The organism is Chitinophaga sp. CF118 (assembly GCF_900112615.1).
Classification (GTDB): domain Bacteria; phylum Bacteroidota; class Bacteroidia; order Chitinophagales; family Chitinophagaceae; genus Chitinophaga.
Genome location: NZ_FOMK01000008.1, coordinates 2,011 through 117,353 on the forward strand (window position 1 = coordinate 2,011; position 115,343 = coordinate 117,353).

The following is a 115,343-nucleotide window of genomic DNA, read 5'->3' on the forward strand; positions in this document are numbered from 1 at the left end:
CGGCGCCAGACCAGGAACATTGTAATGTTGCACTGTTTACAATGGCAGCTACGCCTGCAAGTGTAGGAACAGGTGTATGGACAATCGTTTCAGGTACTGCTACTATCGCTACAACAAACAGTCCAACAACTACAGTTACGGTATTAGCTGGTAATACAGCTACCCTGCGCTGGACCATCACTAATGGTACCTGCGTATTAACAGATGATGTTGTACTTACAAATAATGTAAATATCCTGGCCGCTGCCGGTCCTGACCAGAACAATTGTGCTAATCCTGCTTTCACCCTGGCTGCTAACACTCCGGCTACCGGATCAGGTTTATGGACAGTGGTTTCAGGTACTGCTACTATAACAGATGACACCAATCCCACTTCAGCAGTAACAGTTCCAACAGGAAGCACTGCTACGCTGCGCTGGACCATCACCAACGGTACCTGCGTAACAACAGACGATGTAGTATTAACAAACTACGATGTACCAACACCTTCTGTTGCCGGTCCTGCTCAGGCACATTGTAATGATGCGCTGTTTACGATGGCTGCTAACACACCAACAGTAGGAACAGGTTTATGGACAGTGGTTTCCGGTACTGCTACTATCACACTAGCAACCAGTCCAACAACGACAGTCAATGTACCAGCAGGTAACACTGCTACGCTGGCATGGACTATTACAAACGGAACATGTCCGCCTTCACAGACGACTATCGTTCTCACAAATAGTCAAAATGTTATAGCCGCTGCCGGTCCTGACCAGAACAATTGTGCTAATCCTGCTTTCACCCTGGCTGGTAACAACCCTGGTGCAGGAACAGGTTTATGGACAGTGGTTTCCGGTACTGCTACTATCACAACGGCAAACAGTGAGACTTCAGCAGTAACAGTTCCAACAGGAAGCACTGCTACACTGAGATGGACGATCACAGACGGACTTTGCTCCACAACAGATGATGTAGTGTTAACAAACTATGCTACACCAACACCTTCTGTTGCTGGTCCTGCTCAATCACAATGTGCCAACGATCTGTTTACGATGGCTGCTAATGCACCAACAGTAGGAACAGGTTTATGGACAGTGGTTTCTGGTACTGCTACTATCGCAACACCAACCAGTCCAACAACGACAGTCACTGTATTAGCAGGTAACACTGCTACCCTGGCATGGACCATTTCTAACGGAACATGTCCGGCTTCATCAAGTACTGTTGTACTGACCAATTATGCAGCGCCAACGCCCATCACACCAGCGCCAGACCAGGAACATTGTAATGTTGCACTGTTTACAATGGCAGCTACGCCTGCAAGTGTAGGAACAGGTGTATGGACAATCGTTTCAGGTACTGCTACTATCGCTACAACAAACAGTCCAACAACTACAGTTACAGTATTAGCTGGTAATACAGCTACCCTGCGCTGGACCATCACTAACGGTACCTGCGTATTAACAGATGATGTTGTACTGACCAACAATCTGAATATTGTGGCTGCTGCCGGTCCTGACCAGAACAATTGTGCTAATCCTGCTTTCACCCTGGCTGGTAACTCACCAACCCCGGGAACAGGTTTATGGACAGTGGTTTCAGGTACGGCAACTATCACAACAACAAACAGCGCTACTTCAGCAGTAACAGTTCCAACAGGAAGTACTGCTACGCTGCGCTGGACCATCACAAACGGAACCTGTGTAACAACAGATGATGTGGTGTTAACGAACTACGCTACACCAACACCTTCTGTTGCCGGCCCTGCTCAAACACATTGTAATGACGCACTGTTCACTATGGCTGCTAACGCACCAACAGTAGGAACAGGTTTATGGACCGTGGTTTCTGGTACTGCTACTATCAATACAGCAACCAGTCCAACAACAACTGTTAATGTACCAGCAGGTAACACTGCTACGCTGGCATGGACCATTTCCAACGGAACATGTCCGCCTTCACAGACAACAGTTGTGCTGACCAACAATGCATTGCCAACAACAGCTGCTGCTGGGCCTGACCAGAACCATTGCACGACACCTAACTTTACACTGGCTGCCAACACTCCGGTTATCGGAACTGGTCAGTGGTCATTAGTAAAGGGAACGGGTACTATCACAGCACCATCCAGTCCAACCTCTGGAGCAACTGTGGCCGCTGGCGACTCTGCTTACCTGGTATGGACTATTACAAACGGTACCTGTATCTCTACAGATACTGTTATACTTAAGAACTATCCACAGGCAGTTGCTGCTAACGCAGGTCCTGCTCAGGAACAATGTGGGTCCGCTATCTTCACACTGGCAGGTAACACTCCAAATCTTCCAACAGCAGTTGGTACCTGGACAGTTATATCGCCAGCTTCTGTGACCATCGCGGCTACTGAAATTCATAAACCAAATGCTATTGTAAATGTACCAGTTGGTGTTACTGCAACACTTGCATGGACAATTACAAACGGTACATGTTCTACATCTTCCAGCGTTACACTCACTAACTTCGGTCCGATCCTGGGTAACACCATCACCGCCGACCAGTTGTTGTGTGCTACTCAAACACCAGCTCCATTATTAGGTGGTGCAGTAAGTGGTGGTAAGGGTACTTATACTTACCAGTGGATCTATAGTATAGACAGCCTTAGCTACACTAACGTAGTTGGTGCTACGGGTGCAACTTATGCACCTGGTGTAATTAGCCAGAATACATGGTTCAAACGTGTAGTAACCTCAGGAGGATGTATTCCTGATACAAGCAAAGCGATTAAACTGTCGCTCCTTACCAAACCACCGGTTGTAGTAACTGTACCAGCAGCAATCACTACTGATTGTATCTCAGGTAAAGATTACGGAACCATGTTTGGTACGCCAACCTTCAGTCATGCGCCGTACACCAATGAAACGTTAACAATAACTTTTGTTGATGATTCTACACAGGTAGACGCATGTACGAAGACGATCAGACGTACCTGGACTGCTACTGACCGTTGCGGATTAACAACTTCTGCGCAGCAGACTATTACAGTGGTAGATAAAACGGCTCCTGTATTTACAACCTCTGCTCCGGCTAACGTAACCGTTAATTGTGATGCGGTACCTGCTGCTGTAAACCTCACTGCCAAAGATGATTGCGCCGGTCTTATGACGGTAGCTCCTACTGAGGTTAGAGTAGACCAGCCTGGTGCATGTACCAGCAATTATCAGCTGATACGTACATGGGTAGTTTCAGATGCTTGCGGTAATCAAAGTTTAACACTTAAACAGACGATTACAGTTAGAGACTTAACACCTCCTGTGTTCACCGCAACACAACCAGCCAACATCTCTGTGGATTGCGATAAGATCCCTGCTAAAACAGACCTCACCGCTACAGACAATTGTACGCCTGGTACTATCACTGTAACACCGGTTGATTCCATTGCCACCATCGCTGGTGCATGTGCGCAGAACTATCGTATCATCCGTAAATGGACAGCTACTGATATGTGTGGTAACACAACCATCCTCAGACAAACAATTACTGTTCAGGATACTTCAAGACCAGTGTTCTCTATCCCACAACCTGCTAACGTAACAGTAGATTGTGATAAGGTACCTGCTCTTCCAACAGTGACCGCTACAGACAACTGTTCAGCTACTGTAACAGTAACCGTTGGTCAGAAAAAAGAATTCCTGTCCACAATATGTTCTAACAATTATAAATTAACACGTACCTGGACGGCGAAAGACGAATGTGGTAACACCAACATGATGTCTCAGGTGATTATTGTACAGGATACTACCAGACCAGTATTCACAGTAATACCTCCGGCAGATACAACCATCAGTTGTGATGCTATTCCAAGTCCTTCTACAACCCTGAAAGCAACAGATAATTGCAGCGCTACCAGCAATGTAAAAATCTCTTACTCTCAGACCCGTCAGGATATTGCGGGTGCATGTGCCAGCAATTATAAACTGATCCGTACCTGGACAGCGAAAGATGAATGTGGTAACAGCACCGTGATTCGCCAGACGATCACCGTAGTAGATACAACCAAACCGGTTATTGATCCGGCTCCTGCAGATATTACAGTGGAATGTGGCGGATCTATCCAGATAGCTGCTACCCTGTATGCCCGTGATAATTGTGATAATACCTTCCCGAAAAAGGCAACGATGAAGGAAGATCCTTACACAAAAGATGTTTGTGCCGGATATGTAATTATCAGAAGATGGACGATTGCAGATGCTTGCGGTAACCAGGCAATAGAACGTGTACAGCGCATCACGGTTAATCCATGTCCTAAACCGGAACTGGATCCTACCCTGCCTGTAAACTGTTCTAACAATACCAAATTTGCTATCCTGCTGAAAAACAAAGTAAGCAAACCTAAATTCACCCTGGTAAGTATTGTACCAGCTACTGCGGTAACAACTCCGCTTACACAAACCAGCAACGTATTCGACCTGAAAGGTGCTACTCAGGCTACCTTCACAGTAACAGACGGTGTTACAGGTTGTGTATCCGATCCGGTTACTTACAATCTGCAGTACACTGCCAAACCAGTAGTGAACCTGGGTAATGATACCGCTATCTGTAAAGGCAACACCCTTACCCTGGATGCAGGTACTGCTAATGCAGCTTATACCATCCGCTGGTCTACCGGTGAAACTTCACAAACGATCAGTGTAGCAGCTGCAGGTACTTATACTGCAACAGTTACAAATAGTGGTTGTTCTACAACAGATTCCATCAAGGTTAAAATCACCAATCCTCCGGTGGTGAACATTCCGGATGCTAATATCTGCGATGGCCAGTCAGTAAAACTGAATGCTTACGTACAGGGAGCTTCCTATGTATGGAACACAGGCGATACTGGTCCGTCAATCACTGTAAATACATCGAACATGTACTGGGTGGATGTAACCTTAGGTGGTTGCGTTGCTTCAGATACTGTAACGGTAACAGTAAACCCTGCGCCAAATGTTACATTAACACCTGATACTGATATCTGTCCTGATGAAACGCTGATGCTTACAGTAGATCCTGACGGTGGTACTGTACAGTGGTTAAGCGGAGAAACCACTAACTCAATTGTGGTATCTAAACCAGGCGATTACTGGGTGACTGTAACACGCAATGGTTGCGTAGTGAACGACACCGTGAAAGTAGGATTGAAATCTGCTATCACAGTTGACCTGGGTCCAGACAGAGACATTTGTACAGGTGGACGCGTAGTATTGGATGGAACAAATCCTGATGCGATCTCCTACCTCTGGAATGATGGTACTACCGATCCTGTGAAAGAAATCACAGAACCAGGTAAATACATCATCTCAGTAATGGATAAATTCTGTTCTCAGATAACGATGGATAGTGTAACAGTTAGTGTAACCGGTTTACCAACTACCCTGCTGGGTAATGATACTACCTGGTGCCGTGGTATGCCGCTGGTACTGACCCCAACAATGGGTGAAGCTACTGGTATCCGTTGGCAGGATGGTTCTATCTCCCCAACTTACACGGTAACAATACCAGGTACATACTCTGTAGTTGTGTACAACAGTTGCGGTACTGTAACAGATCAGATTACGATAGCATTTAAAGATTGTGATCCTAAACCACAATTCCCGAATGCCTTCACTCCGAATGGAGACGGTCATAACGATACCTTCAAACCTATAGTACAAGGTCCGATGTACGATTATGACTTACGTATCTACAACCGTTGGGGTGAAATGATCTTTATCAGTAAAGATTCCAAGACCGGATGGAATGGTAAATATCAGGGCAGACTCGTGGAGAACGGTACTTATGTATGGATGCTGAGCTACAAGAAACTGATGGGTGGATCTGTGAATGTAGTGAAAGGAGAAATTACAGTTATAAGATAAGAAGTGTAAAGTACAAATAGGAGAAAGGCGTCCCGGGGTAATCCCGGGGCGCCTTTCTCTTTCAGAAAGAACGGGCATCGTTAATTGTCATCAATAATTTGATTTTTATAAATAATGGATTGATTGCCACAAACAGCAGTCTGTTTTTGCCCGCTACCTTTGCATTATAAAAAACAATACACGATGGAACAGAAAAGTAAAATAGCTCTTGTTACCGGCGGTAGCAGAGGGCTGGGCAAAGACATGGCTTTGCGTCTTGCGGAAAGAGGAATTGATGTTATCATCACATACAATAGCCAGGCGCAGAATGCACAAGAAGTAGTAGCGCAGATACAGCAGGATGGGCAAAAAGCCGCAACACTTCAACTCAATACCGGCGATATAAAAAGTTTTGGTTCTTTTACCGCGCAGCTGCAAGATGTTTTGAAGAATAGATTTGATGCTACTCATTTCGATTATCTTGTTAATAACGCAGGCATTGGCGGGTATTCCCCTATTGCTGACGTAAGCGAAGACATGTTTGATGAATTGCTGAATATCCATTTTAAAGGTGTTTACTTCTTAACGCAAAAAATGCTGTCATTTATTAACGATGGTGGTGGCATCGTTAATGTATCTTCCGGTCTCACCCGTATCTCAGTGCCCGGTTCTTCCGCTTATGCCTGTATGAAGGGAGCAACGGAGATATTCACACATTACCTGGCCAAAGAATTGGGTGTACGGGGTATAAGGGCAAACACCATAGCCCCCGGCGCCATATTGACTGATTTTGGAGGAGGACATCTTAGAAACAGTGAACAGCTGCAACAGTTTGTGAGCAACATCACTGCGTTGGGTAGGCCAGGTGTAGCAGAAGATATTGGCAGTGTGGTTGCATTCTTATGTACAGAAGAAGCGCGTTGGGTCAATGGACAACGCATAGAGATATCCGGCGGTATGCAATTGTAACTTTAAAACTATATTATGGAATGGGGCCCAGGTATAAATCATTGCCTGTGCCTCGTTTTCGTTTGCCTACCTTTCGTCTTTAAATGCTTCAGCATTCTTGTCTGTAACAAACAGAACCAGTTCAGCAGGGCCTGGAAATGGTTATTTATCATTCGTATCCTATTGGTTAGGAGATCAGATAGTTTATATGTATTTTGAAGTGTGTCCGTTTTCTTCCGCATACTACAATCCTTTATAGCCTACCTGGTTCTTTGTATGGCCAAGTTTCTCATGTTACGAATGGTCATTGATTATTCCAGTTTTCGTACTGATACACATTCTCTTAAATACAAGCCTGTTACATAAGATTTTATTTTCGTCCAAACGGTGTTCGGAAGCGGACGGTTTTTGTATTGAAAACGAACAAGCCGGCTTTTATAATATAAATACTGCATTGTAAATCAATTATATGAGTATTCGGCATTGTCTTGGCATACAGTCCCAGCAAACCCTGTTCGTTACATTTAAACTAATTATTGATATGATTAGAAATTTCTTCAAAGTGGTTTTCCGGAATCTTCTTCGTAATAAAGGATTTTCTGCAATTAACATTATAGGTCTTGCAGTAGGCATGGCTGCCGCAATACTTATTTTGCTGTGGATACAAGACGAGAAAAGCTACGACGGGTTTCATGAGAATAAAGGCAGAATATACGAGGTATGGAATCGTGTACCATTTGATGGTAAGATCGCCTGCTGGAATACTGTATCCGCTTTAACGGCCCGGGCCGTGGAAAAGGATTTGCCTGAGATAGAGCGTGCCGTAAGGGTAAATTCGAATGATAATTTTCTTTTTTCAGTTGGGGATAAAAAAATAATGAAATCGGGAATTACGGTTGATACCGGTTTTCTCCAAATGTTCAGCTTCCCGATGCTGAAAGGAAATCCATCTACAGCATTGAATGATCTGCATTCGGTGGTGCTTACTGAAAAAACAGCTAAAAGTTTATTCGGCAATGAAGAGGCAATGGGGAAAATTATTAAAATTGAAAATAGAGATAATTTCACTGTTACTGGTATCCTGAAAGATTTGCCTGGCAATACAAGATTCGATTTTGAATACTTACTGCCCTGGTCATCTTTAAAATACAGGGTGGAAGGGGATTTGGGCTGGAACGATAACAGCACTCCTACTTATGTGATGCTGAAGTCAAATGTAAACTATGCTACTATCGCTCCTAAAATAAAAGAATTGAAACAGCATTACAATGATGAAGCGAAAACGATGAAATGGGAGCTGTTTATTTACCCTCTTAGTCGCTGGCGCCTATATTCAAGTTTCACTAATGGTGTGGAAGACAATGGGGGGCGTAGCACATTCGTGAAAATTTTTAGCATCATCGCAGGATTAATATTATTGATTGCATGTATCAATTTTATGAACCTGAGTACCGCACGAAGTGAAAAGCGGGCGAAGGAAGTAGGGATACGAAAAGTAGTGGGTGCAAAGAAAAGTTCTCTCATCAGCCAGTTCATCGGGGAATCTGTTTTTATTGCTTTTCTGGCAGGCATTGTAGCAATCATTATTGTTCTGATAAGTTTACCCAGCTACAACCAGCTTACGGATAAAAAATTATTTATAAATTTTGGAAGTATCTATACATGGATTGCATTTATCGGGTTTATCCTGTTCACCGGTTTACTGGCTGGCAGTTACCCCGCATTCTTTCTTTCATCTTTCCAGCCTGTTAAGGTATTAAAAGGGACATTTAATAAAGTAAATGCATTAGTAACACCAAGAAAAGCGCTGGTTGTATTGCAGTTCACATGTGCCACCATTCTTATCATCTGTACTATTATCGTAAAACAACAGATAGACTATGCCCGCGACCGGGAAACAGGATATAACAAAGATAATCTTGTTTACCATTTCATGACGGGCGATATACCTAAGAACTACACATTGATAAAGAATGAATTGATTGAATCTGGCATTGCGAAATCAGTTACAAAAACAAACTCTCCGCTTACTGAAAGGTGGAGTAATGGATGGGGCCAGAGTTGGGAAGGAAAGGATCCGAATGATCAAACATCTTTCGACCGGTATTTATCTGATGAAGGGTTGGGTGCTACTGCGGGGTTACAATTTATACAAGGCCGTGATTTCGATTTAAAGAAATTCCCTACCGATTCAACAGGACTGATTGTAAATGAATCATCGCTGAAAGTAATGAAGTTCAAAGACCCGCTTGGTAAAGTAGTAAATGACCTTGGCATTGACTGGCATATTGTAGGGGTTATTAAAGATTTTATTCTTACCAGCCCTTATGAACCAACAAGACCGATATTGATATGCGGTGCGAAGAGTAGCTTCATGACTTTCAAAGTGATGCAGATAAAACTAAACGGAAAAAACGCTACTACTAAAAACCTGAAAAATGTGGAAGCTATTTTCAGGAAATACAATCCGGATTATCCATTTGAATATAAGTTCATAGACGATGCCTATGCGAAGAAATTCGATAATGAACAACGCCAGGGGACTTTAGCCGCTTTATTTGCAGGACTTACTATTTTTATTTCATGCCTTGGTTTATTTGGTCTTGCTACATATATGGCAGAAAGCAGGATAAAGGAAATTGGTGTGCGGAAAGTGTTGGGAGCATCCGTAACCAGCATTACAACTTTACTATCCAAAGATTTTGTAAAGCTGGTCATTATTTCATTTTTAATAGCAGCGCCATTATCATATTGGAGTATGTATAAATGGTTGCAGGATTATCAGTATCGTGTTAGTATTCATTGGTGGGTATTCGCGGTTGCGTGTTTCTTATCAGTAGCAATTGCAATATTAACTGTAAGTTATCAGTCTATCAGAGCGGCATTAGTAAACCCGGTGAAAAGCCTGAGAAAAGAATAGAGGAATTTTCGTTACCCCAACAGATATGCAAAATGGTATAATTACAAAAATAAATAAAGCCTGTATCGTAATTATGATACAGGCTTTATTTATATAGCTGATATGAGCATTAATTATTCGTTTTCTGCTCTGCCAAAAAGCTTACTACATCCCTTATTTCTTTTTTGGACAGCAATTGTTTCATATCCGGCATGCTGGATGGAGCATACTCTTTGTGCACTATCTGGTCTGCTGCAATGGTACGTTCGGCATCTCCTTCTTTGATCGTTAACCCGGTTGCGGTTTCTCCCTTCAGAATGCCACTCAGTTTTTTGCCATTTTTCAGTTCCAGTATCACCATACCGAATCCTGGTGCCAGTCGGGCGCTAGGAGAGATAAGTGCCTGCAATATCTGTTCCCTTGTAATGCGGCCGGCAACACCGTTTAGCCGGGGGCCTGCGTTACCGCCACGGTCATCATAAGAGTGGCAGCGCATGCACTGGGAGTTCTGGTTGTTGAAAAATATCTGCCTGCCCCGCCCGGGATCACCACCCAGCAGGCAGCTGCTGTAGGAGGCCATCAGCTCGTCGGGCGACAGTTTACTGTTCACCGCTTTGTATCGGGCGGCCAGTTGGGTAGAGCGGCTGCTATCAATCGCCTCGCCCAGCTCAAGATATATGTCCGGATCCAGTTGACCGGCAGCCATCTTGTTCAGCAGGTCGGTCAGCGGCTTTTCTGTATACTTCAGCGGTAGTTTACCCAGCGTTAGAAGGGCCGCTTGTTTTTCCTCCATGGTTTTGTTGGCAATTACCCCTGTGAGCAGGTTCACCATTACACTTTCGGATATATGCATTTTCCCCAGGAGGTCCAGTCCGGCTACGCGCACTGTCTTTTCCCGGTCAGCCAATGCAGTGGTGATCCCTTGCTCCACACCGGTATCCTGCAGGTCTGCCAGTGCTTCCAATGAAGCTACCCGCATAGCTGCATCCCGGTCCGTTTTTACGGCGGCCAGCAGCTGTGGACCTGCCTGTTTGATCTGCAGTTTGGCAATGGCTTTGGCGGCGCTGATGCGTACAGGTAGCTCCTTATCTTTTAACAGGGCAGTGAGTGGTGCCGTGGAAAGATTCACTACCGGCGCAGGGTTCCTTTTTACTTCGCCGCGCAGTCTGCCGTCTACACGGTCCAGCACAGATGGTTTAGCCCATACACTTAAAGCGTCTATTGCTTCCGCCCGCATAGGTGAGGGGCTGCCTGCTTTTTGTGCATAGGCCACCAGGTTATGAAGGGCGTTGTCAGTACCTACCCGCAGGTTGGCATTGATGGCACGGCGGATCAGCGCTTCATTTTTGAATGTCGTAGTGCCCAGCAGGTTGGCCAAAGAGGGTAATGCCTCTTTAACAGACAAATCATCATTGATAGCGCGGGCTGTTTCTGTTACCACAAATTCATCTTTATCATTAAGGAATGTGGCGATGCCCGGATGGCTCATTCTTCTCAGGGCTACTACGGCGGCTATACGCAGCGCACGGGAAGGGCTGTTCGCCAAAGCGATCAGCGGTTCCGCCTGACCTATGCGGGACAGTGCCAGGGCACCTGCATGCCGCTGATAGGCATCTTCATCGTTATTCGCTTCCAGGAAGGCGATCAGCGGTTGTATTGCGGGGGTGTACTGTATCCTGCCAAGAGCTTCTGCCGCAAAGAAGCGTGTGCGGCTGGCAGTATCCTTTAACACTGGCACCAGCATTGGTCCTGCTTCCTTATAGCGGATATCGCCCAGCCATTTGGCTGCCTGAGCCCGTATCTCGGGATCACTGTCCTTTAACAGGGGCAGCAATATTTTGGCATACTGTTTATCTTGCCGTGCCAGCTGGCTCAGGCCCCATATTGCGTGTACCCTTGCCAGTTGGTTGTCTGTTTGTTTTAATGTCTGCTCAAACAGAGGAGCGCCTTTTTCTTTACGCTTCACCAGCTCAAACTGGGCTTTCATGCGTACACGCATATCCGGGTTCTTCAGCAGTCCGGCCAGCTCAACTTCCTTACGTTTGCTAAAATCCTCCGCCAGTAAGGCCCTGGTAGTTTTACGTTCCGGTGTACCGGCCTCCCTTTTATCATCCAGCTTCCAGATACGACCGTAGTTATGCGTATCCCAGCCGTCTATCCAGTCGGCTATATATAGTGCACCATCTGGTCCAAAGTCAATGCCCGTGGCCAGTATACCGTTCAGTACTTTCTTATGTTCACCCAGCTCAAAGGTGGCCCCTTTGGGATTCAATTTAAATGCATGTATGCCGGAGTTGGAAGGATTGCCTACAAACTCCGCCACAAAGAAAGTATTCTTATAAGCGGTGCCTAAAGCGGTGCCCGGATTGTATACAAAACCTGCAGGACCGTTTACGAAGTTGCTGATACATGGGGTGATGTAAGCGGCCTGTCCTTCAAAACGGGGCAGGTACATCTTTTCATCCATCCAAACCTTGTAGGTATTATTGTCCGGGTCGCGGTATTTACCGTATTGCCAGTTGCTGCGCCAGCCCTGGTCACCACCATTCACAAGGTATACGAGGCGTTCCTTTTCACCGGGATGGTCCCCGTCATTGTCTTCGCTGATGATGTTACCGTATGCATCAAACGCAAATTCATGCGTATTACGGATGCCGTAGGCATATATTTCAAAGTCGCTGCCATCTGGGTTGGAGCGGGCCAGTACACCGCAATTGGGAAAGGACCATTGCTGTCCGTCCGGCCCTTTACCATTAAAGCCGATATCACCTATTTGCCAGTAGATGCGCCCATCAGGGCCCATCTCCACGCCGGACATGCCATGACCGCTAAAGCCCACGTGGATGCCGTATCCGTGTGAGATAGACGTTTTTTCATCTGCAATGCCGTCGTGGTTCTTATCCTTTATGCGCCAGAGGTCCGGTGCTACGGCCACGTACAGGTCATCGCCTTCGGTCAGGACCCCGCCAGCAACATCGGTCACCTCATCATGAAAGTCATCCACGACCAATTGCGTCTGGTCTGCTACACCATCTCCTGATATATCATCCACACGATATACGTGTTCCTTTTCTATGGTCAGGTCCCGCCAGTCGTGAGAGCTGTCGCCGTTCAGGTCTTCCAGCCACTCATTCTTTTGGCTATTCTCAGGGGACAGCTCCTTATGCAGGAATGCACGTCGATCTTCCACCGTTTGCAGGCTGATGGATGGTATCTCCCAGTCCCGGTGCCCGCGTATATCAAATTCAGAATGTTTCTGCCGGTCTGTGGTAGTGTAATACACTCTTCCCTGGTCATCTACATCAATAGCGATGGGAGATATTACGAGTGAATCGATGCCCCAGAGGGTAAGGGAAAGGCTATCCGCCAGCTCGGGTTTCACTATCCCGCCAATGGAGTCTGCCAGATGGGCCGTAAGGGCGGTATTCATCCGTTTGATGCGCTTGTCCGCTGGTCCGGTATCTTGTTTACAGGCAGGAAGGCAGGTCGCGGAAAAGAGCAACGCTGTCAGAATAGGAACTTTTAAAGCATGCAGTTTTTTCATATGAGGAAGCAATGATTGTCAATTATACACACGTTTTTACAGGCACGTCTATGACTGATTAAGATAGGGCAAAGAAAATGTACAAGAGAATATTTTTTTTGAATGGAGAATATCCATATCGCATGCTACTATTTAGAAATGTAGATCATTTTTAGTAGCCAGACGGTTGCTATATCTATTTTTTGCAAGTATTTTTCATGCTACTTACTTGGTCCGCGAGTTAAGCCATATAATTTGTCCTTAGTCGTTTCGAAGATTTTGTAAACTAATCCTTAACCATTCATAGATATCCATCTTTCTGCGGTGGTAAGAGTTCCACTTATAAACACTTTAGCTTCCTCCATAAAAGAAGTACTACATTCAAAATATTCAATGCTGAGAAGATACAATACGTTCTTCAGATTATTCTCTGTCCCAATGAAAGCAAAAATAACTTACTGCAAGTGCCATTCGTAAAAAGATCAATATCTGAATATACTTAGTTAAATACAACGAAATGTTAACTCCTGATTAAGGTTATCTTAGTGTCAGATTGAAATTATAATATTCATTAACCCAACTCAAAATGACAAAATTTATCCAATACCTGACTGTAGCTATCAGTGTAACTTTTTATTCCTGTGATAAAAAAGAAATTTACGAACCACTGCTTAAAAACGAACTATCGGTTAAAAAACTTTCTTTAGCTAAAAAAGTGTATGTTCCAAAAAACATTTGGAACGTTCCGAATAATAATGACTACAATAATGATGCAAGCCTTTACAGTAATAAGCGAAGAGCTGAGTCTGACGATTTTGTAGCTTTTTGGGCAAAGGACTTTGGCGCTACTCCAGCTACTAATACGGATCCCAATAAACGATTTGATATTGCGCTAATCCTTCAGGAGTGTGAAAGATTTTTTCAATACTATACAGATACATTAAAATTTGTTGAAAAGGGAAGATCTGTTTCCGATAGCCTGAAAGCGCTTATATATGTAACTAACTCTACTGATGGTACCGCTTATGGTGGCGGTGCTGAGAATAAGGTAGGGATACTCTGGGTTACTCCTCCACGTATCAATACCCAGCCATTTGGTGCTGTGGCTCATGAACTGGGGCATGTGTTCCAGTATTATGTTCAGGCAGATGGTAGCTGGGGATATACCAGTTCTCCACAAGGAAGTAATGGTCAAACCATATTTGAAATGACTTCCCAATATATGCTCTGGCAGGTATACCCTACCTGGTTAACTTTTGAGAATTACCATTTGCAGGCATTTATGAAGTATACCAATTATGCCTTTCTTCATGAGATAAACCAATATCATTCCCCTTTTGTATTGGAGTATTGGTCCGGTAAACGAGGAAAGGATTTTGTTGCAAAGCTCTGGAAAGGTGCCCGGCGTGGAGAAGATGTGGTTGCAACCTATAAGAGGATTACTCAGACAGATCAAAAGATGTTCAATGATGAGTTGTTCGATGCCTATAGGAGATTCGTTACCTGGGATATGCCCAGAATAGAAGTTGTAGCAAAGCAATATGCTAACCAACATATATCTACGTTGAATTTGTCTGCTGATGGATGGTATAGGATCAGTCCTGATGTATGTCCCCAAAACTATGGCTACAATGCTATCAGGCTGAACGTGCCAGCTACCGGTACCAATATCAGATTGCAGTTCAAAGGCATTGCCGGTCAGTCGGGGTTCCGGAGTATCAAAGTTGATAAGGCAGGCTGGAGATATGGTTTTATAGCTGTGAAAGCAGACGGTTCCCGTGTGTATGGTGATACCTATAGCAGTTCCACAGGAGATGTAAACTTTACAGTGCCAGGAAATACCACGTTTCTGTGGTTGGTAGTTAGTGGTGCTCCCATTGAGCACTGGGAACATTTAAATGATAATAACGACAGCAATGATGAACAATGGCCGTACGAAATCAAACTGGAAGGAACAACGATTAATAAAGCCTTTATAAAATAATCTGATATTTGAAAGCTGGCTCGACATCTGTAAATCAGAGAGAGAGAGAAACAAAAAAGGCTTGCAGAAATGCAGGCCTTTTTTGTTTGGTGTCAAACCTATGAGAGCGTTGTAGGCTATAGCCATCTCAAAGTATATACAGTAGACCTTCTGTAGTAAGCATTTACTTAAGTTGTAGACGGTTTGTAGACGATAATTCTTCGTAATATTAACTTTCCGTAATTACTTTTGAAGGATATAAAAACAAATGCAAATGGCATTACCATTTATCGAAGTTATTGAAGAAATTACCCCTGATCCCAATCTGCTCATGTGGAAATTCGCAGACGCAGACAAGGAGATCAAGAACGGTGCAGTGTTAACTGTAAGAGAAAGCCAATCCGTATTATTCCTGAATGAAGGACAGCAGGCTGATGTATTTACTGCTGGAAAGCATGTGCTGGAAACTGAAAATATTCCGTTGCTGACCCGTTTGAAAGGCTGGAAATATGGATTTAAAAGCCCTTTTAAGGCAGATATTTATTTCTTTAATACTTTCCAGTTTGTTAACCTGAAATGGGGAACACCAGCACCGGTGCTGATGCGGGACAATAAGTTCGGACAAGTGAGAGTGAGGGCATTCGGAACATATAATGTGAGGATAACCGATGTTGGGAAGTTCTTTAAGGAATATGCTGGTACATACCCAAGACTGGGCATCGTGGAACTGGAATTGCAGCTGCGCGATTTTATTGCCCCTAAATTCGGTGAAGTACTTGCACAGGCAGATATTTCGGTATTGGATATCGCCGGGAACATTTCTGTTTTGAATGAAAAAATACAACCCTTAATACAACCCAATTTTACTGACCTGGGGCTGGAAGTGACCCGCTTTACGGTTACCAGTGCTACATTGCCCGAAGAAGTTCTCAAACATTATGATAATGTTACGGGCATGAATATGGTCACGGATATGGATAAATTTACACAATTTAACATAGCCAATGCCATGGACAAAGACAACAACAAAGTAGCAGATGCTGCCCAGCAGGCTGTTGCTTTAAGTGTAATGTTGAATCAGATAAAACCTGCTGCAGCTGCACAACCTGAACAAATACAGCAGGAAGACATTACCTCCCGGCTTAAAAAGCTAAAAGGCCTTTTTGAAGCAGAATTGATCACCGAAGCTGAATACATTACCAAAAAAGAAGAGTTGCTCCGGTTGCTCTGATAAACCTATAGGAACTATGAGCGATGATAATAAGAATAAGACGCTGAGTTATCTTGAAAAGCTTCGACAAAAAGCCATTGAGCAGAAAAACTATGGGGGAGAGGTTAACATGGAAGACGCAAAGGTAGCGGCACGTGACTGCCCTAATTGCGGAGCCGGCAGGGCTTACAGGGACGGTTTGACCAACTGTGGATACTGCGGTTTTACATTTATTCAGGTAAAACTTACAGATGGTGTCTATATAAAAAAAGAAAATAACTCTTAATGTATGTTCGACTTTTTTAAAAAGAAGTATGACAACCCGATGCTGGCCGAAGAAATGAGGGAAACCCAGGAACGTTGGTTTGTTTTTTTACAAAAGCTGGAAGAACGTATGGAAGAAGTATGTGAAGCAGCGATTCCTCAGTTGAAAGAAATATTTGAAGAAGATACCGACCCCTATAAACGCGCGCATGGACGGATGCTGGCTGGCTTGCTTGGCCAGGTAAGACAAATGCGCTCTAAAGCAAACGAAGTAAGGGAACAGAAAATTATCGATTTTACCCATGCTGCAGAAGCTTCATTCCCCTCTATTACTTCCCCCGGGGGCAGTAGTTACTATAATATGCTGTACAAATTCAAGGAGGCTTGTTACGAGAGGCATAGAGTGTTTGAAGAAAATGTAATGCGGTATGAAGACCTGCTGCAGAAAGCTGCAGGGGAACCGGATCTTGAAACTCCCTACAGGAAACTGCTTGAGGAATTTGAGAAGACAAAGGACCGTTTTGTATGTTCGCAATGCAGTGGCAATATCACCATTCCCAAATTGTTCGTGATTGCCACCTATGTTACCTGCCCGCATTGCCAAACGCAAAATACATTTCACCCATCCACAGAAGCACAGATGGTACTGCACAACGCACGCAGCCTGGCTGAGCAGCGTACAGCGGCGTTACTGAAAGAATATGAATCAGGTGATCCTAAAGACCCTGTTTTATACCGGCAATACCTTCGGGCCATGTTTAATGAGTGGAACAGCATTGTACCCGATATGGCAGAGGAGAACGAAAAGTTCCACGAACGCCTGTTAAAAGATCAGGAAAACTATCATCATTAATAATTATTCATTATGTCAGAGAATCCATTATTAGCTCCCATTCACGGTATTGCACTGGAAGACTATGGGGCCGCCTGTGCAAAGATTGCCAACGGCGTGAGTGAAGACGCTGTGGCGCAGGCGCTGGGCGTAGAATTGCCTGTATGGCAGGAAGCATCCCTGCTTTGGCCCGAACGTATGAAACAGGATGAAACCTATCATATTATGACATTGTTCGGCCAGCACTTCGGTTCAGCAGAGCAACATCCTAAACTCGGTAGTTTACATGCCGGTGCTTCCGCAGGGAATGCCGGAAACACCGAACGTATCAAAAATGATAAAGCCTTTTATGAGGAACTTGAAGTGGCCCGCCAGATAGCATATGAATATGGTATAGACGGCGCGCAATGGATAGTTGATGAATACGGTATTTCTCTCGGCGACTTCCAGATGGCTGCTGTAGCCTGGATGGACCAAATCCATAAAGACCTCCGGGAAGACTTTGATGCTCATAATGAGAGACAGGCTGCCTACCAGGAAAAGTATCGCAAACAATTTGCAGATGCTCAGGGTGGGAATGTAGCGGATGATATTTCATTCTAAATGTTAGAGAGGATTGGGATAAGTTGACTCGAATATGTCCAGCCCTCTTCTACTGAAAATAAAAAAGAGGGGAGCAATTTGCTCTCCTCTTTTATTTTATATCTCCCGGAAGAATAACAACATAACAGAGCAGACAAATTTATGTGGCCCGTGAAAGCGGGCCATTTCTTTTTAGCGCCATAGCTCAGTCCCCGCTACTATATACTCAGTTCTCATTTTTGTCAGTTCAGTCAGTTCAATAAGAATAAAGCGTTTACAGCGGCCATTTTTGCATCAAAATACCAGCAAATGGGCCAGCATAAAAACAGTAAATACTTTAAAGGAAATCTTCTTCCGGCGTTAGCCATACTATTATTTTTGGCGGCTTGCAGCAACGGGCAAAAGTCCTCCGGAGAAGATACAGATACTACCATCGCAGTACAAACAGAAATTCTAACGGGTACACCATTCACCAGCGAAATAACCGTTAGCGGTACTATAGAAGGCAGTACGACTGTAAAGCTTGGCTTTATGGTGCCGGGCAAAATAAATCTTATATCAGGTAAAACAGGACAGTTTGTGACCCGGGGCCAGCTAATCGCCAGCCTTGATCCTACCAATTATGCGCTTAACAAGCAGCTTGCGGATTTGCAGCTAAATGAAGCAAACGATGAATACAGCCGTTTGAAACTCCTGCATGGCAGGGGGAGCCTTAGCGAAAGCGATTTTACAAAAACAGGCTTTTCACTACAAAGCGCGCAACTGAAACAAAAGCTTGAATTAAAAAACCTGAACGATACCAGACTTTATGCACCGATTGGTGGTGTATTACTGAGCAAACAGGCCGAAGTAGGCGAAATTATTAGCGCAGGCACGCCACTGTTTGTGGTGGCAGATATCCGCAAAGTAAAGGTGTTGGCATTTATACCCGAAGGTGAACTGAATGGATTGCATATAGGGCAGGATGCCAATGTTAACATTACGGCATTGGATAAAACTATTACAGGTAAAATAACCGAAGTAGGGGCAGTGGCAGATGCTGCATCAAGGGCTTTTATGGTAAAAATAGAAGTAGATAATGCTGACCTGCAGGTACGTCCCGGTATGGTTGCCGAAATCAACATTGCCATTAGTAGTCAAAAAACAGGCATACAGTTGCCGGCAGAATGCATTATAAATGAATTGGGTAACCAACGTTATGTATACGTAGTTGATAAAGTAAGTCATAAAGCTTTCAAACGTAGAGTGAGCCTGGGTAAAATGATGGCTAACAAAATCGAAATCCTATCAGGTTTATCCCTTGGCGAAGAGGTTATTACATCTGGCCAAACCAAGCTTTCTGATGGTTCTTTAATCACAATCGTAAAGTACTAATCAATATGAATTTTATAGAAGCAGCACTTAAATATAAACAACTAACACTGGCCGTTCTGTTTATGCTTTTTACGGTGGGAGTCAACTCGCTTCTGAATATGCCCCGTCGTGAGGATCCTAAAATCACCATCAGGACAGGCCTGGTGATGGCTACATTCCCGGGTGCATCATCTACACAGGTAGAAGAACAGGTTACCAAAAAGCTGGAACAGTATCTTTTTCAATATGAAGAGGTCGATAAAACCAAAACTTATTCTACCTCTAAAGATGGTGTGGTAGTCATCAATGTGGAACTGGCTGAAAGTGTGAAACAGCCCGATATTTTCTGGAGCAAACTGAGGCACCAGCTACTGGTGTCCAAAGAAGTGGATCTGCCGCAGGGTGTACAGGGGCCAATAGTGGATTCTGACTTTGGCGATACCGAAGCCATGGTGATAGCCCTGGAAAGTAACGATGCCAGCTACGAAGAATTGAAAGGTTATAGTGAAAAGGTAGAAGAGCAGATCCGGACCATGAAAGAGGCTTCTAAAGTGAAACGTGTCGGTGAGCAGCAGGAAGAAGTGGTTGTATCGTCTACATCGGGAAAGCTATCCCAATATGGTATTAATGTAGGGCAGGTAACACAGGTACTGCAATCGCAGAATAGTATTAATGCTACCGGTGAAGTAAAGACCAGCAGTAGTAAAACGCCCCTGTACACCAATGGTTATTTTCAAACCGAAACCGAACTAGCCAACCAGATTGTAGGTACATCGCCTGCCGGCTCACCGGTAAAACTGGGTGATGTGGCTACACTGAAAAGAGATTATGCAGCACCGGAAAGCATCATTACTGTAAATGGCAATAAGGCTATGCTGTTGTCTATACAAATGCATGAAGGTAATAACATCGTAGATTTTGGCAAAGAGGTTGAAAAAAAGATAGCAGATGCAAAGAAACTGATACCATCAAATGTAAAAATTACCACGTTGGTATCGCAGCCCACACTGGTAAACGATAATATATCGCACTTTATTAAAGAATTTTTACTGGCGATACTATCAGTTATTGTAGTGGTTATCCTGCTATTGCCTTTCCGCATAGCATCAGTAGCGGCAATGGCGATACCTATGACGGTGGCCTTAACCTTTGCCATTTTAAACGTGCTGGGTATTGAGTTACACCAGGTATCGCTAGCAGGACTTATACTGGTGCTGGGTATGGTGGTAGATGATGCCATTGTAATTGCTGATAACTATGTGGAACTGCTTGATGAAGGGGTGGACCGCTGGACGGCGGCATGGCGCAGCGCACATGATCTGCTTATTCCTGTGCTGGCCGCTACTGTTACCATTATAGCCTCATTTATGCCCATGGTGCTTATTAAAGGCTCTACCGGCGAGTTTATATTGACATTGCCAATTACGGTGGCCGTTGCGCTTATTGCATCATACTTTGTGGCTTTGTTCCTCACGCCTTTGCTTTGTTATACTTTCATTAAAAAAGGATTACACCCTCAAACGGATGGACATACCTTATCCAAAGAAAAAAAATCGATCCTTACCTATATGCAGGATGGTTATAACGCTGCCCTGGGCTGGTGCATAAAGCACCCTGCACTTACCATACTTACCAGTGTTGCATTTGTGCTGCTCACAGGTCTGGTGTTTAAGCTGGGTGTACGTGAATTGTTCTTTCCCCCTGCAGAGCGTAACCAGTTTATAGTAGAATTATGGATGCCCACAGGTACCAGGCTGGAAAAGACCAATGCAGCTATTTTAAAAGCAGAGCAGTTGGTAAAGGGTGATAAAAGGGTCACTTCTTACGCTACGTTTACCGGTACATCGGCTCCAAGATTTTACTACAATTTTTCGCCCGAGGTACCTACCAGCAATTACGCACTGATTCTGATAAACACCACTACCGATGAAACCACCGAAGAAATGGCTGAAGAACTTACCGGCAAGGTAAAAGGGCTGGCACCTGATGGAACATTCTTTGTAAAGCTAATGCAGCAGGGGACAGACTTAAAAGCACCGGTAGAAGTACGTATCATTGGAGAGGATGTTGCCCAATTAAAAAGCATAGCCACTCAGGTAGGTGATATTTTAAAGAAGGCCAAAGGCAGCTGCCAGGTACGCAGTGATTTTGGTGAGGATTACTATGGGTTGCAGATAACTCCCAGAGAAGATGCCGGACGACTCGGCTTTACCAGCGCAGACATTGCCCAGTCGGTGTACACAGGTTTTAGCGGCAACACCATCTCCACTATATACGAAGGCAGCAGTCCTGTAAATATTGTATTTCGTTTAAACGAGAACGCCCGTAGAAGTACATCGGACCTGCAAAACGTATACCTCACATCGCCAGTGAACAATGCCGAAATACCGCTAAGGCAAATAGCAGAATTGATACCGCAATGGCAGAGTGGAAAAATAATTCACCGCAACGGTGTAAAAACATTAACCGTGCAAAGCGAAACCAGGCCCCATGTATTGCCGGCAGAACTGCTTGAAGAAGTAAGGCCGGCCATAAACAAGCTGAAACTGCCCAGCGGCTACCGTATAGAATATGGTGGTGAAGAGGGCGGAAAGGAAGATGTAGAAAATGATATGGTAACTGCTTTATCGATAAGCCTGGCACTGATATTCTTTATCCTGTTATTTCAGTTTAAAAACTTAAAAGAGGCATTGATTATAATGGCCACCATTCCATTGAGTTTGTTTGGTGCCATACTGGGCCTTGCGGTTACTGGCAACAACTTCAGCTTCACTGCATTCATCGGGCTTATCTCGCTGTCCGGTATCGTAGTGCGAAACGCTATTATCCTGATAGATTATACCAATATCCTGCTAAAGCAGGGCATGGATATAAAAACTGCAGCTATAGAAGCAGCAAAGCGCAGGCTGCGTCCCATTTTTCTTACTGCTATGGCGGCGGCAGTGGGTGTATTGCCCATGATTATTTCCAGATCGCCCATGTGGGCGCCATTGGCAAGCGTACTGGCCTTTGGGGTAGTGTGGAGCATGATCATGGCCCTGCTTACTGTACCTGTTATGTACATAGGTATAATCAACAATAAGGACAAAAAAGACATTTTAAAAAGCACAAAAAAAATTGTTCTGCATGAAGCTTAGTATAAAAAGCGGGTTACTGTTATTGGCCTTCATTCTTCCGGGATTTTCCCGCTTGTCGGCTCAGACAAGCTCCGGATATTCTTTGCAACAGTTGATAGATGCTGCGATGAATAATAGCCACCTGCTTTCCATCAGAGAATACCAGGTGCAGGAAAAAATGAGTAAGCTAAAAGAAGATGAAATTAAAAGATATCCTTCCGCCACTCTGGACGGGAGTTATCAATATAATTTCAGTCTGCCTGAAATAACCATACCTGCCGGAACAATAGAAACGGGTAATCCGTTGCTGCCTTCAGAAGATAGAAAATTTACTGTGGGCGAAAAGAGTACTTACAATGTAGGGTTCAATATTTATCAGCCCATCACACAGCAATTTAAAATGAATACGGGGCTGTCTATTGATAGAACTGATATAAAACTGGGGCAAAAAGAAAAAGAAAAAACGGCATTGCAGATGCAACTGGCCATTGAGCAATTGTATTACGGGGCACTCATTGCCCAAAAGCAGATCGAAGGTACAATGGCAAGACTGGAACTGGTACAGGCCAGACTGTACGATGCTGAAAGTGCACTGGCAGCGGGAAAAACTACAGGAGTAAACCTTTCCGGCTTGCGGGCAGGCATATCCGGCGAAGAGCAAAACCTGTTAAAACTCGACATTCAGGTAGAGGACTATTTAACGGAACTGGGAAGGCTTACCAACCTTCATGTTTTAAAACTACAAGCCGCAGAACCAGGCAATATGATGGTTAACCCTGTGGATGAGTATAAGCTTGCAGCCATTAGCAATCCTGATATGGAAATAGCACGTCTGTATAAAGAGAAAGCCCTTCTGGGAATAAAAGCAGCCAAGCAAAGTAACCTGCCGGATTTTGGTGTGATAGCGGGCTACTATGTGCAGAAAGGCAGCGCTGTATTGCCAGGTAACAGCCCCTATGTGGGCCTTAGCATGAAATGGAATATACAAGACCTTTTTTCCAATAAGCAGGTGCAGAATCAAAGACAATACCAGCTAAAACAGGCCGAAGAAACCATCGCCTATACACAACAACAGGTAGAAAGCGATATTGATAAAGCATGGCGCAAGGTGAAACAATCGGATGCCATGATAATCGCAGCTCAAAAACTGGCAGGCTACCGCAAGGAGGTGCTCAAAGAACAGCAGGACAGGCAGGCAACCGGGCTGGATATGAAAACCGTTCTGCTGGAAGCAAAGTCGCAACTGGCCGAGGCCGAAGCAGATCTATATGCGGCACAGTTGTCGAAGGTACTGGCCATTGCAGCACTTAGAAATCTGGCGGGTCAAACAAAGTAATTAACATAGGAACAGAGTGAATTTTAATATGGCAGTGATGGAAAGCAAGCATCATTGAATAACTATATGATAATGAAAAACAAATTTCTTATTACATTCCTTTGTATTGGTACTTCGCTTATAGCTAAAGCACAAACACAAAGTGACAGTTCAAATTGGGTTATAGACTTTGGGGGTTCAGTAGGGCTTTTTATCCCGTTCAACCAGGTAAACGGTGAAGAAATGTTAATTGGTACTAATTCGACAACTTCAATACAGTTCAATTATAAAAGACACTTTTTTGCCCGGTTACAGTTTGGGGAACTATCTGCCGACTTTAAATATAAAACTACTCTCGGATCCTTAAAATCAGAAATTAATTCCAATACAAACAGCCTTAACCTGGCACTGGATATCGGATACCAGTCCAGGTTACGTAAATGGCAACCACTTGTTTATGCAGGTGCAGGCCCATCCTATGTTACTATACCTGCTATGACATATGATGTGGATACCAATACCGCACGTTACACTACCAATTCGAGTATGCAACTATATATGAATGCAGGTGCGGGGGTGAATTACTATCTATCAAAATCGGTCATCCTTGTGTTCGAATTACAAACATCGACTATACTCAATCTTCCTCAAAAACCAAGTGCAAACCTTACCGGTATCAGTGCACTTGTAAATATTAAAATCACTTTATAGTTAAAATCAAATATCATGTTTAAACATTTTCTTATTACCACAGCAGTTTTAGTATTTTTCAGCATTAACACCTGGGCACAACAGCCTGCCTTAGTTGGCAAGTGGCTAACTCCCGATAAGGATAAAATAGAATTTTATATCGAAGGACAAACGATTACCGGCAAGCAGATCAGCACAGAAACGGAAAAGGACAAAAAGAACAATAATAAAATTATAGCCACAGCGCTTAAAGCTACCGGCCCGCTGGTTTTTGAAGGAACGATCATTGACCCCAAAGACAATAAAACATACAAAGGCCGCTTTATTATAAATGAGGCCGGAACAGAAGTTGAGCTAAAAGTAAAATGGGGATTTTTGAGTTTTAACGAAACATGGAAAAGGGTAAAGTAACTAAAGTTATTTATTTTAGCAGATGCATAAACATAGCTACAGGTTATTCCGGTTGTATGGTTATCCAGGATTTGGGGTAGTACTGTACCTGATCATGGTACTGATTAATCCATACGAGCGCGTTTATAATAGCTGGCGCTTTTATACCATGCCCGATTTTGTCCTGGAATTTTCATTTAGTGTTGCTTATTCAACATTATTATTTGAAACAGGTATCCAGCTAACAGCGCTACTCAATAAATGGTATCCCTGGGGGAATCGCATTAAAAGCAGGTTTGGTATTCAGTTTTTATTGCACATTACTATTATTTATATTATACTGAACTTGTTTTTTAAATTCCAGTTCCCGGCTCATTTTGATTACGATGAACTAATGTTAAGACAGACCGTTATTATTGGTATCATATTCGCCATACTGATAACGGCTGTTTTTGCTGCGGAATATTTCTTTCACAAATGGAACGATGCCAACCTGCAATCCCTGGAAATGGCACAGCATACCACGCAGGCACAGCTTGAAGCGCTCAAGTTACAGCTTGATCCGCATTTCCTGTTTAACAACCTTAGCATTGTTACCGCATTGATAGAAGACCAGCCAGCAACAGCAGTTTCCTACATTGCCAAACTATCATCCATCTACCGGTATATGCTCACAAACAGAATGCAGAATGTGATTCCTGTAACAGAAGAACTGGAATTTATTAAAGCGTATCTGTTTTTGTATGAGATCAGGTATGGAGAAGGTATTAAAGTTAATATTGAGGAAAATAAGGAGGCATTCCGTTTAGGTCTTCCACCTTTAACATTACAGTTGCTGATTGAAAATGCCATTAAGCATAATGTGTTTAGCACGGAGTCGCCCCTTAACATTCATATATATTTTCCGGACGAAAAATCAATGGTAGTAGAAAATAATAAAATGCCCAAAATGATGAAGGAACCGGGTACGAACATGGGACTTAAAAATATCAGGGAACGATACCATTTGATGAACCAAAAAGCACCAGTTATATTGGATGATGAACACTTTTTCAAGGTAGAGATTTCATTGATAACTGTCGAATAACTATTTAATAAAGCGCGTATGACAAGTGTTTTAATCATAGAAGATGAGCTTCCTAATATTATAAGGCTTGAAAAGATGCTTTCACTTTTAGACAGTGAAATTACTATTACGGCAAAACTTCAAACAGTGCAGGATAGTATCAAATGGTTGAAAGAGCATCAACAGCCAGATGTTATCTTTATGGATATCATGCTTACTGATGGGTTAAGCTTTGAAATTTTTAATCATGTTACAATCACAGTCCCTGTCATATTCGTGACTGCTTATGATGAATATGCGCTTAAGGCTTTTGAAGTAAATGGTGTTGATTATCTGCTGAAACCATTGGAAGCTGATAAGTTGGCAAAGAGCCTCCGCAAAGCAAAGTCCATTATTGGGGCCGGAAGTGATGCCAGTATATTGCAGCTTATTAAAAACATGCAGGCAAAACAACAAATATATCGCACACGTTTTTTAATTGCATATCGCGACAGGCATATTCTGATAATGGGGGAGGATATTGCTTATTTCACTTCAGAAAATAAAGCAACATTTCTTACAACATATACCTCTCAGCGATTTATGGTAGACCAGACTTTAGAAATACTAGAGAAAGAACTTGACCCCGAAGTTTTTTTCAGGGTAAGCCGCCAGGTTATTGTTTCTTTAAAATCTATCAGGAATATCCATCAAACTTTTAATGGTCAACTAAAAATTGAACTTTCTCCAGCTTTAGATGAAAGTGTAGTGTTGAGCAGGGAAAAATCGAACCAATTGAAAAAATGGTTGGGCCAGTCCGGGTTGTAATCTGCAATGGCTGTCAATGATAACATCCCGGAAGGGCATATAAAAAAGGAGCCGACCTTTTTGGTCAGCCCCTTTTAAATACAGTCCTGATGTATTAAATGCAGCATTTAGTTTGATGTAACACGGTATACACTGTTCCCGGTATTGGATACAACGTACACTTCTCCGCTTTCAGTTTCCCCGAAATCCACTATTCCTGTCGGAGAAAGTGTTTGAGTAGTAACACTCCATCCGGAGCCATTAGGAACAATCTTATAAAAAATACCTGAATAGAAATCGGCACTCAGGTAACAGCCCTGCAAAGCCGGGTATGTGGTGCCCCTGTAAACCACTCCTCCTGTAATACTCGCAGCAGGATTCTGTGTGGCATAAGCATGCACAGGGAAGATATAATTTGTTCCCGTACATCCCGAAGAGTTATATGTGGCGTTACCTTCATAACAGCGCCATCCGTAATTAGTTCCTGAAGTGGCAGCTGCCGAGCGGAAATTAATTTCTTCCCACGAATCCTGCCCTACATCACCAATCCACATATCCTGGGTGGCTTTATCAAAGCTCCAGCGGTAGGGGTTACGCAGCCCGTAAGCATATACTTCATTTGAAAAAGGATTACCCGCAGGAATAGTATAATATGGAGCAGAGGTAGATGTATTAACAGCCAAACGTAATATTTTACCCAGCAACACAGAAGTATTCTGCGCATTGTTGGGTACATCACCACTACCGCCACCATCACCGGTAGATAAATACAGGTATCCATCAATACCGAAGTGAAGCTCTCCTCCATTGTGGTTTGAATTGGTAGGATGCGGGATGGTTAGTACGATCACTTTTGATGCAGCGTCCAGCGTATTCGGACTACCACTGTTTACATGATACCTCGCAAGTTCAAGGTTGCCTGCCGTATTGGTATAATAAACATAAACAAACCCATTCGTTGAATAGTTAGGGTGAAAGGCCATACTGAGCAAACCTCTTTCACCACTGGTACTCACATTTGATACGGTGCCAAATACAGAAAGAAAATTAAACGTAGAATCATATACTCTTATAGTGCCTGCTTTCTGCACAATAAAAATACGCTTACGGCCATCACCTGCATGCACAAACTGCATAGGAGCACTTAAACCGGAAGTAATAACCGACGTCAGTGATATCTGAGGTGCCGCAGCCACAGCCAGTTCCTTTTTAATAATGTTATCTTCTTCTGTTTTACAGCTTAGCATTAAAACTGTCATAAGGGCTACAGACAATAGCTGTCCGGGAAATACGCTTAATAGATTTTTCATACTTTGAGGGTTGAAATTAAAATTTAGAAAAGGGTTTCATCAGGACTGATTCATGGATAGTTTCCGTATTTAAGTATTTTACTGTATTATCATAAATATACCCAATTTATGAGGAGCATTTCCCTCTCTCAGAATATAAAAATTAACTCATCATATCACCGGTACCTTACAAATAAATTTTATGATTTATGTGAATAAGAAATTCCAGATTGAACAACATTCCTATCAACAATGTCACCGGCCTTAATCAGTATTCAACCTTTTTAACAAAGTAAATACATGCCTCGCCACAATTTTATCTAATTGACAAATAAATATTTTTGACGATATTAAAAAATTACTAATATTACGTTGGATTTGCATCCGGGAAAGTTTGGGGCATATGAAAATAACCTGTTGTTCTCTGTAGTAATTGATCGTTGTTAGCTGAGCTATCCCCTACAACCTATACCTATATATCAACCTATGGTAAAACCTTACCTACGAACATTCTGTTGCCGTTACATTAGCCTGTTAGCGCTATTAATTGCTGGTCAAACTGTTGCCGTGCATGCGGCAGACAGTGATTATGTTAAGACCCGTTTACCGGCGGCCAATGTCATGGCCACCAGTATGATGGAAAGCCGCAACTTTCCAGATATAGATAAAAAGCTGGTAGCAGAAACGCTGATAGCGCCCGAAGCTGGTTTATTCTCCGATGCCGGCCTGCAAAGTATATATGACACTGACAGTAATGTCCATGTATACCGTGACATAGCCAGGGCAGAATTCGAGAAAATAGACAAGGATAACCGCTATACAGCCTCCCTCTCGCCAGACGATCTGAATGAGCTGCCCATAGGGCTTTTTAAGAACGTTGGCAATACTACTGTAACGATTGCCGTAAGCAATGCCATTTTTTACTCTACCTACGCAGAGCTTACCGTATATGCCAAAGTGCAGATACCACAGGAGCCACGTGAGATCTTTTTTGGTCTGAAAGGGCTTAAACTATCGTACAAGGGCGGCATATTGGGCGATGCCAAACTGGTATTGCTGGGTGATGTACCTATACGGCTGGGCGGCGGTACAGCAGCGCTGGTACTGAAGGGCGGCATGGATATGCAGACCGGCCAGGGGCTTGACCTTACTTATGTAACAATAGATTGTAACGGTTTTAAGGAATTGGGACTTAGTGCAGACCTGATGTTCCCGCGGAGCATGCTGGTGCCTTTGAAACCAGACGGAGAAAGAACTACAGACAGCTCGCAGGTAAAGGCTTCATTCAATACGGTAGTACGCGACTGGAATGATATACTCGTAAGCGTAGACTTGCCTGCATTTGAGATAACACCCCTTAAAGGCGTAGGGTTCCGTATAGGCAAAGCTGTATATGATGGCAGTGACCTGCGTAACTCTCCTGATGTGGTATACCCTGCAAAATACCAGGAGCGTTACCTGCCTCAGGATGACCCGAACTTATGGCGGGGAGTTTATGTGTCGGACCTGGAAGTAACCTTGCCTAAACAATTTGCACGGGCTGACCGACCTGACAAACGTGTTTCGTTTGGCGGCAAAAACCTGATCATCGATAATAACGGCATCACCGGCAACTTCTTTGGCAATAATGTATTATCGGCTGGCAGTGCAGCCGGTTGGCGTTTTTCAGTAGATCATTTCGACATAGATCTGGAGGCCAACCATCTCACAGGGGCAGCATTCAACGGTATGCTGGGCATTCCCATGTGCAATGCACCGCTGGGCTATTCTGCCGTTATTACCGCTGATAATGAATATATACTGAAGCTGAGCAATCTTGACACACTGGATTTTATGGTGTGGCGGGCAAAAGCCCAGATAAACCCGAACTCCTGGGTACAGTTAAAACTGGCTAATGGTCGCTTTGAGCCGGAAGCCATGCTAAATGGCTACCTGATCGTGGCATCGTCTCTGAAAGTAGACGACAACGGTAATCCTGTAGCCAAATTTAAAGGTATCATGTTCCAGGGATTGCACCTGCAGACCAAAGCACCTTATCTCACCGCCGAGTATTTTGGATACAGGGATGAGAATACAATTTCCAATTTCCCGGTGGCTATTAAGGAAATCGCCCTGGAAACCAAGGATAGTACTACCGCCAACCTCAATATTGACGTACGCTTTAACCTGATGCAAGGGAAATTTGGTGGTGATACGCGGCTCGCGCTGGTTGGAAAGTTTGATAACAGCAAAGGAATACAGACCTGGAAATTTCAGAAGATAAAGCTGGACTCGATTTCGCTCCATGCTGATCTGAGCGAAGCTATGTCGATATCCGGCCTGCTAAAAGTATATGATGATGACGCTGTATATGGAGATGCACTGAGTGGCGAGGTAAACGCGAGCTTCATGAAGGGAAAAATAAAGGTAAGAACCCGTGCTATGTTTGGCGCTAAGAATTTCCGCTACTGGTATGTGGATGGCAAGGCTGAATTTAAGCCGGGCATCGCAATAGCGCCGCCCCTGAAAATCTCAGGTTTCGGCGGCGGCGCCTATTACCGGATGAAAAAAGAAGGTATTGATACCATTGCTTCCCCAACCGGCGTAAAGTACGTGCCGGATTCCACCGCAGGACTGGGCATTAAAGCGGCTGTGTTGTTTGATATGGTGAAAGACGAGGTAGTGCATGGGGAGGTATCTTTTGAAGTGGCGTTTAACCGTAGCGGCGGTATCAACTTCATGGGCCTGTATGGCTATGCTAAAATATTGGCCACGGTGCCGATGGGCAATATCACAGGGAAATTAAGCAGACAATTTGCCAAAATACAGGAACAGGAACAGAAGGCGATCGCCAAACTGGGGTCCACAGGCCAGAAACTGGAGGAATTGAAAGTATCCGATCCTTCAAGTGCTGCCTCCCTTCTGGCGGGCGATCAGAATCTATCTGCCGAAGTGGGCATAACCGCCTATGTAGGTATACAATATGACTTCACGACTTCTACGTTGCACGGCAACTTTGATATGTACATGAACGTAGCCAACGGCATGCTGACGGGCAACTCCAGCGGCAACCGCGCGGGCTGGGCAGTGATCCATATTTCACCCAGCGAGTGGTACCTGCATATGGGAACGCCTACCAATCGTTTAGGTACCAAGTTCTCTATAGGTGGTCTCTCTATTAAATCAGGGGCCTACCTGATGGTGGGTGATAAGATACCCGGCTCTCCACCACCGCCCCAGGAGGTGGCAGATATCCTGGGCGTAGATATGGAGGAGCTGGATTATATGCGCGACGCCAATGCGCTGGGTGATGGCCGAGGATTTGCATTTGGTGCCAACCTTAGTGTGGAAACCGGCGATATCACTTTTCTGATACTATATGCCAACTTTAAGGCAGGCTTAGGTTTTGACATCATGCTGAAAGATTATGGAGATGCGCATTGCGTTGGTAGTACAGAGAAAATCGGTATAGATGGCTGGTACGCTAACGGCCAGGCATATGTATATCTGCAGGGTGAGTTAGGTGTGAAAGTAAACCTGAGAATCATAAAGGCCCGCATACCACTCATATCCGGCGCAGCCGCTATGCTGATGCAGGCTAAACTGCCCAATCCTACCTGGGTAAGGGGATATATGGCCGTTAAATTCAGCGTGTTAAACGGCCTTGTAAAAGGTAATATGCGCATGAAGGTTGTTATCGGTGATGAGTGTGAGATCGTAATGAATGGTAACAGCCCGGTAGATGTGAAGATCATATCAGACGTAAAACCAGCAGCGAATGCCGACGCAGTGGATGTATTCACTGCACCGCAAGCCGCCTTTAATATGCGTATGGGTCAGCAGTTCGATGTAGATGACGACCAGGGGACAAAGACCTACCGCGCGAGACTGGCATCCTTTACCGTTATGGATAATGGTCAGCCGATACCTGGTCGCCTGGAATGGAATGCCAACAATGATGGTGTTTCCTTCTACTCCAAGGAGGTACTGCCTTCTCAAAAACAGCTGACGGCTACGGTGAAGGTGGCATTTGAAGAGCGGGTGGGCGTAACCTGGCAGACAGCCTATGTAGATGGCAAACCGGGCGAAGAGATTGAAACGGTGACCTTCACTACCGGTACTGCGCCGGACTATATCCCGATGCAGAACATCGCATATGCGTACCCGGTAGTGAACCAGCAATACTATTACAAAGATGAATCTGATAAAGGCATCATTAACCTGAGTATGGGACAGGCTTACCTGTTCGACGCCAAATGGCAGTATGCGATCAATTTCAAAGATGCCGCTGGTCAGACAACTAAATTGGATATGACCTATGACGTCCCTTCACAGACGATTCATTTTACACCAACGGGTCTGAAGGCGAATACAGTCTATCAGTTCGACGTAATAGCCATTCCTCCAGGCGCACAAAGTACCGATGAAGTAGTGGCTTACCAGCAACAACAGGATGCGGGCGAAGACGGCAGCTATGCTGTTGCCAACAACCAGGCACAGACAGTTTCCAGAGGGGACGTAGCCAAATCATTACTGCATTACGGATTCCGTACCAGCAAATTCAACACGTTTGGAGAGAAGATGCAGTCGCTGCGTTTGAAAGACGGCATTGGTGAAACAGTTTCGACAGATGTAGTACGCCTGCTGGCCGACGTAGGCGACTATGAAGGCTTTGAAGTAGTGGAAATGACTGGTAACAATTACACCGGTTATAAACCGATGGTGAATGTGGAAGCGGTAATGGATGATGCGTATTTTACCAACGACATTAACCCGCTGTTGTATGCCAACTACCCTATCAATAACGAGATATTCATTAATAAACGTAATACGGATGAATTTGGCGTGACGCCAAGCAAGGCGTTTATCCTGATGCCTACTTACCTGGCAGAAGCATCTACCGGCAAGGTGACCAGCTGGATAAAGACAAGGCTGCCGTATCTGTACGATCTTCCACAGGTATACAGCCTGGACTTCAACGAGCTGCAATACAAAGTAGTGAACAGGTTCATGGGTACAGAGGAAGCGCCGAAATACGCCTACCTGATAAATGGGCATTTCCCTTTCATACGGTATGGCGCTTACAAAGTAAAATACCAGTATGTGCTGCCTGACGGGACTAAAACCAGCAGCGCGATATTCAATTATCATAATCCATTTAAAACCACCGGCTTCTAATGTATACAATGCGCAGGCTATCTTCTATACTGCTTATACTTTTATGCTTTACCGCTGCATTGCCGCTACATGCTCAGCATAAAGACAGCGCCAGGATAGCGGTTACCGCCAGGGCCCGCCAGCACAGCATATTGCTGCGATGGGGCATGACCACATCCCGTGCCTGGAAGTTCGGTAATCAATATGGTTTTCAACTTACCCGTTATACCGTTACCCGCGATGGGAAGTTGTTGTCGTCACCAGAGGTTAAAGTATTGAATACGCAACCGCTGCGACCTAAACCATTAGATGAATGGGAAAAAATAGTACAGCAGGACCAATATGCCGCCATCATTGCACAGGCATTGTATGGTAAGGACTTTGAAGTAGGTAGTGCCGGTAATAAGGGTATTGCAAGTATCATGGCACAATCTGCCGAACAGGAGCAGCGTTTTTCCCTCTCCCTGTATGCTGCAGACAATAGCTTTGAAGCCGCTGTGATGGCAGGGTGGGGCTGGGAAGACAAAGACGCCCGTCCCAATGAGAAATACCTGTACCGGGTTAATTCGCTGGCGCCAAAAGAGCGCCTGGTTGTCGATTCCGGAGGTGTATTCATTGGAATACAGGACTATGCACCATTGCCTGTACCGGGTGATGTAGGGGCTGTGTTTGGCGATAAACAGGTAGCACTTAGCTGGGATTACAGCGTTTTGAAACACTACTATACTTCGTGGATAGTAGAACGCTCTAAAGATGGCGGTAAGACCTTTGAGCCGGCCCGTTCGCTGCCGGTGACCAACCTGAATGAAAAAGAGAACAGGCCTTCTTCCCGCATGTATTTTCTTGACTCGCTGGAGGACAACAATACGGTATACCAGTTCAGGGTAAGAGGTATTTCCGCATTCGGTGAAAAGGGGCCACCTTCTGCACTAACTACCGGCAAAGGCAGGCACGTATTGATATATGTGCCCAACATCCGCAGCAACAAGATCTCGGCGCAGGGAAAAATGACGCTTACCTGGGATTTTGAAGCAGCAGGTAATCCACTGATTAAGGGGTTTGCATTGAACCAGGCAGCAAGTGAGGGAGGACCTTACAAAACCGCACTTGCCAATATTGCTCCTGATCAGCGCAGCCTGCAATACGACCAACTATTACCTTCCAACTATTTCACCATTACGGCTATTGCCAAAGAAGGCGAATCGACGACCTCATTTCCTGTGCTGGTGCAACCGGTAGATTCTACTCCACCTGCACCTCCTGTAGGACTGGCAGGCACTGTTGACAGTAATGGTGTGGTAATCCTCACCTGGAAAGCCAATATGGAAAAGGATATGTTGGGGTACAAAGTGTTCCGCGCCGGCAAACTGAATGAAGAATTGTCTCCCCTGGTAGACTCTATCTATATGAAGACTGTTTACAAAGACACTGTTCCTATAAAATTCCTGAACAGAAAAGTATACTATGCGGTAGCAGCATTGGATAAACGTTATAATCAATCCGATTATTCCGCTATCCTGGAGCTGAAGAAACCGGATGTGATACCACCTACTTCGCCGGTGTTCAGTGCTTATAAGGTAGTAGATGGCCAGGTACAATTATCCTGGGTGAACAGTGGAGATGAAGATGTTGCCGCGCACCTGCTATACCGGAAGAACCGCGCAGATTCCAGCCATAAGTGGTTATTGCTTCAGACATTCAGTGACCACACGCAGTATTATGCGGATCAGCTGATTGAAGGTGGACAAACCTATACTTATATCCTGATGGCGAAGGATAGCAGTGGCCTTGAGTCGCCGCCTACCCAGCCTATTACCGTAACAATACCTTCAGACCCGAATGCCATCAGCGTGAAAACATTGAATGCGTATGTGAACCAGGAGGGGCGCTACATTGAACTATCCTGGAAGGATAGCAACACTGGTGTAAACGAATACCAGTTGTATAAAGGAGCAGGCGGTCAACCGCTGAGTCTCTGGAAAGTAGTTCCGGCAAACGTGAAAAAGATTGTAGACGAATCGCTGAAGATCAATACTGTTTATGAGTACGGCGTACGCGCCGTGAACAAAAACGGTCTGAGCGGCCCGCTCAAAAAAGTTAAAACAAGTTATTAACACCTAAATACCTTTTATTTATGAAAACCATGACACAAAGAGTCCTATTGTTGTTATTCCTTCCCCTGCTGGCGTTTACAAGCAGGCTGTCCGCGCAGAACACAGCGGCGTACGAACTGACCGTAGATTACGCCATCATGGGCTTCGGCCGTATAGCAACCTGCGAGAGCAACTATGAAATAAATGCTATTATGCAGAATGGCAGTACGAACCTTATCGCCTCCGGATCTCTGGATGGTCTCAACGATGGCGAGGTGTGGTTTTTTCCTCCTCAGACTATCACCTTTACCTCAGACAACCCTGTAATACGGATTGCAGTATGGAGCAAACGGAAAACCAGCTGTAGCAAAACCGCGGCTGCTGGCGAAATAGATTACTTACTTCCGGTGGGCAATATTACCTGGTTTGATGTGAACGTTGGCGGTTTATTTACTGGCTATAACCTTGAGTCTAATATGCATATATCTATTAAACCTGCGTCCATATCGACTGCAACTCCTGCCAACGGGGATGTCATCAACATCAACAGGACAGGCAGCACCCTATACAGTTCTCCGAAAGCGGAACATTGAATTATACCGGGAAAGATAATAACGTCGGAATAAACTAGTACCGGTTATACTAAGCGGCTGGTGAACAGCCGCTTAGTTGCTGAAAGTAGTTCCGGCAAACGTGAAAACGACTGAAGAAGAATCGCTGAAGATTCAACACCGTTTTTGAGTATGACGTACGTGCTGTGAACAAAGACGGTCTGAGCAGGTCCGCTCAAAAAAGTTAAAACAAGTTAAATCCCTGCATACTTTTTACCTATGCGACCAATGATAAAAAGAGCCCTATTCTTGTTATTCCTTCCCCTGTTGGTGTTTACCATCAGGCTAGCCGCGCAGAACCCGACGGCGGTGTACGAACTGACCGTGAAATGCGACATCATGGGCTTCGGCACAGCAACTTGCGGCAGTCTCTATGAAGTATATGCCATTATGGACCACGGTGGTTCAAGGCTTATCTCCTCCGGATCCCTGGACGGTATCGGAGATGGCGAGCCATGGTATTTTCCAGCCAAGACGATCACCTTTACGTCAGACAATCCGGTAAAAGGGATTGCAGTATATGGCAAGCGGAAATCCAGCTGCAACAAAACCCAGGAGTCAAAGGAATTAGACTACATGTTCCCGCCCGGCGATCATACCTGTTTTAGTACCAGGGTGGGTGGCATGTTTGCTGGCTATCATTCTGAATCTACTCTGTTTATAGATATTAAGCCTGTGTCTAATGCATATGAATTGCAGATGCAGACAACCGAGGTATATCCCAGTAGTCTGCAGCTAGACTATAACGTGATTGCTCATTATACAGATGGCACGCAGAACGAGATATTTGCGTTTGTATCGACTGCGCTTCCTTCGGCATGGGATGTCATCAACCGGACAGGCAGCGTCATACATAGCTCCCCCAAACAAATAACATCCATAGAAGTTAACAGTACATGGGTTCGAAGCTTCCCATGGACCGATGTAAAACGGTCGGCGACCTTCCCTGTCAGTCATACGGGGCAGGACTTTACCGGAGATATTAATAATCCGTTTGTCTCGTCGATGGACCCGAGCAGTAAAATTCATGTGACCTATAGAAAAGTCATGAATGACCTGGTGTACGACGGAACAAGCCCCAATATATTACCTACAGACGCTGAGATCAGGATCATTGGTACCCCAGGGATACCAAACCAGCAATATCTCTGGCAATACTCGGCTGATAACGGCCCCTGGACGAAAGCCCCTGACAACAAGCCGGGATCTAATGTGCTTCAGGTCTCCGGTAAAAGCCTTCTGGGGAATGACTGGGAAAAGTATCTCACGAAACAGATACGGGTTAGAATGTTACCGGTTTGCGCGCAGGACCGGGAATCCGGTACTATTACATTGGACTACCGGTTGGAATCGCCGCACATTACAAACATCATTCCTAAGAAAATATCCTGTAACGGCGCCAGTGACGGCGGTTTTACAGTCATCTTTGACCGTCCGGCATATACCGGTGAGACGATAAATGTAGAAGTCAAGGACCTGAAAAACGTTATTGGCGGCACCCTACCTAATCAGATAGGTGTTACGATGGGACCAAATCAGACGTATACCTGGCCTTCAAATACACTTTTCGCCAGCAACTTCCAGGTAAAAGTAACCGGGAATATTAATAACACCAACAGTTACAGCGACGCAAGTACGTTCGAGTTCCAGTTAGATGAACCTACACCGGTCACCTTCTCTACACCCGCGCCTATTGCTGCAAAATGTTACGATGGCAGCGATGGCGGTATCAACCTTAACATTAGTGGAGGTGCAGGTGGTTATGTAGCGTCGTATAAAGGGGTTACGGATAATGATTATCTCACACAACCGTTCACCCAGAACACCATAACAGGCCTGGCCAAGAGAGACTACCTGATAAAGGTAAAAGACCAGAACGGTTGTTCCGGTCATACAGCTGCCGGCGATGAGGAAATAAGCTTCAGCGTTAAACAACCGGATGCACCGCTTGCAGTGGATGCTACTTCCATCATAGATCCTAAAGCATTTGGTTATTCCGATGGCAGCATTACCGTCCATCTGAAGGGCGGTACGCCCAAGCCGGACGGTTCCTACGATGTTGAATGGCGGAAGGCAGACGGCACCTTGTTAACACCCGTAAATACTGTAGATGGCAATGGCATCTATACCACTACCATCAGCAACCAGCCTGACGGTGATTATACCCTGATAGTCACAGATGGCAACTATTACGCCGCTGCCACCGACAGCAGAACAGGCTGTGCGCTTAACAATACATTTACACTAACACAACCACCACTACTAGTCGCCAATATACAGATTGCGGACAGCGTTAGCTGTACCGGCAAGGCCGATGGTACGCTTACTGCAATAATAAGCGGCGGTATACCATTTAAAACAGCGCCTCATTATACCTACGAATGGTACCAGGTAGTTAACGGTGCAACCGTGCCTATCGGACAAACAGATAGCACCGCAGTTGACCTGCCTGCCGGCCAATACCTGGTAAAAGCTACAGACGCCAATGGTATCACGATATTATCCGATACTACTGACCTGATAGATCCGGCCCCGTTACAAGTGCAATTCAACACCACGCCAGCCACCTGTTACGATGGCAGCAATGGTGCGCTGAAAGCCCTGGTAAGCGGTGGTACAACACCGTACAAGTATAACTGGAGCAACAGCAGCCAGGCGGCTTATAATACGGGTCTGCATGCCGGCACATATACGGTGAATATAATTGACTACCACAGTTGTCCGGTATCGGGCGACTCCGCAGTAGAACAACCGGCAGCTCCGATACAGGTGGCGCAGCGATTATTGACCCAGCCACTTGCCTATGGCTACTCAGATGGTAGCATTAAAATACTGTTGCAAGGTGGTACCGCTAAAGCTGACGGCAGCTACAATGTGAGCTGGAAAAGGGCGAACGGTACACTGATGGGCAATGGTACAGGTCAGGTAGTGGCTGGCGGTTATGAAAATGTGCTTTCTGGTATACCAGCCGGTAATTATACCGTTACCATTACAGACGCTCAATATACCGGTCCTGACCTTAATATGGAGGGTTGTACGTTAACGGTAGATTTCAAATTAGACGAACCAGCTCCGTTACAGGTAACCGTTGCAGAACAACGTTATGTATCCTGCAAAGGAGCCGCGGATGGTATGCTGACAGCTACCGCCAACGGTGGCGTGCACATATACGGTCCGCTGCCCTACCGCTTTGCCTGGTACAAACTGGTTAATGGTATGTATAACGCCATCGGACAAACGATGCCCACAGCCAGCGCGTTAACAACCGGTACTTATAAAGTGATCATTACAGACGCAAATAATATTAATAAAACATCCGACTCATTCCTGCTCGTTGAGCCGGACCTGCTGCAGGTACAACTGGCCACCACACCGGTAACCTGCGCCAGCGGACAGGATGGTGCGGTAACCACCACGGTTACCGGTGGCACTGCCCCTTTCCGTTATGAATGGACCAATGGCGAAACCACCAGTAATATCAGCAACTTAATAGAAGGTTCTTACCTGGTGTTTGTAAAAGACGTACGCGGCTGCGAAGCACAAAACAACGCAGATGTATTTATACCCAATGGCATGGTGGTAAATGCAGACATCATATCGCCTATCTGTGCGGGTAATTGCGACGGCGCTATTAACACGCTGATCAGCGGGGGCATTCCACCCTATCAGTATGAGTGGAGTAATGGTGCCATCAGCAATAGAATAGACCAGCTGTGTGCGGGCAAATATACCCTTACCATCCTGGACGCCAACAATTGTAAACGTGTGCAATCCTTTAACCTGCCAGACCCACCGCCGCTCCAGGTGAGGCTGGGGGCCGACAAAACCCTCTGTAACGATCAGAGTTATACGTTAAATGCTGCTATAACAGATCCCGCAGCTACTTATACCTGGGGTGGCGAGCCCGCCTTCCAGGCGGCTACGCCACAGGTTACGTTCAGTAATAGCGGGCAGTACTGGGTAAGCGTTATGGACGGTAAAGGCTGTATAGGCCGTGATACCATCAGTATACAACAGGTGAAAACGGATATAGCGGCCAAATTTGTGGTATCCACACAGGTATTCCGCAATGACGATGTATCGCTGATCAATATCAGCACTCCTCTGCCGGAGCGTACCGAATGGGAAATACCAACCAACCAGAACATTACCATGTTACAGAACACAGCGCTACTGGCAGAGCTGCGCTTTGCGGACACGGGTGTGTATCGCATCCGCCTGCATTCCTATACCGGCGAATGTGAACAGGTGTTTACCAAAGATATTGCCGTGCTGGAACCACAATCCCTGCCGGCTCCCGGAGGTGCACAGCAGCCGTTCATCACCACATTTGAAGTATCGCCCAACCCTAATACCGGGCAATTCAGCGTACGTGTGACATTGGATAAAGCGGCGGAGATAAGGCTGCGCATGTTCAACATCATTAGTAACCAGATGGTGAATGACCGTAAGGAAAACTCAGCCTCACAATTCAACATACCGTACCAGCTGAATATAACGGCAGGCACCTATGTGCTATTGCTGGAAACGCCTCTGGGCAGTGCGATAAGGAAGATCATCATCACCCAATAATCATTGAAGTTGACAGCGAAACGCAGTATACAAATAGTCGTGGGCATATTATTATGCATAATATGCCACCCGCTTGCCGCACAGCAATATCCTGTGAAAGTGCAGGTACAGACCCTGCAGCCGGTATCCGCACAGCTCAGCAACCTGTATAACGGCTCACAGGCCAGGATGATCGTTACCCTGCTGAATACCGATTTGCAACAGCCAACGATGAACGTGCGGTTGCGACTGAACATAAAGGGTACTACGGTGGCCTTGCGCAACCGCGACTATGGTTCCTATCCTTTGTTACAGCTGGACGCCGGGTTGCCGGTACAGCTGTCGCTGAACGATCTGGCGCCCTATTTTGACCTGAACAACATGGAAATATCCGGCATACCTGGTTCGCAGATACAACAGAGCGGCAAACTACCGGATGGTTTTTACACCTTTTGCGTGGATGTGGTGGAGGCCAGCAGCGGACGACTGGTAAGCAATGAAAAGCAGAGCTGCTCCCCTCCAGCATGGATCGCCACCAGCGATCCACCTTTGCTGAACCTGCCACGTAAAGGAGAAGCCGTGGCCTTCCGCGAACCGTTAAACATTGTGTTCAACTGGACACCCCGGCATTTGGGCAGCCCCAATGCCGCTTTCCTGACGGAATACGAGTTTACAATGGTGGAATTATGGGATACGACCATTTTACCGGAAGCCGGTTTTGGCACCATGCCGCCATTGTACCAGACCACCACGAACGCCACTACTTTATTATACGGCCCGGCCGAACCACCTCTGCTACCCGGTAAACGCTATAGCTGGCGGATACGCGCGATAGCCAAACAAGGTGTCGATGAATTTGAAATATTCACCAATCATGGTTTTAGCGAGATCTTCTACTTCTCCCTGCAGGAAGATTGTCAGCCCCCTCAACAGGTAGCTGCCACCATAGCCAATGGCGAAGCTACCATTACCTGGGCGCCCCAGCCAAAGATGTTTGAATACCTGGTAGAATACCGGGAGCAGGATAATGACAAGGCAACATGGTTTAACGTAAAAAGCAACGACCCCAGGGCAGTGATTCGCGATGCTATACCTGGTCATAAATATGAATACCGTGTAGGCGGCTCCTGTAGCCTTGGCAGTAAAACGCTCGGAGAATTACATGCTTTTGAGATGCCTGGAGATGCCGTGGATAGCGGTTCCTGTGGGCTCTTATCAGATATTAAGCTGGCCAACGACACCGCCTTAAAAACGCTGCAACCGGATGATCAGATCATGGCGGGCGATTTCCCGGTGCGGTTCATGACTTTAAAGAACAGTGGGGATTCGTACAGTGGTACGGGTTATATCACAATCCCCTTCCTGGGGTATAACCGTGTGAAGGTGAAGTTTGACAACATACAGGTGAATACAGACCGGCAGTTGATGAAGGGAATGCTGATGACGACGTTTGATTCAACAAAACTGCAGGGAACGAATATTGACACGGTGATACAGGTGTTTGCCGACCTCGCCAGTGTAATCAATGACCTGGCACACTTGACGCTGGATGCAGATTACCTGGCCGTAAAAGAGATGGCAGAGCAAATAAAGCAGTTGGCGGAAGAGGAGTTGCCGGAAGAGCTGAAAACACGTATTACTAAGGCTGCAGATAACCTGGTACAGGCAAAAGAGGAATATAATGAGGCGAAGAAGGAACTGGCTGATGCGAAGACGCCTGAAGAGAAAGCTGCGGCGGAGAAAAAGGTGAAAGATGCCGAGAAGAAATTTGACGATGCGAAGGAGGAAGTGAAAGCGGTTACCGCGGAGAAGGCGGAGTTATTGAAAGGTGTAACAGACGTGATGTTAGCCGCCATTAAAGCTGTGAAAGAAGACGCGCAGAAATCGGAAAACGGCGCCGCAGATGCATATTCACAACAACAGAAACTTATGAAGGCGGAAGTGTATGATAAACAAGGCCTCGACTCGGCGGTGACAGTTCAGGACATTGAAGATCTGGGTGGACTCCAGGAGATCCTGAAAGAAGATGAGCTGTCGCCTTCTGCCCGTGCATTTGCACAGTTGGCAAAGGACTATAATGAAAAACAGCAGGCATTGCTTGCGTTGCGTTTGATCTTCTCTCTGTCAGATTATTATAAAGATGCTAACACGCTGAGTACAGAACTGAAAAAGGACCTGGCGCTGGAAGGTAAAATACTGATCCGATCTATCATGGAAATGCATACCGCCAGAAGTAGCAAGGAGGACATGATCAAATATGCAGCCACATATTTAAAGGAAAAAATTGCCAACTTATTTAAATAATAGAAGAATGAGGAGCTTTCTTCACCGCATAATAATATCCCTGAGTGCACTGTTATTGTACATACCGGTTTTTGCCGCTTACCTGCCGGCAGACTCTGTAACGGAAAAGTACGTACGGGGCCTCGACAGCACTCTGCATCAGAGGATCAGTGATAATACCACCACTCATGAAAAGGATTTCCTGGTGACGTATGATAACAAAGATTTCTTTCTTTCAGACTTTCGGAATAATGGAGAATATTTCTGGTTTCAAAAAGATTCTGAACAGGAAAAGCTGGTCAGGAAGGCTGTGAACGATGCTCAGTTGCTTACTGGTGGAAGCCAATTATATGTTGTGCTGGCATCCATTTATAATTTTGACAACCCGGAGAAGATCAGCGATCCGGATTGGAGCAGTATAAAAGAGAAAGGGAAATACGATGTTAAGAAGTATCTCGAGGATAAATCACTGATTAAAAACATTATCCCTAATATCCAAACTCGCGTCAAACTGCCGGAGGGCGTTACCGCAATATATGTTATTAGCTTTTTTTCTGTTGAAAATGGGAAATATACCGTCACTCACCGCTGTATATATTCAGGTGCTGCTTCCCTGCTCAACAATGGATTCAAAGTAAACACTTCAGATCATGTATTTAATCATAATACTGGAACCGATGACGTTAATGAGAAACGGCTGAATTTTCTTCTGCAGACGGTAAATCAGGCGGCTACTGCTATAGGGCAATTTAATGAGGAATTAAAGCGAGTGAACGAGTTGTTTGCCCAATTGCCTAAGGATTGCCTGGGAAGGAAATTTTTTGCTGATTACGATCCTTATTGCAAGGACAAGCTGGTCGTAAAAAAGTTGGCCCTATTGATCAATGAAATGGGGTATGATTTATATAACACATATCTTGTCGGTAAGAAGAATGCAGGTGGATTTGAAGCCAGTGTATTCACAAGTTTCTATAAAAGCTTGAATGATTTTAATGAAAAATATAAAAAGACCAGTGAAGAAATAAGAAAAGCCAGTACTCCCGGTGAAATTTTAAAAACGCTGAATGCACTTACGCTAACTGAAATGAGTACTCTCAGCGATGAAGATCGCATTAAAGCTATCAACAAGCTGAATGAATATTCGGAGCTTATTGACGCCGCTACATGGCAGTTGGCAAGTGTTGTACTAAAAACTGTCAATCCCGGTCTTTCAATGCCTGAAACAATCAATGAAGAGGCTTTAATGACCATGCTGATAATTACCACCCCTGCCCCTCACCAACCAGCCTTGCTTGCGGCCCTGAAAGGCACAGACGGAAAATATCAGTTATTGAAAGACATCGTCTACAAAATAGATAATGGTCCTGTGGGAAGCTCGAACTATTCCATACTAACGGCATATCTGGCGGGTGCTGTTGTAGCCAATGCGAACGACAGGGATTTTCAATCGATATATGAGAATAACAGAATATATATCTGGGATGAACAGGGGCACTTGAAAAGTACTACATATAAGAATACAGGAATGTCCTCTACTAATAGTCAAGGCAACATCTCGAATTACTTTTCATCCTTTGTATACCAGCCAAACTATGACAAGAAAACGGGAATATCGCTGGCCCGGTTTCCTGTAGGCATTATTGAAACCAGGGACGCAACAGGGAGGGTAAAAATTACGGAAAATTACCCAGACGTTTATGACGACCCACAGGGTACGGAGCAGATCGATCCATTTGCGCTGATCATGGTTATACCCAGTGAGGCTATTGACTACCATACCGGCTTAAAGCTTGATGCAGGTAAGATCAATATTATACCAGCATTGGTCCTACCATGGTATTTAAAAGCGCGCCGGAATCAACAGATCAAAGATTTTGAGAACCTTGCGTTGTCGGGGTTTTTGACGTACACTGGCGTTGGCGCCATTATGAATGGTGCTACCTGGGGCGCCAAGCTACTTGCCGGAGTAGAATTGTTATTCAACCTTACTTACATAGCTGGAGAATACGACGGATTCAATAAATTTCTGCGTGATAATCTGGGAGATCGGGGTTGTGCGTTATTCAAAGCGGCTGAAATGGGGGTAGTCATCTTTTCTGCCGGCAGAGGAATGGTTGCACTAGGCAAGGGGAATTATGCCGCCTTGCAGGAGCTGAATAGATCTTTACTGGAAGCTGTCAAGACCCATCCCGATTTTCTTGCGAAACTGCGCCTGTCTCACCCGGAAATATTCAAGCGATTACAAGCCTTGCTGGGAAATTCGGAATTTGGCGCTGCCAATTTGCTTGAACTGGCTGCCAAAGAGAGTGAACTGGTAAAGCCATTGGAAGCGTTTTCAAACCGCGGGATTCCATTTAATGTTGCTGAAACCAGTCCTGCCACTGGCTCACTTTGGGCGGAGTGCCAGGTGAAATCGGGTTCCTGGGGCGCTGAGGGGATAGGTTATCGGCCACCTATTGGCAATTCAGGAGGTACAGCGGTGCTTGACGTAGTCAACACTAAACCCGCCACCTCCATGGTAAGAATGCTGGCAACACAAGCGTTACAAAACGTGGCTGCAGAAACTGGTGTCGCCAATGCGACTTATACAGTAATAAATCGGGCCGGCGCCACTGCCGGAATTGCACAGCAAGTTACAAAGTTGGCCAAAATCAGGTTCTATGAAAACGCAGCAAAAGGCTCGCTGCTGGTCCTGCTGGTTGATGATGTCCAGAGCAGTGAAAGTTATGTATTATATGCCAAGGGTGAAGCCCAACAGCTGGTAGAAGCGCTGGCAAAAAATCAAGCAGGAACACAAACAGGTACACAAACCAGTCCCCAGACAGGTACACAAACAGGTACTCAAACCGGTACCCAGACACAAAATCAGAACCCGTGCTCGCTATGTAATGTTGAACCATTGATATGTTCTCTCAGGGACATATCCAGATATGAGTTTAAGGTAAAAGCGCTTAGCGATCTGTGTGCGCAACTACCCGCTCCACAGTTAAACCCGGTATGCACAATGCTCCTGACGTTGACTCAGGATGAGTTAGACACTTTCCTTAGCGACCTGTTAGTCAATACTCCTCCTGGTTATAACTGCACCCCCATCACTAGTTACCTGACGCAAAATATACGGTCACTCACTCCCGGTATCATTAAGGCCTGGCGGATATTCCGGAATGCACCACGGCACTGCCTACGTGTAAGTCCTCCGCACTTGACAAAACTGCTAAAAGCCATGGAGAATTCCACGCTCAGCGCCGCACCATACTCTCTGACTGACGAAAACTTTAGTAAAATTGCTTTTGCCTGCGGCAAACAAGGAACACAGGCCGTAGAAGTAGACAACGAAGTATTCCTAAACCTGGATGGATTTGCCAACAAGCACTTTAGAATCGGCGACTTTACCGGGATAAAATCGAACCTCCAGAACCCCTCCCCGTTATACAGTGTGGTGGGGGCAAACTGGGTATTAAAATACATGCAAAACCACAGTGATGAATTTATAAATGCTACCGATATACGGTTTGAGTCGTCCACGGTTTTTGATGATGACGAGAAACGTATTTGCGACCTCTCCCTGCGCAATAACGGAGTTATTACGTATTACGAGTTCAAAAGTTATAAAACGTCCAGCCTGCGTAGCAGTAAATTTGCTGAACAGATTATAAAAGATATGTTAAGGGACGATGTGGATCATTACTCGCAGTTAAAATGGATATTTGATGGAAATAAAACAGACCGGGATGCAGTATATGGACGGATCAAAGAAGAGTTCTTGTTGGATAACAACCTCACACAACTCAATGTTCCAAAAATAAGAGCAATGTTCGAGGATATAGCAAAAGAAATAGGATATACCCAACCGATCACTAACAAAAGGCAAATACGTGCATTCATTTCGGGTAAAAACGATAAGTGGTTTGACGAAATATTTCAAGTAAAAAAATAATGTTTACGCTATATAACATATTAACAAACATAAAGTCTGTATTATACTACAGGAATAACCTTGTCATCGGTTCGGGAAAAGGAGGAATTGTAATGTACAACGAGGATTCACTGATTAAACTTAGCAGTATTTCTCCTGATTATGCTTGCATATTTAATAACCACCTCCTGTTTCAGAAAGAGAGCGGCAGCTCCGTTTATTACCAGCGGCTAGACGAGCTGCAATCGGCTGTCGGTACTATTAAGGGCAGGTTCTTCCTCTACAATTACCAGGAAGATAACATGCAGTGTTATCTTCCTGGTAGAAACCTACTGTTTGAATTTGACGAACATTTACAACCGACAGGCAGCTATAAAATAAAAAGCATTCCCAATGGGGTGTGGAATGGCAAACAGTATCACATGTATCCGCATATGAGTTGCTTTTCTCTGCAGGACCAAGTTCCAATATGGAAGGTGGAAAACGATGAGCAACTGATAAGGAAAATCACTCTACGCGACAAATATTTTTCAATAAAAAATGAGGTGGTAATACTCAGGTCTCCGTTTACAGATAACGCTAACTACCTGACAGGTCTCGACGCAGCCACCGGAACCATGCTTTGGCAACACCGGGACTATATGCCGGATATGACCTTTATTGATGGAAATATATATGTATACTACTACCTGACGAAGCCCCCTTTGGAAGGGCGGCTTCTTATCATAGACACAAAAACAGGGAACATTCTAAAGGACCTTGACCTTACAGAGGAACTCACCCGACGTTCCTTCAGGTTGTCAGATCACTATCATCTTGCCAAACAAGGCGCTTATCTGTATATAGCAGCCACTTACAACAAATCTGTACATATACTGAATATTGAAACAGGGCGTATTGAATGGTCGCATAAAGTGGATACAAAAGCAGATTGGCTGACTGGCATAACGGTGACTGACAATAATTTATTTGTTACAGATCAACTTGACGTGCTGCATATTTTTAAACGAAGCTGATTTATTACAATCTATGATCAAACCTATTCTCTATACCTTATGCTGTTTGTTACTGTTGCTGGCCGCTTGCTACAAAGAAGTCAACCGGCCGCTGACCATAGATTTCGCCTATGTGCTGGCAGACAGCTCGCATACCGTGCCTATATCTGTAAACATCACCAATCGCAGCACAGGCGCCTCCGGTTTTAAATGGACCTTCGAGGGCGGGGAACCCGCCACCTCAGACTACGAGAACCCGGGGACAATTTCCTTCGCGCAGGCCGGCCCGCACAAGATCACGCTGGAAGCCTGGAATGCGGATACCCGGAATAGTAAGACCATCATCCTGCAGCTGGACAGCGCAGTACAGGTAGCCTTTGATGCGGAGATACAGGTGAATGATTTTTCGCCCGTACAGGTAAAACTCACTGACCATACCGAAGGGGCCAGCAGTTATAACTGGACCTTCCAGGACGGCGACCCTGCCAGCGCCAACACCGCCATACCGCCGGTGGTTACTTTTACCACACCCGGGCCACATACTATTACCCTGAAGGTGAGTAATGGCGGGCAACAGTTCACTGCCAGCAAAACCATCACCGTAAAGCCTCCTTTACACACGGATTTTACCCTAAATCCCGGCTCTTTCGACGATGATTTTGAAGCCCCGCTAACAGCGGTACTGGGTGGTAAAAGCGTGAGCTATCTTACGCAGCAGTGGCAGTGCGCCGGCGGTGTGCTGGCCAGCGATACAGCGGCTGCCAATACCGTGTACTTTGCCAACCCTGGCACCTATACCATTACGCTCACGAATACCAATGGGAAGGGATCGCAAACGGTGGATAAAACCATCACAGTAAAAGCTAATTCGCGCCTGCGTACGATCACGGATGTAAAACTGGGTATCAGCACCGCCCATGCAGATATTGGTTGCTTTTATTCTACCCGGCTGCGCAAGGTGTATCGTAAAACTGATGACCTGACAATCGATGGGAAAGAGATAGACCTCGTATTTTTTGGACTGAGCCGCAGCTTTACCTATAACAAATTTGTATCGCCGGATTCTGCCACCAGCTATACCTTCCCCGCTATACCCGGTGCTACGGTGACGCGGTTTATCAACAAGCAGGAACAATGCAATTGTGGCGTATCATTCAGCGTAAGCGATTTTGACAATATGCTGAACGACGCCCCTTTACAAGCCCTGCAACTGCCTGCCGGGGCTAACGGCGCCCTGCAATTTGACCAGGCAGTATTACCCCGTATTATATTATTCCAGACGGCAGATGGCCGTAAAGGCGCCATTAAGATAAAGGAGTATGTGCTGGAAGGCAGCACAGCCTATATAATGGCGGATATTAAAGTACAGAAATATGAATAGATCCTGTATCCTATACCTGTGTACTGCTACCTTACTGCTGCCTTTACTATCATCTGCGCAGCAGATAGACCTGGAACATTTCAATATCCGGGACATGTTTGGCAAGGGCAAACCCCTTAAAGTGAACGGCGGGCTAAATGCCAGCACCGTATTCAACAGCGGCAGCGGTGGCGGCCGGCAACCTTTCAGCTGGTTCCTTAACGGCAGCGTGAATACCAATATACTGGGCCGGATCAGCCTGCCCTTTTCGTTTAACCTGACCAATGCCGGTGCAGGTTACTCGTACCCTACAATGCCTAACCGTCTGAGCCTGCATCCCAGTTATAAAGGGGTGACTGCCCATATAGGGGATGTAGCCATGTCGTTCTCTCCCTACACCTTAAACGGTCACCAGTTTACGGGCGTAGGGCTGGATATAGCACCCCAGCAGGGCTGGAGCGTTAGTGTGATGTACGGGCGGCTGTTTCGCGCAGTAAATTACGACAGCACCAACCGAAGCGTACTGCCTACGTACCGGCGTATGGGTTATGGTGCTAAACTTGCCTTAATAGAGCAAGACTATACGCTGTCCCTCAGCTTCGTGCGGGCCAAAGATTTCAAAGACCCTATGCAATACCTGCCGGATACTTTGCACATCTACCCTAAAGAGAATCTTGCCGTGAGCATTAGCAGTATGGTGCGCCCCGCCAAAGGGCTGGAGTTTACCTTTGAATACGCCAACAGCGCCATGAAACTGGATAAACGGGATTATTCCAGCGCCATCAAAACAGGTGGTGGTAATCTGCTGGAAAACGTATTTATGTATGAGGCCCGGAATACGCAATACCTTAAAGCCATTAAAGCGGGGATGAACTACGCATTCCATAAGAGTGTGATAGGTGTAGGCTATGAGCGTATAGACCCTGGCTATCAAACGCTGGGCACCTATTATATGAACAATGATCTGGAAAACATTACCTTGAACCTGTCGCAACCCCTGCTGAATAATAAGGCCACCATATCCGGTAACGTGGGTTACCAGCGCGACGACCTGAATCATATTAAAGCTGGCTCCACTTTCCGCATGGTTAGCGCAGTAAACGCGAATTATATGCCTAATGAAAAGTGGAATGCTAACTTGACGTATTCCAACTTCCAGACCTACACACATATAAAACCGCAGTTTGAGTATATTAACCAGACGAATCCCTATGAGAATATGGATACACTGAACTTTAAACAGATATCGCAGAATGCCGGGCTAACGCTTACCTATATGTTAAAGGCTAATAAGACCAAAACCCACAACATCAACCTGAACCTAAGCGTGCAGGATGCGGCAGACATCCAGAATAATGTACTTTGGAAAGGCAATGGGTCGCGGTTCTATAACACCAGCACCGCGTATACCTTGTTACTGATACCGCGGCAAATGAGCTTTACCAGCGCGTTTAACCTGAGCTATAATACCATTGGGAGGGACGACTTTCTTACGCTGGGTCCTACTTTTGGCGTGAATGCGCGGTTATTTAATAAAAAGGTGACAGCTGGCTTTACCAGCTCGTACAATACCAGCGCAAACAATGGGCAGCAACAGGGGCAGGTGCTGAATTTCCGTATGAATGGTGCATACATGTTAATGAAAAAACATAATCTGAGTATGAATGCTGTACACCAAACGCGATGGACCCCCAGGGGCACGACGAGTAATGTGACGGCAACGGTGGGGTATAATTATAGTTTTTAAGGAGGGGATTTGATATTGTTACTTGAGTGATTATTTATCCGGGGATGAAAATAAATAAGAGCCCCACAAAGGGGGCTCTGTTAAAATAGAGTTTATTGCCAGCCAGGCGTTTGCCTGAATATACTGTTGCTATAAGCGGCGGCTATATCCATTTCCGACTGAGGCACCGGCCACAAGGTATCGCGCAATGGAAAGGTTCTCGAAGCGCCGCTGGGATCTTTTATAGCAGGGATAATTATCCTGTCAGTTTCCCAGCGTTTCAGATCAAAATATCGTTGCCCTTCCATTGCCAGCTCGATCCTTCTTTCATGACGGATAGCAGTACGCATGGCATCACGGGAAAGCCCTGCCGGTAGAACGGGCATATTCACGCCGGGACGGGTGCGTATAGCATTCACCGCATCATATACGCCTGCATCTGGCCCCGCAATTTCATTCTGTGCTTCTGCGTACATGAGCAGTACATCAGCATAACGCAGATATACCCAATCCTGGTCGCTTTGCGTACCAATTACGGTTGCGCGGGTAGAATCAACGCCTTTCTTATTCAGAAAGCCAGATGAAGCCCCAATAGCAGCAGGATCAAAAACGATACCTCCCTTGTATAATACGCCAGGCACCAATATGGTAGCCAGTAATCGTGGGTCCCTGTTAGTATACGGTTTAGTGGGGTCGTATAACGGAGAAGTAGTAATAGGCTGCCCATCTGTGCATTCATAGTCATTTACCAGGTAACTCAGCGGCTGAAGGCTGGAGCTGTAAGTATACAGATAATCGGCAGGACTGTATGCATTTGGCACCTGGTAACGCCCGGAGAACAGGATCTCCGGATTGTTATCCTGTCCGGGTTTCAGGAATAATTTGCGATAACCGCCTGTATATATGCTGAACCGGCCTTCTGTCATGATCGTTTTGGCTGTAGTCGCCGCTTCCTGAAAGTTGCGGACAACGAGGAATACCTTAGTTATATATCCCAGGGCAGTACCTCTTACCACATGTCCCTTGTAGGCGGTATTGGGAAGATTTGCAGCTGCATAACGGAAGTCGCTCAATACAGAGTCTAATACCACTGCTTTAGGTGCTCTCCCAAGTTGATAAGAAGCAGGTTCTTTTCCTAATGGCTGAAAGGACAGCACAACATCTCCATAAAGCTGGGTCAGCAGAAAATAATAATATCCACGTATAAATCTGACTTCTGCTATGTCGGTGTTCCTTTCCGTATCGTCCATTGATACATTGGCAATATTGGCCAGGAATATATTACAGGCTTCTATAGCCTTGTATGATGTGTTGTATGCATCTGACTGGATAGTACCTGTAGTAGCTTCTATAGCTCCTGTAGCAACATTGGAAAAGGCACCGCTATAGGCATTGTCCGTCAGCGTTTCCCAATACGGTGTACCCGCGCCCCAACCCTGACCGGTATTGTTAGCGTTTGTATAATTATATCCCTGTATCAGGAAGCTGTAAATAGCGGTCAACGCCTGGTCTGCATCTGCTTTCGTTTTCCAGAAAGTGCCGGAAGATTGCTGGTCCAGCGGGTTCCGGTTCAGAAAATCCTTTCCACAGCTATACAGCATGATCATTACCGGCAGCAGGATGATTAAATGTTTTATGTTGTACTTCATTTTTTAAAGATTAAAATGTTTAAAAAGCCGCTTTAACACCAAAAGCAAACACCTGATTCTGCGGGTGCACCGCAAACCTTGTATTATTAGATACCCTTTCCGGATCAAGTCCTTTAAACCCTGTGAAGGTGAGCAGGTTATCTCCTGCAAAAAAGACACGTAAGCTGCTCAATGACACCCGTTTCACCAGGGATGCAGGAAGTGTGTATCCTATCTGCAGATTTTTGAGCCTTAAAAAAGAGGCCCCTTTCAAATAATAGGTGGATGCGGTGCTTATATTGCTGCTGGCATTACCCTGGCCGGTAATGTATATCAGTGGCATGGTAGTACTGGGATGTTCCGGAGTCCAGGCATTCACCCAGTCTGCAGTAGGAGGGGATCCCTGGTTGAATGGTTGAACGCCCCATCCATTTACAAAGAGTTTCTGTCCGTAGGAGCCATAGAAGAAAACAGAGATATCAAAATTCTTCCAGGAGGCGCTTGCATTAAAGGAATAATCGAACTTAGGAAAAACACCCGGTACAATAACCCGGTCATTGGCATTAACAGTATCGTTGCCCGATACGTCTTTGAACTTCAGATATCCCGGTTGAGGATTGTATTGCTGTACAGGAGATCTGGTAATTTCATCGGCAGACTGGAAGATACCTGCGTACTCATACAGATAAAAGCTTCCGTAGGGCAGCCCTTCCTTAATGATCGTATTATTGGTGGTGTTGATAGATGGAGCTCCAAACTTAATGACGGTGTTTTTATTGGTTTGAAAAGTACCGCCAGCAGAAAATCTTACGCTGCCTATGTTATCCGTATACTGAAAAGAAGCTTCCACTCCTGTATTCTTCATTTTACCCTGGTTGAGGGTGGGTGCATTTAAGCCCAGGTATGCCGGAATTAAAGGCGTATACAGGATATCATACGTCAGTTTATTATACCAGTCAACTGAAATATCCAGTTTACTGAACAGGGAAACATCTGCACCAACATCAAAAATGCGGGTGGTTTCCCATTTTATATTACCGTCTACCAGTCCGTTCTGCGCAACGCCTGAGTTCAGCGTATTACCAGAAAATGAATAGGCATAGCCGGTGTTGGTATTGTATGAGTTCTGGCTGGTGTACACATCCTGGTAAGGATAGTTGCCTATATTCTGATTGCCTAGTTTACCCCATGAACCACGTACCTTTAAATTGTTCAGCCAGGAAATACCGCTGAGGAACTGCTCGCGTGTAAGCATCCAGCCAGCCGAAACAGACGGGAAAAGCGCCCCCCGGTTATTTTGCGGAAAACGGGAAGAAGCATCATAACGGGCATTGACTTCAAGCAGGTATTTTTCATTGTAATCATAGTTAAATCTACCGTAATAAGAGCGTAAGGCCCATACTGACGAGGTGCCAGTGGCTATCTGAGAGCCTGCAGGACCGGCGTTCAACTCATGCAGGTTATTGCTGGGAAAAGGCGTATTACGGTTACCTACGAGTCGTTGTGTTTTGTTATACTCCACCTGGGTACCGGCCAACAGTTTTAGATTGTGCTGGTTAAATGATTTCGTATAGGTGAGCTGGGTATACCCAACCGGGTAAACCATATTAGTGTCTGTCACTACCAATCCTTGTCCGTTCACGTCCAGCGTACGCTCGGGCGCATCATTGGGTTTTGCGAACCAGTTATACTGGTTGATCACAGGTTTAAAGTCTTCAACCTTGTTGAAGTTGAAGTTAAGCCCTCCGCTTGTTCTCCATTCCAGCCCTTTCAAAAGGCGTATATTCAGGAAAAAGCTGCTTTGCAAATAGTAGTCGTTACTAGTAACAAGCGCATTCTCTGCAATAGCCACAGGGTTCTTATTAGGCGTTTGCACACTGGGATACACGGAGTTTACATAACGTCCGCTACCATCAGGCAATTTAGGCCCATACATAGGAGATTGAGAGAACGTGGACAGGAACATATCCTGGCTGCCCCTGGAGGCATATATTCTTTTACCGTAATTGAGTGTAACGCTGGAACCGAAAGTGGCCCAGTCATTAATTTTGGAATTCAGGTTAAACTGCAGGTTGTATTTTTTATAGGAAAAGCCGATCATAATATCCGGCTGGTCTACATAGCCAAGACCGATATTGTAAAGAGTTCCGTTATTGCCTCCTGTCATTCCGATATGATGCGTTTGTACCTGTACGGTTCTCATAACAGCATCCATCCAGTTGAAATTGGGATACCGGGCGTGATCGGTAGGGTTGGTATAGGCCGCGATCATTTCCGGGGTAAACCGGTTAGGATAGCCGGAGTTGACAGCTGCCTTATTAAACAACTGCATATACTGTGCAGAGTTATAGATCAGGTTATCAGGCAGGGCAGAAGGCTTTGTGATGCCCATGCTGTAATCGTACGACAGCTGGAACCGTCCGTTTTTCCCCTGTTTGGTAGTTACCAGTATTACGCCATTGGCGGCCCTTGTACCATAAATAGCGGCAGATGCGGCATCTTTCAGCAGCGTAACAGATTCAATATTTTGTGGGTCCAGCACGGTGAGGCTTCCCGGCAAACCGTCTACAATAACCAGAGGGCTGCTGCCTGCAGAGCTATAGGTGCCCAGCCCTCTTACCCGCAGTACGGAACCTTCGTTACCGGCTTCACCAGAGCCTTGTGTAAGGGATAATCCGGGTAGTTTTCCCTGTAACAGTTGTACGGGATCCGTGGCTATCCTTTTATTCAGTTCTGCCCCGTTTACTGTAGCAATCGCTCCGGTCAGGTCTGCCTTTTTCTGTGTACCATAACCTACTATCAGTACTTCGTTCAAACCTTTACTGTTTTCTGTGAGCGTGATGTCTATTTTCTGCCGGTCATTTATGGGAATTTCCTGTGTCTGAAAACCGAGAACGGTAATAATCAGTATTGCGTTAGCGGGTACATTGGCCAGGGTATAACGGCCTTTATCGTTTGTAGACGTCCCGATGTTGGATCCTTTTACTCTTACAGTGGCTCCGGGAACAGGCTGCCTGTCGCTGTCCCGGAACACAGTTCCGGCTATTGTCCTGACCTGTGCATTTGCGGTAGTCAGCCAGGCGAAAAAAAGTGTAACGCACAGAAGTAGCAGTCTGATGCGGGGTTTATAAGCATTAATCATAACGTATGGATTTAAGTGATGAAAAACATATTTATTCAGATAAGTAATTGCAGGAGGAAAGAAGTCAGAGGGTAATAGTTAACAGTAATGCAAACGTTTGCATACAAGTATGTGTTTTTAACGTGGAAAATAGGTTAATGTGCCGTAAAATCTGTGATTCGGGTTACTGACGAGCTGTGATCATGTTACCAGATACGAAAGTAGCGTAAATAGATCTCATGATTTTCTCCAATACCTATACTTTTTTCGCTTTTTTGAGGGTATGGGCGTCAAACACTGCGGCATAACATAAAAAAGCAGCCGGAGAATATATTCCCGGCTGCCGCTATTCATCATAATTTTTTAGAGAGTTATCAGCAATTTAGCGGGTTGTTGATTGCTGTTCTGTTTCATATAACGTGGTTGTTGGGGCAGCGGGCTGCTCCTGTTTTAACGATTCAAGGTAGGCGCGTTTTACTACAAGGGCCGTTTTGTGTATGCCGGTATGGCTCCAGCCGGGAGGCATAAAAATGTAGCGGATCTTGTTCATGATACCGGGGGCCTTCCATACATCCAGCGCCAGGTAATAAAACTCGCCAAAGTAGATGTCAAAAAAATTATGGTTGTTCACATCACGCGATATGCCGTATTCAATATGCACTTTGGCGTCTTCGTATTGAAAAGTTCCAAACACTTTATCCCAAATGTTGAGCAGGTTACAGAAATTGGTATCCATATACAATGGGTTCTTCGCATGATGCACACGATGATGGGAGGGGGTTAAGATCCATTTGTTTAAAAACCCCAGGCGCCCGTCCCTGATCACGTTTTCTCCCACATGAATAAAGCCACCCCAGAAGCCATCAATGAACATAATAAAAAACAACAGCGGTGGATTTACACCGGCCAGTATACATACTGTAGTACGGATCACATCGGCATAAGCACCTTCCAGGAAGAAGTGGGCATAACTAACGGAAAGATTCATGCTTTGGGGCATGTGGTGCGTAGCATGCAGGCACCAGAACAAACGCACCGTGTGTGCCCAGTAATGATAAAGAAAATGCCCCAGTTCCCAGATTATATAGCCATAGATTAGCCAGTACCACGTGAATGAAGTTGTGAATAGCGCATACTTTTCAAATACCCCGATACAAAACGCTACAGCTGCAATAGAAAAGAAGCGACCGATGGTCCGGTTTATTACAAAGATAATAAAGGGCATACGGTAGTCTTCTATCTTAAACCGCCTGTATGTAACGGCACGTATAATTTCAATCACCAGCAGAAAAGGAAGTACCGGGGAAACGGCTCCCAGTAAGCCGTTTAAAGTAAGCAGCACGTTGTAGTTACCTGTTTGGTACATCTCTAGCAGAGCGCGCAGTCCCATGAATCCTATCAGTTCGTCATACAGCGTGTGAAGTAATCCCATGCACAAATATTTAGTGTTAATCAAGCTACTGAATAATCAGAACTAACTTCGGTTGGGTGCTGGTATTAAATAGATCTTTACAAAAAAAGGAGAAAAAACAAACATAGTCTGCATACATAGTTGCCAGTATGTTTGTACAGCATGTATGGTTGGAGGTTGCTGCTGAATTTTCTTACTATGATTGCGTCAACGGCGCCTCGCTAAACCATTGCGTAACTTAATTGATAAATCTTTTTTGGAATGAAAAATTGGGATGATGCATCTCTATTTCGTTCCTGCTTGTTTCAAGCTGTGCTTCTTTCGCATAACCGAACATTTTTTGTTCATAATCGCTGATAGCTGCTTCTATAGTTTCAAATTTTCCGTTAGTCAGGTTACCGGATAAAATTGATGCGTCCATCAGTCCGGTATTCACTCCCTGGCCTGCAAAGGGTGGCATTACATGTGCAGCATCTCCAATAAGCGTTATAGGCAAAGGGCGATCATTTTTCCAGGGTTTATCCAGCGGGATTTTTCTAGTCGGTAATCCAACAAAAAAAGATGTTGAACGGAATAATTGTTTGTAACATTCGTGCCAATGAGCGAACATATTTGAAAGGAACGTAATTACGCTTTCTGTATTTTGAAAGTTTAATCCATTTTCAGGAATCCATTCTTCAGGCTTTCTAAAAGTTACATTGTAGGTCAATGCACCATTGTTATTGGGGCTTGCAACCAGGTTAATGCCTTTGCCTGCGATCATTAGTATGTTATTGTCGCAAAGGTGGTAGAACTCCGTACATTTTATTTCCGGTTGAAATACTTCGCCCTGTATAATAAAAGTTCCGGTGTATTCCACTTCTGTATCCGTAACATATTTTCTTACCTTAGATATCCCTCCGTTAGCTCCGATTACAAAATCTGTGATCACATCCGGTTTATTTTCAAAATGCAAAAGCCACTTTCCATTGTGTTCTTCAAGTTCTGTAAATTTTCTATCCCAAACAACTGTATTGCTTGTTAAACTGTCAAGCAATATTTTTCTTAAATCGTTTCTGTTTATCTCAGGACAGTCATATTGAGGTTTTACAGAGAACAACACTTTGCCTTGTTCGTCGGCCAGGGTTCTTCCCATAGGTTTCGCCATAGCATAATAACTTTCCAGTAATCCTGCTTTTTTCATTGCAGGTTGCCCCGAATGTTCATGCAGGTCAAGCGTGCCGCCCCAGATTCTTGCTTGTGGGTCTTTGTCTCTTTCGTAAACAGTTACATCTATGCCTTTTTGCTGTAATAATTTTGCCATTGTTAAACCAACTGGTCCCGCACCTATGATGGCTATCTTTTTATTCTTCAGTATCATAATTTTGCATTGTTTAATTACAATGCAAAGATGTTGAGTATGTTAGAGGTAAAATAACTACATTAGCCACAAAAATAGTCGTAAAAGACTTTTTTATGGGAAAAGACAAACAGCAAACAGAGCCGAATGTTCTAAAAAGGTTTGCTCATTTATTAGGGACGGATGTAAAAAACAGGAGATTAGAAATCCCTGAAAAGTTTGGCAAAGGTTATTGTACCGGATTCGTTTTTAATGAGCATATACGAATGCTAATCATGAATTACGAATTAAATAAGGATTTGGTTCTTGAAAATCCTGACATCAATTCTCCTATGAGAATGATACTTTTTAAGTTTCAAAACATTTTCCCTAAAACAGAAACATTATCAACCGGAAAGCAGTTAAAGGCAATACCTTCAGTTTTAATTACAACCAGTAGTGTGAATACCGACGCCGTTATTTCAATCCATACAAATACTGCGGCTATTAATATAGAAGTGGATGCAAACTATCTGAAAGGACTATTTGACTTGTCAGAAAAATCGCCGGTTTTACAAAGTCTGTTACAGAATACGCAGCCCCTGCTATTCGAACAAATAATTTATCCTTCTTTACAGAAAATTGTGGATGAAATAGTGTCTGAATCTGTTGATGAAACTTTTGCACTATTTTTTCGGAGGGTAAAGGCAGAAGAATTGATTTGCAGACTACTAATGGAATTGGAAAAGCGGGATGAAAAACATCTTTATGATTTAAACATTCGTGATATAGAAACCATTTACAAAGTAAAAGAGCAAATGCTTGAACATCTGGAAACTCCGCCAGTTATTAAAGAATTGGCTGTTTGTGCCAGTATGAGTCCATCCAAACTGAAACGTTTATTCAAGCAAATTTTCGGCAACAGCATTTTCAGTTATTATCAGGAATTCAGGATGAAAGAAGCCGCCCTTTTGTTGAAAGATGAAAAGTTATCTGTTTCAGATGTGGGTTATCAACTGGGCTTTACCAACTTAAGCCATTTTTCAAGAGTCTTTAAAGAACATACAGGGATGAAGCCGAAACAATATAGCCGGTCTTAAATTTAAAAAGGGGCTTTGTCCTGATTCTTTAACGGGCATGGCTAGCGTTTCTTGAACAATAATCATATCTTCACATATTCATAAACGCTTATACATGTCGATCTCAAAAACTCAATGGGAAATCGAATCTGACAGAGTCATTATTCGCCCTCACCGCATTGTATTCATCCTTGCCAGCGTATTGGCTGTTGTCTTTATTGCATTGTTCTTGTTAGTCCAAAAAGAAAGCCCTGGCCATATGGTCCCCCTGGTAGTAGTAATGGCGCTCGTTTGGCTACCCTTTGTACTGGGTGGTTTTACGTATGTGATCTTCGACCGCAACGCCAGCCGTATGAAAAAGATGCTGTTTGGCTTTCTTCCTATCAGGAACGTTCCTTTCGAGAAACTGTACCAGGTAAACATAGTTACCCAGGGCTCAGGCGGTTTTAACTTCCGCATCTATACCAAGGCAAATAAGTATGGAAGGGGCACCATGATAAGTTCCCACTACGGTAAAGATACCGATCCAAACGCGGTAGCATTCAGTAATGAAGTCATTCCCCTGATCCATCAATACCTGGATGCTGTAGCGCCATTAAAACCAGAAAACACAGAGATCACCAACTACGAATATTTCACCGAAGCTGATGGCATCTACACCCTCAAGGTAAAGAAAGCTGGTCTCCTCGTGTTTGGTAGCATCTTCCTGGCCCTCGGAATTCATGAATGTACCCCCGATGCCTGGATAACAGACCTCAATATAGCAGGTAAACTATTGATGACCGTCTTCCAGATCGCATTGGGAGTGGTGTTTATCGCTGCGGCTTATACCAGGCTAATTTTCAATACGCCTAGCCGTATCATAGAAAGGAAGAGCCCTATCGGCATAGGCAATCGCCAGTTTAGCTTCGACAGCTTTGTCAATTTCCAAACAGTGCGTAAAACCTATAACGGTGTTTACTCCGGCACAGATATCAATATGCTCTTTGAAGCCACTGGCAAGAAAAACAATGTTCTACGGGCATCTACTTTCAAAAATACGCAGCAGATCGAACGCTTTATGCTGGAGATCAGGAAGATTTTAGCATCCTGAAAATTTCAATTATTTTTTTTTTCGTGGCTGATTATTTTACCATCCGCCAGCTCAATCGTCCGGTCACTGCTCTGGGAAAAATCATTATCATGTGTAACCGCAATAATGGTTTGCCCGAACTCATGGGCTATTTGTTTAAAAGTGTCAAATACAATCTGGGCATTCTTACTGTCCAGGTTTCCGGTTGGTTCATCGCACATAATAATTGCAGGATCGTTGATTAGTGCCCTGGCTATAGCTACCCGTTGCTGCTGACCGCCACTTAGTTTTGAAGCCGGTTTTAATGCCTGTTCCTTAATGCCTAAAATATCAAGCTTGTTATATGCTCTTTCCTCCACTTCCTTATAGGAATATTTCCCCAGCTTTAATGCCGGGATCATCACGTTTTTCAGACAAGTAAACTCAGGTAACAGGTAATGAAACTGGAATATAAATCCAATACTCTTGTTCCTCAAAGCAGCTAATTCATTAATTTTCTTTCCTGTTATTATTTCATTATTAATAAATAATTCTCCTTCATAGGAGGTATCCATTGTACTGAGGCAGTAAAGTAATGTTGATTTTCCTGAGCCGCTTTTACCTACTAATGTTAAAAACTCACCTTTGTATGCTTCGAAACTGATGTTGTCTAACACCTTAAACTTAATCGGGTCGTAAAAATATTTTCCTAAAGACCTGGTGCTTAGAATAACTTCTCTATTTTTCATACTCAGATTATTTTCTAAAAATTTCAACCGGATCAACTTTTGCTGCTTTTCTTGCAGGAAAGTACCCGGCGCATAATGTAATAAACAAGCCCAGCACAGTGCTTTTTGCAAAAAGCGCAGGTTCAAAATGTATAGGAAAATAACCTACCGGTCCACCCATGTATATGGTAGACATGATCGCAATAAGGATACTTCCAACCATCAGGCCCATTAGTGTACCAATGAATCCCATTATAAGTGCTTCCATCAGGAATATCCTGATTACATCTTTTCCTGCAAACCCGGTTGCTTTTAGAATAGCAATGTCATTTATTTTTTGTGCTATTGTTGAACTAAGAATATTGTATATGCCAAATGCTGCTACTACTAATATGGATAGAGATATAGCTCCCATTAAGGTACCTCTTGTCTTTTCTGTAGCTAATACATCTGCATTCGTGGTTTTCCAGTCTTCTACTTTATAAGCTGTTAAGTGCTGGAGCATCGCTGCATACTTCTCACTATTGTCAGCATCAGGCACGTTTATGAAAATATCGCTTACATAAGAAGGCCCTTCTTTTATAAATTGCTGTGCTGCACTGATGTTCATGTAGGATTTTGCATTGTCGGTTAAGCTATTGCCACTAGAATAAATGCCTACTATCTTCATTACTTTTACTACATTGTATGATGAAGTTACCGTAATGTTGTCATTTACGCCGAGGTTTAATTTCTCTGCAATTCCGCTTCCGATGATGATGCCATTCAGATTACCTGAGAGTCTGTTCAAACTACCCGCCACTATGTATTTCCCTGTTTTAAACATAGCGTCATATTCAAGTATATTTATACCATACCCATTTCCCCGCAGCTGTGCTTTACCCCGGTTATAAAATGCGTCAAAGCTTACCTGTGCAATAGCATTCACAACATATGGCTGTTGTTTAATCCTTGATAGCAGTTCTTCCGGGTTAATTATTTTTTTTGAGTTTGTTGTAATTTGAGGATTTATGATAACGGCCTTATGTCCTGAATCGGATGATATCAAGGGCAGGCTCAATTCGTCGGCTTTATAGATCTTGATATGAGGACTGTTTTTAAACATTTCACCTTTTGAAAAGGTACCAAAACCTGATGAAAGGGAATTCATAAACAAATACACCCCAACACCAATCGTAACACCTAATGCTGCTACCAGTGTTTGCCTTTTCCTGGTAATGATATGTGTAAATGCAATGTCCGTATTTATGCTTTTTTTCATAAATTATCGTTGTAATTGTGCTCCCGCCTCAGATATATTTGTTTTATTGGCATCCAGGTTGTCTGTAATTAATACCGTATTATCATCTATACCACTTAATATTTCCACCCATTCATTACTTACAAACTTTGTAACAACTTTTAATTTTTCCTTTTTGCCTTCCACCTGTACATAGCCTCCAAAGTCAAGGTATCTTCTGGGAATTAGCAGCGCTTTCTTTGTAATAGCCACAACAATATTGCTTTGCAATTGGGTGTTGACAATAGTAAAATCTAAACTGTCAGAAAAGACTAATTTACAGATGAAGGATTGGCTGCTCTCATCAAAAGAAGGATAAATTTCCTTTACACTGCCTTTGTAGATCTTGTCCTTATTCGTGTTTAATTGTATGAATGCTTCCTGCCCAACCTTCACTTTGCTAATATTGCCCTCATCAATATTTACTTTGGCATATATATACTCGGGATTGCCAATTAATGCAATAGTTTCTCCTCGTTTTACGTAATCTCCCAGTTTTTTATATACCTTTAAAATTTTCCCGGCAACTAAAGCGTTTATTTTGTTTTTCCCAGTTACTACTTCGTTTATCTTTTTTGTTGCTTCAGTGCTGATAACCTGTTGATCGGCCTGTTGTTTTAAAATCCTGTGGTTCTCCAAAGCACTTTCATAATTCGACTTTGAGGTTTTATATTGAAGTTCCGCATTGTCCAGGTCTAATTTGGCAACACTGTTCTTTTCCCATAATTTTTGATATCGCTGCATATTAATTAAGTCCAGGTCCATTTTCTGTTTGTCGATGATAATGGTATTCTGGGCCTGCTGCAAAGCGGGGGCATTACTCATTGTGTTTTGATGCGCAATATTATACAGTTCATTCGCACTTTCTTCATTAAAGAAGGCTTCTTTATTATTTACAACTGCTAATTCCTGTTGCGGATCAACAAGATCTCCTTCTTTAAAATTTACCTGTGTAAGGTAACCATCTGCCTGGGCAGTAAGGTCATAGGTAGCGTCTGCTTCAAGAATGCCGGATGCAAATACTGTCTCGGTCACATCTTTCCTGATCGGTTTAGTTTTTTCTGTTTTTTTTCCGCAGGAATAAAAAAGAAAAGCAGGAAGTAAAAACAGCATTATCCTATTGAGTTGTGGCTTCATTTTATTCTGTTATTTATATCAATTTTTGTTTTGGCAGCCAGCACTGATACCTGCGATGAAACAAGGGTATAATTGCTGTTTACCATGGCATTATAACTATCGAGGGCTCGATCAAAACTTACCAGATCTTCCTTATACAGGTCCAGGTATTTCTCATAATTCTCTTTCTTTAATAAGAATATTTCTTTGTTGGCTGTAGCCTGGCTTAATGCTTTGTTATAATTTGTAATGAGCTGCTGTATTGTTAATTCTGACTTTATCTTTTCCTGCTCGGTATTTTTCTTGGCCAGTAAATAATCATATTTGGCTTTTGTAGTCTCGCTCATGGTAGAGGCCGAAGGCATTGGAACCTTTATTTTAAAGCCCAAATAACTGCTGGAATTCCATTTTACACTGTTGTCAAAGAGCTTACCACGTGTATTATTTTGCTGACTGGTATTACTCTGGAAAAAGGAAATTGTTGGATATTTTGTACACTTTTCCTGTTTCCAGGATGCTAAAGCTATTTGTTCTTTTAGCATGCTGTTGGCTAATGCAATGTTATTGGCTTCTATAGTTGGGTTGAGAATGAATTCAGTCAGCGAAGTTTTATTTACAATTTCTATATCTTCCTGCTCCGGAATATCACAGAGGATTTTGAGTGCTAAGTATTGCTGTTTTATAAGATACTCAATCTGGTTTTTATTCTCTTTGGTAGTCAGAAAATTTATGTTTGCATCATTTACGTCCTGCTGCTTTATAACACCTTCATTCAGTTTGTTTTGGGTAATTTTCAATAAGCTGTCGGAAGTGTTTAAATTTTCAAGGGTACTGGCAAGTTCTTCCTGTAGAGATACAATGTTACAGTAAGTGGTAGCAATATTTTCCCAAAGTTCTTTTATCGTAATCTTATTTTCTGAAGTGCTGCTTTCTATATTTAGCTTAGCCAACTTCAGATTTAACCAACCATTTACGTTAAGCAATTTTATTTCTATATCCTGGGTAAAATTTGTTACATAAGGAACACCTGACTTCACTTCTTTATAAGTACCGGCCTCACCTCCAAATATTTCCGCAGGGAAGAGGGAGACGGGCAATTTGGTATTATGCGTATAGCTTAGTGAGGTATTTCCGGTTGGATCCGGGATACTAAGGAGGGCAGCCAGCTTTGCTTTCTTTGCCTGATCTATCCGGATATAGCCAGATTGAATAGAAATGCTTTTTGATGTAGAATAACTCAAAAGTGAATCTACAGATGTAAAGATCTTTTGCGATTGAACCGTACCGGAGCAAAAGAGAGAAATAATTATTAGCCAAATAGTAATCTTCATTTGTTGTTTTTTATTCTTGTTAAGTACACCGTCCTGGTTATAAATAGCTTCCTCACGATCAGCTTTAACCGATCATTATCTATTATTGAAGCAGTTACATCTACTTCCATATTTGCATCAGGAGGCCGCATGGTGCCGGTAAAGGTTTGAGATGCTTTATCGTACTTAAGTTTCTTCAGGGTAAGTGTCCCGTTTTTTGAAGGATTATTTTTGTCATTTATTATTTTGCCGTAATACGCACTATCTGCGGCCACGTATATTTCCATTTCAAGGGGTTTATCCTTGATCTCACTTTTCCAGTTGCCGGTAATATTCCCAGGTGTTTGGCCTAAAGCTGACAATCCACAAAAAAGAAAGGCAATCATAATGCCCGAATGTTTAACTGATGATTTCATATGCATTTATTGTGACCCAAAGATTTGGATATATTCTGTATGCTGCAATTGATTGTAGCCTAAGATGGACAAAATAGAAACTGAAAGGAAAATGATACAAACAATGGCAATTGTTATTCACATGCACAACCGCACAAACAGAAATATATAACCAGATAGCAGGCAAAGATTATCTGCCTGTACCGGATAAAAGGAAGCCTTAAGAGAGTTAGTTTAGTGTTGGGAAAGCCATTCTATAAATGAGGAGATCTTTAATTTTCCTACCAGTATCTGATCTTTAAAAGGTACAGAAAGGTTCACTATTATCTTACGGTTAAAATATTGCGTGGCATCCTTTACCGCCTTTCGATTTATAAGGAATTGACGGTTGGCCCTGAAAAAGGAGGGGGAAAAAGCTTTTTCAAGGTCTTCAAGATTTTCGTTTACAATAAACTTTTCCTGCTTAAATGTATAAGCATAAGTATATCTGTTATCAATAAAAAATAGCACTATGGTATTGGCTTCCAGCGGGATAATTTTATTGGCTTGCCTGATGATCACTGCATTTTTTTGCGGGGTCACTTTTAGTTCAAGTGCGGTGAGCTGTTCTTTATATTTTTCATTATTTCTTGAAAATGTTTTCTCAAGTGTAATATATTTTGATAATGCTTTTTCTATAGTGTCCTTGTTAAAGGGTTTTAAGAGATAATCAATTCCGGTTGTTTCAAAAGCTTCAGAAAAATAACTATTGTAGGCAGTACAAAAAATGATCGGAACCTGGTTCTCCATTAGCTTGAATATCTCAAAACTCAGACCGTCGCCCAATTCGATGTCTGAGAAAATGAGATCTGTATCTTCGTGCTTTGCAAAGTATTCAATAGCCTCTTCTACTGAATGTAATAATGCGCCAATTTCTATATCAGGTTCTACTTCAAGAATAGTTCTTTTTAAATCCTTTGCAGTAACTTTCTCATCTTCAATAATTACTATTTTCATATATGCTGGTTGTTTAACAAGTAGACCTTAACACTAAATTCATCTTTGGTGTCAGTGATCTCTATCTCTTTATGTGTGATAATTCTATATCGCTGATTCAGATTTTTTAGCCCAGTGCCTGTAGTATCCACAGCCCTTGCAGGTAATTTATTGTTACAAACCAAAATGGTATCCTTCTCTATGTAATTTATTCCGATCATTAACGGCCTTCTTTCTGTAAATGAGTTATGTTTAATAGCATTCTCTACCAATGTTTGAAGAGCATACGCGGGCATCTGCATGTTGTATATCTCATGCGGAATATTTACATTAAAGATAACGGAGCTTTCAAAACGTGTTTTTTGTAAATCAATGTAATCTTTGGTGAATTTTAATTCCTGTTCTACCGATACCAGGTCGCAATTATGGACTTCCAGGGAATAGCGCAGAAAATTTGACAGCTTTATTGAATAATTCTCAGCTTCTTCCGGTTCCGCTTTTATCAAAGATTTTAGTACGCTAAGTGTATTAAACAGGAAATGAGGCTGGAGCTGTTGTAGCAGTACTTGTTTCTGTGCTTCAAGATTACTTACTTTAAGTTCCTGGATTTCAATTTCAGCATCCTTGTTTTTTTGAGTGGCTAATATGGAGTTGCAGATGATTAAAATGATGGTGTTTATAGCCAGCAACGAAATAAATGGATATACCATTAAAATATCCCTTCCAAATGCCAATTCTCCTTGTGCGATAAAGTCCGGTGGCTTCAACATTTTTCTGAAAGCGACAATTATAATATGGAAAGTACCTACAAAGGCATAACTATAAATATACCATTTCCAATTTTTTGCTGTTCTGGCATATCGGATGATAGAAATATTAATGGTCCAGAATATAAACACATTAATGGTAATGATAAGACCTGCAAATAGAATATATGAGGGTTGGACTTTATTGAAGATGTAAAAGGGAGTTACCCCGTATAAGGCAATTATCGGAGATGAAATGATAGCAGTCCTGATGAATCTTTTTAATAAATTTCTTTCCATGTTCCCCCAAAATTAAATAATAGTGAAATTAACAGGATGTAATGAAAACACTGTTTAATCAGGTAATTGTCCCACGTTTCATGATGATTGGCCTTTTAGGGCAGCATTTTGTCCATTACAGCGATGTTTACATATGTCGTTTTCTGTATAAGCTTTACTTTTGGAATATCATTTAGAAAGCACTTGTTGATGTAGGCCGAATGATATTGATTCAAAGCAATTTCTATTTTTATCAAAATTGCTAAAATAAACTTTTTAATTAAAAATGCAGCTTTATCTTTGCATCGGAAATTAAATAAGTTTAGATGCCAGTAAAGGATGCTCAAACAGAAAAGCTTATCAAAGATACAGCTATGCGGATTTTCTTTGTGGAGGGAAATATCCATGCCAAAACACAGGAAATAGCAGACGCGGCAGGAGTGAACAGGGGACTCATCTATTACTATTTTAAAAATAGAGACCACCTGTTTGACGTGGTATTTACGGAAGCTATGTCAGTGGTTCAGAATCGTATAAAAGAGTTGTTTTTTTCAAGTAAACTGGAGTTCAGGGAGAAAATGGGACAGTTCATTGAATTTTTTATAGATAATAATTTGAAATACCCTTACCTGGAGATCTTTCTGATTACAGAAGTGAATGTTGGCCATCATGTGCCTCATCAGGAAAAAGCACAGATAACCAAATTAACTGCAAGTATAGAAGGAGAACTTAAAGAGGAGATTAGAAAAGGATCAGTGCCTCAGATGTCTGCCAGGCAATTTATAATCAACATGATTTCTCTTTGTGTCTATCCTATATTATCAAAGCCACTATTAAAAGAATTAATGCAACTGGATGAAAAGGGATACCTGGCATTGGTGAAGGATAGAAAGCAGCTTATACTTAAGGTACTGTTTCGCGACTAGCACCGAATATATTTAGTTGAATTAAAGGTACCCGGCGGTACCATTTTTTTAACTTTTAATTAGCAATAATGCTAAAATAAAACAGGCTATGGGCACATGATGTGCCGTTTTTTAGATTATTAAATTAGCAAAAATGATAAATAAAAAATGGAAAGGTATTCGATTTTCACTGCTGGTAGCATCCGCATTTTTGTTGGTAAATAAATTATCAGGACAAAACATGTATACACTACAGCAATGTATCGATACCGCTTTAAGGAATAGTCTTCAGTTAAAGTCAGACAACTATGACCTGGACAAAACAAAAGCATCTATTGGCGAGGCCTATAGTAGCCTGCTTCCTTCAGTAAGTGCCAGTGGATCTTATCAATATCAGTTCAAAGTACCTGTGCAAGTGGTACCTGCAGATTTGTTCGGGGGTACTGCCGGAACTTACCAGGTGGCCCAGTTTAGTGTGCCTCAGACTAAATCTGCTTCTGTGGACCTCAGTCAGACAATTTTTAATGCTTCTTCACTGATCGCTCTTAAAGCAGCGAAGGTGGCTATTAACCTGAACCAGTTGCAGATACAGAGCTCTAAAGAAGATCTCGTTTACAATGTTTCAGCTACTTATTATAATATTCAAACCATATTGAAACAAATTGAACTGACCAGTAAAAACCTGCAGAATACAGAGGAACTTTTGCAGTCAACAAATGATCAGTATATAGCAGGGCTGGCTACTGAAACAGATGTAGACCGCTTAAGTGTATCAAGAGATAATAGTAAAGCAAACCTGGAATCATCCCGTAATAGTCTTGAAAAAGAATACAACCTGCTTAAGTTATTAATGAATGTTCCGCTGGAGAATAATGTAGCTGTACTTGATTATGAACTGTCAGGCGAAGTAATGCCGCTGGAATCACCTGCTTTTGATATCATGAAAAAAACAGATTATCTGCAGGTACTGGAAAATAGACGTATAGCAGACCTGGAAAGAAAAAATATTAAAGCCGGTTACCTCCCTTCTTTGACACTTAGCGCAAACTATGGTTTGTCCGGATACTATTCTAATGCAGACCCGTTTAAAAATTTAAATAATAAATGGTACTCTTCATCATATGTCAAACTTGCATTGAACGTCCCAATTTTTGATGGATTCAATAAGAAGTACAAGATTCAAAACAAGGTAATTGAGATTAAAAAATATGATGTTCAGGCGGAACAATTGAAGCAACAAAGTTTGAAAAATGTTGCCAATGCCAATGCGGATCTAAAAAGCAATTTCCTCACCCTGCAGAGTAAGCGCAGAAGCCTCGATCTTGCTCAGAAAGTACTTGATGATCTTAAGCTTCAATACCAAAATGGGATTGCGATGATGACGGATGTTATCAACTCACAGAGTGAGCTGCACACTGCGCAAAATAATTATATAAATGCTTTGATAAACATTAAACAGGCAGAATTAGATCTTAAAAAAGCACAGGGAACCTTATTGAAATAACAATAAAAATAAAATTTATGAAGATTAATATACGATATGTAATAACGGGGGTGATTATACTTGGCCTGTTAGGTCTTATAGTGGTCAAGTTAAGAGGGAATAAGGAAGAGGTTGAGGAAAAAGTATACAAGAAGGATCCTAACCGGAAAGTAACCATTCAGGCAGATACTGTTCATTCTGCACCAATGAATCAAAGCACTTCATTCCTGGGTGCTTTTGCACCTGTCCGGGAGGTGACCATTTCTTCTGAAACTACCGGGAAGGTGGTGTCAATAAAAATTAAAGAAGGGTCAACGGTAAGCGCCGGAGCTATAATCGCACAGCTGGATACTGATCTTTTAAGGGCTCAGTTGGCTTCTGCAAAGGCTAATTATGAAAATGCGGTTTCGACCCTGAAGCGATATGAAGGAGCTGCGAGTGGCGTCACAAAATTGCAGATGGATAATGCCAGCACCCAGGTTTTAATAAATAAGGCACAGGTAGAGCAATATGAAAAGCAGATAAGGATGTGTACTGTTAAAGCTCCGTTCAGTGGTATAATAACATCCAAAAGTTTTGAACTGGGGGCAGTAGTGGCAACCGGATCTCAGATGGCTCAGCTGACTAATATAGATCAGTTAAAATTGGAGGTGAATGTTCCGGAAGGTAATATTTCCGGCTTTAAGAATGGACAGTCTATACCAGTTGTAACTGATGTATATGCTGATAAAACCTTTAATGGTATTGTAGACATGGTAGGGACTAAAGCTGATGCATCGCATAATTATGTATTGAAGATCCTTGTAAATAATGGTGAAAAATTATTGAAGGCCGGAATGTATGGCCGTATTCAGCTTACTGAAGCTCTTCAAAGCAATGTTATTTCAGTTCCCCGGTCTGCATTGATTGGATCATCAAAAGAACCTAAAGTTTTTGTTATTGAAAATGGTGTAGCACATGTAAGAGCAATTGAAAGTGGAGAGGGCAACGAATATAAAGTTGAGGTTAAAGGTGGATTAAAACAGGGAGAGGTCATCGCCACGGGCGGACTTGTGAATCTCTTTGAAGGGGCTAACGTGTCTATTGCGAAATAATCATCAAAAAAAGAATTATGTCAATAACAAAAATAGCTATTAACAGACCGTCTCTGATCATTGTAATTTTTACAATCCTGATAGGTGGAGGATTGTTTTGTTACACCAAATTGAACTATGAGCTGATGCCGGATATTTCCCAACCTACGTTGATAATATCTACTTCTTATCCTGGTGCTACTCCTACCAATGTGGAGCAAACCGTGACCAAGAAAATAGAAGATGTGGTGAGTGGTGTGGATAGGTTAAAATCTATGACTTCCCAATCTATGGAGGGCAACTCGGTTATCCAGGCGGAATTTACCATGGGTACTGATATTGATGACAAACAACAGGAGCTGCAGCGTAAGATTAATAACATTTTGTCTGATTTGCCAGATGATGTTAAAACACCGGGTATTTCAAAAGTATCACCCAGTGATCAGCCTATTATGCAGTTAACGGCTACCTCATCGATGGACAATGCAAAATTTTATGATATTGTTAAGGACGAGATTAAGCCACAGTTTCAGCAGATTGCGGGTGTTGGTGAGATAACCCTGATAGGCGGCCAGGAACGTGAAATTCAAATTAATGTTAACAGGGAAAAGCTGGAATATTACGGGATATCTATTGCCCAGGTCATTGACGCGATCAACAGGGGAAATACAGAATTTCCAACGGGAAAAGTAAAGACCCGGCAGGAGCAGATGACGGTCCGTGTAACAGGAAAATTCACCTCCGTTCCGGAAATTTCAGAACTTGTGGTGGCACAGCCAGAGAGAGGAAGTGTGGTGAAATTGAAGGAAGTAGCCAGTATCAGTGACATTGTGAAAGATGTGAGTGCTGTAAGCCGTTATAACGATGTAAATGGCATAGGTATACTTATAAAAAAGCAAAGTGGTGCAAATGCGGTGGAGATAAGTAAAGAGGTGAAACGACGTTTAGTACAGTTGCAACAGAAATATTCCACACAAAATGTGAAATTCACGATTGCTGATGATACAGCAGATTTTACTATGGAATCGGCGGAGGCTGTGCAGCATGACCTGATCATTGCTATCGTACTTGTTGCTGCAATCATGTTGCTTTTCTTACATAGTTTGCGGGATTCATTGATTGTACTTGTGGCTATTCCGGCCTCTCTTTTATCTACTTTTTCTGTGATGTATCTGTTGGGGTATTCTCTTAACCTTATGACATTACTTGCATTATCACTTGTGATAGGGATATTGGTGGATGACTCGATAGTGGTACTGGAAAATATTCACAGGCATCTGCATATGGGTAAGCCGAAGCGCCAGGCAGCTTTGGAGGGAAGAATGGAGATCGGATTTTCAGCGTTGGCAATTACAATGGTAGATGTCGTTGTATTCGGTCCTATTGCATTGGTCAATACTACCATTGCTCCTATGCTCAGGCAATATTCACTCACTATTGTAACGGCAACGCTGTTTAGCCTGCTGGTGTGTTATACGCTTACGCCCTGGCTTGCATCAAGGTTTGGCAAAATTACTGTGCTGAACCAGAAGAACTGGGCTCATAAAATTTTGATTGGTTTTGAAACGCTTATAGAGAGGTTAACAGACTGGTACGCAAATGCATTAAAATGGGTACTTAAGCATAAATTGATCCTGACGGCTATTGTCATCAGTCTCTTCATTGGCATTGCCCTGGTAATGAATATGGGAATACTGGGTAGCGAATTAGTAGCTACCGGGGATCAGGGGAAAATTCAGCTGAAACTGGAATATGATAAGAATACAACTGTGATACAGAATAATCTCTATACAAAAAGGATAGAAGATTATTTACTTTCTCAACCGGAAGTAGTTTCTGTGTTTTCCAATGTAGCCGGACCATCTACTACAGGGCTTGAATCAACCGCGGCGGTGGGGAGCGAATATAAGTCAGAATTAACCGTTAAGTTAGTTGATAAACAGGAACGTTCCCTTTCGACGGAACAATATATGATCCGTAAGAGTCATGAACTGGAAGTGAAATTCCCAGGTGTAAAGATCCGTTCCAGTGTTGTAGGTATGGTAAGTATGGGGGATCCTATTCAAATTGTGTTAAGTTCTGAGAATTATGATCTGCTGATGAAAACAGCAAATGATCTGAAGCGCCGTATTGATTCATTACCTGGAACGAACGATATTTCTTTGAGTGTGGAGGATGGGAACCCGCAGGTGGAAGTAAATATTGACAGGGATAAAATGTCACAACTGGGACTTGACATCAATACTGTTGGTGCTGCCTTGAAAAATGCATATGCCGGAAATACGGATGCAAAATTCAGGGTAGGTAATAAGGAATATGATATTAATGTAAAGTTTGACGACTTTGACAGGCGAAATGTGTCTGATGTTGAGAATCTGACTTTTGTGAATTCATCAAACCAACAGGTGAAGCTGTCTCAGTTTGCGGCCATTGTACAAGGTAGCGGACCTAGTGTATTGGAAAGAAAGAACAGGAGAACGGCGGTAACTGTTAAGAGTAATGTACTTGGAGTTACATCTGGTATAGTGAGTGACATGATTAAAGAATCGTTGGTAAAAAAGCCTATTCCAGCTGCAGTAGATCTTAAATGGAGTGGAGATGCGGAGAAGCAGGATGAGTCTATGGGGGCATTGGCGCTTGCGATGCTTGCGGCACTTGTGCTGATGTACCTTGTAATGGTAGCACTTTATGACAGTTTTGTATATCCATTCGTGGTATTGTTTTCTATCCCGGTTTCTTTTATTGGAGCCTTCCTGGCATTAAATCTTGCCAAGTCTTCCATGAGTATGTTTACAATGTTGGGCATCATTATGTTGTTTGGCCTGGTAGCTAAGAATGCCATCCTGATCGTTGACTTTGCGAATCACCGGAAGGAAGAGGGTGAATCTACCTTTGATGCATTAATTGATGCTGGTAAAACAAGACTTAGGCCCATCCTGATGACAACCGTGGCGATGGTGGCGGGAATGTTTCCCATTGCTATAGCGAAAGGTGCAGGCTCTGAATGGAAAAATGGTCTGGGATGGGTGTTGATAGGCGGATTGAGTTCTAGTTTGGTATTGACCGTATTCGTAGTGCCTATGGTATATTATGTGGTGGATATGATAAAACTACGGTGGAAGAATAAGTTTGGACGTGCTCATGATGAGACTAACCTGCAGGTGGCTCATCATTAACAACCAGCTATATTTATTTAACTTATTGAATAACCAGTCTTTTATTGAAAATGAAGAATTTGTAATAGTATAGTTTCATTCGAGCGCCAGTCTTTAGCGGGACATGAGTGGCTTCAGTTGTAGGTTTAAGTATACACCCATGTATTCTTGCATGGGTGTTTTTTTATTTTGTAAAAGGCTATAAAATTAATAAACAATATAATAACCTATCCTGCTGCAATCCTTGTTTTTTGCCATGAAGTGCAGTACTTCTTCGCAACGTTCCAATATCATATCATTATAAACAATAAAAGTAAGTGTAATGCAGTTATTAGTTGTATCAATATAACTCACATTCTGTATCATTTTAAATGATAGTTGCGCCCGTAAATCTTTGTATATTTTCTTCATGTTCCCATTTTCAGATGTTGCTTCAATATAAACAACAGCAGATCCATAATTATACGCATTTAGCGTGATTATGCAGGCCAGTACAATACCTGTTATTACTTTAATCAAAAGCCTTTGTAACATATAATAGTGAGTTATGACAAGATGGATAATCTTAAAAAAGAATTCTATCACCAAGATTTATATATATCGTGTATGCCGCAATTGAATGTAGGCCAGAAGGGACAAATTGTGGGATGAAAGAGGGTAAAGAGTAGAAAAATTGCCGTGTGTTAGAACTGCATAATCAACACTGCTTAACCAGGTATTTCTCCCTTGTATTATGCTTGTTGTCCTTTAAGATTTCATTTTGTCCATTTCAGCGAAGCTTACATGGTTTGTTTTCTGTATATACCGCATATTTGGTACATCATTCAGAAAATACTTTTAAATGAAAATTAGAAAAGGCTTTGCCTTCCTTCACTATTTATACTGACAGGTCTATTTTACTGTAAGTAGTAAAACAATTGTTATTCAATAATTACTATTTAAGAAATCAAATTATAAACATCCTGAATTAATTGTGCGGATATTAAAATTTGGGGGCAAAAATAGGCAGGGTAGAAGTGAGGAGTGTGCCGGCAGCATGATATTATTGTCAGGCCGGCCCTCCCGCTTTGATTAGTGTGCTGAATATTTCATTTAGTATACAATTTTAAATTGGGAAAATAATCCACCGTGTTTCCTTTAAACAACATAAAATGTCATTTGGAATTAAACAGGCTGCTATTGGTATCTTTTATTGCATGACAACCTTCTGTGTAACCAGATTACATTCGCAAAACAAGGTTAATACAGATAAGGAATGGGAACTTTTTAAATTTGAACGATATGAAAAGAAGTTGAAATTCAGCATGGATTCCCTGAAGTTAATCTACAGGCATAGATGGTCTGTTGGTTTTTCATTCGGTGGACTATATATGCCGGGATATACTTCAGCAGAAAAGGATTATAAGACGGGTGTGAATATGCGGAGCAAGCATTCGTTCTATATGTTGTCATTAGAATATTACATTACTAATATAACAAGAGTTGGAATAGAAGCAGGATGGCAGAAGCTTCCTCAGAAAATTGAATTTGATCAGAATAGTACATATATAAAGGGAGGAGGAGGTATGAATATCCCTGTTTTAGCATATATGAAGAGAGATCTTTTTGGCGGCGTCATGAACAAAACAGCGGAAGAATTAAAGGGTGGACAGGCAAATAACCGGCCCTCTTTTTTTATAATGGCTGCGGCAGGGCTGACCTTTACTAACCTGGTAAGGGTCCGGGGTAACCAGAGTGAGATAGCTGTTTCCTTGTATAAGCAAACACCCTTTACTTCTAAATTGGGATTCGGAATATTTCAATGCATTGGAAGAGTAATAGGCGCCGAATTTATTTCGGGTTACCAAATTTCAAGTAATTATTCACCATATATTGGTAGTGTGAGTTCTCATAGCGGATTTAGCTTTGCTGCGAGATTTAGTTTTATGGGCAATGGGAAATTTAATAAAGTAAAGAGGTATATTGATAGTATATATTAGCTGTGAGTTTGTTTTCTGCTATTTTATTTATAGCTTGGCATCAGACGAATTCGTACAGTATAGGCTCAGGTATTTTCTTAATATTTCTTGTTAACAAGGGTTATGAAAATTTGGATATCAACATATTTAATCCATAAAGAACCTTCAAATATTCATAAAACCAGTTCGGAAATTGTCCTAATGGGAGTTACAGAGAAAGAAAACGCTTCAAGTTTAAAGACTTGAAGCGTTTTTGTTTATACACATTTGATGGCTTTTCTTATAGTTTCCCTTTATAAATTTGACATCAGGAACTATTTTAACTTAACATCCAGGTACACAGAATGACGCCCATATGTTTCATAAAATGGTTTAAAAACCACATCATCAATCGTGAATTGTAACTGCTGAGGATCACCTTTAATTGACTTGCTTATATCTTCAGCATCCAGCGTTATTTTACGCCATTCTTTTCTAGCTTCAGGTTCCTGGGCGGCCAGTAATATGGGTCCGTAAAACAGACTGGCTATATTCGGCTGGTCCATAACCGGATCCAGGTGAAATTGAAAGGGCATTTTCAATTCTATAATATCGCCATCTTTCCACGTGCGACTTATTTTCAGATAACTGCCTGGTTTAGCCTGAAGTGCTTGTTCTTTACCGTTGATCTTCACAAAGAAACCTTTGGTAGCCCAGCCTGGCACACGCACATTGATATCAAATTTTCCAGTACCCTTAATGGTCAGGCGGGTATTGTCTTCATTTGGAAAATTTGTTGTCTGCTCCACCGTTACCTGGCGCTCTGTCCATTGTAGTGTTGAGGGTATGTATAGATTGACATAAAGCGCCTGGTCATCCTTACTTTTAAAGTAAATTGAATTTTGTAGCTTGGTATTACTCTCTAATGCAGTACCATTACAACACGTAAAGCCTGTCATATCCGCATTGCCAAATTGTTTTACAGATCCTGGTCTGAGGGGTACGTGATAGGTATTAGCAGGGTTATCTTTAGCTACAGAAGCGAGAATATGGTTGTACAATGCACGTTCGTAATAGTCCATTAACTCTGCCCGTTGATCGAAGAGGAACAGGTCACTGGTCAATTTTAGCATATTGTATGTAGCACAGGTTTCATTCTGTCCGCCGGAGGAGAAGCCGTTTTCATACAATGTTGCCGGCTGACTGATAAAACATTCCGCATTGGCAGGATTACGTGCGCCTGCAACTCCTCCAATGGAGTACATATAATCATTGACAGCCTTATACCAGAAGTTATCGGCCACTTTGTAATATTCCGGATTATTGGATACACGGTACATTTCGATACTCCCTACAATCTGAGGTATATGTTGATTGGCATGCAATCCACGGAAAATATCTACATTCCTGGCCAACCCGTGGGTATGCGCTGTATCCCCAAAGAACACCCGGATATTATCAAATAATTGTGCTGTTTTCAGGTACTTCGGTTCACCGGTAATCCTGTACAAACGGGCCATTGCTTCATTCATACCTCCGTACTCTCCGGCAATGTATGTATTCCACATCTTTATGAGCGTATCCTTTGGCAACCGGCTCAGGCGGGCATATACCCAATCACTCATGCCACTGGCTACTTCAAGGGCTTTTTTATTGCCACTCACTTCATAAACATCCATTAAGCCAGCCAGAATTTTATGCAATGTATAATACGGTGCCCAAACCTGGTTTTTCTGTCCTCCATACCTGGCTCCATGTTCCAACATAATAAACTGATCCGGAGGATAAGCACTGATAAATCCTTTTCCCCAGTTCCAATAATCGGTACGGATACCCTCATCGCTAAGATCTGAATCATAATTTGATTTCCCGGGACCATGTGGTACGGCCGTAGGATCGGACACATATGTAACACCTGCTTCCTTCGGCCTTCCGGATAATTGTGATAACTCGTAGAGAGTATTTACCATATACTCCATTTTTTCGGAGAAATTAGCCTGAAGTGCCTTGTCATATCCGGTACTGGCATAGGCTTGTGCTATTGCCGTAAGATAGTGACCCGTAGCATGCCCCCTTAATTTGGTGTCCTTACTGTCCCATACGTCCAAAGGTTTTGCGCCGTCAGGTTGTTTCTGGCCAAAAGCATGGCGGAACATATAGAGAAAGGAGTTAGGATCGGTTGTGGCTAATGTTCTTATAAACTTATCGCGATTTTCGATAAATTGGGTTTCGTGGCCATGAGAATCGGTTTTTAGAGAAACCTGGCTTAAATCAAACGCCTCCAGCTTTAAAACCGGTGTAGCTGATCTGTTGGACTTTTTTACTGTGACGAATGCCTTTGGCTGAAAATCTGTTCCTGCAACCCGCCCCGTTACGGTATAGCGTCCGGGGTTAATGGCATCGCTGTTGTTGATTGCAGAAGGCCACAGTACACGTACTTTTGGACCTTTCATACCATTCTGATAAGTTCCCTGTACGTAACTTGGTAATCGTGGCAAATTTCCCGCTTCTGTTTCCACTTCCACATCGGATACATGAACTAAATAAGTATTATACAGCTGTGCTTCGGTTTGAGAAAAATGAGGAAGATCATCTTCAACCTTACCTGTTGTATTCACCGAACCTTCATTGATGCCTCTCCGTGAATTTTTATAAATTCCGGCAATCTGTGTGTTACTCAGGGCTACACGGTAAATACGAAAATCATGTATCATAGCGTTGAGATAAGGATCTCCTGATAGCGACTTCCCAATATAAAGCAGTTTTTTCTCTCCTGGTTGCTGACCGAATACCGCTGTTAACTCCGATGGAATATCTTTAGTTTCACCCACAGGTTTACTATCGACATATGTAATCATAGATTTGGAAGGAACATCTATCACTATGGCAAGATGGACCCATTTATTCACTTCTATTGCCGGAGCAATCGCTCCGTTTTTATTACCTTTTTCTGCTGTTACCAGCGCCTGATAGCCTTCCTGCATATTTGTTCCAACAGGGGCTACAAAAAAATGTCTGGTTACATCCTGTCCGAAATCAAAAAAACGCTGGCCAGGTTGCTTCGAACGCAAGTATATCCATCCGGATATACTGAGCGATTCTATATCTGATAATGCTTCTCCTGGGATCGTAACAAAAGCATTGCTGTTTCCGGGGAGAGACAACACCTTTCCAAACCGATCGTCATTGACAAATCTAACTTCATCGCTTTGGGATTTGGCGTGCAGATTATTTCGCGACCAGTCTTTGAGATCTCCATCAAAAACATAGCGCGCAATCATTCCCGTTTCACCGATACCATCCAATATCTGGTCTCCATTTTGTGCATGAGCGCTGTTGATTCCCTGGGTCAAAGCAGTAAAAAACAGGATTACATGCACGAATACTTTATACATTTTCATATTTGCATAATTTTCATCAATAACCTTATATCCCTTTGTAATGGTACAAACATCCGTAAACCAATATAATAAATGGATAAGCCATTATTTGATAATTCGCTGTGAAACTATGAAGAATACCTACGTTCCTATTAGCCTATTTTAGCCAATAATCAAACGATGTTACCAAGTATCCTATCCTGGCCCCTTCAAAATCTATATTGGTTATATAATTTTTCTGCCTTATACCATCCGATGAGGGTAAATCGTTATATTCGTATATATCTATATTCGAAATAACCAAACCCATATCCTTATGAGAAAAAACCATCTTACCTGTAGCACTGTACTGGTTGCTGCCACATTGATGGGGTCATGGCTGACCTCATGTAAAAGAGAACTACTACCCGAAGAAAAAGTAAAGTCTGCTATGCTTAGCACCGGCGCTTATACGGTGCTGACAACAGAACGGCCAACACTTCCTCCTGTGGCCGAAAGCTCAGTGGAGCTGGGTATGAAGTTCAAAGCATCCACACCTGGTACTATTACCAAATTCAGGTACTATAAGGTAGCCGGGGAAGCAGGCACGCATACCGGGCGTTTATGGTCTGCCGATGGCAGCCTCCTGAAAACGGCTCTTTTCCCTGCGGAAACAGATACCGGCTGGCAAACTGTTACGCTGGATACGCCTTATTCTATCAGCGCGAATACTGTATATGTCATTGCGGTAAATTCCCGGAGCCATTATGCTGCCACTCCGCAAGGACTGGGCACTGCAATCAACGTTGGTCCACTGAGTAGCATTGCCGGCAATAACGGTGTATATAACTACACAACCGGCGGTTTCCCGACAAGCACGTACAACAACAATAACTACTTCCGGGATATTGAATTTGTACCAACGCAGGACGATCCGGTGCCACCTGCTGCACCAGCCAGCCTCAATGCTTCTAATATCACTGCCAACGGCGCCACGCTGAGCTGGCCTGCTGCTACAGACAATATTGGTGTTACCGCTTATGAATTATACCGTAACGGTATGCTCATTAACACTTTGCAAGGAACCACTGTAACCGTCTCTAACCTAAATACAGGAGGGCTTTACAGCTTTTATGTAAAAGCAAGAGATGCATTTGGTAATCGCTCTGCTGCCAGTAAGCTGGCAGACTTTACAACACCGAATACCAGCGGCATCACACATGGCTCCCAGCTTACCACGGCTATGGTAGGGCCACAGGCTATTGGCATCAATACTTTCACCACCGTGCCAGGTGGCGTATTCAGGGGCGCAGCACTGAGCGGATGGGGCAACGCAGCGCGCACAGTAGGCACTGGCGGAGAAATCATTGATGGCTATTGGTTCCCGGCCGGCACAGTAGTACTGCAGGGAGCTGATATTAGTTCAGATATTACCGTTACCAGCGGATGGTTGGTACTGCGAGGCTGTAAAGGTGGTATACTTCTAGCTAATCCTGTCGGTGACGGCGGAGGTGGAGCGGCCCTATTCTCCCAGCTAATCTACTTTACTGCAGGCCACATTAAAGACGGGCGGCAACCAGCATCATCTGTCGTGTACCGTTGCTACTTCCCGCATAGTGGACTGGAGAATGTGTATGCGGATAACGTTACTATAGCAGAATCCTGGATCGCTCCCGATCCCGACACGGTTGGAACAGAACATATTGACGGGATACAAACCTGGGGCGGACAGCGTTACCTGAACTTCTCCCGCAACCATATGGAGTTCAATCCGCCGCATACAGCACCCTATGGCCTTTCCGCGCTGATAGGCATGTATTCGGACGGTACACAGAACGACGGCTACGATCATGTAATAGTATCGGACAATTACTTAATCCTGAGTGCATATGGTGTTGCCCTGCATGCACCGTTGGCGGTGCCGGTCACCAATATGAGCGTTACTGGTAACCTCTGGACATGGAGCACTGCGGCACAGGACGAGAACTATACGAATGCAGTATATCATAATCCCAGCCAGTCTATTCCGGACTATACAGCCGATGGCAACAGCTGGACTAATAACAAATGGGCAGATGGCCCTCATGCCGGGAAATTCCTGTTGCCGGACAATAGAACGTCTGACACAGATACTAACGGAAAGTAGTATATCTCATTCCTTAGATAAAATACCTGTAATGGCTCCGCCCCGGTGGGGCCATTACAGGTATTTTTCACATAGACCAGGTTTGAACATCAGGCATATAATTATCACTGAATCCCAATTTTCAAGTTTTTATCAGCATTATCCCCATCAAAAAAAATATACCAGGAAGCAGTTTTGCAGATAGTCTTCTTATATAGTGAAACTTTTCGCGCTTTCACTATATATAGTGAAGAAAAGTTACCCCGAATTTGCTTATGTGTTTGATAATCATTTGTTTGGCAAATTGGCATTTCGTTGGCCTCTATAAAGGCAAATCAACAATCCTAAAAAGTCAAATTATGAAAATCGTAGTTATTGGAGGCACTGGCCTCATCGGAAGCAAAGTAGTTGCCAATCTTCGTCAATTGGGTCACGACGTGATCGCCGCTTCTCCTGCCACAGGCATCAATACTATTACCGGGGAAGGCTTAGCTGAAGCCATGAACAATACAGATGTTGTTATTGACCTGGCTAACTCGCCCTCTTTTGAAGATAAGGCTGTCATGGAATTCTTTGAGACAGCGGGCCGCAATTTACTGGCAGCAGAGATCAAAGCCGGCGTAAAGCATCACCTGGCACTTTCTATTGTAGGTGTCGACCTTATGCAGAACCTGGGTTATATGCGTGCCAAAATGGTTCAGGAAGACCTGATCAAACGTTCTGGGGTTCCTTATACTATTGTTCGAAGCACGCAGTTCCTGGATTTCCTGCCTGGCATCGCGAATCAGGCTACTGATGGAAATGTGGTACATATTTCGGATGTTCAATTCCAACCTATAGCTGCTGACAATGTAGCGGCCTTTGTATCCGAAGCGGCGGTGACAGCACCTGACAATGGTATCATAGAGATAGCAGGTCCGGAGCGCTTAAGCATGCCGGAGTTCATCATCCGATACCTGCAAGACACGAACGACCCACGCAAGGTAGTTGTCAATAGCCATTCCCAATATTATGGCGGCGAAATTCCTAATAATGCGCTGGTGCCGTTAGGCGGACCTGTAAAGCTGGGGGTTATCAGCTATGAAAAATGGCTGCATAATCAACCCCAAAAAGCCTAAGAGTTTTTTGGTCTGCTGTCTGTTAAAACGAATATGACGGGTGACAGTCTTGTCAACCGGTAATAGATAAGCATGCACTTTATTTCGGGGCTGAATTGAACGACGAATCCCTGGTACCATATGAAAATCCTGCGAAACTGATCAGCTACACAGGAATGGTACCAGGGATTTGTCTTTTTACTCATTGACTAACATTAATACTGAAAATAATGAAAACATTCAGTGTTATATTAAAGCTTGGCATTTTTCCCTTATTCTTCTGGGTATCGGTATTTAGCCTTAAAGCGCAGACTGTAGATAGTACGACCATTAGACTTTCGTTAAATGAGGCCGTTCGTTATGCAAAAGAGTCAAACAAACTAATTGGAGTTCTGAAGACCGAGGAAAGCGCTACGCAATTAGATTTAGATGATGCAAAAATGGGAGCTTTACCCCGTATTCTAAGTAATGCATCTTATCAGCGTTACAGTAAGATAACCCTTTATGAGGGCGTTTTAGGTGATTCACGTCAGATTACGAAGCCACCAAATGCCAATGCCGGAGCTTTAGGTTTGGAAGCATCTTTCAATTTATACTCAGGCGGCAGACAGCAATCTGTAATCACAGATCTTAAGCGTAAAGGTGAGCTGGCTTCAATAAATACAAAGGAGCAGGAAGTAAATATTGGATTACAAGTTGCACTTCAGTACCTGGATATGATCAGGTTTTATTTTCAGGAACGTCTTATAAAAGATCAGGTAGTAAGGGCCCGGACACGTTCGGAGAATATCAACGCTTTTTATGCTAATGGTAAAGTAACTAAAAGCGATGTACTAAGAGCTGATGTTTTATTATCTAACATTCTGTTGAGTGAAACCGCAAATAAAAATGATTATCTGATAAGCAATCAAAAACTAAATACTCTTTTAAATCTGGATGAGTTTACAAAAATAATTCCTGTCGATACTACATCGTTGAACCTTGCAGACAGTTTGGAATTCGAAAGATTACTGGAGGATTATTCTGGGTCCTATGCAATTTTAAAAGCCCGGAAGAATATTGAGCTTCAGGAAAACCGGACAAAGCTGGCCAAATCCTTCAATCGTCCCTCTGTGACCTTATTTGGAGGTTATGGTTTCAACTATCCAAACACACTTATTTTTCCACCTGTGGCACAAACTTTTGCTGTAGGCATGGCAGGAGTGAGACTCACTTATGATATATCATCGTTGTATCAGAATAAAAACAAGATTAAATCAGCCCGTCTGAGAGAGACAGAACTAAAACAACAGAAGGATTGGATAGAGGATAATGTTCAACAAGAGGCCAAAGCTTTGGCAATTAAATATAATGAAGCTGTTAACCGGATACTTGTAATCAAAAAATCCATTGAGCAGGCAGAAATAAACTATAACATACAAAACACCAAATATTCTAACCAGCTAAGCTTGCTCACCGACCTCCTGGAAGCCGATAATCTTTACCAGGAGTCCAGATTTAATTACGTACAGGCCAATATTGCCGCCTTATCAATATACTACCGTTTACTTTTTATTACCGGAAAGCTTTAAAAAAAATATTATGGAAACAAAAAAAAATAAACGAGCAGGCTTTATGAATAGGCTTACTGTAGGTACCGCAATATTGGTTGTCGTGATCGCGCTTATTTATTTCGTTCGATATCTTATATATACAGGTGATTATGAAGATACCAATAATGCACAGGTAGAGTCCTTTATTAATCCTGTTTCTGCCAGGGCAGGCGGTTTTATAAAGGAAGTGTTATTCGACGAATATCAACCGATAAAGCAAGGGGATACACTGGTTATTCTTGACAACAGGGAGTATATCCAGAGGGTAAAGGAAGCCGAGGCCATGCTGGAAGATACCAGAGCGCAACAGGAAATATTAGACGCCGGTATAAAATCAGCTCAAACCTCTACGTTGCTTAACAGAGATCAAATTAACTCTGCCAAAGCAAGACTCTGGCAACAGGAACAGGACGTGAAAAGATTCAGGAACCTGTTGAATGAGGAAGCTGTGACATTATCTGATTTCGAGCAGGTTCAAACAAGATATGATGTATCTAAAAGTGACTATAGTGCTGCAATAAATGGTTTAAAAACCGGAGATAGTAAGGTACGGGAGTTGCAGGCCAGGTACAACTCGCTTTTTGCAGCACGCAAACGCGCCGAGGCATTACTTGATCTGGCAAGACTTAATCTGAGTTATACGGTTATAACTTCTCCTTACAGTGGATATACAGGAAGAAAAACCATTCTTGAAGGTCAGCAGGTACAGGCAGGACAGCCATTAGTGTCCGTTGTCAATACAGATGATAAATGGGTTATGGCAAATTTTAAAGAAACTCAGGTCTATGGAATGTATGTAGGGCAGCCTGTTCAGATTAAAGCGGATGCGATTCCGGGTAAAACATTTCAGGGGAAAATTGAAACAATATCTGCTTCCACCGGTTCAAAATTTTCATTGTTGCCAGCTGATAATTCAACCGGAAATTTTGTAAAGATCATTCAACGTATTCCAGTTAAAATAATATTAAATGAACATAACGTGGAAGAACTCAAAGCGGGGATGAACGTAAAGGTTATAGTAAAAAAAGCAACAAAATAAACGAACATGGTGCAGACAATTTATTTTAACAGCTGGATAAGCCAGTATCTGGGTTTCGTCAGGGCTTCGCTGGTTTTGATATTGTTTGCAGCAATTGCCCAGTTCGCCTCATTCGGTCTTATTCAGGCACATGTAGTTTCTTTTTATGGCGCTCAACCTGAAGACATTTCTTTTGCTTTACAAATTGCTTATGCTGGGATTGTCACAACCTTGCCGATACAATTCAGGATGATAAGATACTTTAATACCCGGAGTTATCTTTTAACAGCTTTTTTAATAGGGATTCTTCTGAATATTGGATGCTTGTTCATACATGACCTCGTTCTGTTCTCGATTCTACGGTTTTTAACCGGAGTAATCACCTGTATAGTTGCGGGCGGTATGCTCATAGTTATTTTTTCTACACTGCCTGAATTTAAAAGAATGCTTGTTGGGATTTCCCTGTTTTTTTCATTAATCCTTACTTGCGGACTTATAGTTGGCATAGGAGCATCCTGGGTAGTACTAAGAACGAACTGGACAGCCGTATATTACGGTTTGATAGGCTTGCAGATAATGGCAATTCTGCTCTGTATCTTAATTTTTAAGTCTAAGCCGGCTATAAAGCCTTACCCTTTATATCAAATTGACTGGTTTGGATGTATTTTATTTATGTTTGGAGCAGTAGCGACCACATTCGTAATGATATATGGGCCAAAACGCTACTGGATGGCCGATCCTACAATTAGATATACAACGATTTCAGCGGTCGTAATTTTAGTTATTTTCTTCTTTAGGCAAGCAACCCTTAAAAGGCCATTGATTGATCTGAGCGTCTTTAGGTTCGGTAAATTTATTTTGGGGCTTCTTCTCATGCTGCTGTTTTTTGGAATTAAGGATACCATAAATTTAATCTATGGTTATTCAGCTACAGTACTTGGCTGGAGTTCGGCAGATGTAGTGAATTCAGGGCTGTTTAACATTGCCGGAGTAATAATAGCAACGCTTATCGCGGTAAAGGTAATTCTGGCGAAAAAGCAAAACCTGCCACTACTTTTATTAGCAGGTTTTGCTGTAATGTTCTTTTATCATTTATGGGTATACGTGTATATTACCCCGGACTTATCGTTCAAGGAACTTTGTATCCCTATATTCTTTCAGGGTTTTGCCTGTGGGTTATTATTTGTTCCTATTACCATCTTTTGCATGGCAGCTATTCCCCAAAGTACAGGAATGACCGGAATTATTATCTGTACCTACGCCCGCTTTATAGCTTCGCTTAATTCAATTGCCGGATTTTATACCTTGCAATTAAATTATAACCAACGATTCAAGGAAAGTTTTCTGGGTAAGCTTGTCCCCGGGAGTGAAATCCTTTCGCAAAGGCAGGAATTATATAAAGGACTTCTGGTATCAAAAGGATATACTCCGGGCGAAGCTACAGGTATTTCAAATATGCTGATAGCGAAATCTTCAGGTATCCAAAGCCAGTTATTGACGATTAGGGCTATTTTTTTAGTTGCTGCTATATTAATGGCTATTATTTTCGTAATGCTTTTATTTTTTGCAGTTATAAATAAAATAAAGGCGGCCAGAGGCAATAGTATAACTAAATAGAAAGTTGGTAGCAATAAGTTGCACCGACAGTTTTTCCATCTTCAGGCACTTAGGGGTTTTGAAGTAAATTTCATCACTCCACTTACTAAGTGTATAAATACTAAAAACTGGTTTTTTGTGTGTTTCTTTTACGAATAGCTTCTTCTGTTCTTAGATTAAACATTTCTTGTACATTTAATTCGGCTGTGGCCTGCACATCTTCAATAAATGGCCGCAAATTTTTGTTATAATCCTGAAATGCTAATTCAAAATTCCCCTTGTGTTTTTCTAAAGCATCAGCTAATGCGGTAGCTCCATTTATTGCCAGCGATGCACCCATTCCTGCAGCTGGGGAAGCACAATAGGCTGCATCGCCCACCAGTGCCACTCTGCCTTTTGTCCAAGATGGCATTTTTATCTGACAGAATTTATCGAAGTAAAAACTTTTCGAACGCTGCACTTCTTCCAATATTTCTGCGGTTCTCCAGCCTTGTCCCTCAAACAGGTCCAAAATAATTTTTCTTTGTTGCTCCTCATCACGGTAATTGTAAGGAATTTCTTTTTCTGAAAAGAAACAAAAAATTATATCAGTTTTATTTTTGTAAGCATTAAGCACAATGCCCTTGTCTGGCACATTATACATTTGCATTGTTTTTTGTTTTACCAGCAACTTGTTTACGATGATGATAGAAAAATAGCCTTTCAGAAAATGAGAGTATTCAGATTCGTCACCAAACCAAAGCTTTCTAACTGCCGAATGTATGCCGTCGCAGCCAAGCACCAGGTCAAATGCCTGTTGCGAACCATTTTTGAACGTAACTTGTATATCGTCTTTTGTTTCGTTTAAGGCTGCGATGCTGTTGTTGAAAATAAATTCAACATCATTTTTGAGCTTGTCAATAAAAATACTCACAAATTTATCCCGTTCAATTTCGATGTCATCATCGGGAGGTTCCGCACCCTCGCTGGTCAGTGATATTGAGCCTTCCGTAATATCTTCGGCATTTTTGAATTCTATCATTTCCACATTCAACCTGTGTGATTTTAATTGCTCAAAAACCCCCATACGTTTAGCTGCGTCTGAGGCAGTTCCCTTTATATCAACAGCCGCACCTGCAGTTCGGGGTTCATTTGCAATTTCCACAACAGTTACTTTGTAACCTAACTTGTTCATCCAATAAGCAGTTGAAAGTCCGGCCATACTAGCACCCGAAATGAGTACTTTTTTTTCTTTTAATGATTCCATTTTTTTATACGAGTTTTTGTTGGTGCAAAGGAACATCGCATAAATGGGGCAAACAATGTTGAAACAGAGTAAGCGTTGGACTAATCGAGGTTTTTGTTGCGAAAGGTCAAAGGGGGCATCCCTGCAACTCTGGTAAACAGCCGTGAAAAATAATGGTAATCATCATAGCCCAATTCTATTGCAATTTCTTTTACCGATTTATTGGAATGATAAAGCAAGCGTTTTGCTTCTAAAATAATACGCTGCTGTATGTGATATGAAACTGAATTCCCTGTTGTGTTTTTTACACATTCGTTCAGGTAAGGAGTAGATATGTTGAGTTTTTTCGCATACTCTGCCGGGCGTTTGGCCATGGCGTAATTAAGTTCTAATATTTCGTTGAAAGCTTTTGTAACAGTTCCAAATCGTGAAATTTTGTCTGTGGATTTTGATTGCTCTATAAATTGTGAAATAGCTAATGCCACCAATGCGTTGCAACTGTCTTTTAGTAAGGAATGATATAACTTATCATGTTTCCTTTCAGAAATTTTTTTACAAAGTGATACTGCTTCGGAAATAATGGAAAACGATTCTTTCTTTAACACTAACGGTTTTGCAGGTGTGATGCTTTCCATCAATTTCAGATATTCAGGATTCAGATTTTCATTATTGATTGCACAAGTGCTGACAGTTACATTTTTAAATGCTATTGTACGATGTACCTGATTCGGATGCATGTAGATAACAGACGGAGCCTTAATGTTATACTTTTGAAAATCAATTTCAATGGAAACTGTTCCGGTTTCAAGAAAGAAGAATGAATGATAGTCATGCCGATGTGCTTGTTTTGCTTCCTTGAACGTGTGTAAGTCTTCAACTGATATATTTTCAATGGCAATACCTAAATTGTACTCGTTACTAAAATGATTTACAGGAATGGATGTTGTTTTTTTGCTCATTGGTAAACGGGTATGGCTATATTACAGATGAAGTTTAAGGAAGAATTCTGTAGGTGTTGATATATTCTGCTACTTCTACCATTGGGGCAATCCAAATTTCCCGTTCATGATCTTTCAGGAAATGGAGTAAAAGACTATGTTCTTTCAGCCCTACATTGAGGGCGTGCCCTCCGCCCACACCATGAAAAAGAAAGACGAGTAGGGTATGGGTACTCATGGCTTTCTGTACAAGGGCGATCATTTGCTCCGCCGTCTGGCCATTTATGCCAAAACAGTCAATATTATCGAGGTTTACTTTTTCAATAGAGTCCAGGGCAGAGCGAACACCTCTGGCGGCAACAAAATCATTGCGCAACCCTGCATAGAAAAAAGAGTCTTTGATGGTGAGATCGCCACAGGGATAAGCAAATGTTCGCTTTGTTTTGCCGTCGATTGCTTGTAGCAGGGTATTGTTTATCCTGATTTCCGCGACAGCTCTGTTAACGGTATACTTGCTAAGGTCATAATCGGCTTGTACAAAACTGCGTCCTGGCAAACTGCCATCGCAGGGGTGAAATAAAGAATGATTTCCCAGTTCATGGCCGTGAAGGGCTGCTTTCCGCCACAACTCCATCCGGTTTGCTACAACAGGAGAGGAGCCGATCAGGTAGAAAGTAGCTTTTAAACCCAATGAGTCCAATACAGGCAACGCATTATCCAGATCTGCATCAATTGCATCGTCATAGGTTAATACCACAGCGCATTGTTTGTGATTCCATACATTGGCTTTCTGTGCGTGGCATGGTAAAGCTGACAGGAATGCCATCAGGCTAAATATTAGTCTCATAATTATAAAATTAGAATAAAGAAACAAATTGAGAAATATAATTTAACATCAAAAAGCCTGCGACAATATCCTTGCTCTTTTTTGTTTCTTTTTTGCGATCCTCTTGAAATTCTTTTTTGCACTCCATAAGTTACTTTGTTACTTCTAGGTTACTGTTACTTTTTGATATAAAGTTACTGAGATATACTTTGCTGATCTAACTTTGCTGGCAGGAATTAAATAAACAGAGAAAATGAATAAATTAAAGAACAAAGTAGCAGTAATAACGGGAGGCAATAGTGGCATTGGATTCGGTATTGCAGAAGCTCTCAAAAATGAAGGTGCAACCGGTACTATCACAGGAAGAAATCAGGTAACACTTGACCAATCCGCTAAGGAACTTGGAACAGGTTTTATAGGCATCAAAGGCGATGTAACAAAGATGGAAGATCTGGAACGGATTTTCAAAGATACCTTTGATAGGTTCGGTAAGATTGATACGGTAGTGGTCAATGCTGGCGGTATAGTAGATGGCAGCCCAATGGCAGCCATTACTGATGTTACAGAAGATAACTATGACCAGTATATGAACTTAAATTTGAAGAGTTCTTACTTTACTGTTCAAAAAGCACTTCCATATCTGAACGATGGGGCATCCATCATTCTCATTGGTTCCAGCGCAGCACACCGTGCAGCACCGGGAATGACAATATATGGAGCAGCTAAAGCTGCGGTTATATCATTGGCTAAAGGTTTATCACTTGATTTGTTAGAAAGAAAAATTAGAGTAAACACATTGTCGCCCGGTTCTATTGATACACCAGTATTTGGAAAAATAGTACCGCAGGAACAGGTAGAACAGGTTAAACAAGTTTGGAAAGACTTAATTCCCGTAGGCAGAATGGGGCTGCCCTCTGAGATGGGGAAAGCCGCTGCTTTCCTTGCCTCTGACGATTCTTCCTTTATTGTAGGAACTGAAATCCTTTCAGACGGAGGTATGACAAATATCAGCCTCATGAAATAATTATTGATAAACGGTAGAGTGCAGGCATTCTTGTTCCCTGTACTCTACCGTTTGTTTTAAGATCAATTTCAGCAGGGAATCTCTATTTGCATTCCAGGAACGGAATACTCTGTAATTCTTATAAGAGACTGCATCGGGACAGGTGATGATATACAAATCAGAAAAGAGCAGATGCTATTAACTCTAAAGGAAAAAGGGGCTGTCATCAGGGACAGCAATTTTTTATTTATCTTAGACTTATGAGCCAGCTTATTCTCTCTCCCTCTCAAGCCCGAAAGATTATTCTCCATGCCGCAGGACTATCTAAACGTGGGCAATTTGGAAAAGGCCCTGAGTCTGTTTACAAACTTATCGATCATCTGGGCTTTGTACAGATAGATGCAAACTATGTTGTGGAGCGTGGGCATCACCTTATTATTGCCGCCCGTACGCCTGATTATAAACAGGAATGGCTGGAAGAACTGCAGGCAGATGGCAGAATCTTTGAATTCTTCATTTCCGACGCAAGTTATATGCCAATGCATGACTTTCGCTTTTCTTTACTGGTAAAGGAAAACTTCAGGTTAAAGAGACCACTTTTGACACAGGCCGAGAGCAATTTAATGAATAATGTGCTGGACAGAATAGAACGGGACGGACCACTGACCGTAAAAGATTTTGATAATGACCGACGGGAAGCAAGTACCGGATGGTGGGACTGGCGCCCATCCAAGATTGCCCTGGAACGATTATACATGGATGGCAGCCTGATGACCACACGAAAGAAGGACTTCAATAAAATATACGACCTGCCTTTAAATCTATTGCCGGATGATGTGGATATTACTATGCCTACACCAGAGGAGTTTGCCCGGCACGTGATAAGACGTTGTCTCAAATCGATGGGAATTGCCTATGTGAAAGAAATAAACTGGCGCGCCCGCAGGGTAAAGAAAAACTTAGTGAAACAGGAGATAATGAAGATGGTTGCTGAAGGGGAGGTTTGCCAGGTATCCATCGAAGGATTAAAAACAGCTCCCCTATACATGCTGCCAGTTTATAAGAACAAAAAAATTGAACTGAAGGATGATGTGTTTATTCTTTCGCCATTTGATCCCCTGAATGTGTTTCGGCATAGGTTAAAGGATTTTTTTGATTTCGATTACCAGATAGAATGTTTTGTGCCCGAGCCTAAACGCAAATACGGTTATTTTTCATTACCTGTATTGGTAGGCGATACCTTTGTTGCCCGCATGGATTCAAAGGCCGACCGGAAGAAACGCATCTTAATCATTCACAACCTCCATTTCGAACCGCTAAAACTAAGCAAACAGGAAATAGTCAAAATTGGGGATGCAATTAAAGCATTTGCTAAGTTCAATCAATGCGGGGAAATAGTGATCAGCAAATCAAATAATAAAAAGTATTGGAAAGATATAAAAGAATGTTTTTAAAATGCGCCATTTCTTTCTTTTATTGTAGAAGAAGTTGTCAGTTAGAGAATTACCGGATAATAAACACGATGGGTGTGATTATCACCATAGAAATATATCCTTGCCTGTCGCTGTAGCACTGCTATTAATTACACCTGCATTTCATTTCACCCCAAGCTTATTACACTTTACCCCAATTGCTCTTTCTTAACTAAACCTTTGTTGGGTTTCTGCGTCTATGAACCAAATCAGAAATTATAGCATACCGGGTGTAATTCAACCAGCCCGGTATCACCCTGTAACCAGATATTATTACTTAAACCAACAAAAATGAAAAAAAACTTTTTATTGCTCTTTGCTACCGCATTATTAACTACGGTAGTTATTAATGCCTGCAAGAAGGATACAAATGATAGTAGTACCACATCGGCTTCGATTACTGCATTAAGTTGTTCTTCGGTTACATTTTCTGATTCGGCTACAGCAGGTACGGCATACACCGGTACAGCTACCGTGCCTTATTCCGGCGGAAATGGGGCGACTTACAGTGCAGGTACTGCTATTAGTTCAACAGGTGTTACAGGGCTTACAGCTACTTTAGCGGCAGGAACATTGGCCAGCGGCTCCGGCAATCTTAGCTACACCATCAGCGGTACGCCATCGGACAGTGGTACAGCCTCCTTCGCTATCAGTTTCGGAGGTCAAAGCTGCACACTGGCATTAGCTGTGGACTCTGGAACTACGACTGCTACTACTACTGACTGTTCTTCAAAGACCGGTATTGACAAGGTGCTTTGCCTTATAAGTAATCTTGAGGCATCACTCAGTTCTACACAGCTGGCATCTTTGCAAACCAGCTATGCTTATTCTTACGCAATAAGATGGTCTAACTTCCCTGATGCTATTTATGGCAACAGGATAGGTTTGACGTTTGGCAATATGTCATCCGCGCAGATCGCTCTGGCAGATTCATTATTAAAAGCAGTATCCGGAACCAGTACAAATGAGGGCTTCAGTGAGCTGATGCAATTGCTTGCTGCCGACAATTACCTGAGCGCTAATGGCGGTGGTAGCGATTATGGCCAGGCTAATTTCCATATTTGTATTTTGGGTACACCCTCTACAAGCGGTACTTTTGAAATTTATTTTGGCGGTCACCACACACAGCTTTCCAACACTTATATAAATGGAACGCTGGTAGGCGGTACTCCTTCTTTCAGAGGTGTAGAACCATGTGGCTATAGCGCTGGTACAACTTTCACTTACAATGGTACAAGCATTGTACCTATGGATCAGGAAGGAACAGCATTATCGGCCCTGCTTACCGGACTTAGCAGCAGCAATTTAGCATCTGCTCTGCAAAGCAGCACTTACAGTGATCTGGTTTGCGGTCCGCAAAAGGACTGGAGCTTCCCATCCACTTCAATAGGTGTTGCAGGTAGCAGCTTATCATCGTCTGAAAAAACATTATTGTTAACTGCGATTAAAACGTATGTAGATGACATCGCAGATTCTTCATCTTTCATTACTACCTATACCAATGAGCTGTCTAGCACATATATAGCTTATTCAGGCAGTACAGGCCTAAAAACAAAGTATGACTATATAAGGATCGATGGACCTCACGTATGGATCGAATACTCCGTTGGGGGTGGGGTAGTATTACCAAGCTATACACATCCGCATTCAGTTTGGAGAGATAAATCATACGACTACGGAGGAACTAAAAATTAATTAGAGGCTATAGGTTTTATAGTGGGTATGAATAACTGCGCCTGGGAAACAGGCGCAGTTATGTTTATCTGTGATTTAATTTGATCTTTTATGAAGCGGTATATTTTAAACGCATTGCTGTTATTATCAGGCTTTTGCTCATTTGCACACCCAATGCCAAGCTCGGTTGTCACCCTGTCTGTCCTGGAGAACAGCATTACGGGCGAAGCGAAAATGCCTTTGCTTGATGTTGAAGGTGCCCTGAAAATGGAGGCAAACAATAACCTTGATATAAATACCCCATTTTTCAAAGAGTATTTTCGCCAGCATATCAAATCATACAACGGGCAGGAACTATGGGCAACTACTATCGACAGCATAGGTACGGAAGATAATGTAGATGTAAATGTGGGAAACTATCGTGAAGTGATTGTATGGTTTACAATGGTCCCGCCAAAAGGGGGTAACCTCAGGAAATTTTTGTTTGACTACGATGTTATCGTTCACCAGATCATAACACACAGCATATTGGTATATCTGAAAAATGACTGGAAGAGTGGCCTGCATTCGGAAAATGCAGGAGAACCATTGGGGGTAATTGCAACCAATTTTAAGATCGGAAAATTTGAACCCCTCACCGTCAACCTTGAAAATGGTAGCTGGTGGAAAGGGTTTGAAAATATGCTGGATCTGGGAATGCAACATATTAAAGAAGGAACCGACCATTTATTGTTTTTAATTGTATTGCTGCTGCCTGCAACGCTAATGGTAAGGAATAAAAAATGGGCAAAATATGCCGGTACAAAATACAGCCTTACCCGGTTGTTTAAAATAGTTAGCGCATTTACTGTTGGGCATTCCATTACTTTGCTGATAGGTGCATTGGGCTGGTTCCGGCCACCAGCGCAGCCTATTGAAGTACTGATAGCTGTGTCGATCCTGGTTTCTGCTATTCATGCTTTACGCCCCATTTTTCCCGGCAAAGAGTATTTTGTAGCCGGTGGCTTTGGACTGATCCACGGAATGGCATTTGCCACTGTGTTGTCTGGTATGGGATTGGGCACACGCACACTGGCATTAAGCATACTCGGTTTCAACCTGGGAATCGAACTGATGCAGCTTTTCATTGTTGCACTTATCATTCCCTGGTTATTATTATTAAGCCAAACACCTATGTACAGCCGGTTTCGTACCACGGCAGCGGTGGCCGCTGGTATTGTTTCCATTGCATGGATTGTGGAGCGCTGTACAGGTGTACCAAATTTCATCACTGGGCTTATTGCCGGCGCGTACCAATATGCAATATGGCTGATAGTGGCAATTGCCGTTTTCTCAATAGGTTGCTTTATATGGCAGAATAATGTAGTCAAGCTGCAGAAACAAATAGGTAAATAATTTGGGGCAAAAACATAAGACGCACCTTATCTTATTAAAGTCTAATTTTGTTACATTATTTCGCATCTGGACTTGTTTGTCATAAAAAAATATTGAGATTTGAGAAAGAAGGTTGTACATCCTGTAGTTATTAATTCAATATCCGAATTAAATCAAAACTTTGGCATTGTTCAAACACCGCATGCACTAATCAATATTATTGACCTGCAGGAACGCGATTGTGCTGATAATCAGGGACCTCTTGTTTTAAATCTCTTCTCTATCTGGATGAAAAAAGGGGTGAATGGCTATTTAGGTTATGGAGAAGGCCAGATAGATTTTGCGCATGGAACGTTGGTATTCATGTCGCCGGGACAAGTGCTATATCCCCATAATCATCGTCACACCGGGGGATGGGGCCTGATTTTTCATCCTGATTTATTAAAGGGTTATCCATTAGCCAAAACAATCAGGCAGTATGATTTTTTTTCCTATTCTACAGATCAGGCATTGGGCGTAACACAGGAGGAAGAGCTTGCCATTGGAGCTATATTAAACAGTATTCAAAAAGAAACTAATGGTACCATTGACCAGTTTAGTCATGACGTTGTTATCTCTCAGCTGGAAGTTCTGTTAACTTATGCTAATCGTTTCTATCACCGGCAATTCACTAAAAAGAAGGAGGATAGGAAGGGTTTGCTGGAAAAAGTAGAGGAGTTGCTAATTAACTATCTGAACAGTGAACAGCTAGAGTTAAATGGTTTGCCAACAGTGAACTATTTAGCCCACGCATTGAGTGTATCGCCAAATCATCTCAGCGACCTGCTGAAAGAAAATACGGGCAAGAGTGCAAGTGAGCATATTGCTATAAATGTTATTGAGAAAGCAAAAGAACTTATTACAACAACTACACTTTCCGCAGGTGAAATTGCTTTTCACATGGGCTATCAACATTCACAGTCCTTTAGTAAGTTATTCAAGAAAAAAGTGGGCTGCTCACCTTTGGAGTATAGACAACGTTTCATCCGGCATTAAGAAATTCTCCATCCGCATCAATGATTAAGAGCGACTACAGAATTCCGTAGTTTGGCTACAGGCAAAATATATTTATTGCTGAGATTTACATCGTAATTCTTAATCATTATAGTATGAAATCAGAAAATGAGGATGCTGTAACTCAGCATAATAAAAGGAATCAATTTGAAAACAAAATAGACAGTACACAGGTGATGAAGGCAATCCGGCTGCACAAGTTTGGTGGTGCTGAGGTGTTGCAATATGAGGAGGCTCCGCTTCCCGGGCTGAAGCCGGGTGAAGTGCTCATTCGTGTTCACGCGGTAGGCATCAATCCTCCTGATTGGTACCTGCGCGACGGCTATAAAATGCTTCCTCCTGAGTGGAGACCGCCAGTGCCTTTGCCCGTTATTCCGGGGTCGGACGTGTCGGGCGTTGTCGAGGCTATTGCCGGGGATGTGCAGGGCTTCTCCGTGGGCGATGAAGTTTTCGGTATGATTCGCTTTCCTAGCTTTGGAGAAAGCGCTGCCTATGCCGAATACGTCACTGCGCCAGCGTCGGACCTGGCACATAAACCTGCTGGTATCAATCACGTGCACGCAGCAGCAGCGCCAATGGCAGGTCTCACCGCGTGGCAGTTCCTGCTCGAACTAGGGCACGATGTACAGAACCCGCTTCAACCGGAGATGCATCGCCCGGTGCCACTCAAAGGCAAGAGGGTGCTCGTCAATGGTGCTGCAGGAGGCGTAGGGCACCTCGCGGTGCAGCTGGCTAAATGGAAGGGTGCGTACGTTATCGCGGTGGCATCGGGCAAGCATGAGTCGTTCCTGCGGGAGCTGGGTGCCGACGAATTCATCGACTACAAAAAGACACCTCCCGAAGACGTTGTACATGACGTTGATCTCGTTCTCGATACCCTCGGCGGTCCCACCACCGGTCGTTTCTTGCGCACGCTTAAGCGTGGCGGCGCTTTGTTCCCTGTGTTCTTAGGCTTCTCCGACGCTGAGGAGGCCGCGAAACTGGGCGTCACGGTATCTATGACCCAAGTACGCTCGAACGGCCCGCAACTGGCAGAATTTGGGCACCTGCTCGATGCCGGGACGGTTCGCGTGGCCATCGACAGCACGTTCCCGCTTGCGGACGCACAAAAGGCGCACGAACGAGCTGCCCGTGGGCACATCCAGGGCAAAATCGTACTCACGGTTGTGTGAGGAAGAACCCGGACAAGATATTTATTACTTCAATTTTCAACAACAACATGAACATTGTAGAATTAGCGGATAGGGCTTCCCTCAAAGAACTAGTTGATACCGTTTCCATTCTGGCAGATAAGAAAGATGTACACACCCAAATGCAGTTATTTTCTGAAAATGCAATGTCAGAAACTTTTGTAGGAGGTACGTCATTTTTAAAACTGAAAGGCCGAAAAGAAATGGAAGAAGCATTTGGGAATTTCCTTAAAAACTTTGAAACCGTTTACCATTTAAATGGCCAGCAGAAGGTGACTATAAATGGCGATAACGCTACAGGAACGTCTTATTGTCTGGTAACATTGATCGGCACTGAGAACGGTAAAAAAATGAAGACTACTATCGGGGCTATTTACCAGGACGATTTCGTACGCGAGAACAACCGTTGGCTGATCGCTAAGAGAATAGGAAATTTCGACTGGCAGGAAAAATGTGAAGTGAATCAATAAATAGGGGGATTAATTAGCCGGAACTCAGCAATGTTAAAAAAAGTGATAATTTTATTTCAAATGGTGTTGTTGATTTAATACCCCCGGTTACCTTGTTACATTTGACAGGGGAGAAGATGCGCTTTCTTATGCAGGCGAAAAGTATACTATAGATTATGAGTATTTATATAATGGAGAGAAGATTTTCGTCAGAGATACTGTTCGCATATTGCCGGTAGAAATTGGAACCATACCTTATCTATTTAAAAGCAGACGAGCATTACAAGATGATTTGATTATTAAATATGATAATAAAATAAAGCGACTCCGATACTACGGTACAAATAACGAATCGGTATGGTCTGTCTATCCAATACTTGAGAAAGATAGGGAAGAAGCCGAGCAATATTACAATAAACGATAAAATACATCTGATAAATTCCGCCCCCGCAGGGTCTCTTAATACAATCGTTATACGATATGTTAAGGGACCCTGTGGTTTTTTAATTATCCTAATGCCAATATCCTGGCACAACCTGCATATTTCGCTGTGTTTACAACTGTGTTGCTGATGGGGATTCCCATTTCAAGTGCTACAAGATCAAAGAATCTCTACGTGAAAGACCTTTTTTAGCGGTTTAATAGGAAAATGCCAAATTTTACTTATCATTGGTGCTAGTTTTTTTATTAATATGATAAGCAACCTATAATAAAATGAGGGGTGAAAACCTGTTGAACGAGACCGTGCTGCTGGCGAGAATCGCCGGGGGGGACGAATGTGCGTTCAGAGAAGTTTTTGACTACTATCAGCGTTATGTATTCACTTTTGCTCAGAAAATTACGCGCTCGGGTTCAGATGCGGAAGAAATAGTACAGGATATCTTTTTAAAAGTCTGGTTTAACCGTAATCAATTGCCGGCCATTGAGAATTTTGGTGCTTACCTGAACAGGCTGGTGCGTAACCATGCTTTCAACCTGTTGCGTCATGAGGCAATAGTTAGTAAGGTGAAAACTGAAATGGGACTAAACAGCAGTGACAATGATCTTGGCACACAACAGGCACTGGACTATAAGGAAACCAGAGAACTCCTGGATGACGTGGTGAGCCGGCTGCCTGAGCAGCAACGCAGAGTCTACACATTGTGCCATCATGAAGGGTTGAAATATGATGAGGTGGCCGCTCAATTAAATATTTCTCCTGATACGGTACATTACCACATGAAACTGGCACTGGCAACGATCCGTGAACATTTTAAGCGGCATGCACTGGTTTATCCGGGGCTGTTCATGATTTTTTTAAATTAATTTCAAAAATGACTACCCTCTAACATTCCTGAAGTGTCAATATAGAAAGTAAGGTTAAACGTAACCTTAAAAAAGTTAACCAATATACACATGACGAATGACCACGACCGTCTTACAGAACTGTATAATAAGTATGTATCTAAAGAGATCACCGGGGAACAGCGGCTTGAATTTTTGACCTATGTGCGGAACTCTGCTTATACCGAGTTTATTGAGGAACTGATTTCCGGCAGCTATGAGCATCCTGAAGTACTCAACAGTTTAAGTACTGATGCCAGGGAAAGGATTTTCCAGACAATAGTAGGAAAGCATAAAATCAAAACGCCAAAGCTGGTTCGCTTATGGCCGCGTATAGCGGTTGCAGTTGCCCTGGTTACGGTCATTTCTGGAGCCTTACTATTTTATTACCCTCGTATTAATCAGCAGCATTCCAACCAGCTTGTTTACACAAATGATGTTGCTCCCGGGATATCCGGAGCTACCTTAACACTTTCCAACGGGAAGAAAATAAGGCTGAGTGATGCGCAAAATGGTGAAGTGGCTAAAGAAGCAGGCGTGATGATCACCAAATCTGAAAGCGGAGAAGTTGTTTATGAGGGGAAAGGTGATTCAGATGAACCGGGTAAACTCAATACATTATCTACGGCAAACGGGGAGACCTATAAGTTGCGTTTGCCTGATGGCTCCTACGTTTGGCTGAACTCAGCTTCGAGTTTAACATACTCTTCAAGGCTTGTTGAAAATGGAAAACGTACTGTAAAACTCCAGGGTGAGGGCTATTTTGAAATTGCTAAAGATAAGTCCCATCCATTTGTAGTGGCTACAGACAAACAGAACGTGGAAGTTTTGGGTACGCATTTCAATATCAACAGCTATCCTAATGAAACGATGGTGTCCACTACGCTGATAGAAGGCTCTGTTAGTGTGATTGCAGGCAATTTAAGACAGGTGATCAAACCAGGTGAGCAGGCCGTAAATAATGGCAATAGCATCAAAGTAAATGAGGTAAACACGGAGAACGTGATAGATTGGAAAAATGGTGATTTCAATCTGGACGAACTTGATTTCAGAGTAGCGATGCGTAAAATAGCCCGCTGGTATAATGTAGATGTTATTTACGAGGCTTCTGTACCGGAGAACATTAAATCCGGAGGTTGGATTTCCAGGAAGAGGAGCTTGTCTGCAGTGTTGAGGCTTATTGAATCATCCGGTCAGTTACATTTTAAAGTTGAAGGAAGAAAAGTGTATGTAGCCAAATAGAATTAACAAGATTGGTAAAGCCATTAAAATTGAAAGAAAATGAGAAAATATCTGCAGGTAGAACATCAATAAAATAAGAAAACCAGAAGTGTGTGGCACTCCTGGTTGCGTTTGGAACCATTATTAAAACTAAAAGTGTTAACGCAGAATGCCAACAGTTTTCGACCGCCGGAGGCAGGCTGCTTTAGAACCAAAACTGATCAAATGTATCAAATTTATACTAACCCTAGTATAACGAGCGCGTTATACCCTAAAATATGGCTAATTATGCGATTAACCACCGTCATACTAATAGCATCCCTAATGCACGTGAGTGCTGCTACTTTAGGCCAGCGAATCACTATTGAGCAGAACCGCATTACATTAAAATCTGTCTTTAAAGAAATCAGAAAACAGAGTGGTTATGATTTTTATTATGAGGGTGGGATTATTTCTGATGAGGAGCTGAAAAATGTAAAGCTGAATAATGTGACAGTTGATGAGGCATTAAAAACTGTGCTGAAAGATTTGCCATTTACTTACGTGATTGTTGATAAAGATATAACCATTAAGAAGAAAGTGAAAGCCTCCTTTCCGGACAACCCTATTGTTAAGTTTCCTGCTATTGATGTCAGGGGTAAGATTCTGGGTGAAAATGATCAGCCAATGGCCGGAGCTACCGTAGCAATAAAGGGGAAAGACAGATCGGTAAAGACTGATCAGAATGGTGATTTTTATCTGGCAAATGTTGACGGGAGTGATAAACTGGTTATCAGCTATATCGGCTATGAGAACATGGAAGTTAATGTGGCTGCGGATATGGGAAATATTAGATTGAGGCGCACCATTAGTGCGCTGAATGAAGTAATGGTGATCGGCTACGGTACGGCCAGGAAGAAAGACCTCACCGGTGCTATTACACAGATTAAGCCTGATAAAATTGCCGATGAAAATCCCCGGACGGTTCAGGATATTCTAAGGGGTACGCCCGGTTTGACTATCGGGCTGGATGCATCGGCAAAAAATGGCGGTACCATCAACATGCGCGGGCAGCGTTCTGTTTATACTGCTGGCAACCATAATTCCCCATTGTTTATCCTGGACGGGATGATCTTCTACGGCGAGTTATCCGAAATCAATCCTGACGATATTGAACAAATGGATATACTCAAAGACGCTTCGGCCGCAGCCATTTATGGTGCACAGTCTGCCAATGGAGTAATTATTATTACCACTAAAAAGGGAAAACAGGGTAAGCCCAGGATCAGCTTTACCTCAAATGTGGGGCTTTCAACCATGGCGGCCAACCGGCGGGTTTTTGGTCCGGAAGGATATTTAAAATACAGGCAGGACTGGTACATGGGAGCCTCTTACGGCACCAATCCGGGTACCGGTAATTATGAGCCCTATGTAGCTGGAGAGTCTGCCGGTAAGCCGGGGTTTTACGAAAAACCAACGGAGGATGTGTTGTCTAAATATGGCATAACCGGGGCAGACTGGAGAGCTTATTCTGTTAACGAGGCGGGTGCTTCTGATGATCAGATATATGCAAAACGTATAGGGCTTGGGCACAACGTTTTGAATAATTTCCTTGCCGGAAAAACCTTTGACTGGTACGATCATAGTTTCCGCAAAGGTATCAACCAGGATTATAACCTCAGCGTTTCCGGTGCCAGTGATAAGATAAATTATTATATGTCTTTCGGGTACCTTTCTAACCAGGGGGTTATTGTAGGAGATAATTACAAGGCTGTACGTTCTAACCTTAAAGTAGACGGCAAAGTAACAAACTGGCTAAACATTGGTGCTAATATAAATTTCCAGGATCGCTCAGATGGAAATATAGCTACAGACTGGGGTAGTGCAATTACTTTTAACAGCCCTTTTGCCTCTTACAGAGATGAGAAAGGAAACCTTGAGATATACCCGCAGGGATCAACGCTTACTGGTCTTGTAAGAGGCTATAATTATGATTATAACAAGCAGTTTCAGGATCTTGAAAGCGGCTATACTGTTTTGAACTCTATTTTTACGGCTAAAGTAAAACTGCCTTTTAATATAACCTATTCATTTAACGTTTCGCCCCGGTATCAATGGTTCTTTAAACGCTATTTTACATCATCAGCACATCCTGATTGGAGACCGGGTTCAAAAAAGGCAGGAGTAAACCGCGAAAACAGTAAACGTTTTGACTGGTCGCTCAATAATACCATCAACTGGGAGCACACCTTCGCTACAAAACACCGTGTAAATGTAACGCTGGTGCAGGAGGCAGAAGAACGCCAGTCCTGGTCGGATAATATTGAAGCCTGGGATATAACGCCTACCGATGCCTTAGGTTTTCATGAAACTAAGGGTGGCGACAAGTTATTGAGTGAGTTTAATACAAGTGATGGCCGCCATACGGCAGATGGTATGCTGGCCCGCCTGTTCTATTCTTATGACGACAGGTATATGCTTACCACTTCTATACGCCGCGACGGGTACTCGGCATTTGGCGCATCCAATCCACGCGCCACATTCCTGTCTGTTGCTGTAGGCTGGACCTTTACCAACGAAAAATTCTTTAAGTGGAATCCATTGAGCAATGGTAAACTGCGATTGTCTTACGGCCAGAACGGAAACCGCTCACTCGATGACCCCTATGTTGCATTGGCAAATCTTGCCAGTGGGGCAGGTACCCAGGGTTATATAAATACAAACGGCGACTATATACAATTTCAATACCTGCGAATAGATCGCATGGCTAACAAGCATTTGCAATGGGAAAAAACAGCCTCTTTTAATGTTGGTTTAGATCTGGGTTTTCTTGATAATCGCATTACAACAACACTGGATTATTTTCAGATGTCTACTACCGATATGATCATGAACCAGTCCTTGCCGGATTTTTCAGGATTTAGCAGCATTACTACCAATTTAGGTGAGGTGCAGAACAAAGGACTTGAACTATCGGTAACCTCGCAGAATATTACACAAAAAAACTTTAACTGGAGCACCACCATAGGGTTTTCAAAATATAAAAATACGATCAGGCACCTTTATTACCAGTATGTGGATGTGCTGGATGCAAACGGCAATGTGGTGGGAAGTAAAGAGGTTGATGATATTGGAAATGAATGGTTCATTGGTCAGCCCATCAGCTCCATCTGGAATTACAAGGTAACAGGCATCTGGCAGGTTAATGAAATTGATGAAGCGGCCAGGTACGGGCAGCGTCCCGGCGATCCTAAAGTGGCCAACAACTATACCGCAGATGATATAACTGATGCCAGTGGAAATATTAAGCCTGTTTACAACGATAAAGACAAGGAGTTTCTGGGTCAAACGCAGGCACCCATCATGTGGTCATTACGCAATGATTTTGTGTATAAAAACTTTAACTTTTCTTTCAGCCTCTATTCCTACTGGGGGCATAAGAGTCTTAACAGAGCTTATCTGAACCAGGATAACGGAACTTCGACGATTAGCCAGGGCCTTGCTAATACGTATGAAAAACCGTACTGGACACCAGGGAACCCAGGCAATTTCTGGGCTCGCTTAGAATCAAAAGGGCCAGCGGGTCTTAATGATCCCCAGAGGGTATTTGACCGTTCCTTTATCAGGCTTGATAATGTAACCCTGGGATATACATTGCCCAATAAATTAACCTCCTCCATTAATATAGAAAAATTAAAAGTTTTTGCTTCTATACGCAATGTAGCCGTATGGAATAAAGATAAGAACTGGCGTTACTGGGATATTGAGACTACCCAAATGGCACCAAGAATATTTACACTTGGTTTAAATCTGAATTTTTAAACGAATTAAGGATGAAAACGAATAATTTTTATATATCGGTTCTTTCTGTAATCGGCATAGTGTCTGTTACTTTCTTTTCAGGATGCTCGAAGGGTTTTTTGAACCCGGATCCACTCTCGTTTTACGAGCCTGAAGTTACATTTTCAACCCGTTCGGGTCTTGAGGCAACCACCTCGATGCTGGACCGGCACTTACGTACCTATTGGAGCCATTTGACAACAAGGGATATATCTGTACCCATTAGTACTGAATATATGCTATCAGATATGGCTGTTTCGGGTAAAACAGATGATGGTAATATTTTTGCCGATGTGGCTACGCGTCTTACCCCTACAGACGGTATGCATAACAATGATGTAAACATGATATCTTTCTTTTGGGGCGAAACCTTTAACGGTATTAAGTATGCCAATACGATTACCAGCTTTATTGATAATGTACAGGGTTTGGACCAGGCTACTAAGCAAGAGTTCCTTGGGCGGGCTTATTTTCACAGGTCTTTCCGTTATCTGGCGCTTTGCTTTCAGTTTAAGGATGTGCCGCTGGTAACCAAAATATTATCTGTACCTAAACAGAACTATAAGACCACCAGCCGCGAGGCCATTCTGGAAATGATCACCTCCGATATGGAGAAAGCAGTAGTGTGGGTGCCCGAACAATCGCAAATGGCTTATATCGGTATGATCAACAGGGGGGCTTGCCGTCAGTTGCTGATAAAATGCTACCTGGCCACTGGCCAGTGGGATAAGGCCATTGCCCAGGCAGATACCCTGATTAACTTCTCAGGCTACACGTTAATGAACGCAAGCTTCGGTGCATTTGACAACCCCTCACCGGTTGCCTGGCCTGTTATCCGCAACGTAATATGGGATTTGCACCGGCCGGCAAATAAAGCTATTGCAGCCAATAAGGAAGCCATTCTGGTAATGCCTAACCGCGAGGGTACAGATGCTACTATCAGATATAAATCGATGCGCAACTGGGGGCCTATGTGGAACCAGAATGCATTGAAATCACCCGGAGGAAAGGTGCTGCTATCGGTGGCCAGGACCGATTCCAGATACAGAGCCGAATATGATATTAACGGTGCTGTAGGAAGAGGGCTGGGTATGATCAGGCCTACCCATTTTGCACAATACGGCCTTTGGTCCGTTAACGGGTTGGACGATACTACCGATCTGCGCCACAGCAGCACTGTAGGAAACTGGGCCCGTATGGAAATGCTTAAATATAACGATCCTACAGATCCTTATTACGGACAAAACCTGCGACTGTACAATGGCTCCACGCTTTTGTGTACAGATACAATCCGCAGCTGGTTCAACTGGCCGCATTATAAAATATTTATAGAAGACCCTGTATTTCTCGCAACTCCCACCTCCAATAGAAACGATGGCGGAGCTGCCGACTGGTATTGCTATCGTTTGGCAGAAACCTATTTACTGAGGGCAGAAGCGCAATTTTATAAGGGAAATGTTGGGGCGGCAACTGAAGATGTAAACGCAGTGAGAAGGAGAGCCAGGTGTAGCCAGCTCTATACGATCGTAACCATTGGCGATATTGTAAATGAACGTGCCCGCGAATTGTATATGGAAGAATGGAGACACATGGAACTGAGCAGAATATCGTATAGCCTGGCTTTAAGTGGCAAAACGGATGAATGGGGTAATAGCTATAATGTAAACACCCTGTCAAACAACAACTACTGGTATCAGCGTATTGAACATTACAATGATTATTACAATAAAAACAAAGTGACCGTAAGGAATAGAAGCTACACCATAGCGCCGCATAATATTTACTGGCCAATTCCTCAAAATGCAATAAACTCTAATCTATATGGAAAATTGAGCCAGAATGCCGGCTATAGCGGTTATGATCCAGGTGTTGAGATGTGGACCAGGTGGCAGGATGCAGTAGCTGATGAGAACAAGAACTAAGAATGGTTCTGTAATTAACCAATCCCGTAATTAAATTAAAACAAGTTCAAAATAACCTACTATGTATAAGAGACTATTCTTATCGCTGCTCGCAGTATTTGCTTTTCAATTATCGTTTGCCCAGCACGAAGAGCTGACTAGCTTTCCTAAAGGATCAACGCCCCAGGAAGTGGGCAAGCGCCTGGCCTATCATTTTGTAAACAGCAGGCATGATCTTTATGCCGGCAGGTACATTCATTACGCCGGAGTATGTAGCTGGAATGGTGCATTGGATTATGCATTGAAAGCCCGGGACGGGAAGCTTATCAAACTCCTGCAGGATAAATTTGAACCATTTTTTACAATCGAAAAACCGCTGTTACCTCCTATGAACCATGTGGATTACAACATGTTCGGTAGCCTGGCGCTAAAACTTTACCAGATAACAAAAGATGAACGCTATCGGAAAATGGGCCTGGCTTATGCAGATACACAATGGGAATTGCCCCAGAATGCAAACCCAGAGGAGAAGGCCTGGGCAGATAAAGGTTTTTCCTGGCAAACACGCCTGTGGATCGATGACATGTATATGATTACCGTGTTACAAAAAGAGGCCTATAAAGTAACCGGCGACCGCAAATATATCGATCGGGCGGCAAAAGAAATGGTACGCTATCTGGATGAACTGCAACGCCCGAACGGACTATTCTACCATGCCCCGGACGTTCCATATTATTGGGCAAGAGGAGCCGGCTGGATGGCAGTAGGTATGCCCGATCTGCTTCGTGAGTTACCTAAAGACCACAAAGACCGCCCGCGCATTATGCAAGGTTACCTTACCATGATGAAAAGTCTGAAAGCATACCAAAGGCCGGGTGGTATGTGGAACCAGCTCATTGACGAACCTGATTTCTGGGCAGAAACATCTGGCACAGCGATGTTCACATATGCGTTTATCGTTGGTGTGCGGGAAGGATGGCTTGATGCTGCGGATTATGCCCCGGCAGCCCGAAAAGCATGGTTAGCTATGGTTTCATACGTTGACGAACGTAACAATGTAACAGAAGTTTGTATCGGAACAGGCAAAAAGAACGATAAAGAGTATTACCATGACCGTCCACGTAATGCGGGAGACCTTCATGGGCAGGCGCCTTATCTCTGGTGTGCGGCTGCTCTTTTAGGGAAATAGTTGGGTAGTTTTTAACCGCCGTTGGTGTTGAAGGCTACGTGAAAAGGCCATGACACCAACGGCTTAACCTAAAAAAAAATTATAAACAGATGAAAAAGACATTCTCAGTATTAGTTTTTTCAATTTTCGTTTTTTTAGGCTGCTCAAAGGTTGGAGTTGGAGATGAACGGAAGATGAGAGATGAATGGAAGAAGATAGCGGAAGTGCCCGACACATCGGTATTTGAAGGTAAGAACCTGGCGACTTTTGGAAACAGTATAACAGCTGCAGAAAATAGCTGGGCTTATCAGCTTTTCAATGAATTAAAATTTAAGAATTTATATAATGGTGCTATAGGTGGTTCTATCTGGAGCAAAAGAAAAAGAACCACTGCCAGCGGTAAAACGATAAGGACACAAAATTATAATGATCCTGATTTTGCAGGCATAAGCAGCAGCAATGCCGCAAATCCGGATGACTTAGAGTACCAGAAACGTATCAACAATTGTGCGATAGTACATATACAGAAATATTTAAGCGACACAACAGCCCCAACCCCGGATTTTATAATTCTTTCGTACGGAACGAATGACCTTAGCAGTGCTGCTGTATTGGGAGATACAGCAGCAGTATTGCGGGAAGAAAATCTGGATAGTCTTGATCTGAATACAATAGCCGGAGCTGTAAAATGGTGCATTAAAACGCTTAAAACCAAGTTTCCTGATGCGAAATTATATGTATCGCTGCCCTTACAAGCCGAAAGCGTGAATAGAAATAAAGACAATCTGAAAAAGATAGGCATAATAAAGAAAATATGCGATGGAACGTTGGTACCGTATTTTGATTGTTATGCAGAAAGTGGTATTACACAGGAAAATAGTAAACAATATTTACGCGACGGATTACATCCGAACGAGAGTGGAAAAAAAGTACATGGAGATTATATAATAAAGAAATTAAAAGAAGCAAACGAGTAACTAAAATTGCCTTTTGCGGGTCTGTTAACTATAGTGTTGACTGGTCCGGTTTGTATAACATCAAAAAGTTAAACAATGAATCTGAAAGAAAATTCCACGAAAATGGTCGCTTTACTAACAACGGTATGTTGTCTGTTTTCGGCCTGTAAAAAAAAGAATAATCCGGACAACGGTAATAAACCGGAACTGCACAAACTAACCCTTCTTCAGATTACACCCATCGAAAACCTCAATCAGGGTACAGCAAACATCAATTCCCACGTTGATGTTACCTCACGCTCATCTCTGAAAATGAATTTTCGAAGTTATGTGGGTTTAGGTCAGAGTGCGCTCGGAGTCACTAAGCCTAATTACCCCCGTATAAAAAAGATGGCAAATGGTAGTTACATTATGTTTTACCATAACAACCAGATTGGCGCGAGTTGCGACTATGCTATAAGCGCAGACTTAAAAACATGGAGCCCTAAAGGTAAAATCTACAAAAATTATGCAATTACCGATAGTAAAGGGGGCGCAAATGAGCGCCGGTTTTCAACTTGTGATGCAGTGGTGCTGTCCAATGGCGACATCTTAGCAGTAGCATCATACCGGGCCAATATAGGATACCGGGAAAGACCTCTCGATGCCGGTCTTGTGCTGAGGCGAAGTAAAGACAATGGCAATACCTGGAGCGATCCCATAGAAATCTATCAGGGTGTTAACTGGGAACCATATCTGTTACAGCTTCCTTCTGGCGAAATCCATTGTTATTTCACAGATAGTGACCGTACCTTAATAGAAGGAACAGACACCGGTACCGCAATGGTGGTATCCGATGATAATGGTAATAATTGGACTCCTTCTTTTGGAGCATCCCCCTTTTATGTGTTGCGTACAAAACATGTGAAGAATGGGAATACATACTTCAATAACCAAATGCCCTCGGTTATAAAACTCAATAACAGCAACGAACTGGCTGCCGCCCTTGAAGCTAACATCGGCAATTACAATATCTCGTTTGCGTACTCCGGAGAGGATGGTGAATGGACACATCTTGCTGTGACTGAAGAGGGACCCGAAGACCGCAATGACCTTGCTTTTCTGGGAAGTGCGCCATATATCAGACAATTTTTATCAGGAGAAACGGTGCTTTCCTATAACTTGTCTTCCAAATTTCATCTGAAGGTAGGCGATGCAAAAGCCCGTCACTTTGGCGAAGCTTATACTCCTTTTTCCGGTGGATATTGGGGCGCATTGGAGCTTGTAGATAACCATCAGATTATAGGAGTAATGCCAAACACCGGCAATGGCGAGGTTATGCTGTCCAGGTTTATACTTAACCATAGGATTAACGCTACGCAACGAAACGTTACAGTAGACGGTGACAATTCAGAATGGAAAGATACGGACGAAGCACTTTTTGTAGGCGAAAAATCACAGGCGCAGGCAACGCTCAGGTCTGCAGTTGACAAGGATAATGTATATTTTCTTATCGAAGTGCTTGATGATGTTATTTCGAGCGATGATTATGCAACAATTTTTATAAGCCCTGTTACAAGCAACGATACATTGGGCAACGAAGCCTGCCGAATAAAAGTATCATACGATGGAATGAGAGATTCTTACATTTATAATGGCGGCTGGACAAATGATAGTGTAGAAGCAGTAGTAAAAGCAGCTTATCGGGGCACTATCTCCCAAAATCAGGATATAGATCATGGCTATGTTGTTGAACTGGCAATTCCGCGTTCAAAATTAAATATTAAATCAGGGCAGCTACTTGTTAACTTCTCTATTACAGATAGCGGGAGTAGTGAAGATGCTATTTTTAATACTACCTCAACAAGTACTGCGAAATGGATACCAGTGATGGGATTGTAGCATAACCATCACAATATTAGTATTATGAATTTAGTATCAAATAAGACTATGAAAAAGATATATTTTAGTTTATTGTGCCTGCTCATGACTGTTTTTAGTGTGAAAGCCCAGATATCCACCGGAAACCCATTGCCCATACCTTTTGGAGATCCTTATGTGCTGTATGATAACGGAAAATACTATATGTACGGTACCGGAGGAGATGTTAAAGATGGGTTTGGAGCCTATTCATCAGGCAATTTAAAAGACTGGAAGTTTGAGGGTCAGGTTTATTATCACAACAATAAGAATGGATGGGGTGTACATTCGTTCTGGGCTCCGGAAGTTTATAATAGAAATGGTAAATATTATATGTTCTACAGCGCCCAGTGGAAGCACAACCCTACAAAAGAAAAAGAAAATTTCAAAATTGGGGTGGCCGTTTCAGATAAACCAACCGGCCCTTTCATAGATATAAATAACCGCCCTATTTTTAATCCTGAATATCCTGTCATAGACGCTAATCTGTGGTTTGAAAATGGTAAAACCTATTTATACTATTCCAGATGCTGCTATAAACACCCTGTAAAAAGTGAAGTAGCGCAGTGGGCAAAGACAAAAGGATGGTATGATGAGGTGGAAGAAAGTTGGGTATATGGTGTAGAGCTGAAGTCTGATTTTTCAGCCATAATAGGAGAGCCTGTTCTGTTACTCCGGCCACCGGTTAAAATGGGAGACTTGAAAGATGAATGGGAAAGCCGTTCAGTAACATCCAGGGAAGTTAACAGGAGATGGACCGAAGGATCATATATTTTCAAAAAAGGAGAAATTTATTACATGATGTACTCGGCAAACAACTTTGACGGGCAGAACTATGCAATAGGATATGCGACTTCAAAAAGTCCACTGGGACCATTTAAAAAAGCGGCGAATAATCCTGTTTTACAAAAAAATGGTGAGATAACAGGAACTGGCCACAATAGTATTACCCACACGCCAGATGGTAAGGAAATGCTTTGTGTATATCATGGACGTACCAAAGCTACAGGACACCAAAGACTAGTGTTTATAGACAGGATGGAGGTTAGTAAGGACGGTAAGTTAGTGGTACATGGACCAACTTTGAAAGATTGATATCCTTAAAGCTCCAGGTTCACGATGACAGGTAATTCAATTAGCTGCTTTCCATCGGGATTAGTATTTTTCAGAACACTTCAGATTTAATATCAACACTTTCTGCGCCAAAATATCCCAATGCATTATTCGATATATTAGAAGGTGGATTTGATGGCGTAACTGTTGAATTCCCGCTATTGGATTGTAGTACATAGAAATAATTGTAAATATTCTTATCAACATTAGCCATAATTACTGTAACATTATCCCGTGCCTGTATGTAGGCACTATCCATATACAGCTCTTTTCTGATGAACTTCCCATCACTGAGCCTGTCGTCCATTGCATAAAATGCTTTGTAAGGAACATTATTTACCAGAACAGTAAAGACGTAATAATTAGTGACATCAGGCGGATCCTGGAAATTCACCTGCGGCAGATTTCTTGTCTCATTGAATATTTTTTGACGTGAAAATGAGAGAAACGTCATTGCTACATGTTTCGGCATGGTAGAACTCGCGGTATATTCCTTCCCGTCAATAATCACCGAAAGCTTGTATGTATGGCCAACCTGCCCAATCAGGTTATGAGATATATAATTGCCGGGAGTTGTTTCCGTGAATTTATCCAATACATTATCGTTGCTATCCAGCACGATAACCTGAGCATTGGAAATAGGCGGGTAAGTATTTTGTGCATCGAAAGGCACGGTTTGATTTATTGTTATATAATAAGGACCTCCTGCATTCGTAATGTTCCCCTGGATAACAATTTGAGGAGGAACTGATCTGAGTTGTACATCAATAGTTTTGGTACAGCCGGTCAGGAATATGATTGTTGATATTGCTATAAAGATGGTTTTCATACTAAAAGGCGAAATTATAAGTAATAGAAGGAACCCAGCGGAAAAGAGCAGTTTGCACAGCGATGGTACGTGCAGGATTCGCTGGATCATTTTTGAATTCTATGGTGTAAGGGTTTTCCCTCCCATAAGCATTATATACAGAAAAGTTCCAGCTGCTATTCCACCGTTTCTTTTTTTTGCCATCCAGGGTAACTCCTACATCTAAACGGTGATAAGCTGGCATACGGTAGCCATTCCGTTCTGTATACAGGAATACTGTTTTATTATTGATCTCGTATTTACCGCTGGGATAAGTAACTGCATTGCCTGTATTATATACCCAATTAGCAGAAAGTGATACCTTCCTGGTAAGCTGGTAAATGGCTACTATGGCAATATTATGTGTCTGGTCCTGGTGGGCAGGATACCAACTGGCATTATTGATGCCATCTATTTGTCTCTCTGTGTGAGATAGTGTATAACTAATCCATCCTGTCAGATTACCATTTTTTTTCTTTGCAAAGAGTTCCAGTCCATAAGCCCTGCCTTTTCCATATATTAGCTGAGATTCTACATTATCGTTTGCTTCTAATGCTGCTCCGTTTTTAAATTCAATCTGGTTTTGCATATGCTTATAATAAACTTCAGAAGAAAGTTCATAACGGCCATTGCTGAGATTGTGGTAATACCCAACAGATAGCTGGTCTGCGATTTCTGGTTTTACATTAGGGCTACTCAGAATCCAGAGATCGGCTGGGCTGGTTGAGGCAGAATTACTGATCAGATGAACATTTTGAGTATTCCGGGTATATGCAAATTTTATAGAACTGCTGGTGTCCATCTGGTAGCTTGCCGAGGCACGTGGCTCCAGGTTTAAGTAGGTCTTTACCACTTGTCCGCCGGAATAATGTGTAGAATCGATAATATCTCCTGCAATATTATATTTATAAAATTGTCCCGGGCCAAATACATTGAAGACTGAGAGTCGCAGGCCATAATCTACTTCCCATCGGGTGCCTATACGTTTTTCATGGTCAATGTAGGCAGCACTTTCAAGTGCATACTTCTTAGTTAATGCTTCTGAATTATAGTTAGAAGACTCATTAGCATCCATCAAACCAGGGTTGATATTATGGTGTGTGGTGGTAAAGCCAAAGTTCAATTTATCATTGCCCGTCATGAAATACTGAAGATCTTCTTTCAATGATAGATCTTTAATTTCGGATATTATCTTCACATTGCTTGAATTGTTTGCGATTTGTATGTTATTGTTATAATCACTATATAAGAGCGTCATGTTAGAGAACAGATGGCTATTGAAGTTATGGTTCCATCTGAATGTACCGGTTGTATGCCCATAGTACAGTGCCGATTGATTCGATAGTTCCAGGTTGTCTTTACCATTATAGAATGAAAAGAAGATCCTGTTATGATCATTCAGATTATAATTGACCTTCGCATTAATATCATAAAAGTAAAGACTGGAATTTTTCGCGTCTTCATTGGAAGATAATTTTGTTAAAAGATCGGCGTAGGTACGGCGGGCACTGACTATGAAAGAACCTTTATCTTTTACAATAGGGCCTTCGAAGTTTAAGCGTGATGCAATAATACCGATACCTCCGCTACCATGGAACTCCTTGTTATTACCATCTTTAGTTCTGATATCTACTACAGAAGAAAGACGACCTCCATATCCAGCTGGCATGGCACCTTTATAGAGAGTAAGATCTTTGATGGCATCAGAATTAAATGTGGAAAAGAAGCCCAGCAGGTGCGTAGCATTATATATAGGTGCTTCATCCAATAACAACAGGTTCTCGTCCATATTGCCACCGCGAACATAAAATCCTCCGCTACCTTCACCAGCGGACTTTATACCGGGAAGTAGTTGTATTGTTTTAATAATATCCTTTTCTCCAAGAAATACCGGAATCTTTGCAACTTCATTTGTGTTGAGTTTCTGTAATCCCATCTGTGGTTTTTTAAGTTCGTCATGGGCACTTTCTGCTCTAATAATTACTTCTGATAGATTATCAGTGGTAGGGATAAGTGCAACGTTCCGTGTAAGATTTTTAGTTAATGAAATGGATATAGTGTCCTGCTTATATCCCGTGTAACTGACCACCAGGGTATACTGGCCTTCCGGAAAAAGAATAGCATAGAAACCGTAGTTGTTACTGCTGCTGCTGTACTTTAATTGTGGGAGAACGCGTATAGATGCACCTATTAGGGTTTCACCGGTAGTTTTATCACTAATGATACCATTGATCGTATACTTTCGCTGGGCAAGGGTTTGTTTAACTGCTATCGTGGAGAAAAGCAGGACCAATACGCCAATTTTTTTGTACATAATAAGGCTTCTTTTTTAATAGGTATATGTGTTGCCGGGTTTCTCGCAAGATATTTTTTTGATTGTTTACGTTTTGTTAATTTTAATTAGGAGGCCTATTTACTATAAAAATGATGCGATCTTAAAGAAGATATCCAGCTTTATTGTACAGTATTGCTATATGCATATAAACCTGACAAGAATGCTTTACTGCATCCCTAAGCTTTCCCAATGGACTCGCTTTCTTTAGATAAAATGCGTGGAGAGATCTTTGTGCAATTGCCCCTGAATCTGGAGTCGTCGGAATTATTCCCCGGACTTACAGTCCCTATGCATTTTTTTTCTGCATTACCTGGTAGGTCTTACTGAAGAAAATAGTGAAAAATTACAAGATGAAATTCCCGGAAGATTAAAGCCAACGTTAGCCAAATTCGAGCAGCTATCTCCAGCCGACAGGACCCTCATTATATCTGTTATGGACGCTTTCATTGTCAATGCAAAAGTCCAGTCCATCAAAGAATAAAAAAGCCCTTGCCAAACGATTATATTTTAGTAAGAAAACAAGACCTATACTCGTACGATAAAAAAAATTTGTAATTGAATTTATTATTTCCTTAAATTCGTTAAACGAAATCAGAATTAGAAAAACTAATGGAGCAGGCTTGGTGATCAACATCATGGCTGCTTTTTTTTGTTACCCAATCATTTCATATTCTCCCCTGTTAAAAGTTAGGTGCTAATTTGTTAATCATTCATTTATTTTAAATGGAAAAAGATGTTATTGGCCTGAAACAGGCTAACAAATATGATCGGATTGTAAAGGAAAATATGGAATCTGTATTGCCTGTTTTTATGAAGGGGGTATTGAATTTAGATATTTCTGAAAGCAGGGAAATTCCTGATGATCTGCAGTACACAAAGGAAAGGAAGCCAGATGTACTTAAGAGAATAACGGACCGGAATAACCGCACGTTTATCTGCCATATAGAATGGCAGTCTCAGAATGATAAAAATATGGCATATCGCATGGCGGAATATGCTGTGATGTTGTATCGTAAATACCGCATACCAGTAAAGCAATATGTTATTTTC

At 42.8% G+C, this 115,343-nt stretch carries 72 protein-coding genes (1 of these 72 running past the window's edge); 52 read left to right on the forward strand and 20 right to left on the reverse strand.

From position 1 onward, the window contains the following. The first annotated feature begins 41 nt into the window (after positions 1-41). The 3 genes from BM176_RS24290 (at position 42) to BM176_RS24300 (ending at position 9,702) form a co-directional block, all read left to right on the forward strand. Positions 42-5,855: a gliding motility-associated C-terminal domain-containing protein gene (locus tag BM176_RS24290; protein ID WP_143097909.1), complete on the forward strand. Its 5,814-nt coding sequence runs from the start codon at positions 42-44 to the stop codon at positions 5,853-5,855. Positions 5,856-6,038: 183 nt separating this feature from the next. Beyond that, positions 6,039-6,803, forward strand: a complete 765-nt coding sequence (locus BM176_RS24295) for an SDR family NAD(P)-dependent oxidoreductase (RefSeq protein ID WP_090106946.1) — start codon at positions 6,039-6,041, stop codon at positions 6,801-6,803. Positions 6,804-7,323: 520 nt separating this feature from the next. Continuing rightward, complete coding sequence (locus BM176_RS24300; RefSeq protein WP_090107142.1) at positions 7,324-9,702, forward strand: ABC transporter permease; 2,379 nt, start codon at positions 7,324-7,326, stop codon at positions 9,700-9,702. Between the two features lie 109 nt (positions 9,703-9,811). Here BM176_RS24300 and BM176_RS24305 read toward each other — a convergent pair whose 3' ends face one another. After that, entirely contained in the window at positions 9,812-13,225 is a 3,414-nt protein-coding gene (locus BM176_RS24305) for a HEAT repeat domain-containing protein (RefSeq protein ID WP_090106947.1), read from the reverse strand. A 565-nt stretch (positions 13,226-13,790) separates the two neighbouring features. On the opposite strand from BM176_RS24305, the gene BM176_RS24310 reads away from it, so the two are divergent. The 12 genes from BM176_RS24310 to BM176_RS24365 all read left to right on the forward strand — a co-directional run bounded on the left by BM176_RS24310 (position 13,791) and on the right by BM176_RS24365 (position 26,792). After that, positions 13,791-15,188 (forward strand): DUF6055 domain-containing protein, encoded by a 1,398-nt coding sequence (locus BM176_RS24310; RefSeq protein WP_218162272.1) that lies wholly within the window; start codon positions 13,791-13,793, stop codon positions 15,186-15,188. A 253-nt stretch (positions 15,189-15,441) separates the two neighbouring features. After that, on the forward strand, positions 15,442-16,398 hold the full coding sequence (locus tag BM176_RS24315; RefSeq protein WP_090106948.1) for an SPFH domain-containing protein: 957 nt from the start codon (positions 15,442-15,444) through the stop codon (positions 16,396-16,398). Between the two features lie 16 nt (positions 16,399-16,414). Continuing rightward, a complete protein-coding gene (locus tag BM176_RS24320) occupies positions 16,415-16,663 on the forward strand; it encodes a hypothetical protein (protein WP_090106949.1) in 249 nt (82 codons plus the stop codon). Between the two features lie 3 nt (positions 16,664-16,666). Then, entirely contained in the window at positions 16,667-17,494 is an 828-nt protein-coding gene (locus BM176_RS24325) for a hypothetical protein (protein ID WP_143097910.1), read from the forward strand. Between the two features lie 12 nt (positions 17,495-17,506). After that, entirely contained in the window at positions 17,507-18,076 is a 570-nt protein-coding gene (locus tag BM176_RS24330; RefSeq protein ID WP_090106951.1) for a DUF6620 family protein, read from the forward strand. A gap of 288 nt (positions 18,077-18,364) precedes the next feature. After that, positions 18,365-19,429, forward strand: coding sequence for an efflux RND transporter periplasmic adaptor subunit (locus tag BM176_RS24335; RefSeq protein ID WP_090106952.1), 1,065 nt, complete (start codon positions 18,365-18,367; stop codon positions 19,427-19,429). Positions 19,430-19,434: 5 nt separating this feature from the next. Further along, complete coding sequence (locus BM176_RS24340) at positions 19,435-22,545, forward strand: efflux RND transporter permease subunit (protein WP_090106953.1); 3,111 nt, start codon at positions 19,435-19,437, stop codon at positions 22,543-22,545. Next, positions 22,535-23,860 (forward strand): TolC family protein, encoded by a 1,326-nt coding sequence (locus tag BM176_RS24345; RefSeq protein ID WP_090106954.1) that lies wholly within the window; start codon positions 22,535-22,537, stop codon positions 23,858-23,860. The genes BM176_RS24340 and BM176_RS24345 overlap by 11 nt, the downstream gene beginning before the upstream one ends. A 72-nt stretch (positions 23,861-23,932) precedes the next feature. Continuing rightward, entirely contained in the window at positions 23,933-24,550 is a 618-nt protein-coding gene (locus tag BM176_RS24350; RefSeq protein WP_177230528.1) for an acyloxyacyl hydrolase, read from the forward strand. A 15-nt stretch (positions 24,551-24,565) separates the two neighbouring features. Beyond that, positions 24,566-24,940, forward strand: a complete 375-nt coding sequence (locus BM176_RS24355) for a DUF2147 domain-containing protein (RefSeq protein ID WP_090106956.1) — start codon at positions 24,566-24,568, stop codon at positions 24,938-24,940. 22 nt (positions 24,941-24,962) lie between these two features. Further along, the gene (locus BM176_RS24360; RefSeq protein WP_090106957.1) at positions 24,963-26,006 is read left to right on the forward strand and encodes a sensor histidine kinase; all 1,044 of its coding nucleotides are present in this window, start codon (positions 24,963-24,965) and stop codon (positions 26,004-26,006) included. An 18-nt stretch (positions 26,007-26,024) separates the two neighbouring features. Beyond that, positions 26,025-26,792, forward strand: a complete 768-nt coding sequence (locus BM176_RS24365) for a LytR/AlgR family response regulator transcription factor (protein ID WP_090106958.1) — start codon at positions 26,025-26,027, stop codon at positions 26,790-26,792. 107 nt (positions 26,793-26,899) lie between these two features. Here BM176_RS24365 and BM176_RS24370 read toward each other — a convergent pair whose 3' ends face one another. Further along, positions 26,900-28,081 carry a PQQ-dependent sugar dehydrogenase gene (locus BM176_RS24370; protein ID WP_090106959.1) on the reverse strand — a complete coding sequence of 394 codons (1,182 nt, stop codon included), beginning with the start codon at positions 28,079-28,081 and terminating at the stop codon, positions 26,900-26,902. 465 nt (positions 28,082-28,546) lie between these two features. On the opposite strand from BM176_RS24370, the gene BM176_RS24375 reads away from it, so the two are divergent. The 9 genes from BM176_RS24375 to BM176_RS24415 all read left to right on the forward strand — a co-directional run bounded on the left by BM176_RS24375 (position 28,547) and on the right by BM176_RS24415 (position 50,752). Then, entirely contained in the window at positions 28,547-33,217 is a 4,671-nt protein-coding gene (locus tag BM176_RS24375; protein ID WP_143097911.1) for a hypothetical protein, read from the forward strand. Positions 33,218-33,225: 8 nt separating this feature from the next. Further along, positions 33,226-35,310 carry a fibronectin type III domain-containing protein gene (locus BM176_RS24380; protein ID WP_143097912.1) on the forward strand — a complete coding sequence of 695 codons (2,085 nt, stop codon included), beginning with the start codon at positions 33,226-33,228 and terminating at the stop codon, positions 35,308-35,310. A 20-nt stretch (positions 35,311-35,330) separates the two neighbouring features. After that, positions 35,331-35,882 (forward strand): hypothetical protein, encoded by a 552-nt coding sequence (locus BM176_RS24385; RefSeq protein WP_090106962.1) that lies wholly within the window; start codon positions 35,331-35,333, stop codon positions 35,880-35,882. Positions 35,883-36,128: 246 nt separating this feature from the next. Continuing rightward, on the forward strand, positions 36,129-40,472 hold the full coding sequence (locus BM176_RS24390) for a hypothetical protein (RefSeq protein WP_177230529.1): 4,344 nt from the start codon (positions 36,129-36,131) through the stop codon (positions 40,470-40,472). A gap of 39 nt (positions 40,473-40,511) precedes the next feature. Beyond that, a complete protein-coding gene (locus BM176_RS24395; RefSeq protein WP_090106964.1) occupies positions 40,512-42,755 on the forward strand; it encodes a fibronectin type III domain-containing protein in 2,244 nt (747 codons plus the stop codon). Between the two features lie 7 nt (positions 42,756-42,762). After that, the gene (locus BM176_RS24400) at positions 42,763-46,671 is read left to right on the forward strand and encodes a hypothetical protein (RefSeq protein WP_090106965.1); all 3,909 of its coding nucleotides are present in this window, start codon (positions 42,763-42,765) and stop codon (positions 46,669-46,671) included. After that, positions 46,671-47,666, forward strand: coding sequence for an outer membrane protein assembly factor BamB family protein (locus BM176_RS24405; RefSeq protein ID WP_090106966.1), 996 nt, complete (start codon positions 46,671-46,673; stop codon positions 47,664-47,666). The genes BM176_RS24400 and BM176_RS24405 overlap by 1 nt, the downstream gene beginning before the upstream one ends. 13 nt (positions 47,667-47,679) lie before the next feature. Next, complete coding sequence (locus tag BM176_RS24410) at positions 47,680-49,026, forward strand: PKD domain-containing protein (RefSeq protein ID WP_090106967.1); 1,347 nt, start codon at positions 47,680-47,682, stop codon at positions 49,024-49,026. Beyond that, the gene (locus tag BM176_RS24415) at positions 49,019-50,752 is read left to right on the forward strand and encodes a hypothetical protein (RefSeq protein ID WP_090106968.1); all 1,734 of its coding nucleotides are present in this window, start codon (positions 49,019-49,021) and stop codon (positions 50,750-50,752) included. Before BM176_RS24410 ends, BM176_RS24415 begins: the two co-directional genes overlap by 8 nt. A gap of 92 nt (positions 50,753-50,844) precedes the next feature. Here the strand turns inward: BM176_RS24415 and BM176_RS24420 are convergent, their stop codons facing one another. The 4 genes from BM176_RS24420 to BM176_RS24435 all read right to left on the reverse strand — a co-directional run bounded on the left by BM176_RS24420 (position 50,845) and on the right by BM176_RS24435 (position 58,251). Further along, positions 50,845-52,380: a RagB/SusD family nutrient uptake outer membrane protein gene (locus tag BM176_RS24420; protein ID WP_090106969.1), complete on the reverse strand. Its 1,536-nt coding sequence runs from the start codon at positions 52,378-52,380 to the stop codon at positions 50,845-50,847. A gap of 19 nt (positions 52,381-52,399) precedes the next feature. Continuing rightward, on the reverse strand, positions 52,400-55,501 hold the full coding sequence (locus tag BM176_RS24425) for a SusC/RagA family TonB-linked outer membrane protein (protein ID WP_090106970.1): 3,102 nt from the start codon (positions 55,499-55,501) through the stop codon (positions 52,400-52,402). Positions 55,502-55,862: 361 nt separating this feature from the next. After that, entirely contained in the window at positions 55,863-56,912 is a 1,050-nt protein-coding gene (locus BM176_RS24430) for a sterol desaturase family protein (RefSeq protein WP_090106971.1), read from the reverse strand. Between the two features lie 217 nt (positions 56,913-57,129). Further along, entirely contained in the window at positions 57,130-58,251 is a 1,122-nt protein-coding gene (locus BM176_RS24435; protein WP_090106972.1) for an FAD-dependent oxidoreductase, read from the reverse strand. A 95-nt stretch (positions 58,252-58,346) separates the two neighbouring features. Here BM176_RS24435 and BM176_RS24440 point away from each other — a divergent pair, with 95 nt between their 5' ends. After that, on the forward strand, positions 58,347-59,309 hold the full coding sequence (locus BM176_RS24440) for a helix-turn-helix domain-containing protein (RefSeq protein WP_090106973.1): 963 nt from the start codon (positions 58,347-58,349) through the stop codon (positions 59,307-59,309). Positions 59,310-59,403: 94 nt separating this feature from the next. Beyond that, a complete protein-coding gene (locus BM176_RS24445) occupies positions 59,404-60,381 on the forward strand; it encodes a hypothetical protein (protein ID WP_143097913.1) in 978 nt (325 codons plus the stop codon). Between the two features lie 5 nt (positions 60,382-60,386). Here the strand turns inward: BM176_RS24445 and BM176_RS24450 are convergent, their stop codons facing one another. The 7 genes from BM176_RS24450 to BM176_RS24480 form a co-directional block, all read right to left on the reverse strand. Beyond that, positions 60,387-61,088 (reverse strand): ABC transporter ATP-binding protein, encoded by a 702-nt coding sequence (locus BM176_RS24450; RefSeq protein ID WP_090107144.1) that lies wholly within the window; start codon positions 61,086-61,088, stop codon positions 60,387-60,389. Positions 61,089-61,095: 7 nt separating this feature from the next. Next, positions 61,096-62,328, reverse strand: a complete 1,233-nt coding sequence (locus BM176_RS24455; protein ID WP_090106975.1) for an ABC transporter permease — start codon at positions 62,326-62,328, stop codon at positions 61,096-61,098. A 3-nt stretch (positions 62,329-62,331) separates the two neighbouring features. Further along, entirely contained in the window at positions 62,332-63,483 is a 1,152-nt protein-coding gene (locus BM176_RS24460) for an efflux RND transporter periplasmic adaptor subunit (protein WP_090106976.1), read from the reverse strand. Then, complete coding sequence (locus tag BM176_RS24465; protein WP_090106977.1) at positions 63,480-64,793, reverse strand: TolC family protein; 1,314 nt, start codon at positions 64,791-64,793, stop codon at positions 63,480-63,482. The genes BM176_RS24460 and BM176_RS24465 overlap by 4 nt, the downstream gene beginning before the upstream one ends. Beyond that, positions 64,790-65,188: a DUF2147 domain-containing protein gene (locus tag BM176_RS24470; RefSeq protein WP_143097914.1), complete on the reverse strand. Its 399-nt coding sequence runs from the start codon at positions 65,186-65,188 to the stop codon at positions 64,790-64,792. Before BM176_RS24470 ends, BM176_RS24465 begins: the two co-directional genes overlap by 4 nt. A gap of 213 nt (positions 65,189-65,401) precedes the next feature. Further along, positions 65,402-66,163: a LytR/AlgR family response regulator transcription factor gene (locus tag BM176_RS24475; RefSeq protein WP_090106979.1), complete on the reverse strand. Its 762-nt coding sequence runs from the start codon at positions 66,161-66,163 to the stop codon at positions 65,402-65,404. Beyond that, positions 66,160-67,188 (reverse strand): sensor histidine kinase, encoded by a 1,029-nt coding sequence (locus tag BM176_RS24480; RefSeq protein ID WP_090106980.1) that lies wholly within the window; start codon positions 67,186-67,188, stop codon positions 66,160-66,162. The genes BM176_RS24475 and BM176_RS24480 overlap by 4 nt, the downstream gene beginning before the upstream one ends. Before the next feature lie 305 nt (positions 67,189-67,493). Between BM176_RS24480 and BM176_RS24490 the strand changes: the two genes are divergently transcribed. The 4 genes from BM176_RS24490 to BM176_RS24505 all read left to right on the forward strand — a co-directional run bounded on the left by BM176_RS24490 (position 67,494) and on the right by BM176_RS24505 (position 73,804). Next, complete coding sequence (locus BM176_RS24490) at positions 67,494-68,093, forward strand: TetR/AcrR family transcriptional regulator (RefSeq protein ID WP_090106982.1); 600 nt, start codon at positions 67,494-67,496, stop codon at positions 68,091-68,093. Between the two features lie 133 nt (positions 68,094-68,226). Then, the gene (locus tag BM176_RS24495; RefSeq protein ID WP_090106983.1) at positions 68,227-69,576 is read left to right on the forward strand and encodes a TolC family protein; all 1,350 of its coding nucleotides are present in this window, start codon (positions 68,227-68,229) and stop codon (positions 69,574-69,576) included. Between the two features lie 17 nt (positions 69,577-69,593). Beyond that, on the forward strand, positions 69,594-70,649 hold the full coding sequence (locus tag BM176_RS24500; RefSeq protein WP_090106984.1) for an efflux RND transporter periplasmic adaptor subunit: 1,056 nt from the start codon (positions 69,594-69,596) through the stop codon (positions 70,647-70,649). 17 nt (positions 70,650-70,666) lie between these two features. Then, on the forward strand, positions 70,667-73,804 hold the full coding sequence (locus tag BM176_RS24505; RefSeq protein WP_090106985.1) for an efflux RND transporter permease subunit: 3,138 nt from the start codon (positions 70,667-70,669) through the stop codon (positions 73,802-73,804). Between the two features lie 186 nt (positions 73,805-73,990). Here the strand turns inward: BM176_RS24505 and BM176_RS24510 are convergent, their stop codons facing one another. Further along, complete coding sequence (locus BM176_RS24510; RefSeq protein WP_090106986.1) at positions 73,991-74,317, reverse strand: hypothetical protein; 327 nt, start codon at positions 74,315-74,317, stop codon at positions 73,991-73,993. Between the two features lie 617 nt (positions 74,318-74,934). On the opposite strand from BM176_RS24510, the gene BM176_RS24515 reads away from it, so the two are divergent. Then, positions 74,935-75,762, forward strand: a complete 828-nt coding sequence (locus BM176_RS24515; protein ID WP_090106987.1) for a hypothetical protein — start codon at positions 74,935-74,937, stop codon at positions 75,760-75,762. A 293-nt stretch (positions 75,763-76,055) separates the two neighbouring features. Here the strand turns inward: BM176_RS24515 and BM176_RS24520 are convergent, their stop codons facing one another. Further along, positions 76,056-79,121 (reverse strand): beta-L-arabinofuranosidase domain-containing protein, encoded by a 3,066-nt coding sequence (locus tag BM176_RS24520; RefSeq protein ID WP_090106988.1) that lies wholly within the window; start codon positions 79,119-79,121, stop codon positions 76,056-76,058. 295 nt (positions 79,122-79,416) lie between these two features. On the opposite strand from BM176_RS24520, the gene BM176_RS24525 reads away from it, so the two are divergent. From BM176_RS24525 to BM176_RS24550, 5 genes are all read left to right on the forward strand, one after another. Next, positions 79,417-81,225, forward strand: coding sequence for a DUF4082 domain-containing protein (locus tag BM176_RS24525; protein ID WP_090106989.1), 1,809 nt, complete (start codon positions 79,417-79,419; stop codon positions 81,223-81,225). 338 nt (positions 81,226-81,563) lie between these two features. Next, on the forward strand, positions 81,564-82,322 hold the full coding sequence (locus BM176_RS24535; RefSeq protein ID WP_090106991.1) for an SDR family oxidoreductase: 759 nt from the start codon (positions 81,564-81,566) through the stop codon (positions 82,320-82,322). A gap of 209 nt (positions 82,323-82,531) precedes the next feature. Beyond that, the gene (locus tag BM176_RS24540; RefSeq protein WP_090106992.1) at positions 82,532-83,872 is read left to right on the forward strand and encodes a TolC family protein; all 1,341 of its coding nucleotides are present in this window, start codon (positions 82,532-82,534) and stop codon (positions 83,870-83,872) included. Between the two features lie 10 nt (positions 83,873-83,882). Next, a complete protein-coding gene (locus BM176_RS24545) occupies positions 83,883-84,932 on the forward strand; it encodes an HlyD family secretion protein (RefSeq protein ID WP_090107145.1) in 1,050 nt (349 codons plus the stop codon). Positions 84,933-84,938: 6 nt separating this feature from the next. After that, positions 84,939-86,528 carry an MFS transporter gene (locus BM176_RS24550; RefSeq protein WP_090106993.1) on the forward strand — a complete coding sequence of 530 codons (1,590 nt, stop codon included), beginning with the start codon at positions 84,939-84,941 and terminating at the stop codon, positions 86,526-86,528. Between the two features lie 100 nt (positions 86,529-86,628). On the opposite strand, the gene BM176_RS24555 is transcribed toward BM176_RS24550, so the two are convergent. From BM176_RS24555 to BM176_RS24565, 3 genes are all read right to left on the reverse strand, one after another. After that, positions 86,629-87,753: an FAD-dependent monooxygenase gene (locus BM176_RS24555; protein ID WP_090106994.1), complete on the reverse strand. Its 1,125-nt coding sequence runs from the start codon at positions 87,751-87,753 to the stop codon at positions 86,629-86,631. Positions 87,754-87,833: 80 nt separating this feature from the next. Further along, positions 87,834-88,691 (reverse strand): AraC family transcriptional regulator, encoded by an 858-nt coding sequence (locus tag BM176_RS24560; protein WP_090106995.1) that lies wholly within the window; start codon positions 88,689-88,691, stop codon positions 87,834-87,836. A gap of 34 nt (positions 88,692-88,725) precedes the next feature. Further along, positions 88,726-89,517: a polysaccharide deacetylase family protein gene (locus tag BM176_RS24565; RefSeq protein ID WP_090106996.1), complete on the reverse strand. Its 792-nt coding sequence runs from the start codon at positions 89,515-89,517 to the stop codon at positions 88,726-88,728. A 232-nt stretch (positions 89,518-89,749) separates the two neighbouring features. Here BM176_RS24565 and BM176_RS24570 point away from each other — a divergent pair, with 232 nt between their 5' ends. The 15 genes from BM176_RS24570 (at position 89,750) to BM176_RS24640 (ending at position 111,093) form a co-directional block, all read left to right on the forward strand. After that, positions 89,750-90,520, forward strand: a complete 771-nt coding sequence (locus BM176_RS24570) for an SDR family oxidoreductase (protein ID WP_090106997.1) — start codon at positions 89,750-89,752, stop codon at positions 90,518-90,520. A gap of 239 nt (positions 90,521-90,759) precedes the next feature. After that, complete coding sequence (locus BM176_RS24575) at positions 90,760-91,953, forward strand: winged helix-turn-helix domain-containing protein (protein WP_090106998.1); 1,194 nt, start codon at positions 90,760-90,762, stop codon at positions 91,951-91,953. 309 nt (positions 91,954-92,262) lie between these two features. After that, positions 92,263-93,666, forward strand: coding sequence for a DUF3500 domain-containing protein (locus BM176_RS24580; RefSeq protein ID WP_090106999.1), 1,404 nt, complete (start codon positions 92,263-92,265; stop codon positions 93,664-93,666). Positions 93,667-93,756: 90 nt separating this feature from the next. Further along, the gene (locus tag BM176_RS24585) at positions 93,757-95,040 is read left to right on the forward strand and encodes a HupE/UreJ family protein (RefSeq protein ID WP_090107000.1); all 1,284 of its coding nucleotides are present in this window, start codon (positions 93,757-93,759) and stop codon (positions 95,038-95,040) included. A gap of 99 nt (positions 95,041-95,139) precedes the next feature. After that, entirely contained in the window at positions 95,140-96,054 is a 915-nt protein-coding gene (locus tag BM176_RS24590) for a helix-turn-helix domain-containing protein (RefSeq protein ID WP_090107001.1), read from the forward strand. 113 nt (positions 96,055-96,167) lie between these two features. Then, complete coding sequence (locus tag BM176_RS24595) at positions 96,168-97,244, forward strand: NADP-dependent oxidoreductase (protein ID WP_090107002.1); 1,077 nt, start codon at positions 96,168-96,170, stop codon at positions 97,242-97,244. A 47-nt stretch (positions 97,245-97,291) separates the two neighbouring features. Next, positions 97,292-97,732 (forward strand): nuclear transport factor 2 family protein, encoded by a 441-nt coding sequence (locus tag BM176_RS24600; RefSeq protein WP_090107003.1) that lies wholly within the window; start codon positions 97,292-97,294, stop codon positions 97,730-97,732. Positions 97,733-98,425: 693 nt separating this feature from the next. Then, entirely contained in the window at positions 98,426-99,016 is a 591-nt protein-coding gene (locus BM176_RS24605; protein WP_090107004.1) for an RNA polymerase sigma-70 factor, read from the forward strand. Between the two features lie 90 nt (positions 99,017-99,106). After that, complete coding sequence (locus BM176_RS24610) at positions 99,107-100,276, forward strand: FecR family protein (protein WP_090107005.1); 1,170 nt, start codon at positions 99,107-99,109, stop codon at positions 100,274-100,276. 267 nt (positions 100,277-100,543) lie between these two features. Continuing rightward, positions 100,544-104,056: a SusC/RagA family TonB-linked outer membrane protein gene (locus BM176_RS24615; RefSeq protein ID WP_218162273.1), complete on the forward strand. Its 3,513-nt coding sequence runs from the start codon at positions 100,544-100,546 to the stop codon at positions 104,054-104,056. Between the two features lie 11 nt (positions 104,057-104,067). Then, on the forward strand, positions 104,068-105,996 hold the full coding sequence (locus BM176_RS24620) for a RagB/SusD family nutrient uptake outer membrane protein (RefSeq protein WP_090107007.1): 1,929 nt from the start codon (positions 104,068-104,070) through the stop codon (positions 105,994-105,996). 61 nt (positions 105,997-106,057) lie between these two features. Next, the gene (locus BM176_RS24625; RefSeq protein WP_090107008.1) at positions 106,058-107,164 is read left to right on the forward strand and encodes a glycoside hydrolase family 88/105 protein; all 1,107 of its coding nucleotides are present in this window, start codon (positions 106,058-106,060) and stop codon (positions 107,162-107,164) included. An 89-nt stretch (positions 107,165-107,253) separates the two neighbouring features. Beyond that, a complete protein-coding gene (locus tag BM176_RS24630; protein WP_090107009.1) occupies positions 107,254-108,120 on the forward strand; it encodes an SGNH/GDSL hydrolase family protein in 867 nt (288 codons plus the stop codon). A gap of 75 nt (positions 108,121-108,195) precedes the next feature. Then, positions 108,196-109,980 carry a hypothetical protein gene (locus BM176_RS24635; protein ID WP_090107010.1) on the forward strand — a complete coding sequence of 595 codons (1,785 nt, stop codon included), beginning with the start codon at positions 108,196-108,198 and terminating at the stop codon, positions 109,978-109,980. Between the two features lie 48 nt (positions 109,981-110,028). Then, positions 110,029-111,093: a glycoside hydrolase family 43 protein gene (locus BM176_RS24640; protein ID WP_090107011.1), complete on the forward strand. Its 1,065-nt coding sequence runs from the start codon at positions 110,029-110,031 to the stop codon at positions 111,091-111,093. A gap of 70 nt (positions 111,094-111,163) precedes the next feature. On the opposite strand, the gene BM176_RS24645 is transcribed toward BM176_RS24640, so the two are convergent. Together BM176_RS24645 and BM176_RS24650 are read right to left on the reverse strand one after the other, a co-directional pair. After that, positions 111,164-111,940, reverse strand: coding sequence for a DUF4249 domain-containing protein (locus BM176_RS24645; RefSeq protein WP_177230530.1), 777 nt, complete (start codon positions 111,938-111,940; stop codon positions 111,164-111,166). Between the two features lies 1 nt (position 111,941). Next, entirely contained in the window at positions 111,942-114,272 is a 2,331-nt protein-coding gene (locus BM176_RS24650; protein WP_090107013.1) for a TonB-dependent receptor, read from the reverse strand. A gap of 831 nt (positions 114,273-115,103) precedes the next feature. On the opposite strand from BM176_RS24650, the gene BM176_RS24655 reads away from it, so the two are divergent. Beyond that, positions 115,104-115,343 carry the 5' end (the start) of an Rpn family recombination-promoting nuclease/putative transposase gene (locus tag BM176_RS24655; RefSeq protein ID WP_255373583.1) on the forward strand. The gene runs 531 nt beyond the window's last position, so only the first 240 of its 771 coding nucleotides appear in the window; it begins with the start codon at positions 115,104-115,106; the stop codon falls past the right edge of the window.

Excerpts from the sequence above, each read along its gene's own strand:
- BM176_RS24375 (WP_143097911.1), top strand. The coding sequence starts at position 28,547 with ATGGTAAAACCTTACCTACGAACATTCTGTTGCCGTTACATTAGCCTG.
- BM176_RS24450 (WP_090107144.1), bottom strand. The coding sequence starts at position 61,088 with ATGAAAAATAGAGAAGTTATTCTAAGCACCAGGTCTTTAGGAAAATAT.
- BM176_RS24585 (WP_090107000.1), top strand. The coding sequence starts at position 93,757 with ATGAAGCGGTATATTTTAAACGCATTGCTGTTATTATCAGGCTTTTGC.
- BM176_RS24520 (WP_090106988.1), bottom strand. The coding sequence starts at position 79,121 with ATGAAAATGTATAAAGTATTCGTGCATGTAATCCTGTTTTTTACTGCT.
- BM176_RS24570 (WP_090106997.1), top strand. The coding sequence starts at position 89,750 with ATGAATAAATTAAAGAACAAAGTAGCAGTAATAACGGGAGGCAATAGT.
- BM176_RS24385 (WP_090106962.1), top strand. The coding sequence starts at position 35,331 with ATGAAAACCATGACACAAAGAGTCCTATTGTTGTTATTCCTTCCCCTG.
- BM176_RS24615 (WP_218162273.1), top strand. The coding sequence starts at position 100,544 with ATGCGATTAACCACCGTCATACTAATAGCATCCCTAATGCACGTGAGT.
- BM176_RS24550 (WP_090106993.1), top strand. The coding sequence starts at position 84,939 with ATGGTGCAGACAATTTATTTTAACAGCTGGATAAGCCAGTATCTGGGT.
- BM176_RS24320 (WP_090106949.1), top strand. The coding sequence starts at position 16,415 with ATGAGCGATGATAATAAGAATAAGACGCTGAGTTATCTTGAAAAGCTT.
- BM176_RS24415 (WP_090106968.1), top strand. The coding sequence starts at position 49,019 with ATGAATAGATCCTGTATCCTATACCTGTGTACTGCTACCTTACTGCTG.
- BM176_RS24490 (WP_090106982.1), top strand. The coding sequence starts at position 67,494 with ATGCCAGTAAAGGATGCTCAAACAGAAAAGCTTATCAAAGATACAGCT.
- BM176_RS24400 (WP_090106965.1), top strand. The coding sequence starts at position 42,763 with ATGAGGAGCTTTCTTCACCGCATAATAATATCCCTGAGTGCACTGTTA.
- BM176_RS24355 (WP_090106956.1), top strand. The coding sequence starts at position 24,566 with ATGTTTAAACATTTTCTTATTACCACAGCAGTTTTAGTATTTTTCAGC.
- BM176_RS24610 (WP_090107005.1), top strand. The coding sequence starts at position 99,107 with ATGACGAATGACCACGACCGTCTTACAGAACTGTATAATAAGTATGTA.
- BM176_RS24420 (WP_090106969.1), bottom strand. The coding sequence starts at position 52,380 with ATGAAGTACAACATAAAACATTTAATCATCCTGCTGCCGGTAATGATC.
- BM176_RS24380 (WP_143097912.1), top strand. The coding sequence starts at position 33,226 with ATGCGCAGGCTATCTTCTATACTGCTTATACTTTTATGCTTTACCGCT.
- BM176_RS24340 (WP_090106953.1), top strand. The coding sequence starts at position 19,435 with ATGAATTTTATAGAAGCAGCACTTAAATATAAACAACTAACACTGGCC.
- BM176_RS24330 (WP_090106951.1), top strand. The coding sequence starts at position 17,507 with ATGTCAGAGAATCCATTATTAGCTCCCATTCACGGTATTGCACTGGAA.
- BM176_RS24310 (WP_218162272.1), top strand. The coding sequence starts at position 13,791 with ATGACAAAATTTATCCAATACCTGACTGTAGCTATCAGTGTAACTTTT.
- BM176_RS24445 (WP_143097913.1), top strand. The coding sequence starts at position 59,404 with ATGTCGATCTCAAAAACTCAATGGGAAATCGAATCTGACAGAGTCATT.
- BM176_RS24295 (WP_090106946.1), top strand. The coding sequence starts at position 6,039 with ATGGAACAGAAAAGTAAAATAGCTCTTGTTACCGGCGGTAGCAGAGGG.
- BM176_RS24540 (WP_090106992.1), top strand. The coding sequence starts at position 82,532 with ATGAAAACATTCAGTGTTATATTAAAGCTTGGCATTTTTCCCTTATTC.
- BM176_RS24290 (WP_143097909.1), top strand. The coding sequence starts at position 42 with ATGGCAGCTACGCCTGCAAGTGTAGGAACAGGTGTATGGACAATCGTT.
- BM176_RS24405 (WP_090106966.1), top strand. The coding sequence starts at position 46,671 with ATGTTTACGCTATATAACATATTAACAAACATAAAGTCTGTATTATAC.
- BM176_RS24635 (WP_090107010.1), top strand. The coding sequence starts at position 108,196 with ATGAATCTGAAAGAAAATTCCACGAAAATGGTCGCTTTACTAACAACG.
- BM176_RS24555 (WP_090106994.1), bottom strand. The coding sequence starts at position 87,753 with ATGGAATCATTAAAAGAAAAAAAAGTACTCATTTCGGGTGCTAGTATG.
- BM176_RS24565 (WP_090106996.1), bottom strand. The coding sequence starts at position 89,517 with ATGAGACTAATATTTAGCCTGATGGCATTCCTGTCAGCTTTACCATGC.
- BM176_RS24515 (WP_090106987.1), top strand. The coding sequence starts at position 74,935 with ATGTCATTTGGAATTAAACAGGCTGCTATTGGTATCTTTTATTGCATG.
- BM176_RS24345 (WP_090106954.1), top strand. The coding sequence starts at position 22,535 with ATGAAGCTTAGTATAAAAAGCGGGTTACTGTTATTGGCCTTCATTCTT.
- BM176_RS24595 (WP_090107002.1), top strand. The coding sequence starts at position 96,168 with ATGAAATCAGAAAATGAGGATGCTGTAACTCAGCATAATAAAAGGAAT.
- BM176_RS24435 (WP_090106972.1), bottom strand. The coding sequence starts at position 58,251 with ATGATACTGAAGAATAAAAAGATAGCCATCATAGGTGCGGGACCAGTT.
- BM176_RS24300 (WP_090107142.1), top strand. The coding sequence starts at position 7,324 with ATGATTAGAAATTTCTTCAAAGTGGTTTTCCGGAATCTTCTTCGTAAT.
- BM176_RS24425 (WP_090106970.1), bottom strand. The coding sequence starts at position 55,501 with ATGATTAATGCTTATAAACCCCGCATCAGACTGCTACTTCTGTGCGTT.
- BM176_RS24600 (WP_090107003.1), top strand. The coding sequence starts at position 97,292 with ATGAACATTGTAGAATTAGCGGATAGGGCTTCCCTCAAAGAACTAGTT.
- BM176_RS24605 (WP_090107004.1), top strand. The coding sequence starts at position 98,426 with ATGAGGGGTGAAAACCTGTTGAACGAGACCGTGCTGCTGGCGAGAATC.
- BM176_RS24460 (WP_090106976.1), bottom strand. The coding sequence starts at position 63,483 with ATGAAGCCACAACTCAATAGGATAATGCTGTTTTTACTTCCTGCTTTT.
- BM176_RS24620 (WP_090107007.1), top strand. The coding sequence starts at position 104,068 with ATGAAAACGAATAATTTTTATATATCGGTTCTTTCTGTAATCGGCATA.
- BM176_RS24625 (WP_090107008.1), top strand. The coding sequence starts at position 106,058 with ATGTATAAGAGACTATTCTTATCGCTGCTCGCAGTATTTGCTTTTCAA.
- BM176_RS24575 (WP_090106998.1), top strand. The coding sequence starts at position 90,760 with ATGAGCCAGCTTATTCTCTCTCCCTCTCAAGCCCGAAAGATTATTCTC.
- BM176_RS24335 (WP_090106952.1), top strand. The coding sequence starts at position 18,365 with ATGGGCCAGCATAAAAACAGTAAATACTTTAAAGGAAATCTTCTTCCG.
- BM176_RS24580 (WP_090106999.1), top strand. The coding sequence starts at position 92,263 with ATGAAAAAAAACTTTTTATTGCTCTTTGCTACCGCATTATTAACTACG.
- BM176_RS24360 (WP_090106957.1), top strand. The coding sequence starts at position 24,963 with ATGCATAAACATAGCTACAGGTTATTCCGGTTGTATGGTTATCCAGGA.
- BM176_RS24640 (WP_090107011.1), top strand. The coding sequence starts at position 110,029 with ATGAAAAAGATATATTTTAGTTTATTGTGCCTGCTCATGACTGTTTTT.
- BM176_RS24525 (WP_090106989.1), top strand. The coding sequence starts at position 79,417 with ATGAGAAAAAACCATCTTACCTGTAGCACTGTACTGGTTGCTGCCACA.
- BM176_RS24510 (WP_090106986.1), bottom strand. The coding sequence starts at position 74,317 with ATGTTACAAAGGCTTTTGATTAAAGTAATAACAGGTATTGTACTGGCC.
- BM176_RS24370 (WP_090106959.1), bottom strand. The coding sequence starts at position 28,081 with ATGAAAAATCTATTAAGCGTATTTCCCGGACAGCTATTGTCTGTAGCC.
- BM176_RS24630 (WP_090107009.1), top strand. The coding sequence starts at position 107,254 with ATGAAAAAGACATTCTCAGTATTAGTTTTTTCAATTTTCGTTTTTTTA.
- BM176_RS24560 (WP_090106995.1), bottom strand. The coding sequence starts at position 88,691 with ATGAGCAAAAAAACAACATCCATTCCTGTAAATCATTTTAGTAACGAG.
- BM176_RS24430 (WP_090106971.1), bottom strand. The coding sequence starts at position 56,912 with ATGGGATTACTTCACACGCTGTATGACGAACTGATAGGATTCATGGGA.
- BM176_RS24465 (WP_090106977.1), bottom strand. The coding sequence starts at position 64,793 with ATGAAGATTACTATTTGGCTAATAATTATTTCTCTCTTTTGCTCCGGT.
- BM176_RS24645 (WP_177230530.1), bottom strand. The coding sequence starts at position 111,940 with ATGAAAACCATCTTTATAGCAATATCAACAATCATATTCCTGACCGGC.
- BM176_RS24365 (WP_090106958.1), top strand. The coding sequence starts at position 26,025 with ATGACAAGTGTTTTAATCATAGAAGATGAGCTTCCTAATATTATAAGG.
- BM176_RS24455 (WP_090106975.1), bottom strand. The coding sequence starts at position 62,328 with ATGAAAAAAAGCATAAATACGGACATTGCATTTACACATATCATTACC.
- BM176_RS24325 (WP_143097910.1), top strand. The coding sequence starts at position 16,667 with ATGTTCGACTTTTTTAAAAAGAAGTATGACAACCCGATGCTGGCCGAA.
- BM176_RS24505 (WP_090106985.1), top strand. The coding sequence starts at position 70,667 with ATGTCAATAACAAAAATAGCTATTAACAGACCGTCTCTGATCATTGTA.
- BM176_RS24305 (WP_090106947.1), bottom strand. The coding sequence starts at position 13,225 with ATGAAAAAACTGCATGCTTTAAAAGTTCCTATTCTGACAGCGTTGCTC.
- BM176_RS24545 (WP_090107145.1), top strand. The coding sequence starts at position 83,883 with ATGGAAACAAAAAAAAATAAACGAGCAGGCTTTATGAATAGGCTTACT.
- BM176_RS24500 (WP_090106984.1), top strand. The coding sequence starts at position 69,594 with ATGAAGATTAATATACGATATGTAATAACGGGGGTGATTATACTTGGC.
- BM176_RS24650 (WP_090107013.1), bottom strand. The coding sequence starts at position 114,272 with ATGTACAAAAAAATTGGCGTATTGGTCCTGCTTTTCTCCACGATAGCA.
- BM176_RS24390 (WP_177230529.1), top strand. The coding sequence starts at position 36,129 with ATGATAAAAAGAGCCCTATTCTTGTTATTCCTTCCCCTGTTGGTGTTT.
- BM176_RS24440 (WP_090106973.1), top strand. The coding sequence starts at position 58,347 with ATGGGAAAAGACAAACAGCAAACAGAGCCGAATGTTCTAAAAAGGTTT.
- BM176_RS24475 (WP_090106979.1), bottom strand. The coding sequence starts at position 66,163 with ATGAAAATAGTAATTATTGAAGATGAGAAAGTTACTGCAAAGGATTTA.
- BM176_RS24410 (WP_090106967.1), top strand. The coding sequence starts at position 47,680 with ATGATCAAACCTATTCTCTATACCTTATGCTGTTTGTTACTGTTGCTG.
- BM176_RS24535 (WP_090106991.1), top strand. The coding sequence starts at position 81,564 with ATGAAAATCGTAGTTATTGGAGGCACTGGCCTCATCGGAAGCAAAGTA.
- BM176_RS24480 (WP_090106980.1), bottom strand. The coding sequence starts at position 67,188 with ATGGAAAGAAATTTATTAAAAAGATTCATCAGGACTGCTATCATTTCA.
- BM176_RS24315 (WP_090106948.1), top strand. The coding sequence starts at position 15,442 with ATGGCATTACCATTTATCGAAGTTATTGAAGAAATTACCCCTGATCCC.
- BM176_RS24350 (WP_177230528.1), top strand. The coding sequence starts at position 23,933 with ATGAAAAACAAATTTCTTATTACATTCCTTTGTATTGGTACTTCGCTT.
- BM176_RS24495 (WP_090106983.1), top strand. The coding sequence starts at position 68,227 with ATGATAAATAAAAAATGGAAAGGTATTCGATTTTCACTGCTGGTAGCA.
- BM176_RS24470 (WP_143097914.1), bottom strand. The coding sequence starts at position 65,188 with ATGAAATCATCAGTTAAACATTCGGGCATTATGATTGCCTTTCTTTTT.